This window comes from Kineococcus xinjiangensis (assembly GCF_002934625.1).
GTDB classification, from domain to species: Bacteria; Actinomycetota; Actinomycetes; order Actinomycetales; family Kineococcaceae; genus Kineococcus_A; species Kineococcus_A xinjiangensis.
On the sequence record NZ_PTJD01000004.1, the window covers coordinates 1 to 115343 of the forward strand.

The window sequence follows — 115343 nt, forward strand, 5'->3', positions numbered from 1 at the left end:
GTCGAGGCCGAGCAGGCTCACTACGCTCACCACCAGACCCCGACACCGGTCGGAGCCTCAGAGTAGGAAGTCTCCGGACTCGCCGGGGCGGTTCACCTGGTTGACCCAGGACGCCTACGACCGGCTGAAGGAGGAGCTGGAGCACCTCTCCGGCCCCGCCCGCACGGAGCTCGCGAAGCGCATCGAGTCCGCCCGCGAGGAGGGCGACCTGAAGGAGAACGCCGGCTACCACGCGGCGAAGGAGGAGCAGGGCAAGCAGGAGCTGCGCATCCGCCAGCTCCGGCACCTGCTGGAGAACGCCCGCGTGGGCGAGGCGCAGGTCGACGCCTCCGGCGCCATCGTGCCCGGCATGGTCGTGACCGTGGACCTGGCCGGGGACGACGTGACGTTCCTGCTGGGCAGCCGCGAGGGGGCCGGCGACTCCGACCTCGACGTCTACAGCGAGCGCTCCCCCCTGGGTGCGGCGATCGTCGGGCAGAAGCCCGGCGCCGAGGTGTCCTACACCGCACCCAACGGCCGGAAGATCCCCGTGAAGATCAAGGCCGCGAAGCCCTACACGGGCTGAGCACCGCGCGCGACGACGGCGCCGGACCCCGACGGGGACCGGCGCCGTCGTGCTGCCCGGCTCGCCGCTAGTGCCGGGCGGCCGGCTCCGGCTCGGCCATCGCGGTGATGCCGAAGCCCGCCGCCCGCAGCCGCTCGACGATGTGGTCGCGGTGCTCCGGCCCGCGCGTCTCCACCTCCAGGCGCACCTGCACCTGCCCGATCTCCAGGCCCGGGTCGGTGCGGGCGTGCCCGACGTCGACGACGTTGGCGTCCGCGGCGGCCACGTCCTGCAGCAGCCGCACCAGCCCGCCCGGCTTGTCGGGGATCGTGACCTGCAGGGTGACGTAGCGCCCGGCGGCGGCGAGGCCGTGCTGGAGGACGCGGTGCAGCAGGAGGGGGTCGATGTTGCCGCCGGAGAGGACCGCGACGGCCGGCGTCTCCACCTCCACCACCCCGTCGAGCAGCGCCGCCACGGCCGCCGCGCCCGCGGGCTCCACGACCAGCTTGGAGCGCTCCAGCAGCAGCACCAGGGCGCGGGAGAGCCCCTCCTCGGAGACGGTGACGACGTCGTCCACCAGGTCGCGGATCACGGCGAACGGCACGTCCCCCGGCCGGCCCACCGCGATGCCGTCGGCCATCGTGCTCATGCGGGGCAGCGCCACGGGGCGGCCCGCGCGCAGGGACTCCGGGTAGGCGGCGGCCTGCTCGGCCTGCACCCCGACCACCCGGATCGGCCGTCCCTCGGCGTTGCGCCTGCCCTCCAGCGCCGCCGCGACACCCGCGACGAGGCCCCCGCCGCCGGTGCAGACCAGCACCGTGCGCACGTCGGGGCACTGCTCCAGGACCTCCAGGCCCACGCTGCCCTGCCCGGCGACGATGTCGGGGTGGTCGAAGGGGTGGATGAGCACCGCCCCCGTCTCCTCGCCGAAGCGCCGCGCCTCGACGAGGGCGTCGTCGATGTTGCGGCCGTGGAAGCGCACCTCGGCGCCGTAGCCGCGGGTGGCCTGGACCTTCGGGATGGGCGCGCCCTCGGGCATGAAGACGGTGGCCCGGATGCCCAGCAGGCGGGCGGCCAGCGCCACGCCCTGGGCGTGGTTGCCCGCGCTGGCGGCGACCACGCCGAGGGCGCGCTCGGCCTCCGACAGCCGCGCGATGCGCACGTACGCGCCGCGGATCTTGAAGGAGCCGGCCCGCTGGAGGTTCTCGCACTTCAGGTGCACCGGGCCGCCGACGCGCTCGGACAGCGCCCGGCTGTGCAGCAGCTGGGTGCGGCGGACGACCGAGTCCACCAGCTCCCGCGCCGCGAGGACGTCCTCGCGGCGGACCCTCGGCACCTCGGGCGCAGCCCCCGCCGTCCCGCCCGGCTGTTCCGCCCCCCGCCCGGTCGAGACCTCGTCGTCCGCCGCTCCGCGGTCCTGCACCGCCTCGTCCACTACCGCTTCCCTTCCTCCGCCGCGGCGCCGTCGCCGCGGTCGCTGCCGTGCTGCGCGCCGCCGTCCCGCCCGCTCCCGTCCTCGCCGCTGACGGGCGTCGGCGCCGGCTTGTCCGGCGCGAGGGGCGCGTCGCTGCGCTCGATCTCGCGGACCTCCTCCGGCGCGTCGCCGTCGCTGGCGATGGTGCTCACGAGCGTGTTCGCCATCGCCACCAGCGGCACCGCGAACAGCGCCCCGACGACGCCCACCAGGGTGGCGCCGGCCGCGACCGCCAGGATGACGGCCAGCGGGTGCACGGCGACAGCGTGCCCCATCAGGAACGGCTGCAGGACGTGCCCCTCGATCTGCTGGACGAGGATCACGACGCCGAGCATGAGCAGGGCCGTCACCGGCCCGTGGGCCACGAACGCGACCAGCACCGCCACCGTCCCGGCCAGCAGGGCGCCGACGATGGGGACGAAGGCGCCGAGGAAGACCACCACTCCCAGCGGGAGCGCGAGCGGCACCTGGAGGATCGCGGCGCCGATCGCCACGCCGATGCCGTCCACCAGGGCCACGACGATCGTGGCGCGCATGTAGTGGATGAGCGTGAGCCAGGAGGCCCGGGCACCGGCGTCCACGGGCTCCTGTGCGGCCTGCGGCAGCAGGTGCAGGCACCACGACCAGATGCGCCGGCCGTCGAGGAGGAAGAAGAACGCGGTGAAGAGCGCGATGAAGAAGCCCGCCACGACGTGCCCGGCGGTGACGGCGAAGCCGAGGGCGCCGCTGACGATGGTGCTGCGGTTGGCGACGAGGGCGTCCTGGGCCTGCGCGACGTAGCCGGAGACCGCCTGGTTGGACAGCTCCAGGGGGCCGTCCGCGAGCCAGCGCTCCACCTCCGCCACGCCCTCGACGGCCTGGTCGCTGAGCTGGGCGAAGCCGTCGGCCACCTGCTGCCCGACGAGGGTGATGAGCGCCGCCACCGCGGCGATGGCACCCAGCAGGACGACGGTCGCCGCCACCGGGCGCGGCACCCCGCGCCCGTGGGCGAAGGTGACCATCGGCCCCAGCAGGGCCGCGACCAGCGCGGCGATGAGGACGGGGATGAGGACCTCGGAGACCTTGCTCAGCCCGTAGGCGAGCAGGGCGATCCCCGCCACGACGACGATGAAGCGCCAGGACCACTCCGAGGCGATGCGCAGGGCGGGTGTGACGTCGGAGTCCCGGTGCACGGGCCGCCACACGACGCGGGTGCTGCCGGAGGCTCGGGGCGGGGGGAGGGCCATGCGGGGATCCTGTCGCAGCGCCCCTCCGCTCGCAGCGCAGCTCCCCCTCGCTCGCAGCGCGGCGCCGCCCCCTCGCTCGCAGCGCGGCGCCGCCCCCTCGCTCGCAGCGCGGCGCCGCCCCCTCGCTCGCAGCGCGGCGCCGCGCGACGTACCGTCACATCCGTGACTCCCGGTGCCGCCGCCACCCTCGCCCCGCCGTCGCCGCCGGCGGCGCTGCCCACCACCGTGGGAGCGCTGCGCGGCTCCGGCCACCAGCACGTCAGCGTCAAGGAGGAGCTGCGGCGCAACCTGCTCGCGCGGATGCGCGCGGGCGAGGCGCGCTTCCCCGGCGTCGTCGGCTTCGACGAGACCGTGCTGCCGGAGCTGGAGCGCGCCCTGCTGGCCGGTCACGACGTCGTCCTCCTCGGCGAGCGCGGCCAGGGCAAGACGCGCCTGCTGCGCTCCCTGGTCGCGCTGCTGGACGAGTGGACGCCCGTCATCGAGGGCAGCGAGCTCAACGAGCACCCCTACGCCCCCCTCACCACGGCCTCGCGCCGGCGGGCGGCGGAGCTGGGCGACGACCTGCCCGTGTCGTGGCTGCACCGCAGCCTGCGCTACGGGGAGAAGCTCGCCACGCCCGACACCTCCGTCGGCGACCTCATCGGCGACGTCGACCCGGTGAAGGTGGCGGAGGGACGCACCCTCGGCGACCCCGAGACCATCCACTTCGGGCTGGTGCCGCGCACCAACCGCGGGATCTTCGCGGTCAACGAGCTGCCGGACCTCGCCGAGCGCATCCAGGTGGCGCTGCTCAACGTGCTGGAGGAGCGCGACGTGCAGGTGCGCGGCTACCAGCTGCGGCTGCCGTTGGACCTGCTGCTGGTCGCCAGCGCCAACCCGGAGGACTACACCAACCGCGGCCGCATCATCACGCCGCTGAAGGACCGCTTCGGGGCGGAGGTACGCACCCACTACCCGCTCGAGGTGGAGCTGGAGGTGGAGCTGGTCCGCCAGGAGGCGCGCCTCGTCGCGGAGGTGCCCGAGCACCTCCTGGAGATCCTGGCCCGCTTCACCCGCGGCGTGCGGGAGTCGCCGGCGGTGGACCCCGCCTCGGGCGTGTCGGCGCGGTTCTCCATCGCGGCGGCGGAGACCGTGGCCGCCGCGGCGCTGCGCCGCTCCGCGCTCGCCGGCGAGGACGACGCCCCCGTGGCCCGCGTCGGGGACCTGGCGGCGGTGGTCACCGTGCTCGGGGGCAAGGTCGAGTTCGAGCAGGGCGAGGAGGGGCGGGAGATCGAGGTCCTGGCCCACCTGCTGCGCTCGGCGATCGCGGAGACGTTCCGGGCGCGGCTGGCCGGCGCGGACCTGTCCGGGTTCCTGGAGGCGGTGCGCGACGGGCGGACGGTGGAGACGGGCGACCTGGTGCCCGCCCGGCGGCTGCTGGAGCAGCTGGGCACGGTGACGGGGCTGGGCAAGGTGCTGGAGCGCCTCGGCGTGGACGACGCCCCCACGCCCGGGCAGGCCGCGGCCGGGGTGGAGTTCGTGCTGGAGGCGCTGCACCTGACGCGGCGGCTGGCGAAGGACGACCTCGACGGCGGCCGCAGCGTCTACGCGGCGCGCACCCCGCAGATCTAGGGTTCGCCGCTCAGTCGCAGCCCGCCCGCGGGGGCGTTCCGCCCACGGGCGGGAAACGTCACGGAACTGAAAAGCCGCAGGCCCGATCTCCGAATGCACGCCCGGCCCGCGTCCCTATCGTCGATTCCACCGGGTGCGCGTCCGGGGGGACGCGCGTCCACCACCGGTCGGCCGCTGGAGCAGCCGACCCGACGGGATGGAGACCACCGTGTCCTCGATGAAGCGCACGCTCGCCCTCGTGCCTGCCGCCGGACTGCTCGCGCTCGCCGCGGCCGGCCCTGCGACGGCCGCCACCGGCGACACCTACCAGGCGCAGTTGTCCTCGATGAACAAGTCCGGCGCCTCGGGCACCGCCCAGGTGACCGTGCTCGACGGCAACCGCCTGCGCGTGCAGATCAACTCCCGGGGGTTCCTCCCCGGCCAGCCGCACGCCGCGCACATCCACTTCGCCCCCGAGGCGAGCCATTCGTGCCCGACGGCAGCGGCCGACACCGACGGCAACGGGTTCATCTCCACCCCGGAGGGCATCCCGGCCTACGGGGAGATCAACCTGTCGCTGACCACCGAGGGCGACGTGTCGCCGGCGGCGGCCCTCGCCGTGGAGAACTTCCCCACCGCCGACGACGGGACGATCTCCTACGACCGGACCTTCGACATCCCGTCGACGCTGGACCCCGCGAACCTCGGCGACGCCGTCATCGTGCAGCACGGCATCGACGTCAACGGCAACGGCATGTACGACATGGAGGCACCGATCGGGGCCAGCCCGCTGAACCCGCAGCTGCCCGCCGAGGCGACCCACCCGGCCGCCTGCGGCGCGCTGAACATGATGCCCGCCGGTGGTGCCGCCACCGGTGCCGGCAGCACGGCCGGCTCCCTCGACACGGGCCTCCTGGCCGGTGGCGCGCTGGCGATGGCCGCCGGTGGCGTCCTGCTGCTGCGTCGCCGCACCGCCGGCGAGCAGTGATGCGGCGCGGCGCCCGGCGATCGGGCTCCGCGCCCGCCGGGCGCCGCGGACGCGGGCGGCTCCTCCTCGCCGCCCTGCTGATCGGCGCCGGTGGCGCGGCGACCACGGCGGCCCTGCTCGGGAGCGGCGGTCCGCCGCAGCCCACGGCTGCGGCGGCCGGCTCGGCCCCGGTGGCCGCCGCGGCCCGGCCGGAACCACCGTCGGTTCCGTCCCCCACGCCGCCCGCTCCGCCGGCACCGGTGCCGGCGGCCGCTCCGGTGGCGGGGGCCGCCCCGGCCGCGACCGCAGCGGCGTTCCCCGCGGCCCCGCCACCGCGACACCTGCGCATCCCCGCGATCGGGGTGAGCGCCGACCTCATCACCGTCGGGCTGACGGCCGACGGCGCTCTCGAGGTGCCCAGCGGGCCGGACTACGACAGCCCCGCCTGGTACCGCGACAGCGCCACCCCCGGCAGCATCGGCGCGGCGCTCATCGAGGGGCACGTCGACAGCCACGACGACGGGCCCTCGGTCTTCTACCACCTCGGCCGTCTCGTCCCCGGCGACCTCATCGAGGTCACCGGGGAGGACGGTGTCGTGCGCGCGTTCAGCGTCGAGGGCGTGCGGACGTACCCGAAGGCGGACTTCCCGGCCCTGGACGTCTACGGGATCACGGACCACCCCGCCCTCCGGCTCATCACCTGCGGGGGCGAGTTCGACCGCGACAGCGGCCACTACCGCGACAACGTCGTGGTGTTCGCCCGGGCCGTGTGAGTTCCGGTGCGCTCGGGCGCCCCGCAGATCTAGGGTTCGCCGCCCCAGTCCCGGAACGTCATGTTCGGGCAGACGAGGTCGCAGGCGCTGACGCCGGCGGCCTCCGCCTGGGCGGCCGCGGCCTCGGCGCGCTCGGCGCACAGCGGGCACACCTCGGCGCCGTCGGGGAGGGCGAGGTGGATCTGCTGCTCGCGGCAGTCGACGCCGCAGAGGGCGTACATCGGCCCGTCCGTGGCGGCGGCGAGCAGGGCGTCGCAGCAGCCGATGTGCAGGACGTCGTCGGCCGCCGGGGAGGGGGCGGGCTCCGCCGGGGCGGGAGCTGGGGCGCCGGCTCCGGTGGCGGCGGCGATGAAGCGCACGGGAGCAGCGTACGGGCGGGGGCCCGCGCCCGTACGGGTCCGCCGGTCCGGGCCCGGGACCTGGCCACGCGATCATCGGAGGGTCACAATGGATCCGTTCGGTGATCCCGGCGCCCGCCCGGTCGGGACGGAGGGAGAACGCGACCGCAACGTGCGGGGGGAGAACGCGATGGGGCGGACGGCGGACGGGCTCGAGCGGGCGCGCCTGGAGGCGCTGCACCGCTACGCCATCCTGGACACCCCTCCCGAACCGGTCTTCGACGACCTCGCGGCGATCGCCGCGAGCATCACGGGCTGCCCGACCGCGCTCATCGGCTTCGTCGACGCCGACCGGCAGTGGTTCAAGTCGGTCCTGGGCTTCCCCTTCACGCAGTCCCACCGCTCGATCTCCTTCTGCGACCACACGATCCGCCAGCCCGACGTCCTCGTCGTGGAGGACGCCACCGCCGACGACCGCTTCGCCGCCAACCCCCTGGTCACCGCTGAACCGCGGGTCCGCTTCTACGCCGGCGCACCGCTCGTGACGCCCGACGGGCAGCGCCTCGGCACGATCTGCGGCATCGACTACGCCCCGAAGGTCCTCGACGCGGACAGCCGGAAGGCGCTGGCCCGGCTGGCGCAGCAGGTCGTGCGGGAACTGGAGATGCGCCGGCAACTGGCGGACCTCACCGCCACCGTCACGACGCACCGGCGTGCCGACGCGCCCGAGATGCTGCAGGCCATCCTCGACGGCTCCCCGGCGATCGTGTCCGTGAAGGACCCCGAGGGCCGCTTCCTCCTCATCAACCGCGCCTGGCAGGAGCGCTTCGGTTTCTCCCGCGAGGAGGCCCTCGACCACGACGACGAGGACCTCTTCGGGCCGGAGGCGGCCCGCAAGCACCGCGGGGACGACCTGGAGGTGCTGGGCAGCGACCGGATCCAGCACGTGCAGGAGCACCTGCCCCCGGGGCGGACCGACCGGACGTACCAGACCTCCCGTTTCGCGCTGCGGAACCGGTTCGGGGAGCCCTACGCGGTCTGCGCGATGGCCCACGACGTCACCGACCGCGTGCACGCCGAGGAGGCCGCCCGGCGCAACAGCGACCGGGCCGAGCAGGTGATGGCCGGTGCCCTCGACGGCGTGGTCACCTTCAGCGCCGACGGGGCCGTCACCGGGCTGAACCCCGCCGCCGAGCAGGTCTTCGCCACGACCGCGGAGGAGGCCAGGGGCCGCGAGGTCGCCGGGCAGCTGCTGGCACCGATCTTCCGGGAGGACTTCCGCCACGCGCTCGCGGCCCACCTGCAGGGGGCCGCCGCGGACCTGGTGGGCAAGCGGGTGGAACTGCTCGGCCGGCGTGGCGACGGGGAGCCGTTCCCCGTCGAGATGACGGTCGTCGACGTGCGCGACGACCCCGGGCGCTTCGTCGCCTTCGTCCGCGACGTGAGCGAGCGCCGGCACGCCGAGGAGCGGCTGCGCCACCTCGCCGAGCACGACCCGCACACCGGGCTGGCCAACCGGGCGACGTTCCTGCACCTGCTCGCCACGCAGGCGGACGCCGGATCCGTCGGGCACGAGCGCGGCAGCCTCCTGCTGCTGGACCTCGACTCCTTCAAGCACATCAACGACACCTTCGGCCACCGGGCCGGCGACGACTGCCTGCGCCACGTCGCCGAGGTGCTGTGCGACCGGGTGCGCGACGGCGACGTGCTCGCGCGGCTCGGCGGGGACGAGTTCGCGCTGCTCCTGCCCGGTGCCGGCACGGCCACCGCGCGCGCGGTGGCCGAGTCGCTGCTGCAACTGCTGCGGGCACGGCCCCTCGTCGTCGACGGGCGGCCCATCCGGGTCACCGCGAGCGTGGGCGTGGCACCCGTCACCGCGGGGGTGGAACCGGAGGAGCTGCTGCACGCCGCCGACGCGGCGATGTACGAGGCGAAGCAGCTGGGCCGCGACCGCGTCGCCGTCTTCAGCGACGTGGCCGTGGCCGCCCGCACCTCCGCCCTGCACGTCAGTTCCGCGCAGCACCTGCGCGACGCGTTGGCGGAGGAGCGCTTCACCCTGTACGCGCAGCCCATCCACGACATCACGACCGGCCGGGTCGCCTTCCAGGAATTGCTGATCCGCATGGAGGACGACGACGGGGCCCTGGTGCCGCCCGCGGCGTTCCTGCCCGCAGCCGAGCGCTTCGACCTCATCCAGAAGATCGACTGCTGGGTGGTCTCCCAGGCGGCCCGGTTGCTGCGCCGGCGGACGACCGACGGCTCCGTCCCGCAGCTGCACGTCAACCTCTCCGGCCGGTCGCTGTCGGACCTGGCGGTGCTGGAGTGCATCGAGCGGCAGCTGCAGGACGTCGACGCCTCCCGCATCGTCTTCGAGATCACGGAGACGTCCGCCGTGACGCACCTCGACATGGCCGTGGCGTTCACCCAGCGGCTGGCCGCGCTGGGGTGCGGGCTGTCCCTGGACGACTTCGGCGCCGGGTACGCGTCGTTCTACTACCTCAAGCACCTGCCCGTGCAGTCGGTGAAGATCGACGGGGAGTTCGTCCAGGGCATCCTCACGGACCGCCTCGACCGGGCGGTGGTCCGCGCCACCGTCTCCCTGGCCGCGGACATGGGCTACCGCACGATCGCGGAGTACGTGGAGAGCGCCGCGCTGCTGGAGGAGCTGCACGACTACGGCGTCGACTACGTGCAGGGCTACCACATCGGGCGGCCGGTGGCGGCGGTGGAGGGGCTGCACCTGGTGGTGTGAGCACCACCGGGTGCAGCCCCGGCCTCAGGCCGCGGTCGTGTGCTTGTCGGCGATGGACAGCGCCTCGTCGAGGGCGGCGAGCCCCTCCTCCACCTCCGCCGGGCTGATCGTGCACGGCGGCACCACGTGCAGGCGGTGGAAGTTGCTGAAGGACAGCACGCCGGCGTCGAGCAGGGCGGCGGTCAGCTCCTTCATCGCGGGGCTGGTGCCGCCGTAGGGGGCCAGCGGCTCCTTCGTGGCGCGGTCGGTGACGAGTTCCAGCGCCCAGAACACGCCGCGGCCGCGGACCTCGCCGATGACCGGATGCCGCTCCGCCAGCGCCCGCAGCCCGGGGCCGAGGACGTCCTCGCCGACGCGGGCGGCGTTCTCGACGATGCCCTCCTCCGCCATCGCGGTGATGGTGGCGACGGCCGTGGCGCACGCCAGGGGGTGCCCGGAGTAGGTCAGCCCGCCGGGGAAGGGGCGCTCCGCGAACGTCGCCGCGACGTGCGGGGAGATGGCGACACCGCCGAGGGGGACGTAGCCGGAGGTGACGCCCTTGGCGAAGGTCAGCAGGTCGGGGACGACGCCCTCGTGCTCGACGGCGAACCAGCGGCCGGTGCGGCCGAACCCGGCCATCGTCTCGTCGGCCACGAGGACGATGCCGTGGCGGTCGCAGATCTCCCGCACGCCCGCGAGGTAACCCGGCGGCGGCACCATGATGCCCGCGGTGCCCGGGATGGTCTCCAGCACGATCGCGGCGATGGTGCCAGGCCCCTCGAACGCGATGAGCTGCTCGAGGTGCTCCAGCGCCCGGTCGCGCTCCTCCTCCTCCGTGCTCGCGTGGAAGGCGGTGCGGTACAGGAAGGGACCGAAGAAGTGCACCGTGCCGGCGCTGCCGTAGTCGTTGGGCCAGCGGCGGGGATCGCCGGTCAGGTTGATCGCGGTCGACGTGCCGCCGTGGTAGGAGCGGTACTGCGACAGGACCTTGTAGCGGCCCGTGTGCAGCCGCGCCATCCGCACCGCGTACTCCACGGCCTCGGCCCCGCCGTTGGTGAAGAAGATCCTGTCCAGTTCGCCGGGGGTGCGCTCGGCGATGAGGCGGGCGGCCTCGCCGCGCTGGTCGTTGGCGTGCTGCGGCGCCACGGTGCACAGCACGTCGGCCTGCGCCTTGATGGCGGCGACGACCTTGGGGTGCTGGTGGCCGATGTTGGTGTTGACGAGCTGCGACGACAGGTCCAGCAGCCGACGGCCGTGGCCGTCCCAGACGTAGCAGCCCTCCGCGCGGGTGATGACGAGCGGGTCGAGGGCGGCCTGCGCCGACCAGGAGTGGAACACGTGGGCGCGGTCCAGCTCGTAGGTGCGGCGGGCGGCCGGGTCGGTGGGAACGGGCACGTCTCCTCCTTCAGCAGTCGGTGGGTCTCAGGCGTTCTGCGGGAAGCCGAGGTTGAGGCCGCCGTGCGAGGGGTCCAGCCAGCGCCCGGTGACGACCTTGCCCCGGGTGAAGAACTGCACGCCCTCGGTGCCGTGGGCGTGGTTGTCGCCGAACAGGGACGCCTTCCAGCCGCCGAAGGAGTAGTACGCCACGGGGACGGGGATGGGCACGTTGATGCCGACCATGCCGACCTCCACCTCGTTCTGGAAGCGCCGGGCGGCGCCGCCGTCGTTGGTGAAGATGGCGGTGCCGTTGCCGTAGGGGTTGGCGTTGATGAGGTCCAGGCCCTCCTGGTACGAGCCGACCCGCACGAGCGACAGCACGGGGCCGAAGATCTCGTCGGTGTAGATCGACATGTCCGGGCGGACCTTGTCGAACAGGGTCGGCCCGAGCCAGAACCCCGCCGCCTCGCCGTCCGGCTGGACGGTGCGGCCGTCGACGACGAGTTCGGCGCCGGCGGCCTCCCCGGCGTCGACGTAGGAGCGCACCTTGTCGCGGTGGGCGCCGGTCACGAGCGGCCCCATGTCGCAGCCGCGGCGGCCGTCGCCGGTGCGCAGGGTCGCGACGCGCTCCTTGATCTTGGCGATGAGCTCGTCCGCGACGGGTTCGACGGCGACGAGGGCGCTGATGGCCATGCACCGCTCCCCCGCCGAGCCGAACCCGGCGTTGACGGCAGCGTCGGCGGCGAGGTCGAGGTCGGCGTCGGGCAGCACCAGCATGTGGTTCTTCGCCCCGCCGAGGGCCTGCACGCGCTTGCCGGCGGCGGTGCCGCGCTCGTAGACGTACTTCGCGATGGGGGTGGAGCCCACGAACGAGATGGACTTCACGTCCGGGTGGTCGAGGAGGCCGTCGACGGCGACCTTGTCCCCGTGGACGACGTTGAAGACGCCGTCGGGCAGGCCCGCGCGCTTCCACAGCTCGGCGACGAACATCGTGGCCGAGGGGTCCTTCTCGCTCGGCTTGACGACGACGGTGTTCCCGCAGGCGATGGCGACGGGGAAGAACCACATCGGGACCATCGCGGGGAAGTTGAACGGGCTGATGATGCCGACGACGCCGAGGGGCTGGCGGATGGAGTAGACGTCGACCTTCGTGGAGGAGTTCTCCGAGAACCCGCCCTTGAGCAGGTGCGGGATGCCGCAGGCGAACTCCACGACCTCCTGGCCGCGCATGACCTCCCCGGCGGCGTCGGAGAGGACCTTGCCGTGCTCGGCGGTGATGATCGCCGCGAGTTCGTCGCGGGAGGCGTTGAGCAGCTCCCGGAAGGCGAAGAGGATCTGGGTGCGCCTGGCGAGGGAGGTCTCGCGCCAGGTGGCGAAGGCCCGCTTGGCGGCTGCCACGGCCTCGTCGACGTCGGAGGGCTCGGCGAACGCGACGCGCTTGGTGACCTCGCCCGTCGCGGGGTCGTAGACGTCACCGAAGCGGCGCCCGGAGCCCTCGGCCGGTGCGCCGGCGATCCAGTGGTGCACCACGGGCGCCTCCGCGGTGCCGGTGGTCACGTCGGGCTTCTCGGCGGTGCTGGTCACGGTGCCTCCTCGTCGCTGCGGCGGGTTCGCGACGCGCGAGGGCGGCGGACCCCGGTCCTGTCCCGAGCGTGGCGGGCGGTCACGGACACCGGTACCTGCACAGTGTCAGCAACGAACCCATGAGCTTTACACCCTGTCACCTACACTCCCCGGGTGCCGACGACGCTCGCCGACGTCCTCCGCCTCGACGTGCTGCGAGTGGGCGAACCGGAGGTCCTCTGCGGCGGCGCCGCCCTCGGCGTAGCGGTGCGCTGGGTCCACGTGGGCGAGGTCGCCGACCTCACCGGCCTGCTCCAGGGCGGCGAGCTGATCCTCACCACCGGCCTCGCCCTGGCGCCGGGAGGCCCCGCCGCGGCCGACCTCGACGGCTACCTCACCCGCCTGCACGCCGCCGGCGCCTGCGGGCTCGTCGTCGAGCTGGGCGCCAGCCTGCCCGCCGTGCCCGACGCCCTGGTGCGCACCGGGCGGCGGCTCGGCATGCCCGTCGTGGCGCTGCACCGCCGCGTCCGCTTCGTGGCCGTCACGGAGGCCGTGCACGCCCGCATCCTCGACGAGCAGACCGCCCTGCTGCGGCTGTCCCAGCAGGCCCACGACGCGTTCTCCCCGCTCAGCACCGAGGGCTCCACCCCCGAGGAGATCGTGACGCGCGCCGCCGGCCTCGCCGGTGCACCCGTCGTCCTGGAGGACCTCGCCCACCACGTCGTGGCCTTCTCCGCCCTCGACGAACCCGCCTCCGAGCTGCTGCGGGACTGGGAGCACCGCTCCCGGGCCGCCGCCGACCACGGCGGCACCGGGCGCTGGGGGCCGGAGCGGTGGCTGACCACCCCCGTCGGGCCGCGGCGGCAGCGCTGGGGCCGGCTCGTGCTGCCCGGCCCGGCGGCCCTGGACGTGCCCGCCGCGGCGATGGTGCTGGAGCGGGCGGCGGAGGCCCTGACCGTGAACCGCCTCGTGGAGCGGGACCTCGTGGTGCTGCAGCACCGCGCCCAGGGCGACCTGCTCGCCGACCTCGTGCGCGGGACCGCGGAGCAGGCGGAGCTGCTGGCGCGCGCCGGCGCCCTCGGCCTGCCGCCGGCACCGGCCTACCTCGCCGTGGCGCTGGCCGACGCGGCGGTGCGGGGTCCGCGGCGGCGCGGCGGGGCGCGCACCGCGGGCAGCGACGCCCTCGCCGTGCACCGCCGCGACGTGGTCCTCGCCGAGCAGGTGGCGCTCGCCCTGCGCGGCACCCGGACCCCGGCGCTGGTCTCCCCCGTCGACGCGGGCGTCGTCGCCGCCCTCGTGGCGCTGCCCGCGGCCCGCCCCGAGGCCGCGGAGCGACTCCTCGGCTCCCTCGTGGCGGCGCTGGAGCGGGACTCCGCGCCCGCCTCGCGGGTGCTGGGCGTGGGGCCGGTGGTGGGCGCGCTCGCCGACGCGGGCGGTGCGCTGTCCGAGGCCCGGCACGTGGCCGAGGTCGCCGCGGCCACCGCCCGCCCGGGGCAGCGCCCGTGGTTCCGCAGCACCGACCTGCGCCTGCGGGGCCTGCTGACGCTGCTGCGCGACGAGCCGCGGCTGCTGGCGTTCTCCGAGGCGGAGCTGGGGCCGCTGCTGGCCCGCGACGACGCCCGCGGCGCCGAGCTGCTGACGCTGCTGCGGGCGTTCCTGGACTGCGGCGGCAACAAGAGCGAGCTGGCCCGCCGCAGCCACCTGAGCCGCCCGGCGCTGTACGCGCGGCTGGCGGCCCTGGAGCGCCTCCTCGGGGTCGACCTGGACGACGGGGAGTCGCGCACCTCCCTGCACGTGGCGCTGCTGGTCCGCGACGTGCACGCGGGCCGACGGGGCTGAGCCACCCGCCCGACCCCGCCCAACCCGGCGCCCGATCCCGGAAAGGGTCCTTTCCGTGCGCCCAACCCGGCGCCCGGCCCCGGAAAGGGTCCTTTCCGGGGCCGGAGGGCGGGAGGGGCGGGGAGGAGGTGGAGCGGGCGGTGCGGGCGTAGCGTCGGGGCATGAGCACCCCCGGCCCCGCACGACGACGCGCCGGCCGCTACCGCTACTCGACGTGGCAGGGCGGCCCCGACCCGCTCGCCCCGCCCTACGACGTGCGGGCCGCCCTCGACCGCGTCGGGCGGGAGGTCCTCGACGGCGGCAGCCTGCGCGACGCCCTGCGCGAGCTGCTGCGCTCCGGCCCGGACGGCGGCCGGGGCCTGGACGAGCTGCGGGCCCGCGCCCAGCGGCTGCGGCGGCAGGCGCAGCGCCGCGGCGACCTCGACGGGGCCGTCACCCGCGCCCGCGCCCAGCTCGACCAGGCCCTCGCCGCGGAGCGCGCGGAGCTGGCCGCCCGCTCCGACGACGCCGCGCGCTTCGCCGAGGCCCGCCTCGACGCGCTGCCGCGCTCCACGTCCCAGGCGGTGCGGGAGCTCACCGAGTACGAGTGGGCGTCGGAGGAGGCCCGCACGACGTTCCAGCAGATCCTCGCCGGGCTGCGCCGCGACGTGATCGACCACCAGTTCCGCGGCCTGCGCGACGCCCTCGGGGCGGGCGGGGAGGGCGCGCAGGACCGCGTGAAGGACATGCTCGCCGACCTCAACCGGCTGCTGGAGCGGCACTCCCGCGGCGCCGACACCCCCGAGGAGTTCACGGAGTTCCTGCAGCGCCACGGGGACCTCTTCCCCGACGCGCCGAAGGACGTCGACGAGCTCATCGACTCCCTCGCCCGCCGCGCGGCCGCCGCCCAGCGCCTGCTGCAGTCGCTGTCGCCGAAGCAGCGGGAGGAGCTGGAGGCGCTGATGGCGGAGGCGTTCGGCGATCCGGACCTGCGCACGCAGATGGTCCAGCTCAACGACAACCTGCGCGCGCTGCGCCCGGACCTGGACTGGTCCAGGCGGCAGCGGCAGCAGGTGTCGCCGAACGCCGAGCCCCTCGGCTACGCCGACGCCGCAGGAGTGCTGGAGGAGCTCGCCGAGCTGGACGAGCTGGTGGACGCCCTGGGGCAGGAGCACGCCGGGGCCAGCCTGGACGACGTGGACGTGGAGTCGGTGGAGCGCCAGCTCGGGCGCGGGGCCGCGGACGACGTGCGGCGGCTGCGCGAGCTGGAGCGGGAGCTGCAGCGGCAGGGCTGGCTGACGCCGTCGGCGCAGGGGCTCACCCTGTCGCCGAAGGCGCTGCGGCGGCTGGGGCAGACGGCGCTGCAGCGGGTCTTCGCCCGCACGCTGACCGGTGGGCGCGGCGGCCACGAGGACCGGAGCGCGGGTGGCGGCGGGGAGCCGACGGGGTCGTCGCGGCCGTGGCGCTTCGGCGACGAGCAGCCGCTGGACGTGGTGCGCACCGTCTCCAACGCCCTGCGCCGCAGGGGGTTGGCAGAGTCGGGTGCGGTGCGGCTGTCCTGGGAGGACTTCGAGGTGGTGGAGACGGAGCGGCGCTCCTCCGCGGCCGTCGCCCTCTGCGTGGACCTGTCGTTCTCGATGGCGGCGGAGGGGCGCTGGGGGCCGATGAAGGAGACGGCCCTGGCGCTGTCGCACCTGGTGGGCACGAAGTTCCCGCAGGACGCGCTGCAGATCGTCGGGTTCGGGCTGCACGCGCTGCCGATGAACCTGCAGGAGCTGGCGGCGGTGGAACCGGACTACGTGCAGGGCACGAACCTGCAGCACGCCCTCGGTCTGGCACGGCGGCACCTGCGCCGGCACGCGGACTCCGAGCCGGTGGTGCTGGTCGTGACGGACGGCGAGCCGACGGCGCACCTGGAGGAGGACGGGGAGGCGGTCTTCGCGTGGCCGCCCACGGCGGCGACGGTCCGGGCGACGCTGGCGGAGGTGGACCAGCTCACCCGCTTCGGCGCGACGGTGAACCTGTTCATGCTCGGTGAGGACCCGGGACTGCGCCGCTTCGTCGACGCGGTGGCCCGGCGCAACGGCGGGCGGGTTCTGACGCCGAGCCCGGAGCGGCTGGGGCAGTACGTCGTCGACGACTACCTGCGCGCCCGCTCGGGCCGCCGGGGCCGCCGCGCCTCGTGACGCGGGCGGCCCCGGCGGTGCCCGGCGGCGGCCTCAGCCGAGGGCGCGCTCCAGGTCGGCGATGAGGTCGTCGGCGTCCTCAATGCCCACGGACAGCCGCACCAGGTCGTCCGGCACCTCCAGCGGGGAGCCTGCCGTGGACGCGTGCGTCATCCGCCCCGGGTGCTCGATGAGGGACTCGACCCCGCCGAGGGACTCCCCCAGCGTGAACAGCTCCGCACCCTTGCAGACCTGCAGGGCGTCCTCGGCGCTGCGCGTGCGGAAGCTGACCATGCCCCCGAAGCGGCGCATCTGCTTGGCGGCGACGGCGTGGTTGGGGTGGGACTCCAGACCGGGGTAGAGGATCGTCGTGACGCGCGGGTGCCGGGCGAGGAACTCCACGACCGCCTCGGCGTTGTCGCAGTGCCGCTCCATCCGGACCGCGAGGGTCTTCAGGCCGCGCTGCACGAGCCAGGAGTCGAACGGCCCCGGCACCGCGCCCATCGCGTTCTGGTGGAAGCCGATGCGCTCGGTGAGGGTGGAGCCACGCCCGTCCTCGCGGTCGCGGACGACGACCGCACCGCCGACGACGTCGGAGTGCCCGCCGGCGTACTTCGTCGTGGAGTGCACGACGACGTCCGCGCCCAGCACCAGCGGCGTCTGCAGGTAGGGCGTGGCGAAGGTGTTGTCCACCACGAGCAGCGCGCCGGCGTCGTGGGCGATCGCCGCCAGCGCGGCGACGTCGCCGATGGTCAGCAGCGGGTTGGTGGGCGTCTCCACCCACAGCAGGCGGGTGCGGCCGGGCTGGACCGCCGCGCGCACGGCGTCGAGGTCGGCGACGTTGGCGGGGGTGTGCTCGATCCCCCACGGCCCGGCGACCTTGTTGACGAGTCGGTAGGTGCCGCCGTAGGCGTCGTTGGGGACGACCAGGTGGTCGCCGGGGCGGCACAGCGCCCGCAGGATCGTGTCCTCCGCGGCGAGGCCGGAGGCGAAGGCGTAGCCGGCGTCGCCCTGCTCCAGGGAGGCGATCTGCTCCTCCAGCGCGCTGCGGGTGGGGTTGCCGGAGCGGGAGTACTCGTAGCCGGTGCCCAGCCCGGTGCGCAGGCCGCCGACGCCGTCCTGCTTGTAGGTGGAGACCTGGTAGATGGGGGTGACGACGGCGCCGGTGGCGGGGTCGGCCTCCTGCCCGGCGTGGATGGCGCGGGTGGAGAAGCCGGGCAGGCGGGCGGCGTCGGGGGTCTGCTCGTCGGGCGCGGGGGCGTCAGCGGTCACGGCCCCGAGCCTAACCGGGGAACGCGCAGGGCCCGCCGGTGGTTGCAGGGGGCAGACAGCGAGAGGAGCAGGACCCGTGATCTTCGGCAACCCCTTCAAGACCCGCATGGTGACTCCCGAGGAGGCCCTGCCGGGGCGGGCGAGCCGCCCGTACTCCGTGCCCCGCGACCACGCGGTGCTCGGCACGCCGCTGGAGGGCCCGTGGCCGGAGGGCACCGAGGTCCTCCACGTCGCGATGGGCTGCTTCTGGGGTGCTGAGCGCATCTTCTGGCAGCAGCCGGGCGTGGTCACCACCGCCGTCGGCTACATGGGCGGCTTCACCCCCCACCCGACGTACGAGGAGTCCTGCACCGGTCGCACGGGCCACGCCGAGGCCGTCCTCGTCGCCTACGACCCGGCGCGGACCAGCCCGGAGCGGCTGCTGAAGGTGTTCTGGGAGAACCACGACCCCACCCAGGGGTTCCGGCAGGGCAACGACCGCGGCACCGAGTACCGCTCGGCGGTCTACTGGACGAACGACGCCCAGCGCGCCGCCGTGGAGGCCACCCGCGACACCTTCCAGCGCACCCTGACGGAGCACGGCCACGGGAAGATCACCGCGGAGCTGCGCCCGGCCTCGGAGGCGGGGCCGTTCTACTACGCCGAGGACTACCACCAGCAGTACCTGGCGAAGGTGCCCAACGGCTACTGCAACCACGGCCCCAACGGCATGACGTGCCAGATCGGCCTGGCCACCGCCGACGGCTGAGCCGGCCGGTCCGCGCCGACCCGTGCCCGGCCCCTCAGCGGGGGGACCAGGCCTCCGCCGTGGTGAGGATCGCCTCGACCTGGGCGGCGGGCACGGGACGGCCGAACAGCCAGCCCTGCGACGTCTCGCAGCCCAGGTCCTGCAGGACGGTGTGCTGGCGCTCCTCCTCCACCCCCTCCGCGACGACGGAGAGGTTCAGGGCGTGCGCCATGGACACGATCGCCGCGACGAGCCGGGTGTCGCTGGGGTCCTCCCCCAGTCCGCTGACGAAGGAGCGGTCGACCTTCACGACGTCGACGGGCAGGGCCTTGAGGATGGCCAGGCTGGAGTAGCCGGTGCCGAAGTCGTCGATGGCGATGCGGACGCCGGCCCGCCGCAGCTTGGCCAGCGTGGCCCGCGCACCGGCGGGGTCCGCCATGACCGCCGTCTCCGTGATCTCCAGCCCGAGGGCGGCCCCGGGCAGCCCGGCCCCCGCCAGCGCCACCGCGACCGTCTCCACGAACCCCGGGTCGGCGAGCTGGTGGGGGGACACGTTGACCCACATCGTCAGGCCCCGGGCGACGGGGTGGCTCGCCCGCCACGCCGCGAGCTGCGTGCAGGCGTCGGTGAGGACGCGGCGGCCGAGCTCGACGATGAGCCCGCTCTCCTCGGCCAGGGGGATGAAGTCCGCCGGGGAGACGTGGCCGACGCCGGGTCGGACCCAGCGCAGCAGGGCCTCGAAGCCCACCAGCTCGCCGGTGGCCGTGTCGATCTCCGGCTGGTAGGCGAGGTGGAACTCGTCGGTGCCGACGGCGTCGCGCAGCGCGAGGTCCAGCTCCAGGTGCGCCGCGGCGTGCGTGCGCAGGGCGGCGTCGCAGACCTGGACCCGTGCGCGCCCCGCCCGCTTGGCGTGGTGCACGGCCATGTCGGCGTCGCGCAGCAGGACGTTGAGGTCGCTGGTGGCGCTGAGCGCGGTGGTGGTCAGCCCCACGCTGGCGGAGAAGTTGAGGGCGTGGCCGCGGATCTCCACCGGCCGTGCGAAGCAGCCCACCACCCGCTCGGCCACCGCCTGCGCCGTGTCCGGCGACACGTCGGGCAGGACGACGGCGAACGCGTTGCCCGCGAAGCGGCTGATGACGTCGCCGGAGCGCAGCACCGCGCGCAGCGCCTGGGCCGAGGACGCCAGGTACGCGTCGCCGGCGGCGTGGCCGAGGGAGTCGTTGACCAGCTTGAAGCGGTCGACGTCGCAGAGGAGGACGGCGTGCACGGACCCCGGCGCCGGGCGGCGGGCGAGGACGTCCTCGGAGGCGACGAGGAAGGCGGCGCGGTTGAGCAGCCCGGTCACCGTGTCCTGGGTGGCGAGGCGGGTCAGCAGCCGGGCGGACCGGTTCCGCTCGATGGCCACGCGGGTCAGGTCGCGGAAGCCCGCGATGGTGGTGTCGTCGGCCGCGACCGCCCGGCCGGGCTCGCGGCCGTAGAGTGCGAACGTGCCGAGCGCCTCGCCGTCGTCGCCGAGGACGGGCAGGGACGTGCAGGAGGCCAGCCCGTGGCGGGCGGCCAGGTCCCGGAAGCCGACCCACTTGGGATCGGTCGCGATGTCGGTCACGACGACCGTCTCGCGCCGGTGCACCGCCGTCCCGCAGGAGCCGACGCAGTCCCCCGCGCGGACCCCGTCGATGGCCTCGCGGTACTCCGCGGGAAGGCTGGGGGCCGCCCCGTCGCGCAGCGTCACGCCGTCCTCGTCGAGCAGGAGCACCGAGCACAGCACCTCGGGTCCCAGCAGCCGCTCGACGTGACGGGCCAGCCGGTCGAGGACGTCGGGCAGGGGGTGGCCTGCGGCGACCGCCTCGAGGACGTCGCGCTGCGCCTCCTGCTCGGTGCGGCGCCGGCGCTCCGCGAGGAGCAGCCCGCCCTGCCGGGCGAGGTCCTCCACCGCGGCCAGGACGCGCTCGCCGCAGACCGAGCCGGGGGCGTCGCCCAGGACGCAGACGCTGCCGAGCACCTCGCCCGAGGGGTCCAGCAGGGGCGCTCCGACGTAGGAGCGGACGTGGCCCATCCCGATGTCCGGGGCATCGGCGAAGCCGGGGTCCACGTCGTAGTCGGGGATGCAGACCCCCTGGCCCGCGAGGACGACGCGGGCGCAGGCGGTGAACTCCGCCGGGACCTCCAGCACCGCGGGCATCGCCGGGTCGGTGCTCGCCACGACGATCAGCCGCTGCGGCGTGACCAGGGTGACGCAGCCGATCCCGCCGCCGACCGCGGCCGCGAGGCGGGCCAGGCCCCGGAAGTCCTCCGCCAGCTCCGGCAGGGAACGTTCGAGGTCCTCGATCAGGCTCGCCCGCCCGGGGGCGGAGACGGCGCGGCGCATGTCGGTCGCCTCCTGCACCGCGACCACCGCCCTCCCGCATCCGCCGCCCTCGCAGGGCGGTCCTCCCTGGTGCATCGGCGCGTCCGGCCCCCGCTCGATCGGTCGATCGGGTGAACCGGGGTGCGCGGCCCGTGCCGACGGGCCCCACGGGCCCGTCGGCACGACCGGCTCAGACGCGGTGGCCGACCTTCGGTTCGGCGCCCTCTCCGGTCCAGACACCCCCGGGCAGGTCAGCGGGCAGGTCGGGGTTGCCGACGGCGCGGAAGACGGGGTCCTCGCCCCTGCGGGCCTGACGCTCGAAGTCGCGCAGCGCGCCGAGGGCCCACTTGCCCAGGAGGACGATCGCCACCAGGTTGACCAGGGCCATCAGGCCCATCGCCACGTCGGCGAGCGCCCACACGACCGTCAGCTCCAGGACCGCACCGGCGCCGACGAGGGCGACGACGAGGGTGCGGAACACCAGCAGGCTCACCGGCCGAGCCCGCAGGTAGGACATGTTCACCTCGGCGTAGGAGTAGTTGCCGAGGACGGAGGAGAACGCGAAGACGAACACCAGCAGCGTCATGACGGGGGTCAGGCCGGTGCCGAGCTCGTGCGCCACGGCCGCCTGCGTGAGCGTCGCACCCTCCACGTCGGAGCCGGGGGTGTACACCTCCGGTCCGGCGCTGAGGATGATGAAGGCCGTCGCGGAGCAGACGACGATGGTGTCGACGAAGACGCCGAGGGACTGCACCAGGCCCTGCTTGACGGGGTGGCTGGTGGTGGCGGTGGCGGCGGCGTTGGGGGCGCTGCCCATGCCGGCCTCGTTGGAGAACAGCCCGCGCTTGGCGCCGTTGAGCAGCGCCGCGGCGATCCCGCCGGTGATGCCCGCGGCGGCCTCCCCGAAACCGAAGGCGGCGGTGACGATCTGGACGAGCACGTCGCCCATCGCGGTGATGTTCGTCGCGACGACCACGAGGGCCAGCAGGAGGTAGACCAGCGCCATCAGCGGGGCCACCACCTCGGCGACGCGGGCGATGCGGCGGACGCCGCCGAAGACGACGGGCGCGGTGAGGGCGATGAGCAGCAGGGCCGTCCAGCCCTCGCCGACGCCGTGGCCCTCGGCGAGGACACCGCTGATGGTGTTGGCCTGGACCATGTTGAAGGCGAAGCCGAAGGTGAAGATGAGCAGGACGGCGAAGAGGACGCCCCCGCCGCGGGAGTTCAGGCCGCGCTCGATGTAGTAGGCGGGCCCGCCCCGGAAGGTGCCGTCGGCCGCGGGCACCTTGAAGACCTGCGCCAGCGTGGACTCGACGAGGGCGGTCGCCATGCCGACGAGGGCCACGACCCACATCCAGAAGATGGCGCCGGGCCCGCCGAGGGTCAGGGCGATCGCGACGCCGGCGATGTTGCCGGTGCCGACGCGGGAGGCCAGGCCGACGGCGAACGCCTGGAAGGAGGAGATCCCGCCCTCCGCGCCGGTGCGGGAGGAGGCGACCTGGCGCAGCATCCGGCCGAAGAGTCGCACCTGCACGAAGCGGGTGCGGATGCCGAAGTAGAGGCCGACGCCGAGCAGGACGTAGACGAGGACGTACGTCCAGAGGACGTCGGACACCGGGTCGATCAGGTTCTGTTGGATGAGGTCCATCCGTGCCTCCGCATCTGAGGGGGTGCCGCGCCCGTTCCCGTGGTCCTCGCCGGCCGGGCGGGTCGCTGCGCGGACGTCGACGTCCTCGTGGACGTCCGCGGGCCCCGCTGCCGAGGAGGAGATCATCGTCGCCCGGGCGAGCGAATTGTCCAGGCTGGACGGACCGTACCAGGCGATTCGCCCAGGAGTGCACCCTCGAACCGGGCAGATCGACCGGTCTACGGGGACGGCGGCGGCGGCAGCTGCACCGACTCCGGTGGCAGCGCGGGCTCCGCCGGGTCGGGCAGCTGCACCGACTCCGGTGGCAGCGCGGGCTCCGCCGGGTCGGGCAGCTGCACCGACTCCGGCGGCAGCGCGGGCTCCGGCAGCAGCGCCGGCTCGGGCGGGGGCGGCGCCGGGAACGGCTGGACGGGCAGCCCCAGCGCCGCGGAGGCGCCGCCGACGGCGTCGCGCCAGATGGGGGCCGGCAGCGTCCCGCCGTAGACCCGCTCCCGCACGACGCCGTTGATCGCCTCGCCGTTGAGGCTCCGGCTGCCCGCGGCGTGCCCCACCCACACCGCCGCGGAGAGCTGGGAGGTGTAGCCGACGAACCAGACGTCGGTGCTCGCGTTGGTGGTGCCCGTCTTGCCCGCGACGGGCCGGTCCAGCGCGGCGGCCCGGCCGGTGCCGGTCGCCACCACGTCCGTCAGCGCCGAGGTGACGGCCCGCGCGACGGCCGGGTCGAGCGCCTGCGTGCAGCCGGCGTCGGGGACGGGCAGCGGCCGCCCGTCGCGGTCGCGCACCGCACTCACGGCCACGGGCCGGCAGTGCGTCCCGTCGGCGGCGAAGGCTGCGTAGGCCCCGGCCATGCTCAGCGGGGACACCTCGTTGACGCCGAGGGTCAGGGCGGGGAAGACGTGCAGGTCGGTGTTCGCGGGCTGCCCCTCCACCTTCACGGTCGGGGCGGCCAGCGTCACCCCGAGGTCCTGCGCCGTTCCCGCGATGGCGCACAGGTCGAGCTGCTTCTCCATCTGCACGTACGCGGTGTTCACCGACAGCCGCGTCGCCTCCCGGACCGTCATGGCACCGGACTCGCCGCTCTCGGCGTTGCCGTAGGTGTAGCGCCCGCCGCGCATCGGCCTGCCGCAGGCGGTGAAGTCGGCGAACGCGTCGTCGCCGCGCTCCGTCGCGTGGATCACGTCCTCCAGCGACCGCCCCGAGCGCAGCCACTCCACGAGCGTGAAGACCTTGAACGCGGAGCCCGTCTGGAAGCCGCTGCCGCCGCCGTGGGCCTTGTCGACGTTGTAGTTGAGCACCGTCACGCCGGGCTGCGAGTCGTCCGGGGAGAACGTCGTGTTCTGCGCCATCGCGAGGATGCGCCCGGTGCCCGGCTCCACGACGGAGGCCGCCGCGCGGACCGGCTGCCCCGGCGCGACACCGCGGTGCACGGCGTCGGCGGTGGCCTGCTGCACGCGCGGGTCGAGCGTGGTGGTGACCTCGAGGCCGCCGGCGCGCAGGGTCCTGCGCCGCTCCTCCTCCGTGGCGCCGAAGGCGGGGTCTCGCAACAGGATGCGCGTCACGTAGTCGCAGAAGTAGGCGGCGGAACCGGCCCCGATGCACCCGCGCCGGCTGCGCTGGACGTCGAGCGCCACGGGGGCGGCCGTCGCGGCGTCGCGGGCCGCCTCGTCGATGAACCCGACCTCCGCCATCCGCCGCAGGACGACGTCCCGGCGTTCCCGCGCCGCCGCCGGATCGTCCAGGGGGTCGTACTGGGAGGGGCTCTGCACCATGCCGGCCAGCAGGGCGGCCTCCGGCAGCACCAGGTCGCGCGCGCTCTTGCCGAAGTAGAACTGCGACGCCGCCTCGACGCCGTAGACGTTGTTCGCGAAGAACACGATGTTGAGGTAGCCCGCGAGGATCTCGTCCTTGCTCATCCGCTTCTCGACGCCGACGGCCATCTTCATCTCGCGCAGCTTGCGGGCGTAGCCCTCCGCTCCCTCGCTGGCGACGGCCTCCTCGGCCGAGGCCCGGTCGCCGCGTGCGACGGCGTCCTGGACGAGGACGTTCTTCACGTACTGCTGGGTCAGGGTGGAGGCGCCCTGGGTCCCGCTGCCGGCGGCGTTGTTCACGAGGGCGCGGCCGATGCCGCGCACGTCGACGGGGCCGTGGTCGTAGAAGCGGGCGTCCTCGATGGCGAGGATCGCCTCCCGCATCACCGGGGCGATGTCCTCCAGCGGGACCACGATGCGGTCCTGGTCGTAGATGCGCGCCATGAGCGTGCCGTCGGCGTAGAGGATGCTCGTGGGCTCCGGGACGCGCTCGTCGCTCAGGGCGGCCGGCAGCGCCTCGAAGACGTCGACGCCCTCCCTGGTCAGCAGCCCGGCGGCGGCGACGGGCGGCACCAGCAGGCCCGCGACGAGGACCCCGGCGACGACGCTGATCCCGGCGAACGCCACCAGCAGCCGCAGGCCGGCGAGACGCACGGAACGCTCCTGCCGGCGCGGCACCGGATGCCCGGCCGGCAGGGCCGGTTCCGGGTGCGGGTCGTCGTCCACCTCCCCAGACAAGCACGGAACGCGCACCGCTGCAGGCGCAGCGCGGCCGGGGACCGGCGGCCGGCCCGGGACGTGCCGGCGCGGGTCAGGCGAGGTCGGCGAGGTCTGCCAGATCGGCCAGATCGGCCAGATCGGCGGAGAAGTCGCCGAGGTCCGGGTCGACCGCCATGGCGTGCGGCTCGAACCACACCACCTTGCCGGGCCCCTCCCCCGCGGGCAGCGCCTCCACGCCCCACGCGGTGGACACCGACTGCACCAGCCGCAGTCCCCGCCCCGTGGTGGCGGCCAGGCCGAAGGAGCGCTCCTGGAGGGCCACGGGGGAGGTGTCGGCCACCTCGACGCGCACCCCGCCCCCCGCCAGCGACCGGACGAGGACCCGCAGCGGGGTGCGGGCGTGCAGCACGGCGTTCGTCACGAGCTCGGAGACGCCGAGCTCGGCGGAGTCCTCCAGCTCCTCCGCACCCAGCTCGCGCAGCACCCGGCGCACGTGGCGGCGGGCCGCCCCGGCGGCGTCGGCCACCGGCTCCAGCAGGAGCGGGTCCCCCACCGCGGGCGCGCCGTCCACCGGCGCGGGACGTCCGTCCCCGACGGTCGGGGCCGGGACCGCGACGTCGGCCGCGGGCGGCCCCGTGTCGTCGCAGGCGGCGGAACCGCGGGCCGTGGACGGCGCCTGCGCCCACGGCGTCGGCTCGGCTCCGCCCAGCTGCCGGACGAACTCGCCGAAGATCCACGAGCGGTAGTCCACGAGGTCGTCCGGGAGCGGCAGCGTCAGGAGGTGCTCGTCGGCGCGGCAGAAGCCGTCCGCCTCCACCAGCGCCTCGTGCAGCCGCGCCACGAACGCCTCGGCGCCGCGGGGAGCGCTGAAGGGGACGTCCAGGAACTCCCGCCCCGCGGCGAGCGCCGCCTCCATGGCCGCGGCGGGCTGGGCGCGGAAGGGGGCGTAGGCGGTGTCGAGCTCCGCGGCGAGGTCGAGCAACCGCCGCGGGAGGGAGTCCTGGAGGTCCTGCCCGGCGCCGATCTGGACGAGCGCCAGCTCCCGCAGGAGGCCCTCCATGTGCCGCACGAAGCGGGCGCGCAGCCGCAGCGGCACGCCGAGGAGGCGGACCTCGACCAGCCCGGCAGCACCGCTCACCCGTTCACGCTCTCACACGTCCGGCGACCACGACGGGGGACGATTCGCCGGCCACCCCGTGCCCGGACGGCTCAGCGGCATCCGCACACCGCGGTCAGGGCCTCGCGGACGTCGGTGACGACCGCCGCCCGTCCGGCGTCGCCGTCGTCGTCGCGCAGCAGCGCCGACACACCGGCGCGCGGCTCCAGCAGCACCACCGGCAGCCCGGTCCGCTCCGTGGCCGAGGCCAGCTCCGCCGCGCCCTCCGGGCTGAGCGACTCCAGCAGCGCCAGGTCGCAGACCACGGAGTGCGGGCGGTCCTCCACCGCCCGCTCCAGGGCCTCGTGCGCGGTCTCCACCCCCTCCGCGGAGGTCATCCGCCCGTCGAGGCGCACGAGCTTCGCGCAGGCGAGGTCCACGGTGCTGGCGGCCAGCGGCGCCGGGGCCGGCCTGCTGCGCGCCACCCGGCGCAGCGTTCGCACCACCGCGGCGAAGAGGTCGACGCGGGCCTCCAGCCGGGACCGCGCCACGATGCTGCCCGCGCCGTGGCGCCGCACGATCTCCCGCAACCGGGGGCCCGGCTCGACGGTCTCCCCGCGCGGGCCGGTGGTGATGTCGGAGTACGTCAGGGCGTCGGCGACGGCACCGCCCGGCAGGGCGAACTGCGCCAGCTCCGCCGCCAGGCCCCGGTGGCGGGCCTCCACGGCGGCGCCGCTGTGGTGGGCGACGAGGGCCGCGAGCTCGGGATGGCCCTGCCGCAGCAGGTACCGGGCGCCGTCGAGGGGGTGGAAGCCCGAGTCCACGACCTCCGGCGCGTAGCCGATGTCGTGCAGGTAGGCGGCGGCGACGAGCAGCTGCTGCTCCGGGCGGGGCAGGCCCACGGACGCCCACCAGGCGTGCACCGCGGTCTCCTGGGTGTGCCGCCAGCGGTCGGGCAGGTCGGCCAGGAGCCGCCCGGCCTCGCTCGCCGCCCACAGGACGAGGTCGGGCTGCCGGCGACCGGAGCGCCCGGGCGCGGGCCCGCCGAGGTCCCGGGGAGTCGTGAGCGCGCGCGGGGGGATCCGCCGGGCCGCCGGGTGGATGCGAGGGGACTCGCTCATGGACGCATCATGGGTCCTGCGCCCGGCGCCCGCGAGGAACCGGGGCCCCGGGTTCAGTGCGCGGGGGCGGAGTGCGCGCCGCGCACGCGGGCGCGGGCGTCGCCGAAGCGCACGACCTCGTACGTCACGAGCGCCACCAGCACGACCGCGACGAGCACCAGCGACGCCAGCGCCGGCAGGAACCAGGCGGCGGGCAGCAGCAGGAGCAGGAGCGCCGCTGCCGCGCTGCGGTGCGGGTTCCACGTGCGGATGTTGCGGCGCCGGAAGGCCACGTGGGCCAGCAGGTGGAGGGCCACGCCGCCGTAGAGCGCGATCAGCGGGAGTCCGGTCAGCGCATCGGCGAGCGTGTGGTGCTCCGAGTCGGAGACGTACTGGAGCACCTTCTTCATCCCCAGCGCGATGAAGATGACCGAGACCACCATGGGGAAGTGCAGGTAGGTGTAGGAGTCGCGCGCCAGCCGGCTGCGGGCCTCCCCCTGCGCCGAGGCCAGGACGCCCTCCGCGACGTGGGCGACGACGTCGAAGTAGAGCCACCACAGGCACACCGCGACGGCCACCCCGGCGAGCGAGGCGGCCAGCACCGCGGGCGTCAGCGGCCTCCCGGTCACCCCGACGCCGATGGCCATCAGCGACTCCCCGAGGGCGACGATGAGGATGAGGCCGTGGCGCTCCGCGAAGTGGACCGGGCTCGGCAGGCGCCACCCGGACGTCCCGGCGACCCAGATCCCGCCGTAGTCGACGAGCAGCGCGAGCGCCCACAGCGGCAGCTGGAAGGGCGGGCCGGCCAGGGCCCCGGCCACGAGGAGGGCGACGGCCGCCGCGACGGGACCGGCCGTCACGAGCACCTGCCGGCGGAGGCCGCGGTCGCCCCCCGCGGCGACGAGGTAGCAGCCCAGGTGCAGGAAGCGCACGGCGCCGTAGCCGAGGGCGAACACCACGGGTGCCGGAACGCCGCCCGGCATGTCGGAGAAGGACTCCGGGATGCTCAGCGCCACGACGAACATGACGCCCATGGCCGCGATCATCGTCAGGCGCACGGCTCCCTCGTCGGCGTGCGCCTGGTTGCCCAGCCACGAGTACGAGCTCCACGCCCACCACAGCAGCGCCAGCAGGACCAGACCGCGCAGCGCCCCGACCGGCGACAGGTCCGCCGCCATCAGCGCCGTCACCTGGGTGAAGCCGAACACGAACACGAGGTCGAAGAAGAGCTCGAGGGTGGTCACCCGGTGGGACTCGTCGGCCCCCCGGACGCGGCGCCAGAGCGGGACGCCGGGCACGGCTGCGGTCCTCACAGGTGCTCCCCCATCCACTCCGCGACCCGGCGCACCGCCGGGTCGACGTACTGCGCCTGGTCGTAGAGGTCGATGTGGTTCGTGGTGTCGAGCCACACCAGTTCCCTCGGCCCCGTCAGGCGGGCGTGGATCGCCTCCGCCGCAGCCGGCGAGCAGTACTCGTCGCGGCGGCCGTGGACGACGAGCGCCGGGGTGGGACCGAGGAAGTCCGCGCCGACGGCCGCGTCGAAGGTCAGCAGCTCGCGGATCGAGAGGCGGGTCACCCGGTTCTCCCAGCCGGGGCTGGCCGAGCGGGCGGTGCCGTAGTAGGCGAACGGCTCGGCGCCGCCCATGGCGGCCTCACCGCCGGGCTCCCCGGAGACCGCGGGCAGGTAGTCGACGCGGCCCGTCGTGAACTGCTCCTGTTTGGCCGCGGCGAACGACGCCATCATGCCGCGGTACTGCTGCGCCCCCATCCCCTCCTGCATCGCGCGCGGGTCGTTGAACGCCGCGGCGACGACGGCGAGGGCGCGGATGCGCGGGTCGAAGGCGCTGTGGCGCAGGGCGTAGCCGCCACCGAGGCAGATGCCCACGCACCCGATCCGGTCGGGATCCACCAGCTCGTGCGCCGCGAGCCAGCTCGTCGCGGCGCGCAGGTCCGCGAGCTTGCCGGCGCTGTCCTCGTGCTGGCGCGGCTCGCCCTCGCTGGCACCGAAGTTGCGGTGGTCGAACGCCAGGGTGACGAAACCCGCGGCCGCGAGGCCCTGCGCGTAGTGGCCGGTGACCTGTTCCTTGACGCCGGTGAAGGGCCCGGTCAGCACGATCGCGGGCGCCGGGGCGGCGGTCTCGGCGGGAACCCGCAGCACCCCCGCCAGGCGCAGGCCGCCGGCGGGAACGGAGACGTCGCGGGCCTCGACGGCGAACCGCCCGCCCCGGGTCTCGACACTGCTCGTCACGGGGCGCCACCTCTTCCCGCCCCCGCACAGGCGGGAGCCCCGCCGGGCAGGGCGCCCGGGCCGGGAGGGACCCTACCGCCGCTCCAGGCCGTTCCGGGGCCGTTCCGGGAAACGTCCACAGCGATGTGATCATCGCCTGCACCACGCGATCCATCTCCGGCGATCCGCGGAACGGACCCTAGGAGAAGCCGGGGCCGCCTCCGATGGCGAACCACGCTGCGTGCGAGAGCAGCACTGCCCCGACCCCCCACCAGCGCCGGTGGGGAAGCAGCAGCGCCCAGAGTCCCACCTCGATCGCAACGGTCACGGGGATGGCCGCGAACCAGCCTCCCGGAGGCACCGGAGAGTGGTTGAGGTCAGCGAACAGCCCGGCGAGGAGGAGGTTCATGCTGATGAACCCGCTGACCGCCGCGATGGCGCTCGCCCCGATCCGGCGGAGAACCGGCATGAACTCGACCTCGCCCTCGGCGATCACCTGCGACCAGCCTCACACACGCCAGGGGCTGGGCAAGCCTGCCGTACGGGTGAGACGACTCGATCGGCCGAGCGTGCGCCGACTGCGCCGGACGGGTCGCCGGCCGCAGGGGACCGTGGCTGAAGGGCCCGGCTGCGGCACCCTGGTGCTCCCGCTCCCGCGGGCGGCGGTCCAGCGGAGAGCGGTTCGAAGGAGGCAAGGTCCGTGCGCTACTGGGAACGGCCGTACCTCGACGGCTACCGCCACCCGGCGCGGGCGTTGGTCCTGCTCGTCACCGTGCTGCACGCGACGGGGATCCTCGTCGGTGGAAGCGTGTGGTCCACCGTGGCGTTCATGCTGGCGCTGTTCGGGCTGCCGGTGCGGGGCTGGAAGCTGCGCATGGCGGGTGCGCTGCTCCTCGTCCTGCTGACGCAGAACTGGCCGTACAAGACGGACGTCTTCACCGACACGCCCGAGCGGGACGCGCTGAACCTCGTCTTCGACCGCACCGTCACGGCCGGCGCGCTGCTGGCGGAGGCGGTGCAGGTGGCCTTCCGCCTGCTGAGCGAGCGCCGGACCACCCGGTGACGCACGGCGCCCCGGTCCCTCGCGGGAACCGGGGCGCCGCGGGCCGGGGCTCAGCCCACCAGCACGTGCTCCACGTAGCGGCGCAGCACCGTGGCGACGACCTCGTCTGGGTCGGCCGCCCACACGTCGGCGTGGAAGATCTCCGTCTCGACGTCCCCGCGGTAACCGGCGGCGTGCACCGCCCGGGAGATGGCGGGGAAGTCGATGTGGCCGTCGCCCATCATCCCGCGCGCCAGCAGCGTGTCCGCCGGCAGCGGAGTGATCCAGTCGCACACCTGGTAGCTGGCGATGCGCTCGCCCGCGCGGGCGATCTGCCGCTCCAGCTCCGGGTCCCAGAACACGTGGAACGTGTCGACGACGACGCCCACCTGCTCGACGGGGAACTGCTCCGCCACGTCGAGAGCCTGCCCGAGGGTGGACAGCACCGCGCGGTCGGCGACGTACATGGGGTGCAGGGGCTCCAGGGCCAGGCGCACTCCCCGCTCCCCCGCGTAGGGGGCGAGCTCACCCACGGCGTCGACGACGCGCCGGCGGGCGGCGGGGAGGTCCCTGGAGCCGGCGGGCAGGCCGCCGACGACCATCACGAGGCAGTCGGCGCCCAGCGCGGCCGCCTCGTCGATGGCGAGGCGGTTGTCGTGCAGCGCGGCGGCGCGCCCGTCGGCGTCGTCGGCGGTGAGGAAGCCGCCGCGGCACAGCGACGACACGCGCAGGCCGGCGCCGCGCACCAGGCGCACGGCCGCGTCCAGGCCGACCTCGTGCAGCCGGTCCCGCCAGACGCCGATCGCGGGGACGCCGGCGCGGGCGCAGACCTCCACCGCCTCGGCGAGGCCGATGTGCTTCGTGGTGGCCTGGTTCAGCGAGAACCGCGCCAGGCGGGGGTCACCCGGGCGGGGCGTCTCCAGGGCCGCGAGGCGCCCGGACGGGACGTCGACGGCGGCGGCCCGGGTCTCCACGGCGGTCATGCGCCGAACCCGTGGACGTCGAGGTAGCAGCGCATCCGGGCGGCGGCCAGGTCCGGGTCGGCGAGCAGGCCCGCCTCGTCGGCCAGGCGGAACGTCTCCGCCTGGTGCACGGCGCTGCGGGCGCTGTGCAGGCCGCCGACCATCGCGTGGCCGGGCTGGAAGCCGTTGAGCCACGCCAGGAACGCGATGCCCGCCTTGTAGTGGTAGGTCGGCGCGGCGAACACGTGCCGGGCCAGTTCCAGCGTCGGCTTGAGGGCAGCCTCGTAGCCGGCGACGTCGTCGCGGTCGAGCGCCTGCAGGGCGGTGGAGGCGGCGGGGGCGATGGCGGCGAAGATGCCGAGCAGTGCGTCGGAGTCGTGCTCGCCGTCGCCGAGGATCAGCTCGGGGTAGTTGAAGTCGTCACCGGTGTAGACGCGCACGCCCTCGGGCAGGCGACGGCGCAGCCCGGCCTCGTGCTGGGCGTCGAGCAGCGACACCTTCACGCCGTCGACCTTGGCGGCGTGGTCCCGCACCAGCTGCAGGAACGAGGCGGTCGCGGAGTCCACGTCCTCGTAGCCCCAGTAGCCCGTCAGCGCCGGGTCGAACATGGGGCCGAGCCAGTGCAGGATCACCTTTCCCGAGGCCTGCTGCAGCAGGGCGGAGTAGACCTCGTGGTACTCCTCCGCGCTGCGGGCCGTGGCGGCGAGCTGGCGGCTGGCCATGAGGATGACCTGGGCGCCGCTGCCCTCCACGACGGCGAGCTGCTCCTCGTAGGCGGCGCGGACCCGGGGCAGCGTCGCCGCACCGGGAGGCATGTGGTCGGTCCCGGCCCCGGCGGCGATCCGCCCGCCGACGGCCCTGGCCTCGGCGGCGCTGCGCCGGATGAGCTCCTGGGCGGCCGCCCAGTCCAGGCCCATGCCGCGCTGCGCGGTGTCCATGGCCTCGGCGACCCCGAGCCCCCAGGACCACAGGTGGCGGCGGAAGGCGAGGGTGGAGTCCCAGTCGACGTCCGCCGGGGCCCCGGGCACGTTGTCGGCACCGGCGCGGGGCACGACGTGGGCGGCGGCGAAGGCGCGGCGGCTGCGGACCTCGCCGGTGGGCCGCTCCCACGCCCCGGGGGCGCGCAGCGCGTGCTCGCGCAGTTCGACGCTGCCGTCGGGCAGCGGGACGGGCAGGCGGACCACGGCGCTCACAGCGCGATCTCCGGGACCTCGAGGCGGCGGCCCTGCGCGGAGGAGGCCAGGCCGGTCTCGGCCAGGCGCACGCCGCGGGCGCCGGCGAGGAAGTCGTAGGGGTGGGGGGCGTCCTCCACGACGTGGCGGACGAACTGCTCCCACTGGACCTTGAAGCCGTTGTCGAAGACGGCGTTGTCCGGGACCTCGAGCCAGTCGCCGCGGTAGCGGTGCTGCTCGGGCAGGTCGGGGTTCCACACGGCCTTGGGCGTGGCGCTGCGCGGCTGGACGCGGCAGCCCCACAGCCCGGCGACGGCGCTGCCGTGGGTGCCGTCGACCTGGAACTCGACGAGCTCGTCGCGGTCCACGCGCACCGCCCAGGAGGAGTTCAGCTGGGCGACGATGCCGCCCTCGAGCTCGAAGATGGCGTAGGCGGCGTCGTCCGCGGTGGCCTTGTACGCCTCGCCGGCCTCGTCGTAGCGGACGGGGACGTGGGTGACCGCGCGGGCGGTGACGGCCTCGACGGGGGCGATGATCTGCTCCAGGACGTAGTTCCAGTGGCAGAACATGTCCGCGACGATGCCGCCGCCGTCCTCGGCGCGGTAGTTCCAGCTGGGGCGCTGGGCGGGCTGCCAGTCCCCCTCGAACACCCAGTAGCCGAACTCCCCGCGCACGGACAGGATCTGGCCGAAGAACCCGGAGTCGACGAGGCGCTTGAGCTTGACGAGGCCGGGCAGGAACAGCTTGTCGTGGACGACGCCGTTCTTGACGCCGGCGGCCGTGGCGAGACGCGCGAGCTCGACGGCCTCCTCCAGGGTCTCGGCCGTGGGCTTCTCGGTGTAGACGTGCTTGCCGGCGGCGATGGCGCGGGTGATGGACTCCCGGCGCACGGACGTCAGCTGCGCGTCGAAGTAGACCGGGTAGGCGTCGTCGCCGAGGACGGACTCGAGGTCGGTCGTGTAGTTGCTCAGCCCGTGCCGGGCGGCGATGTCGGCGAGCTTGGCCTCGTTGCGGCCGACGAGCACCGGCTCGAGCTGGACCCGGGTGCCGTCGGACAGCTCGACGCCGCCCTGCTCCCGGATGGCGAGCACCGAGCGGACGAGGTGCTGGCGGTAGCCCATCCTCCCGGTGACCCCGTTCATGACGATCCCGAGCTGGCGCGTCATCGCGACCTCCGTCTGCGGCTGGTGCGGCACGGCGTCGTGCGGCACGTTGGAAAGCGTTTGCCCACCACGGTAGTTCGCGGGCCGTCGTCTGCGCAAGGACTTGGACACCGCTTTCCAAGCGGAGTGGGCTCGCTCTCACCGATGGGCGGGAAAGCGTCGTCCACGAGGACCGTGGCAGCATGAGCCCGCACGTCCACCCGGACGCGCGCCCCGCTCCCGTGTGAGGACCCGATGACGACCTCGAGGCCGGTGACCCTCGCCGACGTGGCGCGCCAGGCGGGCGTGTCGCTGGCCACCGCCTCGCGGGCCCTCAACGGCAGCGCCCGCGTCGTTCGGCCGGACCTGGCCGAGCGGGTCTGCGCCGCCGCCGCCGAGCTCGGCTACGTGCCCGACCCGGTGGCGCAGTCCCTGGCGCGCAAGTCGTCCAACCTCGTCGGCCTGATCGTCCACGACATCGCCGACCCGTTCTTCAGCTCCATCGCCGCAGGCGCCATGCGCGTGGCCGACGAGATGGACATGGTCCTGACCCTCGGCGCCACCGGCCGCGACCCGCGCCGGGAGATCGCGCTGGTCACCACCATGAAGCTGCAGCGCGCCCGGGCCCTCGTCCTCGTCGGCAGCCGCCTCACGGACGACCCCGAGGCCGAGCAGCGCCTCGCCACCGAGCTGGAGGCGTTCGCCGCCAACGGCGGGCGGGTCTGCTCCGTGCGCCAGCCCGGCCTGCCCGGCGACGTCCTGCAGCCCGACAACCGCGGCGGCGCGCGCGAGCTGGCGGCGGCGCTGGCGGGGCTCGGCCACCGCCACGTCGCGGTGATCGCCGGCCCCGAGGGCGTCGCCACGTCCGAGGACCGCCTCGCGGGCTTCCGCGAGGGCCTGGCCGCCGCCGGGGTGGACCCCGGCTCCATCCGCGTGCACCGCGGCCGCTTCGACCGCGACGGCGGGTACGCGGCGGGCGCGGAACTGGCGGCCGACCTCAGCCCCACCACGTGCGTCTTCGCCCTCAGCGACGTCATGGCCATGGGGGCCGTGGCGGCCCTGCGCGAGCGCGGCGTCTCCGTGCCGGACGACGTCTCCGTCGCCGGCTTCGACGACATCCCCACCCTGCGCGACACCGTCCCCGCACTGTCCACGGTGCGGATCCCGCTGGAGTCGATCGGCGAGCGCGCCGCCCGGATGGCGCTGGAGAACCCCGCCCCCGAGGAACCGCGGCACGTCGTCATCCCCGCCGAGGTCGTGCTGCGGGCCAGCACCGCTCCCCCGCGCGCCGGCTGACCCGACCCACCCGCGCCCGGCCACGCGGTTGCGGACGGTGACCAGCCGGGCGGTGACGAGTTCGTGAAGGGCGCCCCGGCCCCGAGGAGCCCGCTGCTAGCTTGCAGGCTCCTCTCCACCGCCGGGGCCAGCGCACGGCGCCGCCCGGGCACGATCGAAGGTGAACCGTGGGCACCGTCCGCACCATCGTCTTCCCCGTCCTGCGACTGCTGCTCCTGTCGGTCATCGCCGTCTGCCTGGTCTACCTCGCCTTCTTCCGCGGCGCGGCGGACGCGGCCAGCGACCCGGCGGTCCCCTCGGTGAACCTCGCCGCCCCCGAGGCGACCGTCACGCGCGCCGACGTCGTCAACACCGTGACCCTCTCGGGCTCCATCACCGAGGACGCGGCCACCACCGTGAAGTCCACCGCGGCGGGCACCGTCGGGAAGCTGCGGGTGGCCGTCGGGGACCCCGTGGCCGAGGGCGACCCGCTCTTCACGGTGGTCGTGCCCGTGGAGGAGGACCCCGCCGCCGTGCCCGTCGCTCCGGACCCCGCCGCGCCGCCGGCCCCCGCGCCGAAGCCGAAGACGAAGACGGTGACCGTCAAGGCGACCGTGCCCGGCGTCGTCGAGACCCTGGACGTGCTGCCGCAGCAGAACGTGGAGGTCGGCGGTGAGGTCGCCACCATCAGCCCCGGAACCCTGCGGGCGAGCGCCGCGCTGACGCAGGCGGACCAGTTCCGCCTGCTGGAGCCGCCGACCTTCGCGGAGGTGACGGTCCCCGGCGGTCCGGGATCCTTCGCCTGCACCGACCTGCGCACCGGGCGCCCGGAGGGCACCGGCTCGCAGGACTCGATGACCGGCGGGTACTCCGACCCCTACGCCGACCCCTCGGCCAGCCCCACCGGCGCGAGCCTCACCTGCCTCGTCCCCGAGGGCGTCCAGGTCTTCGCCGGCGCCACGGCGACCATCGAGGTCACCGCCGGGGAGGCCCGCGGCGTGCTCGTCGCACCCGTCACCGCCGTGAAGGGGACGGTCGGCACCGGCAGCGTCTGGGTCCTCCACGACACGGCACCCGAGGGCGTGGAGACGCCGGTGACCCTCGGCCTCACCGACGGCGAGAACGTCGAGATCCGCTCCGGCCTGGAGGAGGGCGCCCGCATCCTGCAGTTCGTGCCGACCTCCGACGAGATCCTGCAGGACCCCTCGATGATGGACCCGGGGATGATGGGCTACGGCGGATGAGCCTGCTGCGCCTCGACGACGTCAGCCGCTCCGTCCCCCTCCCGGACGGCACGGTCCTGCACATCCTCACCGGCGTGAACCTCCACGTCGCCGCCGGCGAGCACATCGCGGTGGTGGGGCGATCCGGCTCGGGCAAGTCGACGCTGCTCAACCTCATGGGCCTGCTCGACTCCCCCACCACCGGCACCTACCTCCTCGACGGCCAGCCCGTCGAGGGCCTCGGGCAGCGGCGGCTGTCCCGCCTGCGCGGGGCCACGTTCGGGTTCGTGTTCCAGCAGTTCAACCTCCTCCCCGGGCGCACCGCCACCGAGAACGTCGCCTCGCCGCTGCTGTACGGCTCGGCGCGGGAGTTCTGGAACCGCAAGCGCATCGCGCAGGACATGCTGGAGCGGGTGGGTCTCGGCCACCGCCTGGACACGATGCCGGAGAAGCTCTCCGGCGGGGAGCAGCAGCGCGTCGCCCTGGCCCGCAGCCTCGTGCGCCGGCCGCGGGTGCTGCTCGCCGACGAACCCACCGGCGCCCTCGACGTCGACACCGGGACCGCCGTGATGGACGTGCTGGAGGAACTGGTGCGCGAGGACGGCACCACCCTCGTCACGATCACGCACGACCTGTCCGTGGCTGCCCGCGCCGACCGGCAGTTCCGGCTCGACCACGGCGTCCTCACCCAGGTCGGCGCCACGCAGGTTCCCGCCCTCACCGCGTCGAGGGGTGGCGCGTGACCAGCGTCGTCGCCGCCCTCACCGAGGCGTGGAGCGAGATCCGCGTCCACAAGGTCCGGGTCGTGCTGGCGCTCGTCGGGGTGTTCCTCGCCGTGTTCGCCATGACGACCATCACCGCGGTCGGCAACATGGGCCGGCAGATGCTCGGGGAGTCCTTCGAGCGCAGCGCGGGCCGCCCCGCGACGCTGCGCCTGGACCTGCACCCCAACGGGATGCCGTCGAAGGAGTCGACGGCCCGCGCCGAGCGGGCGGTCGCTGCGGCGATCGACCGCTACGACGTCAGGTGGCACACGACGAACGGGCAGGCGCAGTTCCCGTTCCGCTTCCCCGACGGGGCGGCGATGGTCGACACCACCATCGTCGACCCCTCCTACGGCACGATCCACCGCACGCTGCCCACCGCGGGGCGCTGGTTCACCCCCGCCGACGCGGAGGGTTTCGCACCGCGGCTCGTCGTGAACGCCGCCATGGCCGAGCGCCTGGGCGGGTTCGACCCGGCGCGCCCGATGACCGTGGTGCTGGGCGGGGACACCCCCGTGCGCGCCACCGTCATCGGCGTGGCGGAGACGCCGTGGGGCGGGCAGATGCCGGCGGCGTTCATGCTGGCCGACGCCGCCGAGCGCTGGAGCCCGCTCGACCCGCAGTTCAGCGGCACCCCCGCCACGGAGCTGTGGGTGCCGAGCCACGACGCGGAGGCCCTGAGCGCGAGCCTGCAGCAGGAGCTGAGCGCGGCCCTGCCGGGTTTCAGCGTCGGCGTCGGTCGCTCCGATGGCGGCGACGATCTGGGGATCCTGGACGCGGTGCTCGACTACGGCGTGCGGGGCGTGGGGATCTTCGCCCTGGTGCTGGGCGGCATCGGCGTGCTCAACGTGGGCCTCGTGACGGTGCGCCAGCGCATCCGGGAGATCGGTGTGCGACGCAGCTTCGGGGCGACGTCGACGCGCGTGTTCGTCGCGGTGCTGCTGGAGAGCGTCTGCGCCACCGCCGCGGCGGGGGCGCTCGCCGTGGCGCTGTCGGTGGCTCTCGTCGAGAACTTCCCGCTCGAGATGGTCCTGCCGCCGGGGCTGACGCTGACCGACGTCCCGCGCTTCCCGTTCAGCGCCGCGCTGGAGGGCTTCCTCGCCGCCACGGCGATCGGCGCGCTGGCCGGGGTGGTCCCCGCCGCCATGGCGGTGCGGGCCAAGGTCATCGACGCGATCCGGTACTGAGGCCGCCCGCGGGCCGGTTCCTGGGCGCACGGCGGGGGCCGGCCCCTGGCGGCGCTGCTGGCACCCGCCCTCACCGCCGTCACCGTCCTCACCTACGACCGCCGCGGCCGCGGCGACCACGCTCGACGTCGCCGCCCGCGTGCGGGTGCCCGCCCTGGTCCTCGACAGCGCGGGCAGCAGCGCCGAGCTGACCGGGTGGGCGGCGGCGGTGGTGCAGGCGCCGCCGGAGGCGACCTACCGCAGCTTCGACGCGGACTGGCACAGCGTGCCGGACGCCGAGCTGGCGCCGGTGCTGCGGGAGTTCGTCCTCACCGGGTGACCCGCCCCGCGCCCCGCCGTCAGGGTCAGGCGACGGCTCCGCCGTCAGGGGACGACGACGACCTTGCCGCGGGCGTGCCCCGCCTCGAGGTGCCCCATCGCCTTGGCCGCCTCCGCCAGCGGGAAGGTGCGGTCCACGACGGGGCGCAGCGCCCCGAGGCCCGCGAGGCCCGCGAGGGCCTGCAGGTCGGCGGTGCTCTCGCGCGAGACGAACATCGCGAGGCGGTGGCGGACGAACGGCGAGCGCGCCGACGCGAGGACCTGCCGCTGGATGCCCCCGGTCCAGGGCCCGCCGTGCTCCCCGCCGATGAAGACGACGGTGCCGGTCGGGGTGAGGACGCGTCGCAGCTGCGCGACAGGTCGGTTGCCGGCGATGTCGAGGACGAGGTCGTAGCGGCGGCGGTGCGCGTCGACGTCCTCGCGGGTGTGGTCGAGGACGTGGTCGGCTCCCGCGGCCCGCACGAGGTCGATCTTCGTGGTGCTGCAGACGGCCGTGACCTCGGCGCCGGACGCCTTGGCGAGCTGCACCGCGTACGCACCGACGCCCCCGGAAGCGCCGACGACGAGCACCGACTGCCCCGCCTGCACGCGCCCGACGTCGCGGAGGGCCTGCAGGGCGGTGGTGGCCGACACGGGCAGCGCCGCGGCCTCCACGGCGGACAGGCACGCGGGGCGGTGCGCGAGCCGGTCGGCACGGGCGCGGGCGACCTCGGCGAACGTGCCGGTGCCGACGCCGAAGACCCGGTCCCCCACGGCGAAGCCGGCGGCGCCCTGCCCCACCTCCGCGACGACCCCGGCGAGGGCCATCCCCGGGACGGGGTTGCGGGGTCGGCGCAGTCCGGTGCCGAGCCGGATGATGCGGGGCAGCCCGGTCATGAGGTGCCAGGTGCCGCGGTCGAGCCCCGCCGCCTCCACCCGGACGAGCACCTCCCCCCGCCGCGGCGCGGGCGGGGGCACCTCGCGGAGCTGCAGCACGTCCGCCGAGCCGTACCGGTCCTGGACGATCGCCTTCACGACGGTTCTCCTTACGCTGTAAGTCTGGAGGCCGCACGCTAGCCTTACGCCGTAAGGAGCACAAGGGGCGGGAGGCTCGGCAGTGGGGAACGGTGCGGGCCGGGCGAAGCGCCCGGCGCTCAGCGGGGAGCGGATCCTGCGCGCGGCGGTGGAGCTCGCCGACCGCGACGGCCTCGCGCCCCTCACGATGCGCTCCCTCGCCCGCCACCTCGGCGTCGAGGCGATGTCCCTGTACCACCACGTCGCCAGCAAGGACGCGCTGCTCGACGGCATGGTCGACCTCGTCTTCGCCGAGTTCCACCACCCCCGGCGCGGCGGGGACTGGGCCGCCGAGCTGCGGCTGCGCGCCCACTCCGCCCGCGCCGTCCTCCTGCGCCACCCGTGGGCGGTCGGGCTCATGAACTCCCGCAGCGCCCCCGGCCTGGAGACCCTGCGCCACCACGACGCCGTGCTCGGCTGCCTGCGCGCCGCGGGCTTCTCCGTGCCGCTCGCGGCCCACGCCTTCGCCGTCCTCGACGCCCACCTCTACGGCTTCGTCGTGCAGGAGCTCAGCCTGCCCTTCCGCGGCCCCGACGAGGCCTCGGGCGTCACCGCGAGGATCCTCGGCGGCCTGCCGCCCGGGGCGCTGCCGCACCTGGTGGAACTGGCCACGCAGCACGTGCTGCAGCCGGGCTACGACTTCGGCGACGAGTTCGGCTACGGCCTCGACCTCGTCCTCGAGGGCCTGGAGCGCAGGCGGGCAGCGGAGGCCGGGGGCTGAACCGCCGCCTCGGCCGCCCTCAGCGGCCCGCGGGAACTCCCGCCGGCACCGCTCCCGAGCGCAGGGACGTGCCGGGGCACGATGCAGTCGTGGCGCTCCTCGACCTCTCCCACCCGCTCACCACGGGGATGCCCGTCCACCCCGGCGATCCGGAGGTCCGGGCCGTGCCGGCGGCGACGCTGGAGCGGGACGGCTGCAACGTGCTCGCCGTGGGGCTCGGCTCCCACACCGGCACCCACCTCGACGCCCCCTTCCACGTCCACGCCGACGGCGCGCGCCTCGACGAGCTGCCCCTGGAGCTGCTCACCGGCCCCGCCGTCGTCGTCGACGTGCAGGGCTGCGCCCCCGGCTCGGCGATCGGCTGGGAGCACCTCGCCCCGCACGCCGGGCGGTTGCGGCCGGGCGTCGTCGTCCTCCTGCACACCGGCTGGTCGGCCCGCTGGGGCGAGCCCCGCTACTTCGCCGACCACCCCTGGCTCACCACCGACGCCGCCCGGCGGATCGTCGCAGCGGGCGTCCGCGTGCTCGGCGTCGACACGGCGAGCCCCGACCCGGCGGGCTCCCTGGACGTCCACCGCGTCGTCCTCGGCGCCGGCGGGGTGATCGTGGAGAACCTCACCGGCCTCGCCCGCCTCGCCACCCTGCCCGACCCGCACGTGGGGTTCTTCCCGCTGCCGCTGGCCGGGGCCGACGGCGCGCCCGTGCGGGCGCTGGCCTGGCCGGGCACCCCGGCGGCGGGGCAGGTGGACATGCCGTGAGACGCCGCAGGGCCGCCCCCCGGCACGGGGAACGGCCCTGCGGAGCGGCCCTGCGGACGGGGCCGCCGGAGCTCAGGAGGCGATGAAGCCCAGCAGGTCGTGCCGGGTCACCACGCCCACCGGCTTGCCCTCCTCGACGACGAGGACCGCATCGGCCTTCTCCAGCACGGCCCGCGTCTCCTCCAGGGACTGCCCCGCCCCGATCAGCGGCAGACCGGGACCCATGTGCTTCGCGACCGGGTCGGCCAGGTTGGCGCGACCGGAGAACACCGCGTCCAGCAGGTCCCGCTCGCTCACCGCCCCGGCGACCTCACCGGCCATGACCGGCGGCTCGGCACCCACGACCGGCATCTGCGACACCCCGTACTCGCGCAGGATCGAGATGGCGTCGTGGACGGTCTCGTTGGGGTGGGTGTGCACCAGGGCGGGGATGCCCCCGGCCTTGGAGCGCAGCACGTCACCAGCCGTGCTCGTGCCGTCCTCGGAGAGGAACCCGTAGGACGACATCCACGTGTCGCTGAAGATCTTGCCGAGGTAGCCGCGACCGCCGTCGGGCAGCAGCACCACGACGACGTCGTCTGGCCCGAGGCCCTCGGCCACCCGCAGCGCGGCCACCACCGCCATGCCGCAGGAGCCGCCGACGAGCAGCCCCTCCTCGCGGGCCAGGCGGCGCGTCATCGCGAAGGAGTCGGCGTCCGACACGGCGATGATCTCGTCCGCGACGGTGGGGTCGTAGGCGGAGGGCCAGAAGTCCTCCCCGACGCCCTCGACGAGGTAGGGGCGGCCGGTGCCGCCGGAGTACACCGAGCCCTCCGGGTCGGCGCCGATCACGCGCACCCGCCCGCCGGCCCGCTCCGCCGAGACGTCCTTGAGGTAGTTGCCCGTGCCGGAGATCGTGCCGCCGGTGCCGACACCCGTGACGAAGTGCGTGATGCGCCCGTCGGTGTCGTTCCAGATCTCCGGGCCGGTGGTCGCGTAGTGGCTGGCCGGGCCCTGCGGGTTGGCGTACTGGTTGGGCTTCCAGGCGCCCGGGATCTCCCGCGCCAGCCGGTCGGAGACCGAGTAGTAGGAGCTCGGGTCCTCCGGGGCCACGGCGGTCGGGCACACCACGACCTCCGCCCCGTACGCCTGCAGCACGTTGCGCTTGTCGACGCCGACCTTGTCCGGGCAGACGAACACGCAGCGGTAGCCGCGCTGCTGCGCCACGAGGGCCAGGCCGACGCCGGTGTTGCCGCTGGTGGGCTCCACGATCGTCCCGCCGGGCTTCAGCAAGCCCTCGGCCTCCGCGGCGTCGATCATCCGGACGGCGATGCGGTCCTTCACGGACCCGCCGGGGTTGAGGTACTCGACCTTGGCGAGGACCGTGCACGCCAGGCCCTCGGTGACCCGGTTGAGCTTGACGAGCGGGGTGCCGCCGACGAGGTCGACGACGGATTCGGCGTAGCGCATGGGGCCATCGTCCCAGAGGCACCGCCCCCCTCGCCCGCCACCACGGGGAGGACCCCGTCCGGACCCCCGCCCCGCCCCGCTCCCCCCGGAAAGGACCCTTTCCGGGGTCGCACCCTGCCCTCCGACCCCGGAAAGGGTCCTTTCCGGGGGAGGCCGGGGGGAGGGGAGGCCGGGCAGGCGTCAGAGGGCGCGGCGCAGGGCCGCCAGCTGCTCCTCGGCGGCGCCCAGGGCGTCGGGCCCGCACGCGGCGAGCACGTCCGCTCCCACCACCGCGAGCTGGTCCCCCACGCCGTGCACGGCCAGGCGCGGCAGGGGCCGGCGGGGGGCCCCCTCCGCATCGGCGGCGAGGTCGGCCAGGGCCTGCGCCGTGCGGCGCGCCACGTCGGCACGGCTGACGTCGGCGCCCTCCGCGGGCCGGTCCAGCCGGCTCAGCGGCAGCGAGCGCAACCGGTCCACGACGCGCCGCAGCTCGGCGCGAACCCCCTCCGCGGGGGTCCGGCCGAGCTGCGGGTCGTGCTGTGGGTGATCGATCACCGGGAACCGGTCAGTCGTTGCCCCGCAGGATGGCGAGGAGGCGCAGGATCTCCAGGTACAGCCACACCAGGGTGACGACGAGCCCGAAGGCCGCGCGCCACGCCTCGCGCTGCGGCACGCCGTTGCGGATGCCGCGCTCGATGTAGTCGAAGTCCAGCACCAGGAACAGCGACGCGAGCACGACGCCGACGAGGCTCAGACCGATGGCCAGGACGCCCCCACCCGCGTAGACGCTGTTGCCGGTGACCGCCCAGATGCCCAGGTTGACCAGGCTGAAGACCATGTAGCCGAGACCGGCGATGATCAGGACCTTGGTGAACTTCGGGGTGACGCGGATGGCGCCGACCTTGTACGCGGCGAGCATCGCGCCGAAGGCGCAGAGCGTGCCGAGGACCGCGGAGCCCACGATGCCGGGGAAGCGCAGCTCGTAGAAGTGGCTGATCGCCCCGACGAAGATGCCCTCGAAGCCCGCGTAGGCGAACATCACGCCCGGGCGGACCTTGCGGGACAGCTGCGCCCACATCGCCAGGCCGAAGCCGATGAGGCCGGCGCCGATCGCGGCGACGAAGCCCAGGCCGGTGAGCCAGGCGAAGCCCGCCGCGGCCACGACCACGGCGAAGAGGGAGGCGGTGCGGACGACGACGTCGTCCAGGGTCATGCGGCCCATCTGCGCCGGGGAGGCGGGGGGCGCGCCGTACATGCCTGCCAGCTGGTCGGCGCTGGGGGTGCCCACGTCGAAGTTGCCGTAGCCGTTGCGGCTGAACTGCGCGTTGCGCGCGAAGATCGGGTTCTTGCTCTGCATCAGTCCTCCAGACGACCTGTACCGGGATCAACGCTACGGGTCACCCCGGCGTTCCCGCGCGAGGACGCACCAGCAGGGAGACGTGCCTCACTCCGTCGGAGCAGTGCGGCACCGCCGCAGTACCCGGGACGGGAGTCGAACCCGCACGCCGCGAACGGCCCGGGGGTTTAAGCCCCGTGCGCCTGCCAGTTACGCCACCCGGGCGGGTGCGGCAGCGCCGGCCTCCCCACGGGGAGACCGGCGCCACCGGAGCGATCAGCTGCGCGAGGCGGTGATCTGCTTGACGCCCGCGGCGCGCTCGAACTCCGCGAACGGCGTGGACTGCGCGCTCAGGGAGACGATCTCGCGGCGGAAGATCGCCGCCTGCGTCCAGTCCAGCAGCACGCCGACCTTGCGGCTCGTGGTGGGGACGCGGGACAGGTGGTAGACGCGGTGCATCAGCCAGGCCGGGTAGCCCTTCAGCTTCACGCCGTAGACCTGCGCGACGCCCTTGTGCAGGCCGAGCGAGGCGACCGAGCCGACGTAGGCGTGCCGGTACGGGGTGGGCTGGCCTCCGCGCAGGACCGCGACGAGGTTGTCGCCGAGCTGCTTGGCCTCGCGCACCGCGTGCTGGGCGTTGGGGGCGCAGAACGCCCCCGGGTTCGTCAGGTCCGGCACCGCGCAGGCGTCGCCCGCGCCCCAGGCGCCGTCGACGACGGAGCCGTCCTCGGTGGTGACGCGCAGGTCCGCACCCACGCGCAGGCGCTTGCGCTCGTCCAGCGGCAGGTCCGTCTGCTCCAGGACCGGGTGGGACTTCACCCCGGCGGTCCAGACGATCGTGTCGCTCTCGAACTCCTGGCCGTCGCTGAGCTTGACGACGCCGCCCTCGCAGGACTGCAGGGTGGTCTTGAGGTTGACCTCGATGCCGCGCGTGCGCAGCTCCTCCACCGCGTAGCGGCCCATCTCCGGGCCGACCTCGGGGAGGATCCGGTCCAGCGCCTCGACGAGGACGAAGCGCACGTCGCTCTGGCGCACGGTGCGCAGCGACTTGGTGACGTAGCGGGCGAGGTCCTCGAGCTCGGCGAGGGCCTCGATGCCGGCGTAGCCGCCGCCGACGAAGGTGAAGGTCAGGACGCGGCGGCGGAAGTCCTCGTCCTTGCTGGCCTCGGCCTGGTCGAGGGCGCGGAGCAGCTTGTCGCGGAGGAAGACGGCCTCCTCCACGGTCTTGAAGCCGATGGCCCGCTCGGCCACACCGGGGATGGGCAGCGTGCGGGCCACGGAGCCGGGCGCCATCACGATGACGTCGTAGGCGAGGTCGTACTCCTCGCCGTGCTTGGGCTGCACCCGCGCGGTGCGCGCGGCGTGGTCGACGGAGACGACCTCGCCCACGACGACCTCCGCACCCTTGAGGGTGCGGCGCAGCGGGACGACGACGTTGCGCGGGTCGATCGACCCGGCGGCGGCTTCCGGCAGGAACGGCTGGTACGTCATGTAGGCGCGGGGCTCGACGACGGTGACGGTCGCCTCCCCCTTCTGCAGGCGCTTCAGCAGCTGCAGCGTGGTGTAGAGGCCGACGTAGCCGCCGCCGACGACGAGGATCCGCGGAGCGGAGGAGGTCCCGGGCATGTGCCCAGCGTACTGAGGGGATCCGGGTGGCGTTGACGCGGGTTGTGCCGTAGGCCACATCCGGCACCCGGAGCTCAGTCCCCCGCCTCCGCCAGCGCGGCCGCTGCGGACACCACGTCCTGCAGCATGGCGGCCGTCAGCCGGCCCGTGGAGGTGTTCTGCTGGCTCACGTGGTAGCTGCCCAGCAGCCGCGCCGCCCGCCCGTCCGGCAGCAGCAGCTCCGCCTGCGCGCCGTGGCCGAAGCGCGGCTGCGGCCGCGGCACCCGCCACCCCGCCCGCCGCGCCGCGCCCAGCACCGACGCCCACGCGAAGCCGCCCAGGGCCAGCACCACCCGCAGCTCCGCCACGGCCAGCCGCAGCTCCGCGTCCAGCCACCGCGCGCAGGTGTCGCGCTCGGCGGTGCTCGGGCGGTTGTCCGGCGGCGCGCAGCGCACGGGCGCCACGATCCGGCAGCCGGGCAGCCGCAACCCGTCCGCGGCGTGCACCGACGTCGGCTGGGAGGCCAGCCCCGCGGCGTGCAGCGCCGCGATGATCCAGTCCCCCGACCGGTCGCCGGTGAAGACCCGGCCGGTGCGGTTGCCGCCGTGGGCCGCGGGCGCGAGGCCGACGACGAGCACGCGCGGGCTCTCCCCCAGGCTCGGCACGGGCCGGCCCCAGTACGGCTCCCCCGCGTAGGCGCGCCGGCGGGTGCGGGCGACCTCCTCGCGCCAGGCCACCAGGCGGGGGCAGGCCCGGCACACCGACGCGTGCGCCTGCACCTGCTCCGGGGAGCCCGCCGCCGCGGCCAGCGCGGCCACCTCCGCCGGGGTGCGCGCCACCGGAGCGGAGGGCGGCGAGGGGTCGCCCGGCCAGCCGCTGCCCGGCGGCACCGGCGAGGGGAACGGGACGCCCGTGGCGGGGTGCGGCAGCAGCGGGCCGCCCCGGTCGTCGCTGGGTGGAGGCGTCACCGCACCAGGCTGCCCCGCGACGCGGCTCAGCGCCCGGCGACCTCGCGGGCCAGGCCGTCGAGGACCTGCCCGTAGATGCGGTCCAGGCCGCGCGGGGCGAAGGTGCGTTCGAAGAAGCCCCCGACACCGCCGGCGCCCTGCCAGGTCGTGGTCACCGTCACGTCGCTGGCGGCGGGCCCCGCCGGCCGCACCCGCCACGTGGTGACCAGGGAGGAGTTGCGGTCGTCCTCCACGAAGGTGCCCGGTTCGGGGGCGGTGACGTCGGCGAGGACGGAGCGGACCCGCTTCTTCGTCGCGTGCAGCTGCCAGCGCACGACGGTGCCCGCGCCGGTACCGCCCTCCAGGACCTCGTAGCCGGTGAACTGCGACGGCAGGGTCCTCGGGCGCGTGCCCCGGTAGTCGGCGACGGCCTCGGCCACGCGCTCGGCGGGGGCCTCGACGCGGCGGGTGGTGGTGGCGGTGACGGTGGCCATGCTGCTCCTCGTGCTCGGGTGCTCAGCGCTCCGCGACGGAGAACGCGATGCCGTCGAGGATGTCGTGCTCGCTCGTGACCACGTGCACCACCCCGCTCGCGGCGGCGAGGCGGTCCAGCACCGCCCCCCACACCAGCGCGCCGGCGGCGATCACGTCGACCCGGCCCGGGTGCAGGTACGGCAGGGCGGCGCGCTGCTCCCGGGGCATGGCGAGGATGCGCTCGCACGCGGCGCGCGCGACGTCCACGGGCAGCACCGCGCCGTGGATGCGGGCCGAGTCGTAGCCGGGCAGGTCCAGCGCCGCGGCGGTGAGGGTGGTCACCGTGCCGGCCACGCCCACGAGCGTGCGCGTGCGCTGCAGGGGGACGTCGGCGGCGACGGACCCCAGCGCGGCGTCCACGTCCGCGCGCGCGGCCGCCACCTCCGCGGGGCCGGGCGGGTCGGAGCGGAAGTGCCGCTCGGTCAGGCGCACCGAGCCGACGTCCACGGAGCGGGCGGAGTCCACGCGCGCCCCGCCGAGCACGAGCTCCGTCGAGCCGCCGCCGAGGTCGACGACGCAGAACGGCTCCGCGAACCGCCCGCGCAGCTCCCGGGTGGCGCCGCTGAAGGACAGCGCGGCCTCCTCCTCCCCCGAGACGACCTCCGGCTCCACGCCGAGGCGCTCGCGCACCCCCTCGACGAGCACCGCGCGGTTGGCGACGTCGCGGGTGGCGGAGGTGGCGACGAAGCGCACGTCGGCGGCACCCACCCCGTGCTCGCGGCAGAGCACGTCGACCTCGTCGACAGCGGCCAGCGTGCGGTGCAGCGCCCCGGGCGCGAACTCCCCCGTGGCGTCGACGCCCTCGCCGAGGCGGACGATGCGCATCCGCCGCTCCACGTCGCGCAGCACGGCCGTGCCGTCCGGGGCGGTGCCCACGTCGGCGACGAGCAGGCGCAGGGAGTTCGTGCCGCAGTCGACGGCGGCGACGCGGCGGGTGCCGGGGGACGGGCTCACGGGGCTCCTCGGGACGGGGACGGGCGACATCCTCGCGCCCCGACCCCCGGCGCCTGCGAGGCTGGGCCCATGACCGGGCGGCAGCGGCGCGATGCGGTGGTCGTCGGCTCCGGGCCCAACGGCCTCGCCGCGGCCGTCACGCTGGCGGCCGCGGGGCTCGACGTGGAGGTCGTGGAGGCCGCCACCACGGCCGGCGGGGGCAGCCGCACCCGCGAGCTCACCCTGCCGGGGCACCTGCACGACGTCTGCTCCGCCGTGCACCCGATGGCCGTGGCCTCGCCCTTCTTCACCGCTTTCGACCTGCGCGCCCGCGGGGTGGAGCTGCTGGAGCCGGAGGTGCAGTTCGCCCACCCCCTCGACGACGGCCCGGCGGGGCTGGTCCTGCGCGACCTCGACGCCACGGCCGAGGGTCTCGGCGCGGACGGCGGCCGCTACGCCCGGCTGATGCGGCCGCTGGTGGAGCACGCCGATGCGCTGCTGCCCCTCCTGCTGGCACCGGTGCGCCGCCCGCCCACGGACCCCCGGGCGCTGCGGGCCGCGACGGAGTTCGGCGCGCGCGCCGGTCTCACGCTGCCCGTCCTGGCGCGGCTGCTGCGCGAGCCGCGGGCCGCGGCGCTCCTGGCGGGGGTGGCAGCCCACACCCTGGGCCGGCAGACCGGCATCCCGAACGCGGCGGCCGGACTGATGCTCACCACCCTCGCGCACAGCCACGGCTGGCTCGTCCCCCGCGGCGGCTCGCAGGCCCTCACCGACGCCCTGCTGGCGGACCTGCGCCGCCGCGGCGCGACCGTGACGACGGGCAGGCGGGTGCGGAGCCTGGCCGAGCTGCCGCCCGCGCGGGCGGTGCTGCTCGACGTCTCCCCGGCGGAGGTGCTGCGGATCGCCGGGGACCGGCTGCCCGCGCGCTACGCCGCCGCCCTGCGCCGCTACCGCTACGGCCCGGGCGCGTTCAAGGTGGACTACGTGCTCTCCGGCCCGGTGCCCTGGCGCGATCCGGGCGCGCGGCGGGCGGGCACCCTGCACCTCGGGGGGACGTGGCAGGAGATCGCCGCGGCGGAGGCGGAGGTCGCCGCGGGCCGGCACGCCGAGCGGCCCTACGTCCTGCTCGCCCAGCCCAGCGCGCTCGACCCCTCCCGCGCCCCCGACGGGCACCACGTGCTGTGGGCGTACTGCCACGTGCCGAACGGCTCGACCCTCGACCGCAGCGAACAGGTGGACGCGCAGATCGAGCGGTTCGCCCCCGGGTTCCGCGACCTCGTCGTGGCCCGGCACGTGCAGACGGCGGCGGGGCTGGAGCGGGAGAACCCCGCCGACGTCGGCGGGGACTTCGCCCAGGGCGCGACCACGCTGCGGCAGGTGCTGGCGAGGCCGGTGCCGCGCTGGGACGTGCACGCGGCTCCGCTGCCGGGGCTGTACCTGTGCTCCTCCTCGACCGCGCCGGGGCCGGGGGTGCACGGGATGTGCGGGTGGTGGGCGGCGCGCTCGGCGCTGCGGCGGACCTTCGGGATCACGGCGCTCCCCGCGCTCGCCCCGGCGTGACGGTGCGGCTCAGCCGTGGGGGCAGACCGACGGCCAGCCGGAGCCCTTGGCGCGCAGCGCCTCCAGCGCCTCGTCCCCGAAGGGGTTGACGCCGGGGCCGGCGGCGAGGGCGTGGCCGACGAGGGCGTGCAGGCACTTCACACGGGTGGGCATCCCTCCGGCGGAGGTCCCCTCGATCTCGGGGACGGACCCGTGGACGGCGCGCCGGCGCAGGTAGTCCTCGTGGGCGGCGGCGTAGGCCGCGGCCAGCTCGGGGTCGGTGGCGAGGCGGTCCTGCATCTCACGCATCATCCCGGAGGTCTCCAGCGTGCTGATGACCGAGGCGGCGTGGGGGTCCACGAGGTAGAACGTCGTCGGGAAGGGCGTGCCGTCGGGGAGCCGCGGGGAGGTCTCGACGACGTCGGGGCGCCCGCAGGTGCACCGGTGCGCGATGGCGACCACCCCGCGCGGTTCCCGCCCGAGCAGCTCCCGGACGGCGGCGAGGTCCTCCGTCCGCACGGCGCGGGGGCCGGACTCGGGCGCACCGCTGTCCTGGGCCGTCACGGGGCGCCCGTCGTCGCCGGGGCGGGCCTCGCGCTGGGGGCGGGCACCGAGCCGGTCAGCTCGTCCTGCGGTGCGAGCCCGGCCACGCGCAGCGACTCCCACACGTTGGCGTACCAGGCCTCCTCCGGCCTCGGCACGGTCGCGGCGGTCTCGGCGGGGTCGACCTCGTCGGCGCTGCTGGGACCGTCGATGACGTAGTGGTCCTCCCCCGGCACGACGTACTGCAGGCGGGCGCGGGCCTGCGCCTGCACGTAGGCCGGGTCGTCCCAGCGCAGCTCCTCGGCCCGCGAGAGGGCGAGCTGCTGCTCCTGGGCGACGATCCCCGCCCGCAGCTCGGCGATCTGCGAGCGCTGCTGCAGCCACTTCTGCAGCGACGGCACGAGGAACACGGCGAGCACCACGAGCAGGGACAGCAGCACCAGGGTGCGGGGGCCGCGCCCGCGCCGGCGGGACGCGGGCGACGGCGGGGTCCGCCGGCCGCGGGAGGCGGCCGGCGGCCGGGTCGCCCCGGCCGCCGGCGCCCCACCGGAACGAGCCTGCCTGGCGTCCGCCGGCCGCGCGCCGGGGCGCGCACCAGCACTCCCCGCGCTCGCGCGGGGAGAGGTGGGCCGACGGGTCGCCATCAGCCGTCCTCCTGCCGTCAGGACCGCGTCAGGCGCGGGAAGGCCGACGGGCCGGCGTAGCGGGCGGCCTCGTCCAGCTCCTCCTCGATGCGGAGCAGCTGGTTGTACTTGGCCACGCGCTCCGAGCGCGCGGGGGCACCCGTCTTGATCTGACCGGAACCGACGGCGACCGCGAGGTCGGCGATCGTGGTGTCCTCGGTCTCGCCGGAGCGGTGGCTCATCATCGACCGGAACCCGTTGCGGTGCGCCAGCTCCACGGCGTCCAGGGTCTCGGTGAGGGTGCCGATCTGGTTCACCTTCACCAGCAGCGCGTTGGCGGCGCGGGAGTCGATGCCGCGCTGCAGCCGCTCGGGGTTGGTCACGAACAGGTCGTCGCCGACGATCTGCACGCGGGAGCCCAGGGCGCTGTTCAGGTTCGTCCAGCCCTCCCAGTCGTCCTCGGACAGGGGGTCCTCGATGGAGACCAGCGGGTAGTCGCCGACGAGGCCCTCGTAGAAGCTCGTCAGCCACTCCGCGGTGCGGGTCTCGCCCTCGAAGCGGTACCCCTCCTCGGAGTGGAACTCGGTGGCGGCCACGTCGAGGGCGAGGGCGATGTCGCTGCCGAGGCTGAAACCGGCCTTCTCCACGGCCTCGGCGATCAGGTCGAGGGCGTCCTTGGTGCTCGGCAGGTCGGGGGCGAAACCGCCCTCGTCACCGAGGCCGGTGGCCAGACCGCGCGACTTCAGCACGGACTTCAGCGCGTGGTACGTCTCCGCGCCCCAGCGCAGGGCCTCGCGGAACGACGCCGCACCGATCGGAGCGATCATGAACTCCTGGACGTCGACGCCCGAGTCCGCGTGCGCGCCACCGTTGATGATGTTCATCATCGGCACCGGCAGCAGGTGCGCGTTGGGGCCGCCGAGGTAGCGGAACAGCGGCAGGTCGGCCGCGGCGGCCGCACCCTTGGCGACGGCCAGGGAGACGCCGAGGATCGCGTTGGCGCCGAGGCGGCTCTTGTTCGGGGTGCCGTCCAGGTCGATGAGGGCCTGGTCGACGAGGCGCTGCTCGTGCGCGTCGAAGCCGACCAGGGCCGGGCCGATCTCCTCGATGACCGCTTCCACGGCCTGCTCCACGCCCTTGCCGAGGTAGCGGCCGGCGTCACCGTCGCGCCGCTCCGACGCCTCGAAGGCACCGGTGGAGGCGCCCGAGGGCACAGCTGCGCGGGCGAAGGTGCCTTCGTCGAGGAGAACCTCGACCTCGACAGTGGGGTTGCCGCGCGAGTCCAGGATCTCGCGAGCGCCGACGGCCTCGATGGTGGCCACTCGTGCTCCTCCTCAGTGTGCGGTTGCGGCGGCCGGGGCCCCGACCGCCGGACGCGCCCGAGCCTAACGGTGGGTGCGTCCCCCTCGGCAGCGACATGCCTCCCGGGCGCCGACACGCCCGCGAGGTGGGCGCGCCGCGGGACCGTCGCCACCGGGCGCACGTCAGGGCAGCGGCCGGTCCGGCGGGTCGGGCGGCAGGTCGAGGAGCGCGGACAGGTGCCGCGGCGGGGGCGCGCCCGTGCGCAGCAGCGCGTCGTGGCGCTGCGCCGGGGTCCACGCGGGCCGCGCCGCGGCCAGGTCGCGCAGCACCTTCGCGACCTGGCCGTGCCCCACGTAGGTCACGGGCAGCACCGCGCTGTCGAGCAGACCCGCGCGCCAGCGGGCCGTGGCCTCCTCCTCGTCGAGGTGCGCGCGGGCCACGAGGAGGTCGTGCACGTCCTCCGGCCCGGCGCCCTGGCAGTGCACCCGCACGTCCACCACGGCCTCGGCGGCGGCCCGCACCCGCTCGGCGCAGCGCAGCAGCCGCAGCGCCGCCTCCCCCGGGCCGGTGCCGGCGCGGCCCGCCGTCCCCGCAGCGGCCTCCCCGAGGCCCGCGACGAAGTCCGCCGCGCACTCCGCCCACCCCGTCGTCGCGCAGGCGCTGGTCAGGGCGGTGCGCGTCGCCGAGCGCGAGGCGCCCCCGGCGGGACGCAGCAGCAGGGCACCCGGCACACCGCGGCGCGCCAGCTCCAGCCGCAGCCGCGCGCGGTCGGGGGGGACCACCGGCAGCAGGGACGCGGGCGCGACGTGCTCGGCACCCGGGGGCAGCAGGACCCAGCCGGCGGCGCGCACCTCGGCCACCAGCGCCTCCCACTCCTCCGCGACCGCGCGGGCGGCCCCGCCCGCGGGGACGGCGCGCTCGGCGGCCGCGGCCGCCAGCGCCTGCGGGACCCGCTCGGGCGAGACCCTGCCGAGGTAGCGGGCGGCCTCCTCCGCGAGCTCCTCCTCCCGCTCCATCAGGTCGCACTCGGCGCGCGTGAGCAGGGTGTCGGGGTCGATCTCGGCGTCGAGGCAGTACCAGAGCTGGGCGGCGTAGCGCTGCGCGCCGAGGCGCGGGTCGCCGGGCCCGGTGCGCCGCACGAGCGCCAGCAGCCCGCCGAGCCAGCCCGCGTGGGCGTCCAGGGCGGCGTCCGCGGCGGCGACGACCTCCCCCGCACGCAGCGCGGCGACCTCCAGCAGCTCGCGCACCGCCGGGGCGGCCAGCTCCGCCCGCAGGGCCGTGATGCGGTCCAGCGCGGCGAGGCCGTGCACGGTGGTCGGCTGCTCCAGCGCGTCGCGGGAGGCCACGAGCGCCGCGGGCAGCTCCTCCAGGCGGTCCAGGAGGGCCTCGGCGCGCTCGGCCGCCGGGGCCGGCGCGGCCAGGACCGCGCGCAGCGCCGCGTCCGGCACGTGCGCCCGCGCGTCCCACGCCGCGGGCCGCAGCTCCGAGACCTGCCAGAGCTGGCGGGCCACGTCGGAGCGCAGCACCTCCAGGTCGACGGCCTCGTCCACGTCGAGCCCGGCGTCGTCGATGCCGTCGAGCACCTCCAGCGCGTCGACGAGGACGCGCTCGCGCTCCAGCAGGCCGGCGGGAGAGGTGTCGGGCAACGGCAGGGCCAGGGAGTGCGCCACCTCGGCCGGTCCCGTCGGCGTCGCGGAGGCGGCGAGGGCCGCCCGGCGGGTGGGGTCGCCGTCGAGCAGGGCCCGCAGCACCGACGCGGTGGTCTCCTGGAAGCGCCGGCGCGCCAGGGGGTCCCTCGGGTAGTCGGGTGCTCCACCGCCGGACATCAGCCCACTCCCGTCGCCACCGCATCCGCCATCGCACGCGGCGAGCGCTCCCGGCCCGCCCGACCGTGCCGGCGCGGGCCGTCGCGCCGCTCAGCCGCGACCTTAACCGCGCGGCGCCCCGGCCGCAGTTCCCCGCCCGGCCTCGGCGGCCCGCGCCTGCGCCTCCAGCCCCCGCAGCACCTGCCGCAGGGCGGCCTCCGGGTCGATCCCGGCGGCGCTCGCCCGCCGCGCCACGGCCAGCAGCTCCCGGCCCACGCGGTCCTCGTCGAGCTCCCCCGCAGCCTCGGACCCCGCGTCCGGTCCCGGCTGCGGCTCCAGACCGGCGCGGCGCAGCCGGCCCAGCACCTTGTCGGCGCGCGCGAGCGCCGGCAGCGCGGCCGGGATGCCGTCGAGGACGCTGGCGCGCGGCTTCTCGGTGGCCTTGATCGCGTCCCAGCGCTCCTGCAGGTCGCTCGCGGCCTCCTCGCCGGCGAAGACGTGCGGGTGCCGGCGGACGAGCTTGGCGACGAGGGCCTCGGCGACGTCGTCGATGCCGAACGGGGCCCCCGGGTCGTCCTCGGCGATCCGGGCGTGGAACACCACCTGCAGGAGCAGGTCGCCCAGCTCCTCCCGCAGGGCGTCCCGGTCGCCGCTCTCGACGGTGTCGACGACCTCGTAGGTCTCCTCCAGCAGGTAGCGCAGGAGGGACGCGTGGGTCTGCTCCGCGTCCCAGGGGCAGCCGCCCGGCGAGCGCAGCCGGTCCATGACGGCGACGAGCTCGGGCAGGCGGGAACCGGTCTGGCGGTCGGCGCTCACCCCGTCACGCTAACCGGGGGCCGCGACGTCCCGGCCCCCGGCTCAGCGGCCCCCGGCTCAGCGGGCCCCGGCCGCCACGGCCGCGGGCTGGTCCAGCAGGATCGCCGCGACGAACTCGTGCACCCACTGCAGGATCTGCGCGTCCCGCAGCGGCTGCCCGCCGACCCGCGCCGTCATCGGCGCCGGCACCAGCGCCGTCTTCGTCTGCGGCTTGAGCACCGTGCCGGGGTAGAGCCGCTTCAGGCGCAGCTCCCGCGACTCCGGTAGGTCGATCGGCGCGAAGCGCACCTGCTTGCCCATCAGGCCGACCTCGCGCAGGCCGCCCCTGCGCGCCGCCGTGCGGAAGCGGGCCACCTCCAGCAGGTTGAGCACCGGCTGCGGCGGCTCGCCGTAGCGGTCGGTGAGCTCCGCGCGCAGCTCCGCCAGGCCCTCGTCGCCGTCGACGGAGGCGAGGCGCCGGTACGCCTCCAGCCGCAGCCGCTCCGAGGGGATGTAGTCGTGCGGCAGGTGCGCGTCGATCGGCAGTTCGATCTTGACGTCCGTCGGCTCCGGCTCCGCGTCCTCCTCCAGCGCCGCGCCGGGGACGTGGTTGCGCACGTCCGCGACGGCGTCGGCGACCATCCGCATGTACAGGTCGAACCCGACGCCCTGGATGTGCCCGGACTGCTCCCCGCCCAGCAGGTTGCCGGCGCCGCGGATCTCCAGGTCCTTCATGGCCACCTGCATGCCCGCGCCGAGGTCGGTGAACTGCGCGATGGTCCCCAGCCGGTCGTGGGCGGTCTCCGTCATGGGCTTCTCGGCGGGGAACAGGAAGTAGGCGTAGGCCCGCTCCCGGCCGCGGCCGACGCGCCCGCGCAGCTGGTGCAGCTGGGACAGGCCCATCATGTCGGCGCGCTCGACGACGAGGGTGTTGGCGTTGGAGATGTCCAGGCCCGTCTCGACGATCGTGGTGCAGACGAGGACGTCGAACTTCTTCTCCCAGAAGTCGACGACGACCTGCTCCAGCCGGTGCTCCCCCATCCGCCCGTGCGCGGTGGCGATGCGGGCCTCGGGCACCAGCTCGCGCAGCTTCGCCGCGGCCCGGTCGATGGTGGAGACGCGGTTGTGGATGTAGAAGACCTGTCCCTCGCGCAGCAGCTCCCGGCGGATCGCGGCGGCGATCTGCTTCTCCTCGTAGCCGCCGACGTAGGTGAGGATCGGGTGCCGCTCCTCCGGCGGGGTCGCCAGCGTCGACATCTCCCGGATGCCGGTGACCGCCATCTCCAGGGTGCGCGGGATGGGTGTGGCGCTCATGGCGAGCACGTCCACGTTGGTGCGCAGCTTCTTCAGCGCCTCCTTGTGCTCCACGCCGAAGCGCTGCTCCTCGTCGACGACGACGAGGCCGAGGTCCTTGAACCGCACCTCCCCGGACAGCAGCCGGTGGGTGCCGATGACGACGTCGACGCTGCCGTCGGCGAGCCCGGCCAGGGTCGCCCTGGCGTCGGCGGGCGGCGTGAACCGCGACAGCGCGCGCACCGCCACGGGGAAGCTGGCGTAGCGCTCCGCGAAGGTCTTGTGGTGCTGCTGCACGAGCAGGGTCGTCGGCACGAGCACGGCGACCTGCTTGCCGTCCTGCACGGCCTTGAACGCCGCCCGCAGGGCGATCTCCGTCTTGCCGTAGCCGACGTCACCGCAGATGAGGCGGTCCATGGGGGTGGGCTTCTCCATGTCCGCCTTCACCTCGTCGATGCTGGCGAGCTGGTCGGGCGTCTCCACGTAGGGGAAGGCGTCCTCCAGCTCCCGCTGCCACGGGGTGTCGGGGCCGAACTGGTGGCCCTTGGTGGCCATCCGCGCCGAGTACAGCCGGATCAGCTCGCCGGCGATCTCCTTGACGGCCTTGCGGGCGCGGCTCTTCGTCTTCGACCAGTCGGAGCCGCCCATCTTGTTCAGCACCGGGGCCTCGCCGCCGGTGTAGCGGGAGACCTGGTCGAGGGTGTCGGTCGGGACGAAGAGCCGGTCCCCGGGCTGGCCGCGCTTGCTCGCCGCGTACTCCAGCACCAGGTACTCGCGGGTGGCGTTCTGCACGGTGCGCTGGACCATCTCCACGAACCGGCCGATGCCGTGCTGCTCGTGGACGACGAAGTCGCCGGGGCGCAGCGTGAGCGGGTCGACGGCGTTGCGCCGGCGGGCGGGCATGCGGCGCATGTCCTTCGTGGACTGCCCGGCCTGCCCGGTGAGGTCGGTCTCGGTGAGCAGGGCGGTGCGCAGCTCCTCGGCGACGAAGCCGTGCTGGACCGAGGCGGTCGTGACGGTCACGACGGCCTCGTCCGGCGCGGAGGGCAGGTCGGGCGCCAGGCGGGCGGGGACGTCCTCGCCGGAGAGGAGCTCCACGAGGCGCTGCGCCGGGCCGTGGCCCTCGGTGGTCAGCACCAGGCGCCAGCCGGCGGTGGTGAGGGCGCGCAGGTCGGCCAGCGCCCGCTCCGTCTCGCCGCGGTAGCTGGCGACGTCGCGGGCCCCGACGCGCAGGATGCGGACGTCCTCCAGGTCGCGCAGCTCCGCGTCCGCGGTGAGCGTGGTGACCGACCACCAGGGCACGCCCCGGGACTCCGCGTGGCCGCGGACCTCGGCCATCGTCCAGAAGGACGCGGCGCCGAGGTCGAGCGGCACCTCGTTGCCGGCGGCGGCGTTGGCCCAGGCGGCCTCGAGGAACTCCTTGCCGGTGGCGACGAGGTCGTGGGCGCGGCTGCGGACCTTCTCCGGCTCGGCGAGGACGACGTGGGTGCCGGCGGGCAGGACGTCCAGCAGCGGCTCCATGCCGTCGGCGAGGACGGGGGCGAGGGACTCCATGCCCTCGACCGCGATGCCCTCGGACAGCTTGGTGAGCATCTCGGCGGCGCCGGGCAGCTGGGGCACCAGGTCGGCGGCGCGGGCCCGGACCTCGTCGGTGAGCAGCAGTTCGCGGCAGGGCAGCGCCCACACGCCGTCGGGCAGCACCTCCAGGGAGCGCTGGTCGGCGACGGCGAAGGTGCGCACCTCGTCGACCTCGTCGCCGAAGAACTCCACGCGCACGGGGTGGGCGGAGGTGGGCGGGAAGACGTCGAGGATGCCGCCGCGCACGGCGAACTCCCCGCGCCGCTCGACCATGTCGACGCGCGTGTAGGCGGCGCCGAGCAGGGCGCGGGCGGCCTCGTCGAGGCCCACCTCGTCGCCGGGGCGCAGGCGGACGGGCTCGAGGTCGGCCAGGCCGCGCACGAGCGGCTGCAGGACGGCGCGCACCGGGGCGACGACCACGCGCAGCGGCCCGGCGGCGGTGTCGTCGTCGCGGGGGTGGACCAGCCGGCGGAGGACGGCCAGGCGCTGGGCGACGGTGTCGCTGCGGGGGGAGAGCCGCTCGTGCGGCAGCGTCTCCCAGGCGGGGAACTCCGCCACGTCGCGGGCGCCGAGGTAGCAGCGCAGCTCCGTGGCGAGGTCCTCGCTCTCGCGGCCGGTGGCGGTGACGACGAGCAGCGGGCGCTCGGCCGCCAGCGCGGCGAGCACGGCGGGGCGGGCCCCGAGGGGGGCGACGACGTCGAGGGCGGCGGTGGCGCCCTCGCGGGCGGCCTCGACGGCCGCGGCGAGGCCGGGGTCGCGGCGCAGGAGGGCCAGCAGTCCGGTGAGGCTCATCGCCGCTCCTCTGCGAGGGGGGCGCTCAGACGGTGGCCGGGGCGCCGGCCGGGACGTGCCGAGGGGTGCACTGGCTCTCCGGGGAAGGGGACGCGACGTCGTCTGCTGCGGGTGGACGGCGGTCCCGCCAGCCTACGTCCCGCGGGAGGTCCCGGGCTCCGCGGCCTCGCGAGGACCCCTCCGGCGGAACGGGCTGCGCCTAGACTCGTGCCGATGGCCAGGCATCCGGACCCCTCCCCCGTGCAGCGCGACGACGACCGGCCCGCTGCGCGCGACGCGGCGGACGGGGACGCGCCGGACCCGTCGCCCGGGCCCGCCCGGCCCCGCGCGGGCCTGCGCCGCGGCCTCGGCCTCGGCCTCGGGGTCGTCGGCCTGCTGCTGCTCGCGGAGACGGCGGCGGTGGCCGTCAGCGGCGTCCAGGCGGGGCTCGCCCTGCAGCGGGTGGCCGACTCCGCCCCCGAACTGGTGGCGGACCTGCGCGAGCGCCGCTTCGACGAGGCCGGCCCCCTCGCGGAGTCGATGCGCGACGACGCGCGCGCCGCCGCCCGCGCCACGTCGCAGTGGCCCTACCGCCTCGCCGAGCAGGTGCCCTGGGTCGGGGACCAGTTGCGCGCCGTGGGCGCCGCGGCGACCGCCTCGGCCCTGCTGGCGGAGCCGCTGCCCGACCTGGTGCCCGCCGCGGAGGAGGTGCTCTCCGGCGACATCGTCTCCGCGGACCAGCGCGTGGACGTGGACTCGGTGCGCCGCCTGGTCCCGCTCGTGCAGGACCTCTCCCGCCGGACCGACGCGGCGACCGCGGAGCTGCAGGCGGCCCGCAGCGACTCCCTCGTGGAGCCGCTCTCCTCCCGGCTCGACCCGGCCGCGGAGCTGCTGGCGGAGGCCGCGCCGGCCCTGCGCACCGCGGCGCAGGTGCTGCCGCAGGTCCCCGCGATGCTCGGCGACCCGCAGCCGCGGACGTACCTCGTGGCCTTCACCAACCCCACGGAGATCCGGACGACGCAGGGGATGGTCGGCGCCTACGCCGTGGTGCGCCTGACGGGTGGGCAGGTGTCGCTGGAGCGCACGGGCACCGACGAGGACCTGACCGGCGTGCGCGCCGACCCGTCCGTGCTGGGCCCGGAGTTCACCGCGCTCTACGGCGACAAGCCGGCGCGGGTGCAGAACCTGACGATGGGCGCCGAGGCCGCCGACGCGGGCCGCCTCACGGCGGACCTGTGGGTCGCCGCCGGGGGCGAGCGGCCCGATGCGGTCGTCCTCCTGAGCCCGGTGGGCCTGGTGGAGCTGCTGAGCGGGCACGAGCCGCTCGACCTGGCCCCCTTCGGCCGGGTGGCGGTGGAGGACCTGCCCGCGGTGCTCATGTACGACGCGTACGTGCGCTACGAGGGGGACCAGGCCGCCCGCAAGCGCTTCCTCACGGTGGCCTCGGGCGCGGCGTTCGGCGCGGTGCTGGCGGACGGGCTGTCGGAGTCGAGCCTGCGGGGGGCCGCGGAGGCCGTCGAGCGCGGCCACCTGGCGGTGTGGAGCAGCCACCCGGAGGAGCAGGAGGCCCTCGTCGCGGCGGGCGTGGCCGGGGACCTGGGGCCGCAGCGGCCGTGGGCGCGCATCGGCCTGACCAACGCCGACGCCTCGAAGCTGAACTACTGGATGCAGCCGACCGTGGAGCTGTCGACCCCGTGCGCACCGGCGGGCGCCCGCGGCACGTCCACGCTCTCCATGACGCTGGAGAACCCGGTGCCGGCGGAGATCCCCAAGTACATGCGGAACTGGAACAGCGGCCCGGGGATCGGCCAGCGCACGGCGGTGACCATCGTCTCGCTCTACGTCCCGGCCGGGGTGGGGCTGTCGCAGGCGCGGGTGGACGGCGCCCCGGTGCCGGTGGCCTTCGACACCGAGCGCGGGTGGCAGCTGGTCCGCCTGACGGTCGCCGTGCCGCCCGACCGGCCACTGACGGTGACGTGGGACCTGGTGGGGCCGGCGGGGCTGATGCCGCGGGAGGTGCAGGCGCCGCCCACGGTGGCGGAGCCGGTGGTGCGCGTCGAGGCGTGCGACGAGGTCGAGGGCGGGCGGGAATGAGCTGGTTGGTCGCTTGAGGTAGCAACGTCTCGACGCAGAGTCACGCACCTGCCGCCATCGGTGCGGCTGGCTGGACGATCGCCGTGACTGTGCGTCATCCTTACCCCGACCTGGAAGATCCAGGATGAATCCGGGGGGATGCACCGTGCGCGTTGCCGCTACCACTGCCCGACTGCTCGCAGTCGGCGCCCTGTCCACCGCTGCCGTCGCGGGCCCGGTCCTCGTCGCCTCCGCGGCCGACCAGTACCCGCCGTCGACGCCGACGCCGTCCGTCACGCAGACCACGCCGCCGTCCAACCCGACGCCCTCGGCCACCACGCCGCCGGTCGTCGAGACCACGCCGCCGTCCAACCCGACGCCCTCGGCCACCACGCCGCCGGTCGTCGAGACCACGCCGCCGGTCGTCGAGACCACGCCGCCGTCCAACCCGACGCCCTCGGCGGTCGCGCCGCCGGTCGTCGAGACCACGCCGCCGGCGACCACCACGTCGCCGTCGAACCCCACGCCCTCCGCCGTGGCCCCGACCGCGACGGGCACCGCCACCGCCACGGTGCGCGCCGAGACCCCGGCCGCCGCGGGCAGCTCCGAGCAGCTCGCCTACACCGGCGCCGACGTCCTGCCGTGGGCGACCGCCGGTGCGGTCCTCGTCGTCGGTGGCGCGGTGCTGGTCGTGGCCGGGCGCCGTCGTCCCGGCCGCGAGCACTGATCCACCACCCCTGAGGCGCCCTGCGGCGCCACCCCGGAGCGGTTCGACAGCGGGAGCCGGACGGCATGCGCCGTCCGGCTCCCGCTGCATGCCGCCCGGGAGACCGCCCTCACGCCCAGCCCTATCCTGAGGCGACCCACCGATGTCGCCGGGCCGCTGCGGTGCCGGCGTGGACCGCCGGCTGTCCGGGCTTCGACGACCTGCGAGGAGCAACCCGCCGATGGCCAGTCCCCGACGCTTCACCATCCTCTGCGCGACGTACAACCAGGCGGACTACCTCGAGGAGATGCTGTCCAGCGCCCTGGCGCAGGACTTCGAGGACTTCGAGGTCGTGGTCGTCGACGACGGCTCGACCGACGCCACCCCCGAGGTCCTGCAGCGCGTGCTCGCGCAGGCACCCGCCGACGTGCGCGAGCGGGTCGTCGTCGAGCGCACCGCCAACGGCGGCCAGACGGCCGCGTACGAGCGCGGCTTCGCGCTCTCCAGCGGCGAGTACGTCTGCCTCCTGGACTCCGACGACCGCTTCCACCCCGGCAAGCTGCGCGAGCTCGACCGCGTCACGCGGGAGGACCCGGGCGCGGGCATGGTGATGCACCCGCTGTGCGTGATCGGCCCGACCGGCGCCCCGACCGGCATCGTGCGCCCGCAGGGCGCCGCCATGACGAACGGCGACGCGCGAGCGCAGATGCGCCGCAACGCCCGCCACGTCGCACCGGGCGCCTCGGGCCTGGTGTTCCGCCGCGACGTCATGGCGCAGATGTTCCCCGCGCCGACGAAGGGCTTCCCCTTCGCCGCGGACGCCTACCTCTCCTTCGGCGCGGCGTGCCTGGCGCCGGTGAGGGCCCTGTCCACTCCCCTGGCCGACTACCGCATGCAGCCGGGCGGGCAGTACCTGCGGCGGATGCTCTCCCCGGAGGGCCTGCGCCGGCAGCTGGAGTTCCAGGAGGTCGTCGCGGGGCACTTCGGCCTCGGCGAGGCGGCGCGGCGCAACTCCCTCTTCGCGCGCAACCGCTACGCCAGCGCGATGTACGAGGGCACCGGCCGCCGGCGCCTGCGGGAGTTCCGCGACCTCGAGGTCGCGGTGCTGACGGACCCCTTCTTCAGCCCCCGGCAGAAGGCCCTCCTGGGCGGTTTCTGGCTGACCACCCTGGTCGCCGGTCCCCGCCGGTTCCCGGCGCTGTGGGAGTGGTTCCAGCGCCGGCAGACGGGCTGGCACCGCATCGCCGCGCAGGCGGAGCGCAGCGGCGCCACGCAGTAGGGACCCGCGTTCCTGCACCGGAGGCTCACATCTGCGACCCGTTCGGACGAGTGACCCGGCCGCTGCCGCCGGTTACCCTTTCGCTGACGCTGGCGTCGGGCCGAGACGAGCCTGCCGGCGGGGACCGCCCACGGCGGTCCGTAACGAAAGCCAGCCCCCGCCGATGAGGTTGAGGTTGCGACCTCGCGCCCGGTGGACGGCGCGGGCTCGGCACGCGCGCGGCGGAATCAGTCGGATGACGGGATGTGACCAGTGATCGGCAGCTACACCTCCGTGCTGCGGCGTCGGGCGAGGGTGATCGCCCTCCTGACCGTGCTGCTGGCGTTGGCGGCCTTCCTCCTGCTGACGGCAGGAGGGCGCAACTACCACTCCACCGCGGTGATCCAGACCGGCAGCAACCTCGCCGCCCGCGTGGTGGGCCTGGACACGCCGTACGAGCCGACCGAGAGCCGCCTCGCCACGGAGGTGGAGTTCTTCTCCAGCGACATGGTGGCCGAGCGGGCGCAGCGGGCCCTCGCCGCGCAGGGCTGGACCGAGACGGCGCAGGAGCTGAGCGAGCGCGTGAGCGTCTCGCCGCGCGGCGTCTCCCCCCTGCTGGACGTGGTCGGCACCGCCAGCACCCCCGAGCGCGCCGAGCAGCTCACCAACGCCTTCGTCGAGGCCTACGTGACCCAGCGCCGCGAGTCGCAGCGCGAGTCCCTGCAGGCGGTCGTCAGTGACCTGCTGGCCGAGCAGGAGGACGCCGAGGCGGAGCTGAACGCCCTCGACGAGCCCTTCGGCCAGGCCCCCGCCGTGCAGCGCGACCGCGCCGCCGCGCAGTCCTGGTACGACACCGTCACCGACCGGATCGAGCAGGCACGCCTGCGGCTGTCCGTGGACACCAGCGGCGTGTCGGTCCTGGCCGCCGCGGCCCCGGCCGAGGTGGAGGAGGGACTCACCACCCGGACGGCCGTGCCCGTCGCGCTGGTGGCCGGCCTCCTCGGCGCCTGCGGGCTCGTGCTCCTCCTCGACCTGCTCCGCGACCCGGTCCGGACGCGGGACGAGGCGCAGAAGCTCCTCTCCGCCCCGATGCTCGGCGAGGTCCCCACGGGCCGTCGGGACCAGCCCGGCACCGTCGCCGCCGTGACCGACCCCTCCTCGCCCGTCGCGACGGGCGCCCGGGGCGTGCGGCTGCGCCTGGAGCGCCTGCTCCAGGGCGCGACCCCGCGGACCCTCGTGATGGTCGCCACGCCCACGGACGTCTCCGAGGCCACGCTCGTCGCCGCGGCCCTGGCGTCCACCTGGAGCCGCACCGGCTCCCGGGTCGCGGTCGTGTTCGACGCCGGCACCTCGGCGCGCACGACGGTCGAGGCGCTGGAGACCCTCGAGGACGAGGTCGTCCCGGTGGGCGCGAACCTCCGCGCCCACGCCACGCGCACCCCCGGCGTCTGGGTCGTCCCCGCCACGCGCGGGGCGGACGGCGAGGCCGGCTTCCTCGAGCAGACGTCGCCGGCGGCCGCGCTGGCCCAGCTGCACGAGGCCTTCGACGTGGTCCTCCTGGTGGACTCTCGCTCCGCGGCCCTGGACGCGGCCGCGATCGGCCACCTCGCCGACGCCACGGTCGCCGTCTGCGCACTGGGCCGGACGCCGGCCGGGCGCCTGCAGCGCCTGGGGCAGACGCTCGGTGACTACGGCGCCCAGATCGACGGCGTGGTCCTCACCAGCCCCGCGTCCCAGCACCGGCCCGGCGCCCCGCTGGAGAAGGTCGGCGAGACGGACAGCCGGCCGCAGACCCAGCAGCCCGTCGCCGGCTGACCCCGCCCGTCGCCGGCTGACCCGGCCCGTCGTCACCTGACCCGCCCGGTCGCCGCCACCTGGTCGCGACCACCCAGAACCCTCACAGCCGACCTGATCAGCACCCGGCGCCGGGAAACCGGCGCCGGGTGCTGATCAACTCCCGACCGCGCACCGGAGGGCAGAACCATCGACTCCCCGACCGAGACGTCGCCGACCGGCGCGGCCCGACCGGCGACACCGCCCGGGCGGCGCCGGTGGCCGGCCGTCGTCGCGGGTGCCGTCGCGCTCGTCCTCGTGGCGACGTGGCTGGCCGTCGGGGAGCGGATCACGGCGTGGCGCAACGCCCCCACGGTCCTGTGGTCGACGTCCTTCAGCCCCGAGCCCGACTCCACCTGGCAGGAGGAGGCCGGCGTCGTGGTGGCCAGCCGGACCAACGCCGAGGTGGTGGCGGACGGACCCGAGGGCCGCGACGACGTCCTGGAGGTCACGTTCGGCGAGGACGGGTCCCGCTGGGGGATGGACTACCGCCACTCCTTCGAGGCCATGGGCCTCGAACCGCGGGAGGAGGTCTGGTTCAGCTACGACGTGTACCTGGACGAGGACTTCGAGTTCATCGGCGACGGCAAGCTCGGCGGGCTCGCCGGGATGGGAGAGAGCGTCGAGCCGCTCGAGGTGTCCTCGGGGGGTGAGTACGACGAGCGCTCCTTCTCGGTCCGGGCGATGTGGCGCGAGAACCGCGGCGTCGTGATGTACCTGTACGCCCGGCACGGCGACGGCAAGGACTTCGACGACGAGGACAACTACGGCTACGGCATCTTCGAGGAGTTCACCAAGGCCGACGGCAGCACCGACGACGTGCTGCGACCCGGCACGTGGCAGCGCATCGAGCATCGGGTGAAGCTGAACACCCCGGGGCGCAACGACGGCGTCTACGAGATGTGGATCGACGGGCACAAGGGCGTGTCGGTCACCGACGTGCAGTACCGCACCGCCGAGCACCCCGACCTGGAGGTGAACGCGGTGCTCTCCTCCTGGTTCTTCGGTGGCGGCAAGGACCAGTTCCCGACCCGGGTGAACACCGCGTGGACCGACGACTGGGCCCTGACCGACGGGTACCTGGGCATCCGCGACTGAGCAGCCGCCCCGGAGGACCGCCCCAGGGGCCGTCGCAGGGGCCGCACCCGCTCGCGGAACGTGATCGAGGGCAGCCGCGGGACCGCTCCACCCGACCGGACGGTCGGTCGACGCCGCCGCGCGCCGTGACACCCGGACGGGCCTGCGGCGCAACGGGATGCGCCGCGGCGAGCAGCGCGCACCACTGACCCGGCGACGGCATCCCCGAGGACCTCCACGCGCTGGCGCGGGCACGGCCGGCGGGTGCTGTGAGGGCCTCGCGGAGACACCGTGACGCGGGGGTGTGCACGGACCACCCCCGCGCCTCCGCTAGGTTGCCGCGGTCTGGTCCAGGGCGCGGGGGGTGCCTTTCCAGGATGCACCCCGTTGTCGATCGTCGGCGCCTGCCGCCGGCGCGCCCGAGGAGGGCGCCCCTGTGCTGCCTACCCGAGTCCACGCTGCCCGCTGCCCCCGGTCCACCCGAGTGGCCCCCACCCACCACACGGCCCCGAGTGCGTCGTTACGCACAGTGACAGGGTCGTCCAGACGGGTGGCATCACATCGGGGGGGTCAAGACCCCGGGGGCCGTGCCGAAGCCTTCATTGGCGACAAGCGGTGCCTCTGCACCGCGCACATCGACAAGGGCAAACCCGTCGCGAGGCGGGGGCGCAAAGCCACGGAGCTCACCGAGCCAGCCGGGTTGCCGAAAGTGGGGCCGTGTCGCCGGGCTCCTCAGTCGGAAATCGGCATGGAGGACCCCATGAAGATCATTTCCCGCACCCCTTCCCGCATGGCAGTCAAGATCACGATGGCCATGGCCATCGCCCTGGGCGTGACCACCGGCGCCGTCCCCGGCGCCTCCCTCGGCGGGGCCGAGGTCGCACACGCCGCCGAGATCGGCACCCTCGGTGAGACCCTGCAGGACTACCTGGCCCGCGGCGCCGTCCAGGACGCCCCCAGCAACCTGACCTCCCCGGCCCGCGGCGTCTCCCGCATCCACCTGGACCAGGGCCAGATGAACGGCAACAAGGTGCGCGGCTTCATCTCCAGCGCCTCCGAGGCCACGCTCAGCTACCGCGTCTTCGTCCCCAAGGTCGTGCACGACACCGGCCTCGCCGTCGTCGACCTGAAGATGCCCGGCATGGCCGGCATCCCCTCGGGCAAGTCCCCCTGGTACGCCTCCGCCGGCGGCACCCTGCAGCCGGACTCGTTCTCCGTGCGGCTCCACGCCCGCAAGTCCAGCGCCTACAGCGTCGGACACCCGTGGTGGGACGCCTACATCTACGCCCCCTACGCCGGTGGCAAGACGTTCCGCGACTGGGGCATCCAGATCCCCATCACCAAGGGCCTCAACGGTGCCGGTGAGCGGATGCGGATCGTCAACGACCGCTGGTTCGACGTCAAGATCCGCATGAAGCTGAACACCCCGGGCGTCAACAACGGCGAGCTGGACATCTGGCTGGACGGTCAGCAGGGCATCAAGCTGCGCGACGTGCGCTGGCGCCCCTCGGGCCAGAACATCCCGATCAACCTGCTGATGGCCGACACCTTCTACAACCAGCCCGGCGCTCCGCGCGACGGCCACATCGACTTCGCGGACTTCCGCGTGACGCAGGGCCCCGAGGTCGCTCCGACCCCGACCCCGACGCCCACGCCCACCCCGACGCCGACCCCGACGCCCACGCCCACCCCGACCCCGACCCCGACCACGAGCACCTCCACCGTGTTCGTCTCGGACACCGCGTACCGCACGGTGCGCAACGGCTGGGGCCCGGTGGAGAAGGACCGCAGCAACGGTGAGTCGGCAGCCGGCGACGGCCGCACCCTGAAGATCGGCACCAGCTCCTACGCCAAGGGCCTGGGCGTGCACGCCGGCTCCGAGGTCGTCGTGCCCGTCAACGGCGCCAAGACCTTCAGCGCGCAGGTCGGCGTGGACGCCGAGGTCGGCACCTCCGGCTCCGTCGCCTTCCAGGTCTGGGCCGGCTCCACCAAGCTGGCCGACAGCGGCCTGCTGCGCGGCGGGCAGGCCCCCAAGGCCCTGACCGCCGACGTCACCGGCCGCTCGGAGATCCGCCTCGTCGTCACCGACGGCGGCAACGGCAACTCCAAGGACCACGGCGACTGGGCCGACGCCAAGCTCATCGGCCAGTCCACCACCGTCGCCCCCACGGCCCCGGCGCCCGCCCCGACGACGACCACCACCCGGTTCGTCTCGGACACCGCGTACCGCACGGTGCGCAACGGCTGGGGCCCGGTGGAGAAGGACCGCAGCAACGGTGAGCAGGCAGCCGGCGACGGCCGCACCCTGAAGATCGGCAGCGCCACCTGGGCCAAGGGCCTGGGCGTCCACGCCGGCTCCGAGGTCGTCGTGCCCGTCAACGGCGCCAAGACCTTCAGCGCGAAGGTCGGCGTGGACGGCGAGGTCGGCACCTCCGGTTCCGTCGTCTTCCAGGTCTGGGCCGGCTCCACCAAGCTGGTCGACAGCGGTCTGATGCGCGGCGGGCAGTCCGCCAAGACCCTCACCGCCGACGTCACCGGCCGCTCCGAGGTCCGCCTCGTCGTCACCGACGGCGGCGACGGCAACGCCAAGGACCACGGCGACTGGGCCGACGCCAAGCTCTCCTGACCCCTCCGCACGCACGAAGGCGCTGCGCCGGCACTCCGGCGCAGCGCCTTCGTGCGTGTGACACGATCCGTCCTGTGATGCACGAGGCAGCGACCGACGCGGTGGACCCCCGGGACGGACACGCCCCCGGTGCGGGGGGACGGCAGGTGTCGGTGTGCGTGCACAACGTCGACGGGGTGAACCCCTACGGGGCCGAGATCGCCTCGCTGCTGGACCGCGACGGCCTGCGGACCACGCTCGTCGACGCCGCCAACAGCGAGCACCCGCCCGCCTCCGGGGTGCGCTGGCGGCGCCTGCTGCCCGAGAGCTTCGGCACCACCTCCCACGGCAGGCAGCTCCTCTCGCTCATGCGCGGGCTGGGCGCCACGGCGTGGTCGAGCCTCGTGCGCCGCGACGTGGTCCTGGTGGCGTTCACGCGCTTCCCGCTGGAGGACCTCGTCCTCGCCGGGCTGGGCGCGCTGGGCCGGCCGGTGGTCGTCGTGGTGCACAACCCCGTGCCCCGGGAGGCCGAGTCGCGCCTGGCGCGCCTGGCCCGCAGGGCGCTGCTGCGCCGGGCCCGCGCGGCCGTGGTGCACGCGGAGCGGCTGCGCGAGCGCGTGGACCCGCTGGCCCGGGACCGGGTGCACGTCTGCCCGCACCCGCCGTACGTGCAGACCGTGCCGGCGGGCACGCCGGAACTCACCCTCGACCCCGGGCGGCAGTGGCTCGCCTTCGTCGGCGCCCTGCGCTGGGACAAGGGCGTCGAGTTCGTGCCCCGGGTCCTCGAGCGCATCCCCGAGGAGCAGCGCAGGAACCTCGGCCTCGTCGTCTGCGGACGCGGGCAGCTGCCCGAGGGCGAGTGGGAGCGCCTGCGCGGGCTGGGCGTCGCCGTCCTCGACATGACCTCCACCGCCCCGGTGCCGCAGAGCGCGTTCCTCGACGTGCTGCGCAACCGGCCCCTCGTGCTGGCCCCCTACGTGGCGGCGACCCAGAGCGGGACGGTCATCCTCGCCGTCTCCATGGGGTGCCGGGTTCTCGCGTTCGACGAGGGCGGCATCCCGGACGTCCTGACCGACGAGGGCCTGGTCCCCACGGGAGACGTCGAGGCCATGGCCCGCGCAGTGGTCGAGAACCGGGGCGGCGACGCGCGCGAACCCGTCGAGTCGTGGGCCCGCACCGCGTCCGCCGCCTGGGCGGACGTCGTGAAGGCAGTGGGCCGAACGGCTCATCACGCCTGAGCCCGAGGGGTGCGCGCGTTACAGTGTGAGCACAGGACGTGCTGCCTCGGATCCGTCGCACGCACCACGGCTCGCCCGTCCGGGACCGCTCCGCCCCACCCCTCGTGAGGGGTCCGCGGACGTGCCCGGCGGTGGTGTGGCCGTGGTCGTGCCAGCCCGGGGCCGCGGGCCATCGTGGGCGGCGGGGAACGACCCGGGTCCTCTCGACTGTGGAGAAAGGCAGGATCGCAGCGTGCTGCCCTCGGCGCGGTTGGGAACACCGCCGCACACCCTCCCCCCCGCGACGCCCGCCCCCAGCCGCAGGCAGGCCTCCCCGATGACGACCGCGGGTTCCGGGGGGACCGGGCGCCGCGAGGGACGCTGGGTCACCTGGTACGCGGTCGCCGTCCTGGTCCTGGGCGCCGGTGTGCTCGCGATCGTGGGGGGCTCGACGCAGAGCCTGGTGTTCGCCCTCTGGATGTGCGCCTACGCGGTGGCCGCCCTGGGCCTGCTCGACGACCTCTTCCGCTCGCGGCGCCCCTTCGCCGTCCCGCTCCCGCTCGCGGGCTTCGTGGCGCTCGCCGCGGCCTCGGTCCTGTGGACCGTCTCCCCCGAGCTGACGAACCGTCGCGCCCTGGGCATCGCGGGCACCGTCACCGTCGGGGTGTTCCTCGCGCACCGGCTGCGCCCGATCGACCTCCTCGACGCGCTGCGGCGCGCGGTCCTCATCATCGCCGTCGCCTCCCTCCTCCTCTACCTCAGCGGCTCGCCCCTGGCGCTGGACGAGGTGCACGGCACGCTGCGCGGGATCCTCATCACCAAGAACACGCTGGGGCGGATGCTCGCCTTCGGCATCCTGGCCGCCGTGGCGGTCGCCCTCCTCGACCGCGCCCGCAGGCGGCGGAGCGCGGTCAGCCTGCTGGTGATGCTGGGCGCGCTGGCCCTGACGGGATCGACGGGCGGGATGCTCACCGCGGCGGCCGCGCTGGGGGTGCTGGTGCCCGTCGCCCTCGCGACGCAGCGCCGCGCGCGGGCCGCGGTGCTGGGCGCCGGGCTGTTCGCGACCGCGACCGCCCTGGTCGTGGCACCGCGCCTCAGCCTCACCGGTGTCACCGGTGTCGTCGGGGAGGACGCGACGCTCACCGGGCGCACGGAGATCTGGGAGGCCTCGCTGCGGGCGCTGGCGGACCGGCCGCTGCTCGGCTACGGCTACGGCGCGTTCTGGCACGAGGACCTCGGTGCGGCCGCGTCCGACCACATCCGGGCGCGCCTGCAGTGGAACGTGCCCAACGCGCACAACGGGTTGCTGGACATCGCCCTCGACCTCGGGGTGGTGGGCGCCGCCCTCGCGGTCGCCCTGCTCGTGGGCGTGCTCGTGCGCGGCGTCCGCGACGTGTGGCAGGGACGCATCTCCGCCGGCTCCCTGCGGCTGGCGGTGCTGGCCGCCACGGTCGCCTCCAACCTGGCGGAGACGGGTCTGATGCAGCACAACGCGCTGCCGACCATCGTCCTCGTCGCGGCGCTCGCACTGCCGGATCCGCGTGCCCGCGGACTGCAGCCCCGCCCGGCCCCCGGACCCGCATGAGGCCGCTCCGCCTCCTCGCCGGGCGCATGTCGGGCCTGGCGCGGGGCCGCAGCGGCCGTGCCACGTCGTGGGCGATGCTCGGCCAGATCACCGCGATCGTCGCCTCCACCGCGAACTTCCTGCTGCTGGCCAGGCTCGTGGGGCCGGCGGAGTACGGCCTCGTCGCGGGCACGTGGGCGCTGGTGCTGGCGCTCTCGCCCATCGCCACGCTGGGCTCGGACCGCCTCCTCATCCGCGACGTCGGCGCTTCCCGCACCACCCCGGGGCAGGCGCTCGGGGCGGCACTGCTGACCGCCGCCGTCGGCTGGCTGGTCGTCGTGGGCGGGCTCGCGGCGCTGCACTCCCTCCTGCTGCCCCAGACGCCGCTGCTGCTGCTGCTGGCCCTGGCGCTCGCCGACGTCGTCGCCCTGGGCGTGTCCGTGCTGGTCACGGCGCTGTGCTTCGCCTCCGGCAACGCGCGGGCGGCGGGCATCTCCTCCATCGTGGTCAACGCCACGAAGCTCCTCGCGGTGGTCACCTTCGCCCTCACCGGCAGCGGCGACCCCGTCACGTGGGCGATGATCTACGCCGGCTACGCGCTCGTGTCCGCGGCGGGTCAGCTGACGTTCGCGCTGTGGCGCTTCGGCCGCCCGACGGTGCGCGGGTACCGCTTCACGCAGCGGGTCCGCGAGGGCCTGCCGTACAGCGGCAACGTCGTGGCGATGGTCGTGCAGAACGACGCGGACAAGACGCTGCTGGTGCGCAACGGCCTCACCGTGGAGGCCGGCCACTACAGCGTCGCCTACCGCCTGGCGTCGATGGCGTACCTGCCGGTGCTGGCGGTGCTGCAGGTGATGCTCCCCCGCTTCTTCGCAGCAGGGGAGGACGGTGGCATCAGAGCGACCGCGGCGTTCGCGCGGCGGCTGGTGAAGCCGCTGCTGGCCTACGCCGTCTTCGCGACGCTCGCGCTGCTGGTGTGCGCCCCGCTCGTCCCCCTCGTCGTCGGGGAGCAGTACCGCGGGTCCGTCCCGCTGCTCATGCTGCTCGCCCCGCTCGTCATCGTGAAGGTCGTGCAGTCGGTGACCGGCGACGTGCTGACCGGCGCCGGCAAGCAGCACGTCCGCACGATGTGCGTCGGGGCGACCGCGGCGACGAACGTGGCGGCCAACCTGGTGCTCATCCCCGTCATGGGCGTCTCCGGGGCCCTCGTGGCGACGTTCCTCGCCGAGGTGCTCCAGGCGGTCCTCCTGCTCCTCGCGGTGCGCCGGAACCTGCGCGCGGCTCCCCCCGCGAAGGACGCCGGAGCAGCACCGGAAGGCTCCCCCGTGGGAGCGCCCACCGGAACCGGTCAGGCCGGCCCCGTCCCGCAGCCGCACCCCGCGGGCGGTGCGCAGGGTCCGGGCCAGTAGGAACAGTCGTCGATTTGGAGGCCCGCGTGCATCCCGTCACGTTCGAGATCACGGTTTCGCCCACGGACTGGCGCCACGCCGTCCACGTGCTGCCCCACCAGCTGCGGCAGTGGGCGGGGCAGGTGGACGACGTCCAGTTCACGCTCAACCTGCAGCAGCGCCAGGGCAGGTACGGCGCCGCCGCCCAGCAGGGCCTCACCGTCCTGCAGGACCTGCTCGCCGACCTGTGCAGCCGGTACCCGAACGCGCACGTCCGGGAGGTGGACTACTCCCCCGCCATGCAGGCGGAGGTCAGCGAGCGCTTCTTCGACGGGCGGCCTGTGCCGCTGAAGAACCACGACGGCGGCCCGTTCTACTCGTACTTCTTCGGCTGGCACGCCGCGAAGCACGACATGGTGCTGCACACCGACTCCGACATGCTCTTCGGCGGGGGCAGTCAGACCTGGGTGGGCGAGGCGCTCGACGTGCTGCGCACGAACCCCGACATCCTGTGCACCGCTCCCCTGCCGGGGCCCCCCACTCCCGACGGCGAGTTCCCCGAGCGCATCCGCGCCCAGCACACGGCGATGGGCGGGCCGCCCCGGCGGGCGGAGATCGGCTCGCTGGGGTACCGCCTGCACGGGTGCAGCACCCGCCTGTGGCTGTTCGACCGCACCACGCTCGGCCGGCGGCTGGGCGGGATGCCCCTGGAGGGACCCCGGCTGCGCAGCAACCTGCGGGCGCGGGTGGAGGGCAACCCCCCCTTCGAGCTGCCCGAGAAGAGCATGAGCCGGCGGATGAACCAGCTCGGGCTCTCGCGCATCGACTTCCTCGGCAGCGACCCCGGCATGTGGAGCCTGCACCCGCCGATGCGCTCGGAGCTCTTCTACGCCGAGCTGCCCGCCCTGGTGGCTCGCGTGGAGGCGGGCGACCTGCCCCCGGAGCAGCTGGGCGACTACGACGTCAACGACAGCCTCGTCGACTGGACCAGCGCGCGGGAGGCCCTGCGCCAGCAGACGTGGTCCAAGCGGCTTGCCCGGCGTGCGAAGGCGTCGGCGAGCGGTCGCCTGAGGGCGCGCGCGCGCTCCTGAGCACGGCACCGCACCGGGTCCCCGTCGACCCGGTGCGGGCCCACGCTCAGTGCGGCGCCGGGCCCGTCGGCGCGGCGGGCTCGACCGCACCCGGGGTCGGGCGTCCCCGCTGCTGCTGCGGGAGGCGAGGTCCGCTCGAACGCCGCGGCCGTTGCCCCAGGACCGCCAGGCTGACCAGAGCGAAGCGCCCGAACACCAGCTCGAAGACCACCGGGGCCGCCAGCCCCGCGGCCAGGCTCAGCACGAACAGCACCGCGGTGTCCTCCAGCCCGAGCAGTCGCTGAGCGGTGATCCGCGCGCCGGCGGTGCCGAAGACGTGCAGCAGGTAGATGCCGTAGGAGAAGCCGCCCAGCCACATGAGCGCCCTGGAGCGCAGCCGGTGGCGGACGGCGAGCAGCAGCACGATGCCGAGCACGCCGACGGCGAGGCTGAGGGCCCGCAGCGCGGACTCCGACTCCGGCTCGCCGCTGACGATGGTGGTGAGGCGCAGGGCGTACAGCGGCAGGAACAGGACGACGGCGCCGAGGACGAGACGCGGGGTGAGCAGCCGGTCGCCGTGGCGGTGCAGGCCGTAACCCAGGAGGAAGAAGGGCAGGAGCCGCAGCGCGCCGCCGACGCTGAAGACGTTGACGGCGGCAGGCACGTCGACGAGGACGTGCACGACGACGGCGACAGCGAGGGCCGCCGCCCAGCCCCGCACCGACCTCAGGACGCCGTACGCGTCCAGGATCCCGACGGCCACGAAGATGAGGAACACCGCCTGCACGAACCAGAGGTGCTGGTAGCCGTAGACGTAGGCCTGCCAGATGTCACCCAGGTCCGTCCGGGTGTTGGTCCCGGGGACGACGTGCTGCACGAGGAAGAACGCCGTGGCGACGACGACGAACGGGACGAGCAGCCGTCGCGCCTTGCCGCGCACCAGCGGCCGGATCCCGGCCGGCGCGAACAGGGGCCGGTGCGCGTACACGTAGCCGGAGATCGCGGAGAACAGGGGCATCCGCAGGTCCTCCAGCGCGCGGTAGGAGAACCGCCAGAGGGAGTCCTCCGGGACCCGCAGCCCGTAGGCGGAGTCCGAGCCGATGACGTGGCCGGCCACCATCAGCACGATGGCGATCCCTCTGAGCGATTCGATCCCGACGTCCTTGCGCGCCATGTACCGTCTCCTGTGGTCGTCCGCTCAACTACGACCGGCAGGGTAGCCGGGTCCGGAGGCGCTCCAGACCACGGCCCGACGAGCAGGGAAGCGTCCCTCAGTCCCGGGGACCGGGCGGAACCAGGTCCTCGCTGCTGAGTTCACCGGCCTCCCGGCACACGACGCCGTCCAGGCGCCGCAACGCCTCCAGCGTCTCGAGCTGGTGGTCGTCGACGTGCTCACCGCGCGAGGCGCGCCGGGGGACGACGACGGGGCGGGCCCCGAGTTCGAGCAGCCGGATGACCGAACCGACGCCGGCGTGGGTGACCACCGTCGTCGCCTCCCGCGCCAGCCGGTCGAACTCCTCGCTGGAGACGTGCTCCAGCACGGTGCCGGGCAGGTCCGTGCGCCGCGTCGAGCCGAGCTGCCAGGTCACCTCCGCATCCGCGGGGAGCACGGCCTTCACCCGGTCGACCAGGGCGTCGAAGCGGTAGGGCCGGATCGTTCCGACGGTGACGAAGATCCGCGGCGGGCCCGGCGGGAGTTCCCGGCGCTCCCCCGCCCTGAAGGAGTCGGCGATCGAGACGTCGAAGCGCCACCGCCGGCCGACCCACTGCTCGTGCTGGGTGTAGAGCCGCACGGAGGGCACGCGTTGCAGGATCCTGCCGGTCAGCGAGGGGCCCGAGAAGCGGGAGACGCTCTCGACGTAGTGCGCCTCGCAGCGGAAGAGGCGTGCGACGAGGAGGGCCGGAACCGCCACCGCGGCGCCGGTGCTCACGACCGCGTCGAAGCGCTCGCGGCGCAGCAGGCGCACGAACGTCGGCAGCGCCCGCAGCACACCCCCCAGGCTCCGCGGGGCGACGTAGGGGACGTGGGTGACCGTTCGGTCGCCGAGCAGCGAGCGGCTCTGGTCGTGGTCGAACGTCACCCAGTGCGAGTCGGGACGAGCCTCGATCAGCTTGCTGATCAGCATCAGTTCCGCGAGGTGCCCACCGGTGGACGCGACGAGGAGCAGCCGGCTGCGCCGGGGCAGGACCTGAGGATCCATGGAGAGCGGGCCGCCCGGCTCAGAGGTCGAGGCGCCGGTAGCGCAGCGAGCCGGTCACGTGACCCGCCGCCTGCCCCGCGGCGCTGAGGAACTCGTAGACGTCGTAGCCGTCGCGCACCCGCACCAGTCGCGCCAGCAGGCGGCCGTAGGTGCCGACCCCCATGGCGCGCAGCCTGGTCCGCCGGGGCATGCCGTACTGCTCCGCCCGCTGCGCCGCAGCGACCTCGGAGACGCCCCAGCGGTAGCGCTGCCGCATGGCCTGGCGCGCCGACGGCCGCAGGCGGTAGTGCACGATCGCGTCGGGCGCGGCGGCGATCTCGAACCCGGCGGCGTAGGCGCGGAAGCACCACTCGTTGTTCGCCCCGAACAGCAGCTCCGGGTCGAAACCCCCGATGGTCTCGGGAACCTCGCGGCGGAAGCCCAGCGTGCCCGCCGGGGCGAACGTCCACCCCTGGTGCCGAAACGGCCACCGGGAGGCGTCGTCGGCCGGCTTCCCGCGCAGTTGCGGGAAGCGGTCGGCGTTGATGCTGCGGCTGTCCCAGATGGCGGTGACCATCGCCGAGGAGTCGAGGGCCGCGGACATCGCGGCGACGTAGCCGGGGTTCACCGTGTCGTCGGCGTCGAGGAAGACGGTCTTCGCCGCGGCGGACTCGACCATGCACACGTTGCGGGCGTTGGAGTCGTACCCGGCGCTCTCGCACTCGACGATCCTCGTCGGCAACCCGCGGGAGGCCTCCCGGGCGATCTCGACGGAGTCGTCGTGCGTGGCGTTGGAGACCAGGAGCAGCTCGAAGCGCGGCGCCCCGCGCTGGTGCTGCAGCGAGGTGACGGTCTCCCCGAGCGTGTCGCGGTTGCTCGCGAAGCACACGGTCACGGTGATGTCGAAGTCACCGGCCGCCGCTTCGTGCTCCGGCGACCGGTACAACTCGCGGACAGTGCCCACGACAGGAACGTGCACGGTCCCCTCCACGGGCCGAGCATACAAGGCGGGACTCGCGCGCCCGGCCGGGATCCTCCACCCGGCCCAGCGCGGGTTCGCCGGGTGAGCGTCAGCCCTCGCTCGCCCGGACCTGCGAGCGCGCCTCGCGGAGGTCGACGCGGGTCAGACGCCGCCCCCACTGGGTCTTCGGCGGGCGCACCTCGGCCACGGGCGCCAGGGCACGGAAACCCGCAGGCACGTCCTCGATGACGAGTGCGCCCGGGCCGACGAGGGCGTCGTCACCCACACTCACCCCGCCGAGCACCATGGCTCCCGGCCCGAACTGGACGCGGTCGCCGATGTTCGGGCGCCCCTCGCCGTTGCCGGCGGCCACACCGAGGGTGACGTTGTGCCGCAGCATGCAGTCGTTCCCGATCACCGATCCCGGCACCGCGACGACCCCCTGCGCGTGCGGCAGGTGGACGCGGCGCCCGACCTGCACGTCGGGGGGCAGTTCGATGCCGTAGAGGTTGACGACGAGGACCCGGGCCACGCGGAACAGGTTCCACCGCAGGCGGCCGCGCAGGGACCGGTCCCCCGCGGCGGCCCGCCCGAGCCGGTGCACGGCCAGCGCGTGGAAGCCCGGGCTCAGCGGCCGGCGGTTGTGCGTGACGAAGTCCTCGCGGATCAGCTGGCGCAGCGACGGTGCAGGCGATAGTTCCATGGCGTTCGTCCCCCCTCGTTCCGGTCAACCCTACCGTTGCGTGAGAGTTGACCGAAAGTTCAAGGCGCCAAACGCTTTGTGACAACTTCATGGAGTTCTGCGCGCCCCGGCCGGCGGGCGCGGGCCACCGGCCCGTGACGCTACGCACGGTGCGCAGCCGCTCACGTCGGGGCGTGGAACCTCTGCTGCGCCGCGAGCAGCCCCTCGGCGAGCACCGCCTCCGCCGCGTCGGCGGCGTCGACGAGCAGCAGCGCCAGCTCCTTGCGCTCGGTGGAGGAGAAGTCCTTGAGCACGAAGTCGGCGGGGTCCTGCCGGCCCGGCGGGCGCCCGACGCCGACCCGGACGCGGACGTAGTCCTTGGTGCCCAACGACGCGCTGATGGAGCGCAGGCCGTTGTGACCACCCTCCCCGCCGCCGCGCTTCAGCCGGACCGCGGCGAAGGGGATGTCCAGCTCGTCGTGCACGACGACGAGGTTGCCCGGCTCCACCCCGTAGTAGCGGGCGAGACCGCCGACCTGGCCCCCGGAGACGTTCATGTAGGTGGTCGGGGCCGCCAGCACCGCGCGCGGCCCCGGACGCCCACCGGGCAGGGTGCCCAGGCGGCACTCGGCCACCCGGGCACCCGTGCGGTGCTTCTTGAACGACACCCCGGCACGGCCGGCGAGCTCGTCGAGCACCATCTGCCCGACGTTGTGCCGGTTGCCGGCGTACTGCGGCCCCGGGTTGCCCAGGCCGACGACCAGCCACGTGGCGTCGGGGTCCGGGCCGGAGTTCGCCACGGTGTCGCTCACAGGATCTCCGGTGCGGCTCAGGCCTGGTCGTCGGCCGGGGCGGCCTCGGCGTCCGCGGTGGCCTCCTCGGCGGCGGTCTCCTCGGTGGCGGGGGCGTCGTGCACGATGCCGACCTCCTCCTCGGCGGCGGCGAGCTCCGCCTCGACCTGCTCGGCCGTGGGCGCACCGCTGACGAGGACGACGATCTGGGTCGGGTCCCCGGCGAGGGTCGTGCCCTCGGGGAGCGTCACGTCGGCGGCGGTGATGTGCGTGCCGGCGCGCGCGCCCTCGACGGACACCTCCAGGGCGGCCGGCAGGTGCGTGGCCTCGGCCTCGACGGACACGGTGGTGAGCTCCTGCTGGACGATGACGCCCGGGGCCGGCTCGCCCGTGATGTGCAGCGGGACGTCGACGACGACCTGCTCGCCGCTGGTGACCGTCAGCAGGTCGATGTGCTCGATGAAGCGCCGCACGACGTCGCGCTGGACCTCCTTGGCCAGGGCGAGGTGGCGCTGGCCGTCCACGTCGAGGTCGAGGAGGGCGTTGGACGCCTTCAGCGCCAGCATGGTGGCGTGCCCCGGCAGGGTCAGGTGGACGGGCTCGCCGCCGTGGCCGTAGAGGACCGCGGGGATCTTGCCGTCGCGGCGGAGGCGGCGGGCGGCGCCCTTGCCGAACTCGGAACGGGCTTCGGCGCTGATGCGGATGGCGGCCACGGGGGCTCTCCTCGCTGTGGTGGGTCGGCACGGCGAGGGAACCAGCCGGCGCGCACGCGCACCGGAGGACCGCGTCGATCACGGAGGCCGTGGGCCTCCCTCGCCGAGGTGTCCCGACCAGTCTAGGCCCTGTTCGAGGGGCGGCCGGGCGCGGAGCGCACCCGGCCGCCCCTCCTCAGCTCTGGCCGTCGAAGAGGCTGGTGACGGAACCGTCGTCGAAGACCTCGCGGATGGCCCGCGCCAGCAGCGGCGCGATGGACAGCACGGTGAGCTGCGGGAACGTCTGCGCCTCGTTGATGGGCAGCGTGTTGGTCACGACGAGCTCGGAGATCGGCGAGTTCTTCAGCCGGTCGACCGCCGGGCCGGACAGCACCGCGTGCGTCGCGGTCGCGATCACGTCGGCGGCACCGTTCGCCTTCAGCGCCTCGGCCGCCTGCACGATCGTGCCGGCGGTGTCGATGAGGTCGTCGACGAGGACGCAGGTCCGGCCGCGGACGTCGCCGACCACCTCGTGCACCCGCACCTGGTTGGGCACGTTCGGGTCCCGGCGCTTGTGGATGATCGCGAGCGGCGCGCCGAGCCGGTCCGACCAGAGGTCGGCGACCCGCACCCGGCCCGCATCCGGGGACACGATCGTGATGTTCGAGCGGTCCACGCGCTTGCCGACGTAGTCGGCGAGCAGCGGCAGCGCCCACAGGTGGTCGACCGGCCCGTCGAAGAAGCCCTGGATCTGCGCGGTGTGCAGGTCCACGGACATCAGCCGGTGCGCACCGGCGGTCTTGAAGAGGTCCGCCACCAGCCGCGCCGAGATCGGCTCACGGCCGCGGCCCTTCTTGTCCTGGCGGGCGTAGCCGTAGAACGGCGCCACCACGGTGATGCGCTTGGCCGAGGCCCGCTTCAGGGCGTCGACCATGATGAGCTGCTCCATGATCCACTCGTTCACCGGAGCCGTGTGGCTCTGGATCACGAAGGCGTCGCAGCCGCGGACGCTCTCCTCGAAGCGGACGTAGAGCTCCGAGTTGGCGAACTGGTAGGAGCTCGTCGGCACCAGCTCGGCACCGAGCTCCCGGGAGACGTCCTTCGCCAGCTCCGGGTGCGCACGCCCCGTGATGAGGACCATGCGCTTCTCGCCCGTCGTCGTGATGCCGGTCATGCGGGGGCTCCCTCGCCGCTCGTGGTGGCTGTCGTGCTCTCGTCGTGCTGCGCCGGGTCCTCGGCCCCGGGGAGGCCGAGCGCCCTGGCGGCCGCCTCGGCGGACGGGCTGCCCGGCCTCTTGGCCGGCGTCCAGCCCTCCAGGTTGCGCTGCGGGGCCACGCTGAGCGCCAGTGCGCCCGGGGGGACGTCCTTGCGCACGACCGTCCCCGCGGCGGTGTACGCGCCGTCGCCCACGGTCACGGGTGCCACGAACCTGCCCCCCGCGCCGGTCCGGCAGTGGCTGCCGATCGTGGTGTGCGCCTTGGTCAGCCCGTCGTAGTTGGCGAAGATCGAGCCGGCGCCGATGTTGCTGCCCTCCCCGACCGTGGCGTCCCCCACGTACGTCAGGTGCGGCACCTTCGCGCCGGCCCCGAGCTCTGCGTTCTTCGCCTCGACGAAGGCGCCGATCTTCGCGCCCGCGCCCAGGCGGGTGCCCGGGCGGAGGTAGGCGAACGGGCCGACGGCGGCGCCCGCGCCGATCGTGCTGCCGCTGCCGTGCGTGCGCACCACCGTCGCGCCCGCCCCGACCTCCACGTCGGTCAGCGTGGTGTCCGGGCCCACCACCGCACCGGTGGCCACCCGCGTGGAGCCGTGCAGCTGCACGCCCGGCAGGAGGGTGACGTCCTGCTCCAGCACCACGTCAGCGTCCACCCACGTGCTCGCGGGGTCGACGACCGTCACCCCGGCGAGCATCCACCGCCGCAGCGTGCGGCGGTTGGCCTCCGCGGCGAGCTGCGCGAGCTGGGCGCGGTCGTTGACCCCCTGGATCTGCACGACGTCGTCGACCGGCAGCGCCGCCACCCGGCCACCCGCCTCGCGGACCAGGGCGAGGACGTCCGTCAGGTACACCTCGCCCGCGGCGTTCTCGCGGCCCACGCGGGGCAGGGCCTCGCGCAGCACGGCCGCGTCGAAGGCGTAGACGCCGGAGTTGACCTCGCGGACCTCGCGCTGCTCGGCGGTGGCGTCCTTCTGCTCCACGATGGCCGTGACCGAGCCGTCGCCCGCGCGCAGCACCCGCCCGTAGCCCGTCGGGTCGTCCAGCAGCGCCGTGAGCACGGTCATCGCGTTGCCGCCGTCCTCGTGGGCGGCCAGCAGCTCCCGCAGCGTCTCCGCCGGCAGCAGCGGGACGTCGCCGTAGGTGACCAGCACCGTGCCGGTCAGCTCGGCCGGGAGCTCTCCCAGTGCGCAGTGCACCGCCCGTCCGGTGCCGGGGACGTCGTCCTGGTGCGCGATGCGCACGTGCGGGCGGCCCGCGAGCGCGTGCGCCGCGACGCGCTGCGCCTCGTGGCGGACGACGAGCACGAGGTGCTCCGGGGTGGTGCCCTCGGCCGCGCCCAGGGCGTGGTCCACGAGGGCACGGCCGCCGAGGGGGTGCAGGACCTTCGGCAGAGCGGAGCGCATCCGCGTGCCCTCCCCCGCTGCCAGCACGATCACGGCGGCGGGTCGGGAGTCGGCTGTCGGGGGGGAGTGGGTGTCCGGGCTGCTCACGCGAGCGGCGCTCCTCGCAGTGGTCGGGCGTCGCTGCGAGGATAACCGCCCCCGAGCGCCCTGTTGTCCGCGGCGCCCGGTCGGCGCCGCCGCTCCCGGGAGAGGATTCGAACCCCTACTGGACGGGACCAAAACCCGCCGTGCTGCCGTTACACCACCCGGGACCGCGCGCACGGACCGCACGCACGGGCGGCCGGCCGTCCGCGGCGGGTCGTGCGCCATCCTGCCAGGCCCGCCGCCCGCCCGGCTCCCCGCCGGCGCGGGCGGGCGCCCACCCGGCGGGGACCGCCCGGCCCGGCGGGGGATGATGGGCCCGTGAGCACCCCGGGCAGGATGGCGCCGTGAGCGGTGCGCGCCCCAGGGCCCGGATGACCGGCAGCCAGCGCCGGGAACAGCTCGTCGGCGTCGGCCGCAGCCTCTTCGCCCTGCGCGGCGTCGAGGGCACCAGCGTGGAGGAGATCGCGGCGAGCGCCGGCGTCTCCAAGCCCGTGGTCTACGAGCACTTCGGCGGCAAGGAGGGGCTCTACGCCGTCGTCGTGGACCGCGAGATGCAGACCCTGCTCGCCGCCATCACCGGCGCGCTCAACGGCCGCGGGAGCCCCCGGGTGCTGCTGGAGCGGGCGACGCTGGCGCTGCTGGACTACGTCGAGGGCTCCAGCGACGGCTTCCGCATCCTCGTGCGCGACTCCCCCGTCGCCCAGTCCACCGGCAGCTTCGCCAGCCTCATCAGCGACATCGCCAGCCAGGTGGAGCACCTGCTGGTCGACACCTTCGCCGCCCGCGGGTTCCCTCCGCAGATGGCTCCCATCCACGCGCAGATGCTCGTGGGCATGGTGGCCATGACCGGGCAGTGGTGGCTGGACGACCAGCTCGACGACCAGCCGGACGGCTCCCGCCCCTCCAAGGAGGAGGTCGCCGCGCACATCGTCAACCTGGCGTGGAACGGGCTGTCCGGGCTGGAGCGCTCCCCCTCGCTGTCGGGCTCCGCCGTCCGGGAACGCCGGGGCGCACCCCGCGACTAGGCTCGCGGCCATGGACCCCACCGGCGGCAGCCCCGAGGCCGGCGCCGTCCGGCCGGGCGGGCCCGAGGCGGGCACGGACGAGGTCGACCGCATCGTGGCCGCCTGGCGCCGCGTGGCGCCCGAGCTGGACGTGGAGCCCCTGGAGGTGCTGTCGCGGGTCGCCCGGCTGGCGCACCACCTCGACCGGCTGCGGCGCTCCGCCTTCGCCGCGCACGAGCTCGAGACGTGGGAGTTCGACGTGCTGGCCGCCCTGCGCCGCGCCGGGGAGCCGCACGAGCTGTCCCCCGGCCAGCTGGTCGTGCAGACGCTGGTGACGAGCGGGACGATGACCAACCGCGTGGACCGGCTGGCGCGCCGGGGGCTGGTCCAGCGGCGCCCCGCCCCCGACGACGGGCGCAGCGTGCTGGTGCGGCTCACGGACGCCGGCGCCGCCGTGGTGGACGCGGCCCTGGCCGACCTGGTGCGCGCCGAGCACCGGATGCTCGCCGTCCTGCCCGCCGCGGAGCGCCGGGCCCTGGCCGCCCTGCTGCGGCGGGTCGCCGCCCCCTTCGAGGCACCGCCCGGCACCTGACGGGGGCACGACGCGGCGGAGCCCCCGCACCCGGTGGGTGCGGGGGCTCCGCCGCGTTCGGCGAGGGCGACTCAGTAGGCGCCGCGACCGCGGAGGACCGCACCGGCGGTCTTCCACAGGATCATGAAGTCGAACATGAAGGACCAGTTCTCCACGTAGCGCACGTCGAGGCGGACCGACTCGTCCCAGTCGAGGTCGGAGCGGCCGTTGATCTGCCACAGACCGGTCAGGCCCGGCTTCACCAGCAGCCGGCGGCGCATGTCGAAGCCGTACGCGTCGACCTCGTGCTGCAGCGGCGGCCGCGGCCCGACGAGCGACATCGTCCCGTTGAGGACGTTGAGCAGCTGGGGCAGCTCGTCGAGGGAGTAGCGGCGCAGGACGCGACCGACCCGGGTGATGCGCGGGTCGACCTTCATCTTGAAGAGCACGCCGTTGCCCTCGTCCGTCTCCCGCAGGTCGATGAGGCGCTTCTCGGCGTCGACGACCATGGAGCGGAACTTGTACATCGTGAAGGGCTTGCCGTCCTTGCCGACGCGCTCCTGGCGGAAGAGCACCGGGCCCTTGGAGTCGAGGCGGACGAGCGCGGCGATGCCGAGCAGGACGGGGCTGAACACCAGCAGCGCGCTCAGCGCCGCGAGGCGGTCCACGGTGGACTTGGCGAGGCGGCGGATGCCCTGCAGCTCGGGGCGCTCCACGTGCAGCAGCGGCAGCCCGCAGACAGGGCGGATCGCGACGCGCGGGCCGATGACCTCGGTGAGCGCCGGGGCGACGACGAGGTCGGCGCGGGTGCTCTCCAGGTCCCAGCCGAGGCGGCGCAGGGCGGGCCCGTCCAGCTCGGGGCAGCCGGTGACGGCGACGACGTCGGCGTCGACCTCCTTGGTGGCCTTGCTGACGTCCTCGATCGCGCCCAGCACCGGGATGCCCAGCGCGGTCAGCTCCGCGTCCTCCTCCGGGGTGCCGGGTCCGCCGGGCACGCAGGCGCCGACGATGCGCATGCCGTGGTACGACGCCCGGTGCAGCTGCCGGATCATGCCGACGACGGCGGGGCGGTGCCCGACGGCCACGACCGTCTGGACCGCCTCCCCGCGGACCCGGGACTCGTGGAGCTTCTTGCGGGTGGCGTAGCGGCCGATGAGCGTCAGCAGCGCGGCCAGGGGCAGCGCCACCACCACGTAGCCGCGGGCGATGTCGAGCTTGAAGGCCCACGACGTGGAGGCCACGAAGGCGACGACGGCGAGGGAGGCGCGCAGGACGCGCTGGAACTCCTCGGACCCCACGCCGAGGAACCGGTGCTCGTACGTGCGGAACACGTACATCGCGAAGACCCACAGCACCGGGAGCAGCACGGCGCACACGACGACGGCCTGTCCGGGGACGCTGCCCGTGTCGGCGGGCACGTCGCTGAAGCGGGCGAAGAAACCCGCGAAGGCCGCGAAGGCGGCTGCTGCCGCATCGATGGCGACGAGGCGCTGGACGTAGTCCCGCTGCCAGGCCGACTGCCTCTCCGCGCCGTTGAGGGACGTCCGCGGCTGCGACACGCGGCGGATCTCGGGTCCCTGGACCCGAGTCGCCGGTGCGAGCCGTACGGACGCCGCTTCTCGCGCGGACGTCTCACTGATCGTCAAAGTCCCCCCCTGGGACGCAGTTCACAACCCACCGGTGGCCGCCTCGTGAGCGGCCGGCGGGAGAAGCGGTGTGCCGACCCCCCGAAGGCCACCGCTGCGCACCACAGGGTAGGGGGTGCTCACCCGAACGTGGCAACCCGGATCGCTCCGTCGCGCAGGGCAATGGGAGGTCACCACCCGTTCGCCCGCCTCGAATGGCGCAACGCGTCCGAACAGTGACTGTGCGTGGTCCTCACTCGGCGATCTCGGCCGCCTCCAGCCACGCCTGCTCCAGCTCCTCGCGCTCCCCGGCGAGCTCCCGCAGCCGCGCGTCCAGCCGCGTGACCGCGGCGTGGTCGGTGGCCAGCGCCACCATCTCCGCGTGCAGGCGCTCCTCCTCCCCGGCGATCCGCTGCAGCTGCCGCTCCACCCTGGCCATCTCCTTGCGGGCCGCGCGCGCCTGCGCGGGGCTGGCGCCCTCACCGCCGGCGGACGCGGCGGCGGCCGCGGGAGCCGCCGCCGGTCCCGCGGCGGGGCCGGTCTCGGCGCGCAGCTGCAGGTACTGGTCCACCCCGCCCGGCAGGTCCCGCAGCGCGCCGTCACCGAGGAGCGCGATCTGCCGGTCCGTCACCCGCTCCAGCAGGTACCGGTCGTGGCTCACCACCACCAGGGTGCCCGGCCACCCGTCCAGCACGTCCTCCACCGCCGCCAGGGTGTCCGTGTCGAGGTCGTTGGTCGGCTCGTCCAGCAGCAGCAGGTTCGGCTCCGTCATGAGCAGGCGCAGCAGCTGCAGGCGGCGGCGCTCCCCGCCGGAGAGGTCGCCCACCAGCGTCCACTGCCGCTGCGCCGTGAAGCCGAGGCGCTCCAGCATCTGCCCGGCCGGGACGTCGCGGTCGCCCATGCGGACGTGCCGGCTGACCTTCTGCACCGCCTCCAGGGCCCGCAGGTCCGCCAGCTCGTCGAGCTCGCGCACCTCCTGCGACAGCTTCGCCACCACCACCGTGCTGCCGCGGCGCACCACGCCGGTGTCCGGCTCCACGGCCCCGGTGAGCAGCCCCAGCAGGGTCGTCTTGCCGGCGCCGTTGACGCCGACGATCCCGGTGCGGTCCCCCGGGCCCAGCCGCCAGGTGACCCGGTCGAAGAGGACCTTGGGCGCGCCGCCGACCTCGACGGCGACGCTGACGTCCTCGAGGTCCACGACCTGCTTGCCGAGGCGGGTGGTGGCCATCTTCGCCAGCTCCACGCTGTCGCGCGGCGGCGGCTCGTCGGCGATGAGGGCGTTGGCCGCGTCGATCCGGAAGCGCGGCTTGCTGGTGCGCGCGGGCGCTCCCCGCCGCAGCCAGGCCAGCTCCTTGCGCAGCAGGTTCTGCCGCCGCTCCTCGGTGAAGGCGGCGACGCGGGAGCGCTCGGCCCGCGTCAGGACGTAGGCCGCGTACCCGCCGTCGTAGGCGTCGACCACGCCGTCGTGGACCTCCCAGACCCGGGTGCACACGGCGTCGAGGAACCAGCGGTCGTGGGTGACGACCACGAGGGCGCCCTGCCCGGCGGGCCAGCGCCCGCGGACGTGCTCCGCCAGCCACGCCACCCCCTCGACGTCGAGGTGGTTCGTCGGCTCGTCGAGGACCACGAGGTCGTCGTCCCCGGCCAGCAGGCCCGCCAGGGCCACCCGACGCCGCTGCCCGCCGGACAGGGTCGTCAGCGGGGCGTCGAGGCCCCCGACGGCCGGCGCGTCCAGCCCCCCGAGGAGACCGGTGAGGACGTCGCGGACCGCCGCCTTGGAGGCCCACACGTGGTCCGGGGCGTCGCCGACGACGGCCTGCCGCACGGTCGCACCGGGCGGCGAGGCGTCGGACTGGTCCAGCATCCCCAGGCGCAGCCCGCCCGTGTGGGTCACCCGGCCGCCGTCCGGCTCCTGCCGACGGGCCAGGATGCGCAGCAACGTGGACTTGCCGTCGCCGTTGCGGCCCACGACACCGGTGCGGTCCCCCTCGGCGACCCCGAGGGAGACGCTGTCGAGGAGGAGGCGGGACCCGTGCACCACACGGATCGCCTCGGCGTTGACCAGGTTGCCCACTGACGTCCTCTGCTCGTGCGTTCGACTGCTGCGTCTGAGGACCGCGGCCACTGCGGCCACGGTCGTCGCCGGACCCGGCCTACTCCCCCGTCGGCCGCCCCACGGAGGCCAGCACCGGCTCCAGCACGTGCGCGCCCGGTGCGGGGGCCACGGCCGTCAGCGCGCGCCGTCCCTGCGCGCGCAACCGCTCCGCGACCGTCCGGGCGTGCCGCGTGGACTCCGTCAGCAGCGCCACGGTGGGCCCCGACCCGGACACGATCGCACCCACCGCCCCCGCGGCGCGGCCCGCGGCCAGGGTCTCCGTGAGCGCGGGGGCCAGCGAACAGGCCGCGGCCTCGAGGTCGTTGCCCAGAGCGGCGCCCAGGGCCCGCGGGTCACCGGCGCGCAGCGCGGCCTCCACGGCGCGCAGCCGCTCACCCGGCTCGGCACCGGCCTGCACGCGCCCGGCCGCCACGAGGGCGTCGAACTCCGCGTAGACCTTCGGCGTGGACAGCTCGTGCCCCGCCGGCACCAGCACCCACGCCCAGGTGGCGCTGGTGAGGACGGGCACGAGCCGCTCCCCGCGGCCGGTCCCCACGGCGGTGCGCCCGTGCACGGCGAACGGCACGTCCGAGCCCAGCTCGGCACCCAGCTCGGCGAGGTCGTCGAGGGCGAGACCCGTGCCCCACAGGGCGTCGCAGGCCACGAGCGCGGCGGCGGCGTCCGCGGAGCCGCCCGCCATCCCGCCCGCTACGGGGACGCCCTTGCGGATGGTCAGGTGCACCGGCGAGCCGGCCCCCGTCTCCCGCGCCAGCAGCAGGGCCGCCTGCAGCGCGAGGTTCGTCTCGTCCAGCGGAACCCCCGAGAGGTCCACCAGGGCCGGGCCGGTGGAGTGCTCCCCCGGCGCGGCCGCACGCGGGGCGGCCTCGACGCTGACCCCCCACTCGGGTGCGGGCGCGGCGGTCACGTCGTCGGCCAGGGACAGCGCTTGGAAGACCGTGAGCAGCTCGTGGTAGCCGTCGGCGCGCCTCGGCCCGCTCTGCAGCAGCAGGTTGACCTTGGCGGGGGCGCGGGCGGTCACGGGCCGGGACCGACCCCGGGCGTGGACGTCGGCGCGGGACACGAACGTCGAGCCTAGCCGCCACCGGGGCGGCGCCCGACCCTCGGGGACGCCCTCAGACGCCTGCGCGCAGGACCCGGCGGCCGAGGTGGTCGGCGGCGCGCACCGGTTCGGGCAGGCGGTAGCGGGTCGCGGTGGCGAGGACGAGGGCGGTGGCGCTGTCCAGGTCGGCGCGGTGCCCGACGGACATCCACACCTCCTTCGTGCCGTCCCGGGTGCGCAGGGCGCGGCCGACGACCTCCCCGCCGTCGACGACGGGCGCCCAGTCCCCGCGGGCGGGCCCGGGGGGCTCGTGGCCGCCGACGGAGGGGGTCTTCGAGACACCGACGGAGGGCAGGCCGAGGAGCAGGCCGAGGTGGCAGGCGAGGCCGGCGCGGCGGGGGTGGGCCCGGCCGGCACCGTCGCAGACCAGCACGTCCGGCGGCTCGGCCACCTCGAGGCGCTCCCAGGCGCGCAGCAGGACCGGCACCTCCCGGAACGCCAGCAGGCCCGGCACGTAGGGGAAGGTCGCCGTGCCGGTCGCGGTGGCCTGCGCGAGGACCTGCTGCGTGGTGGCGTCGAGGACGACCACGGCGGCGGTCACCGTGTCGGAGGTGCGGGAGTACGCCACGTCGAGACCGGCGACCGTGCGCAGTCCGCCCAGCGGCAGGGGCGCGACCTCGACGCTCGCGGCGATGCGGCGCTGCAGGGCCTCCGCCTCCGGCGGGGTGAGCGAGCCGAGGTCGACGGCGGCCAGCTCGGCGGCGGTCAGGGTGGGATCGCTCATGAGTGGCTCCACGGGTGGGACGGCGGGGTGGACCATACCCGGCGCCACCTCGACGCGGGCCGTCACCGATCACACCGCCGTGATCTCCTCCGTCCCGTTCCGGCAGCTCCCCCGCAGCTGGACCAACCGCTGCCGGTCGTCGAACCCGGCCACGACCCCGGTGCCGTCCGCGCGGGTCCCGAAGAGGTCACCGTCCACAGTCGTCCGTTCCAGTGGTGGCTCTCCTGCCGGCCGTCCGGAATGCCCTGCCGGTAGGTCCGGGCCGCCGCTACCGCCGCCAGAACCACCGGAGCCGGGGCTGCCGAGTGCGCGCCGCCGGACCGGACCGCACCTCGCCACACGGCAGCGACGGTGACACCGAGTGCTGGCCAGGAACCTCGGAGCGTGACGGACCTCGCCCTGTTGAGCTCGAACGCACCGCGCGAGGGCCGTCGTTCAGGCCGTGCGCGCCCCCGCGATCCGCGCGAAGTCCGCGACGCCCAGCGTCTCCCCGCGCGCCGTGGGGTCCACCCCAGCCCGGCGCAGCACCTCCTCCGCAGCCACCGGGGAACCCGCCCAGCCGGCCAGCGCCGCCCGCAACGTCTTGCGGCGCTGCGCGAACGCGGCGTCGACCACCGCGAACACCTCCTCGCGGCTCGCCGTCGTCACCGGGGGCTCCCGCCGCGTCAGCGCCACCAGGCCGGAGTCCACCCGCGGCACCGGCCAGAACACCGGCGGGGGGACCGCCCCCGCCCGGCGGGCCTCGGCGTACCAGGCGGCCTTCACCGACGGGACCCCGTACGTCCGGCTGCCCGGCGGCGCGACGAGGCGGTCGGCGACCTCCGCCTGCACCATCACCAGGGTCCGGCGCAGCGTCGGGAACCGCTCCAGCATCGTCAGCAGCACCGGCACAGCGACGTTGTAGGGCAGGTTCGCCACCAGCGCCGTCGGCGCCGGGCCGGGCAGCTCCGTCACCTTCAGCGCGTCGGAGAGCACCACCTCGAACTCCGCGCCCGGCCGGGCGCGCGCCGCCAGCGTCACGGGCAGCTCCTCGGCCAGCACCGGGTCGATCTCCACGGCCACGACCCGGTCCACGACGTCCAGCAGCGCCAGGGTGAGCGACCCCAGCCCCGGGCCGACCTCCACCACCACGTCGCCGGGTTCCAGACCGGCGGCGCGCACGATGCGCCGCACCGTGTTGGCGTCGACGACGAAGTTCTGTCCCAGCGTCTTCGTCGGGCGCACCCCCAGCCGCGTGGCCAGGGCCCGCACGTCCGCGGGACCGAGCAGCGACCCCGCGGGGGGCGTGCCGTCGCCGTCGTCGCCGCTGTCGCCGGGGATCAGAGCCTCTTGCCGCACACGGGCCATTGTCCGGCACCGGCGCGGGCGTAGAGCAGCTTGGCCCGGTACGTCTGCTCCGCCGGCGACGCCTGGCTGGGCAGGCCGCTGCCGCCGACGGCGCGCCACGTGGACACGCTGAACTGGTAGAGGCCGTGGTACAGGCCGTTGGAGCTCACGATCCGCGGGTTCCCGCCGGACTCGCAGGCCGCCAGCGCCGCCCAGTTGCGCCCGTCGGCGCCGCCCACGGACGGGACCGGCTTCGGCTTCGTGCCGGTCTGCACGACCTCCTCCACGGGGGCGGCGTCGACGACCTCGCCGGTCAGGTCGTGCCGCACCCGCACCCCGTCGTGGAACTCGTCCGCGAACGTCAGCGTCTTCGAACCGTCGCGGCCCTCCTGCACGACACGGCGCTCCCCCACGTGCAGCTCCCCCGTGGGCTCCGTGCGGCTGCCGTGCGGGACCGGGTGGACCTCCGTGGCCGTGGTGCGCTCCACCCGCACGACCTGGACCCGCAGCCCCGGGATGACGCGGTCGGTGACGGGCACCGTGACGACGTCCTGCGGGCGGGGCGCGGCACCGGCCTCGGCGAGCAGCGCGGCGACGTCGGCCGCGGTCGTCGTGAGGGGGCGCTCGGCGCCGTCGGCCACCACCACGACGTCCTTGGGCGTCTCCACCTGCACGGCCAGGCCCTCGCGGCCGAGCGGCTGCGAGCGGGACGCGGACACCCTGGCCCCCTCGGCGCGCACGCCCAGGTCCTCCAGCGCGGCCTCCACGGTGCGGGCGGTGGTCCAGTAGGTGCGGGGCTGCCCGTCGAGCGTCAGCTCCAGCTTCCGGCCGTAGCGGACGACGACGTCCTGCCCGTCCTCCAGCTCCGCGTCCAGGGCGGGGGCCACCACGTCGTGCTCACCGACGCGCACGCCCTCCGCCGCCAGGACCTCCCCCACGGTGCCGGCGAAGGTGCTGACCTGGCGGGGGGAGCCGTCGACGTCGAGGCGGACGTCCTTGTCGAGGGCCGTGAAGGCGGCCGTGCCGCCGAGGACGAGGGCGAGGGCGGCGCCGCCGACGGCGGCGCGCAGGGCGCGACGGGAGCTGGGCTTCTGCACGGTGTTCCAGACGTCGTTCCGTCCGGGCACGGGCCCGGGCGTGCGCCAGCCCCGGCCGGCCGCACGTCGGTGCACGAGCCGGCGCTGCGGTGGGCGGCGCATCGCCCGGGGCGGTCCCGACCCCGGCCATCTCCGCGGACCGTAGCCCGTGGCCGCGGCGCCGGTCGAACGGGGTCGCCCCGCAGCGGGGCGCGCCACGTCGCGGCGGGGGACGCCGGGGCGCCCGTCACCAGGTGCCGTAGACCTCCTCCGTCGCCCGCCCCAGCGCCGCGCACAGCTCCTCCAGGTCGGCGCCCGTGACCTCCGCCATCGCCCGCACCGTGACCGGCACGAGGTAGCTGGCGTTGGGGCGCCCTCGGTGCGGTGCCGGGGTCAGGAACGGGGCGTCGGTCTCCACCAGCAGCCGGTCCTGCGGCGCCGCGCGCAGCGCCTCCCGCAGCGGCTCGGCGTTCTTGAAGGTGATGTTCCCCGCGAAGGAGAGGTAGTAGCCGGCGTCGCCGCACACCCGGGCCATCTCCGCGTCGCCGGAGAAGCAGTGGAAGACGGTCCGCTCCGGGGCGCCCTCCTCGGCGAGGATGCGCAGGACGTCGTCGTGGGCGTCGCGGTCGTGGATCTGCAGCGCCAGCCCGAGCTCCTTCGCCAGCCGGATGTGGCGGCGGAACGACTCCTGCTGCGCGGCGACGCCCTCCGGCCCGGTCCGGTAGTAGTCCAGCCCGGTCTCCCCGACGACCCGGACGCGGGGGTGGCGGGCCAGTTCCGCGATCTCCTCCAGCGCCGCGTCGAGCTCACCCGCCGCAGCCAGCACCGGCGCCTCGTTGGGGTGCAGGGCGACCCCGCCCAGCAGCGCCGGATAGCGCTCGACGGCCTGCACCGTCCAGCGCGCGGCGGGCAGGTCGCAGCCGATCTGGACGGCGTGCGGCACGCCCGTCTCCGCCGCCCGGGCCAGCAGCTCCTCGACGTCGACGAGGTCGTCGCCGTCGACGATGTCGAGGTGGGTGTGGTTGTCCACCACGGGCAGGGGCAGCGGCTCCGGGGCCGGCGGGCGGCGCAGGTCGCGCCGCCGGCCGTCCTCCGCCTCCGTGGAGCGTGCGCGGGGAGCCGCGCTCACCCCTCGCCCCGCAGCCGGCCCAGCTCCTCCTCGACGACCTTCTCCGCGTCGAGCTTGGTGAACACCGGCGTCGGCGCCGCCACCGGCGTGCCCGGCACGACGGGGCGAGGGCCCCACTCCGGCAGCGTCGCGCCCTCCCCGGAACCGCGGTGGTACTCCCCCATCAGCACCGGGTAGCCGGGGCCGCCGTCGAGGTCGTCGACCTCGCGGACCTCCGGCATCGGGGAGACCGTGCCGCTGCCGCCGAACACCTCGTGCACCGCCTGCGCCGAGTGCGGCAGGTACGGCGACAGCAGGGTGCGGCAGTCGCTGATGGCCTGCGACGCGACGTGCAGCACCGTGCGCATCCGGTCCGGGTCGGAGTTCTTCAGCTTCCACGGCGCCTGGTCGGACAGGTACCGGTTCGCCTCCCCCACGACCCGCATCGCCTCGGCGAGGCCCTGCTTCTGCCGGTGCGAGCCGATGAGCGCGCCCACCGAGCCGAAACCGGCCGAGGTGGTGGCGAGCAGGTCGCGGTCGGCGTCGGTCAGCTCCCCCGCGGCCGGGATGGACCCGACGTTCTTCGCGATGAGGGAGGCGGTGCGGTTGACGAGGTTCCCCCACCCGGCGACGAGCTCGTCGTTGGTGCGGCGCGCGAACTCCGACCACGTGAAGTCGGCGTCGGAGGTCTCCGGGCCGGCCGCGGAGATGAAGTACCGCAGCGCATCCGGCTGGTAGCGGGCCAGCACGTCGCGGACGTAGATGACCACGCCGCGGCTGGAGGAGAACTGCTTCCCCTCCATCGTGAGGAACTCGCTGGAGACCACCTCGGTCGGCAGCTGCAGCTGCCCGTAGGCCCCCGCCTCCCCACCCGCGGCACCGAGGCCGCGGTAGCCGAGCAGCTCCGCCGGCCAGATCTGGGAGTGGAAGGTGATGTTGTCCTTCCCCATGAAGTAGTAGGACAGCGCCTCGGGGTCCGTCCACCACTTCCGCCACGCGTCGTCGTCACCGGTGCGCCGCGCCCACTCCACCGACGCCGACAGGTAGCCGATGACGGCGTCGAACCACACGTAGAGCCGCTTGGCCGGGTTGTCCTCCCAGCCGGGCAGCGGCACCGGGATGCCCCAGTCGATGTCGCGGGTCATCGCGCGCGGCTTGAGGTCGTCCAGCAGGTTCATCGAGAACTTCAGCACGTTCGGGCGCCACGTCCCCGACTCGGACCGGCCCTGCAGCCACGAGCCCAGCGCCTCGGCCAGCGCCGGCAGGTCGAGGTAGAAGTGCTCGGTCTCGACGAACTTCGGCACCTCGCCGTTGATGCGGCTGCGGGGGTTCTTCAGCTCGATCGCGTCGAGCTGGTTGCCGCAGTTGTCGCACTGGTCGCCGCGGGCGCCGTCGAAGGCGCAGATCGGGCAGGTGCCCTCCACGTACCGGTCGGGCAGCGTGCGCCCCGTCGAGGGCGAGATCGCCCCCATGCCCTTCTGCGCGATCATGTAGCCGTTGCGGTGGACGGTGCGGAACATCTCCTGCACGACCGCGTAGTGGTTGCGCGTCGTCGTGCGGGTGAAGAGGTCGTAGGACAGGCCGAGGCCGTGCAGGTCCTCGACGATGATCCGGTTGTAGCGGTCCACCAGCTGCTGCGGCGTCAGGCCCTCCTGGTCGGCCTGCACGAGGATGGGCGTGCCGTGCTCGTCGGTGCCGGAGACCATGAGGACGTCGTGACCCGCCATCCGCATGTACCGGCTGAACACGTCGGAGGGGACGCCGAAGCCGGCGACGTGGCCGATGTGCCGGGGACCGTTGGCGTAGGGCCAGGCCACCGCGGAGAGGACGTGGGTCATGCCCCGATCCTAGGGGCGGGTCCCGTCCGGGCCCCGCGGCGGCGGCGCCCCCGCCACGGCCAGCGCCGCGGCGTGGCCCTCGACCGCCACCGCGTCGGTGCGCAGCCCCAGCGCCGCGAGCCCGGCGCCCCCGACCGGCGCGGACGGCACCGCCGCGTCCACGACGAAGCTGCGCAGGTCCCGCTGCAGACCCTCACCGGTGCACTTGAGGACCGCCTCCTTGCGCACCCACGTGTCGAGGAACCTCTCCGGCGCCCGCGCACCACCGGCGGCGATCCAGGCGTGCTCCGCCGGCGCCAGCAGCTCGGCGCTCACGACCAGCGCGTCCGGCGGCCCCGGACGCCGCTCCACGTCCACCCCCACCGGGCCCGCGGCCACGGCCAGCAGGCCGACGTCGCCGCTGGAGGAGGAGGACACCCACCAGGTCCCACCGGCCGGGCCCCGCGCGCGGCGCGGACCCGCACCGGCGGGCAGCTCGACCCCGGCGGGGGCGCAGTCCGCCACCGAGGCCACCGCGGCGCGCAGCAGCACCCGCCGCGCCAGCAGCCGCCCCGCCTCGACGGGACGCATCCCGGCCACCCGCGCCAGCTCCGCAGCGTCCAGGCGCGCCCCCTCGGCGTCCCCCGCGCACGGCCGCAGCCGCGCCACCCACAACCGCACCCCCGGCACGGGGGCGGGCAGCGGCTCCAGCCGCCCGTCCCCCGCGGCCGGGCTCACCGCGACAGCGCCTCGGCGAGGAGGCGTGCGGTCTGCGCCACCTGAGGGCGGCGCAGCAGGCTGTAGTGGTCCCCCGGGACCGGCACCACGCGCACCGTGCTCGCCACGCGCCCCCAGCCGATGTCGTCGCGGCCGAGCCCCTCCCGCGCGTCCTCCGACGTCAGCACGGTGACGGGGAAGTCCACCGGCGCCATCCGCGTCCTCACGACCGCGAGCCCGTCCTGGTGGGTGCGCACCGCGTGGACCGCCCGCGCCGCGGGGTCGACGCCCCGCCGGGTGCGGGCGCCGAGCACCGCACGGGCGAGGCGGCGGGTGCGGGAGAGGGTCCGGGCGCCGTTCACCAGCCGCAGCCACGGCGTCTGCGACGTCGACGGCGGCGCCACCGTGTCGAGCAGCACCGTCGCCCCCCGCCGCTCCCCGAGGGCGCGCGCCACCTCCACGGCGACCACCCCGGAGGCCGAGTAGCCGAACACGTCCACCGGCCCGCTCGGGAAGCGCTCCAGCAGCACCCGCGCCACGGCCTCGCCCTCCGCGGCGAAGTCGGACGTGACCATGCCCAGGGGCGGCATCGGCCGCATGAGCGTCCACACCGGCCGCTCGCCGTCCAGCTCCTTCAGGTGGTGCTGCAGCACCAGGCTCGTCGCCCCGTCGCGGGCGATGAGCACCGCCGGCGGCAGCGCCCCGCCGGCGTGGACCTGCACCAGCCGGATGCCCTCGCGCTCGACGGGGCTGTCCTGGCCGCCCTGCGCCTCCACGAGCGCGGTGATGCCGCGGATGGTGGAGGTGCCGACGAGCTCCGGCAGCGGGACGAGCACCCCCAGGTGGGTGCTGAGCCGCCCGACGAGCCGGGCCGCGAGCAGGGAGTTGCCCCCGACGGCGAAGAAGTCGTCGTCGGGCCCGAGGTCGTCGTCGCCCAGCAGCTCCTGCACCACCGCCAGCACGGTCTCCTCCAGCGCGGAGCACCGCCCGGCGGCCGGCCTGCGTGCTGCGGGCTGCTGCGCGGCGGCGGAAGCGCGCAGCACCGCCCGGTCCAGCTTGCCGCTGGCCGCGCGCGGCAGCTCCGGCCACGCCACCACCGCGTCGGGCAGCCACGCGACCGGCAGCACCGCCGCCACGGCCTCGCGCACGCCCGCCACCTCCGGGGCCAGGAAGGCGACGAGGCGCCGCTCGGCCCCCTCGCCCAGCACCTCGACGGCGGCCTCCCGCACCCCCGGGACCCCGTGCAGCGCCGCCTCCACCTCGCCCAGCTCGACCCGCTGGCCGCGGAGCTTGACCTGCCGGTCGCGCCTGCCGAGGTACGCGAGCTGGCCGTCCTCCCGCCACCGGACCACGTCCCCCGTCGCGTACCAGCGCAGCGGGCGCCCGGCGTCGTCCTCGCGCACGGAGAACCGCGGGTCCCGCGCCCCGTCGGGGGAGTCGTAGCCGTCGGCGACCGAGGGGCCGCCCAGGTGCAGCTCGCCGGCGACGCCGACGGGCACCCGCCGGCCGTACCGGTCCAGCACGGCCGCCACCGTCCCCGGGTGCGGCCGCCCGATCGGCAGCGGCGAGCCGTCCCGGGCCTCCTCCGGCCCGATGTGCGCCGCGGTGCAGGTCACCACCACCTCGGTGGGGCCGTAGACGTTGAGGAGGGCCGCGTCCGGCAGCACGGCGTGGTGCAGGGCCGCGACCGCGGGCGGCATCACGTCGCCGCCCACGCAGACCCGCCGCAACGACCGCAGCGCCGCGGGCGCGGCGGCCTGCAGCACCGCCTCGTACAGGGCCGGCACGAAGAACGCGTCGGTGGCGCCGTGGCGCTCGACCAGCCGCGCCAGCGCCCCCGGGTCCCCCGCCTCCCGGTCCGCGGGCAGCACGAGCACGCCGCCGGTGGCGAGCACCCAGAACAGGTACACCGACGCGTCGAACGTCAGCGACGACTGCAGCAGGTAGCGCACCCCGGAACCGGCCAGGACCTCCAGGTAGGACTCGATCCGCGCCACCACGGCGCCGTCCGGCACGCGCACCGCCTTCGGCACGCCCGTCGAGCCGGACGTGAACATCACGTAGGCCAGGTCGGCCGGCGTCCGCGACGGCCACGCCGGCCCGGCCGCCGCCGGACCCTCGGCGCGGCCGCCGTCGTCGACGGGGACGACCGCGGCCCCGAGGGCGCCCGCGAGCGCCGCCGCCCACCCGGGCTCGCCGACGACCGCCCCGACGCCCGCCGCCCGTGCCAGCGCCTCCTGCCGGGCCGGCGGGTGGGCGGCGTCCACGGGCAGGAAGGTCGCCCCGGCCCGCAGCACCGCCAGCAGGGACACGACCATGGCGGGCACCCGGCGGCTCGGGACGGCCACCCGGTCACCGGGGCCGACACCGGCGGCCACGAGGCGGGCGGCCAGGGCGTCCGCGCGGTCCAGGAGCTCCCGGCCGGTCAGCGCCTCCGCGGCCCCGACGAGGACCGGGCCCTCCGATGCGGCCAGGCCCTGCCGCACGCGGGTCAGCAGGTCCACGGCGGGCACCGGCGCGGCCTCGCCCTCGAAGCGCCCCACCCGCTCCCGCTCGGCGGCCGGCAGCAGGTCCAGGCAGCCCAGCGGAGCCAACGGCCGTTCGGTGGCGGCGTCCAGCAGCCGGATCGCGGCGGTGACGAGCCGCTCCGCCGCCTCGGCGTCCACCCGGGCGCTGTCGTGCTCCAGGCGCAGCACGAGGTCGCGGCCGCGGCTGACGACCGTCCACGCCAGGTCGGTCTTCGCCCGCCCCAGGGGGACGTCGACGTGGGTGACGGCGGGCCCGCTCCCGCCCAGGGTGAGGTCCTCCTCCCCGTCGAGCCACGTCAGGTAGGTGTGCAGGGGGTCCCCGGCGGCCGGCAGGTGGCCCTCCTGCCGCAGCCGCGCCACGACGTGCTCGAACGGCGGCGGCTGCCGCAGCGCGCCCGTCACCGCGTCGCGGACACCGGCGGCGGCCTCGACGAGGGAGCGGTCGAGCAGTTCCGGCAGGGGCAAGGCCACCGTCTCCACCAGGAAGGAGACGGTGTCCTCGCTGCGCGGCAGGTGCCAGCGCAGGTCCACGGGCACGCCGAGGACGGGCGTGGCGCACCCCGTGGCCTGGGCCAGCGCGGCGCCCACGGCGACGCTGAGGAGGGCGAAGGACGTGACCCCGTGCTCCTCCGCGACCCGGGCCGCCCGGCGGGCGACCGCGGCCGGCACGGTGCGCACGCACCGGGCCGCCGGGCCGGGCGCGCTCGCCGCGGCACCCGTGGCCGGCTGCAGGCGGGCACCCAGGTCCGCACCGGCCAGCGCGGCGGCGTGCGCGGCGACCGCGGCCTCCGACGCCTGCGAGGACTGCAGGGCCCGCACCGCCCGGGCCAGGTCGCGCGGCGAGGCGGGCCGGGCCGGCTCGACGGTCTCGCCGCTGACCGCGGCGTCGTAGCGCTCCCCGAGCTCGTCGACGAGGACGGACAGCGACGTGGCGTCGCAGGCGATGTGGTGGACGACGAGGACGAGGAGGTGGTCCTCCTCGTCCAGGCGCGCCAGACCGGCCCGCCACAACGGCCCCTCCCGCAGCGGGAGCGGGGCGTCGGCCAGCGAGCGGACCCAGGCGCGGGCCTCCTCCCCCAGCTCGTCGCGCCCGCAGCCGTCGGCGGGCGGCAGCTCGGTGGACACCACGGGCGCCGCGAGGCCGTCGTCGAGCACCTGCACGGGGCCCTCCGCGCCCACCTCGACGCGGCTGCGAAGCCACTCGTGCCGGGTCGGCAGGGCGCGCAGCGCGGAGAGCAGCGCCTCGCGCTCCAGCGGCCCGCGCAGCCGCAGCACCACCGCCTCCAGGTACGCGGTGGAGGCGGGCTCCAGCTCCTGGAGGACGAAGAGGCGCTCCTGGTTCGGCGCCAGCACCGCCGGCGCCGCACGCCGCGCCCGGAGGACGGCCGCGAGGCGGGCGCGGCGCTCGGCCTCGCTCACACCGGCAGTGTCCGCCACGGGGGCGCTCACAGCTCGCCCAGCCGGGCCAGCAGGGCCTCCACGTCGTCCGCGCTCAGCTCGTCCAGGCGCGCCAGCGCCTCCTCGACCTGGGCCGCGTCCATCGCGTCCACCTGCAGCGGTGCCGCCGCCCCCGGGGTGGCACCGCTCGCCGCCGCGGCGTCGACCAGCGCCGCCACGTCCCGGATGCGGGGTGCCGCGAGCACGTCCTGCAGCTCCAGGCCGGGATGGAGCTCGGCACGCACCCGGGCCACCATCCGGGCCGCGAGCAGCGAGTGCCCGCCCAGCGCGAAGAACGAGCGGTCGACGGGCGCGGGGCGCCCCAGCAGCTCCGCCCAGAGCTCGGCCAGGCGCTCCTCGGTCGGCGTGGCGGGCGGGCTGCCGCCCTCCAGCGCGCCGTCCAGCGCGAAGGTGCGCGGCAGCCGGTCGCGGGCGATCTTCCCCGCAGTGGTCTCGGGCATCTCCGCCACGACGAGCAGGACGCTCGGCACCATCCACTCCGGCAGCACCGCGAGCAGGCGCTCGCGCAACCGCGCCGGGGTGTGCCCGCCGGCAGCGGCCGCCTCGGGCGTCAGCTCCACCCAGCCGGCGAGGACGGGGTCCCCCGCCCCGAGGTCGACGGCGTCCACCGCGGCGCGGGCCACGCCGTCCAGCCACTCCAGCGCCACCTCCACCTCACCGGGCTCGATCCGGTAGCCGCGCACCTTCAGCTGGGAGTCGCTGCGCCCGACGAGGTCCACCTCGCCCTGCGGGCTCCAGCGGGCCCGGTCGCCCGTGCGGTACCAGCGCCGGCCCTCGACCTCCACGAAGCGCTGCGCGGTGAGGGCCGCGTCGCCGAGGTAGCCGTCGGCCAGCAGGTGGCCGGCCAGCAGCAGCTCGCCCTCCGCCCCGGGCGGCAGGCGGTGCCCGGCCTCGTCGGCCACCCGCGCGCGGACGCCGGCGATGGGCGTGCCGACGGAGACGCGGGGAACCGCCTCGTCGGCGGCCGTGCAGGTGTGGGCGAGGGCCCACACGGTGCTCTCCGTGGGGCCGTACTCGTTGACGAGGGCGGTGCCGGGCAGCAGCGCCCGGTGCGCCCGGACCAGCGACGGGTGGCACGCCTCCCCGCCGAGGGTCACGAGCTCCAGCCCGGCGAGCTGCCCGGGAGCCGCCAGGTCGAGGAGCAGCCGGTAGTGCGACGGCACGATGTCGAGCTGCCCCACCCGGTGGCGCTCGACGAGGTCGGCGAGGCGCTGCGCGTCGAGGCGCTCGTCGTGGCGGCACATCACCACCGTGCCGCCCGTCCACAGGTACCAGGCCAGGATGCCGATCCCCGCGTCGAAGGCGAGGTCGTGCGCGAGCAGGGCCACCCCGGGCCGTTGCGGGTAGGCGCGCAGGCGGGCCGTCGTCGAGGCGGCCAGGGCCGGGTGGCCGACGACGACGCCCTTCGGCTCCCCCGTGCTGCCGGAGGTGTAGAGGACGTAGGCGGCGGCCTCCGGGGTGCCGGCGGGCGCGTCCGGCCACTCCGCGGCGCCCGCGGCGTCCGCGAGGACGTCCGCGTCCACGACCAGCACGGCACCGGCGGAGGCCGCGACGGCCTCCACGCGCCGCTCCGGCTGGTTCAGGCCGATCGGCACGGGCACCGCGCCCAGGCGCCAGCAGGCGACCAGTGCGGCGACGGCGTCCGCGGTCTCGTCCAGCTCCAGCACGACGGTGCTGCCGGCGGTGACGCCGCGCCCGGCCAGCAGCGCGGCGACGGCCCCGGCGCGCGCCCACAGCTGCGCACGGGTCCAGGGCCCGGACCCGTCGACGATGCCCACCGCCCGCGGGTCCTCCGCCGTGCGGGCCCGCAGCTGCGCCAGCACGCTGCCTGGCGCCGGCTCCCCGGGTGCGCCCTCCACCCGGTCCAGCCAGCCGGCCTCGGCCGGGGTGAGCAGGGGCAGGTCCGCGACGGGCTGCGCGGGCGCGTCGAGCGCGGCGGCGAGCAGGTGGAACCAGCGCTGCAGGAGCAGGTCGACGGTGGCGCCGTCGAGCCGCCCGGAGTGCACGGCCTCCACGGCCAGGCCGCCGTCGCGGTGCTCCAGGTACAGGTCGAGCTCCGAGTACGCCATCGCGCTCGGGCGGCTGCGCCGCCGCACGTCGCCGCCGGGGACGCGCAGGTCCGCGGGAGAGGGGTCGAGGAGGTTGAGCAGCACCGGCCCGACGGTGGCGCGCACGCCCTCCGGCAGCGGGCGCAGTGCCAGCTCCAGCGGCAGCCACGCGTGCGCCTCGCCCTCGGCGGCGGCGGCTGCGACCCGGCCCACCAGGTCGGCGAAGGTCGGCGTCCCGGAGACGTCCACCGGCAGCACGCGGGTGTTGATGCAACACCCGACGACGCGGTCCAGCGCCGGCTCCCCGCGCCCGGACGACGGCCCGGTCAGCACCACCTCGGAGCACCCGGACGAGCGCGCCAGCAGCGCCCCCAGGGAGGCGGCCAGCACCGCGTAGGCGGTGGTGCCCAGCGACCTCGCGAGCGCCGTCACCCGGTCCATCGCGGCGGCGGGCAGCGCCGTGGCGACCACCTGGGCGGAGGCGTCGGCCCGCACGGCCGGCGGCCGGTCGAAGGGCAGCATCCGCCCACCGGTCTCGGCGCCGCGCAGGAGCAGGGGCGTCAGGTGCGCGACGGCGGCCTCGGCCCGTGCGGAGGGGCGCTGGGCGGTCCACTCGGCCAGGTCGGCGTACTCCACCGCCGGCTCGGGCAGGTCCTGAGCGTCGCCGCCTGCGCGCACGAGGGCGGTCAGCTCCTCCAGCATCAGCCCCAGGCTCCAGCCGTCGGCGACGGCGTGGTGGACGACGAGGACGAGGGCGGGTCCCGCGCCGCCGGTGCCGGCGACCAGGCCCGCCCGCAGCAGCGGCGCCGCGGACAGGTCGAACGGCTCGGCACCGAAGGCGTCGGCGAGGGCGTCCAGGCCCGCGGCGTCCGCGGCGGCCGGCAGGTCCGCGAACCGGGGCTCGGCGTGCGGGTGCACGACCTGGACCAGGTCCTCCTCCAGGTCGAACGCGGTCCGCAGCGCGGCGTGCCGCTGGACCAGCGCCCGGACGACCCGCCGCAGCAGCGCGGGGTCCGTGCCGGCCGGGAAGGTGAGGATCTCGACGAGGTTGGAGCGGCCCCGGCCTCCGGGGACGTGCTCGAGGTGCCAGAAGGACTCCTGGCGCGGGGTGGCGGGCACCCGCCACACCTGCCCGGCCGGGCGGGGGCGGCGGGCCAGGGGCGGCTCGGGCGCGGCCTGCGGGCGCTCGCGCAGCGCGGCGGCGAGCGTCGCGGGAGTGCGCTGCGCGGCCAGGTCGGCCACGGTGACGTCGAGCCCGAGGGCGCTGCGCAGCCGGGCCACGACGCGCGCGGCGCCGAGGCTCTGCCCGCCCGCGGCGAAGAAGTCGGTGTCGCGGTCGACGGCGCCGCTGCCGGCGCCCAGGACGACGGAGAACGCCGCCGCCACCGCGCGCTCGAGGTCGTCGCGCGGGGCCTCCCCGGTGCCTCCGCCGCGCGGGGCGGCGGGCAGGGCGCGGCGGTCGACCTTGCCGCCGGCGGTGAGGGGCAGCTCGGGCAGGACGACCACGGCACCCGGGCGCAGGTGCGGGGCCAGCCGCGCGGCGAGCGCCTCGGCGACGGCGGCGGGGGTGAGGACGGCCGTGGGCAGGGGGGCGACGTAGGCCACGAGCCGGGCCTCGGCGCCGGAGCGGTCGACCTCGACCGCGGCGGTCGCGACGCCGGGCAGGCCGCCGAGGACGGCCTCGACCTCCTCCGGCTCCACGCGCTGGCCGCGGATCTTGACCTGGCGGTCGCGCCGCCCGCAGAAGTGCAGCAGCCCGTCGCCGTCCCAGCGCACCAGGTCTCCGGTGCGGTACCAGCGCTCACCGGTGTCGGGGTCGCGCTGGAAGGAGGGGTGCTCGGGCAGCCCCGCGTAGCCCTGGGCGACGCAGGGCCCGCCCACCCACAGCTCCCCCGCCTCGCCGGCGGGCACGGGACGCAGCTCGTCGTCGAGGACGGCGAGCGAGGTGTTGGCGTGCGGGCGGCCGATGGGGACGTCGCCGCCCGTCCAGGTGCCGTCGACCTCGAACACGGTCGCGGCGACCGTGACCTCGGTGGGGCCGTAGTCGTTGAAGAGCCGGGCCCGCGGCACGGCGCGGCGGGAGGCGGTCACCAGCTCCGGCGGGAGGACCTCGCCGCCGAGGATGACGGCGCGCACCGACTCCAGGTCGGCGGGGCCGGCGAGCTCGAGCAGGGCCGCGTACCAGGACGGGACGGGCTCGAGGTGGGTGATGCGCTCCTCGCGCACCACCGGGGCCACCAGCCCGGGGTCCCCCGCCACGGCGTCCGGGACGAGGACGAGGGTGCCGCCGCGGGCGAGGGTGGAGAACATGCCCCCGACGGAGCCGTCGAAGCAGAGGGAGCTGTGCAGCAGGTAGCGGCACGGGCCCTCGGTGAGGGCGAGGTAGGAGGCGATGCGGTGCACGACGTTGCCGTGGCTGACCACGACGCCCTTGGGGGTGCCGGTGCTGCCGGAGGTGAACAGCACGTACGCCGTCGCGGACCCGTCGGCGACGGGGCCGGGCTCGGGGTCGGCGTCCTGGTGGCCGGCGGCGGGCGGGGCGTCCACGTCGAGGAGGGCGGTGCCGGCCGGCAGCGCCCCGGCGGCCTTGGGCAGCGCCGCGGCGGGGCCGAGCAGGGCGCGGGCGCCCACCCCCGCGGCGACCGTGCGCCAGTGGGCGCCGGGCGCGGCGGGGTCGACGGGCACGTACGCCGCTCCCACCCGCAGCACGGCCAGCAGTGCCGGGACGAGCGCGGGGACGCGGGAGGCCACCAGCAGCACGGCGTCACCGGCGCCGATCCCGGCGGCGCGCAGCGCCCCGGCGCGCCGGGCGACCTCCGCCTCCAGCTCCCGGTACGTCCAGCGCAGCGCGGAGCCGTCGTCACGGCGGGCGACGAGGGCCTCGTCGTCCGGGTGCGCCGCCGCCGCTGCTGCGGTCAGGTGACTGAGCGCGGGAAACGGCGGCACGAGCACCCGACCGCTGCTCCACTGCGCGTGGACATCCGCGGGTCGGGACCTCAACATCATGGGGAACTCCATCGGCGCACGGCAGGCATCTCTTGACGACGGTAAGCGGCCGTCCATGACCTGTCGGTGACTTCGCGGCGGACTCACCCGAACGAAGGAGCAAGCGTTGACGCAGACGGTGCGCCGGTTGCGGCGGCTGTTCGGCCGGCACCGGGCCCGCTGGTACCTGCTCTCCCTGCTGGTGGTGCTGACCAGCGCCATGGAGGCGCTGGCGGCGGCGCTCGTGTTCGCCCTCGTCAGCCTGCTGGCCTCGGGAACCGTCACGCTGCCGCTGCTGGGGACCTTCACCACCACCGGGGACGACCTCGGGGTGTTCGCGGCGTGCGTGGTCGGCGTCTTCGTGGTGCGGGCCGCCACGGTGGTGCTGCACGACTCGGTGCTGTACCGCCTCTGCTACGGCGCGGGCGCCGAGCTGGAGCAGGAGCTGCTGGGCGGCTACCTGTCCCTGCCCCCGCGGGAGCTGCGCCGCCGGGGCCGCGCCCAGCTGGTGCGCAACGTGCACGACACGGTGATGACGGTCGTGGAGGAGTGCCTGCTGCCGTCGGTGCTGGCCCTCGGCAGCGTCCTGCGGATCGTGGGCATCGTCGCCGTGATGGCGGCGACCTCGCCGGTGGCGACCCTGGTCGCGGGCCTCGTCTTCGCGCCGCTGCTCTGGTTCGTCTCCCACCTCGTCCGCCGCCCGGTGCGACGCCTCGGCGAGGTGGTCGAGGCGTCGCTGGCGGAGAGCCTGCGCACGGCCACGGAGACCCTCGACCTGGCCGGGGAGATCCGGATGGCCGGACGCTCGGAGGACTTCAGCCGCCGCTTCGGCGACGTGCGGCGCCGCATCGCGCGGGCCGGTGGCGCCGAGGAGGTGATCCGGGGCGTGCCGCGCCTGGCGGCCGAGACGGTGCTGGTCCTCTTCGTCGTCGGCTACGCCGGGCTGGCCACGGTCCGCGGCGACGCGGCGGCCGTCCTGCCGACGCTGGGGCTGTTCGCCTACGCGGCGCTGCGGGTGCTGCCCTCCCTCATCGGGCTGGTCGGCCTGGTGCACTCCGTCGCCCTCTCCGCCCCGGCGGTGGAGACCGTCCTCGCGGACGAGGGCCTGCTGCGCGCGGGCGGGCGGGGCCGCGGGGCGGGCCCCGCGCCGGAGCGGATCTCCCTGCGGGGGGTGGGCGTCACGGTGCCGGAGACGGGCCGCACGGTGCTGCGCGACGTCGACCTGGACCTGCACCGCGGTGACGTGGTCGCCGTGGTGGGGCCCAACGGCGCGGGCAAGTCGACCCTCGTGGACGTCCTCGCGGGGGCCCTGGCACCGGCCGCCGGCTCGGTGAGCGCGGACGGGCGCCCGCTGGAGGAGCTCGGCGCGGAGTGGGCCGCGCAGGTGGCGATGGTGCCGCAGCACGTCCACCTGCTCGACTCCGACGTGCTGACCAACATCACGCTGGACCTGTCGGGGCGCTCGGCGCAGGATCCGCGGGTGGCGGAGGTCGTGCGCGCCGTCGGCCTGCAGCCGGTCATCGACCGGCTCGAGGGCCGGACCGTCGGCGAGGACGGGCGGATGCTGTCGGGGGGCGAGCGCCAGCGGGTGGCCGTCGCCAGGGCGCTGCACCGCCGCGCCGGGGTGCTGCTCGTCGACGAGGGGACCTCCGCGCTGGACACCACCGCGCGCGCCGCCATCGCTGAGCTGGTCGCGGTCGGGCGCGAGGACCGGATCACCGTGCTCGTCACCCACGACCCGGAGCTGGCCCGCACCTGCAGCCGGGTGGTGCGGGTGGAGGGCGGGCGCGCGTGGGCCGTGGAGCCGGTCGCCGGGCCGTCCTGAGGCTGCCGGGCCGGGCGCGACGCTGAGCACCAGGCTCGCGGCGGTGAAGCCCGGCAGGGTGGCGACGTCGGGCCTCCCCCGACGCCGGCCGGCCCGCCCCCGCACGTCACCGCGGTCGTGCGGCCGCCTCAGCCGCGCAGCAGCGGCAGCCCCGCCCGGATCTGCCGGATGCCCTGGGCGATGCGCTGCTCGTTCTCGATGAGCGCGAAGCGCACGAAGGAGTCGCCCTCCGGCCCGAAACCCACGCCCGGCGAGACGGCGACGTCGGCGTCGGTGACGAGCAGCTTCGCGAAGTCGATGGAGCCGAGGTCGCGGTACTGCTCGGGGATCGGCGCCCACGCGAACATCGTCCCCCGCGGCTTCTCGACCTCCCAGCCGATGCGCGCGAGGCCGTCGATGAGGGCGTTGCGCCGCGACTCGTAGACGGCGTTGACCTCCGCCGGGTAGTCCGCCGCCTCGTTCATGGTGACCGTCGCGGCGATCTGCACCGGCTGGAACGTGCCGTAGTCCAGGTAGCTCTTGAGCTTGGCCAGGGCCGCGACGACCTCGCGGTTGCCGGCGAGGAACGCCACCCGCCAGCCGGCCATGGAGAACGACTTCGTCATCGAGTACAGCTCCACGGCGCAGTCCTTCGCGCCCTCGCACTGCAGGATCGAGGGCGGGCGCCAGCCGTCGAAGGCGACGTCGGCGTAGGCGAAGTCGTGGACGAGCACGACGTCACGCTCCCGCGCCCAGTCCACCAGCCGCTGCAGGTCGGCGAGCTCGACCGTGGCGGTGGTGGGGTTGTGCGGGAAGGAGCAGACGACGACGCGGGGGCGGGGCCAGCCGCGCTCCCACGTCTCGATGACCCCGTCGATGTAGGCGGCCCCGCCGCCCTCGCCGGAGCCGATCGGCACCTGCCGCGCGTCCGCCCCGGCGAAGTAGGGGCCCCAGATGTGGATGGGGTACGACGGGGAGGGGACGAGGGCGGCGTCGCCGGGCTGCAGCAGCACCCACATGAGGTGGCTGAACCCCTCCTTGGCCCCGATGGTGTAGATGACCTCGCTCTCCGGGTCCAGCTCCACGCCCCACTGCCGGCGGTAGAGGGCCGCCGCGGCCTCGCGCAGCTTGGGGATGCCGCGGCTGGCGGAGTAGCGGTGGTTGCGGGAGTTGCGCGCCGCCTCGGCCAGCTTCTCCACCGCGATGTCCGGGGAGGGGATGTCGGGATTGCCGAAGCCGAGGTCCACCACGTCGCGGCCGGCTCGCCGGGCCTCCCGCTTGAGCCCGTCGATGATGGTGAAGACGTAGGGCGGCAGGCCTGCGATGCGGCGGAACTCCATCGCCCGAGCCTATCCGCGCGGGATCACCGGCGGCCCGTCTCCCCGCAGGTGCGCCCGCCAGCCCCCGGCTGCGGTGATGTCGACGGCGTCCTCGAAGGCGAGGGGCTCGGCGAGGAACCCCGTCACCCGCCGGCCGTCGGCCAGCAGCACCGGCCCGAGCGCCATCGGCGGCGGCAGTGCGGCCAGGAACGCCCCGAGCCGCGCGGCGGGCACCTCCCACAGCTCCCCCGGCACCTGCGCGCCGCCGGAGCGGACCCGCCGCAGGCCCGGCTTCGGCGGGACGGTCTCCAGCGCGTGCAGCTCGTACCGCGCCGCGGTGGCCACCGGGCCCAGCCAGCGAGCCCCGGCGCCCGCGAGCTCGTGCTCGAGCGGCTGCCCGCGCAGGTGGGCGCCGACGACGAACAGCGGCAGCCCGTCCCCCGTGGCCGCCTGCGGCGCGGCGGGGTCCGCGGGGCGCAGCGCGGCGACCCCGCCGAGGGCGATGCGCTCGGCGACGTCGGCCGCGACGTGGTCGCCGAACGCGGGGGCCATGACGGTGACGCCGACGTGCCCGCCGTCGGCGCGGCCCGCCGGCACCGCGACGGCGGCGAGGTCGAGGAGGTTCGTGAACGTCGTGAACGTCCCGAGGGCGGCGTTGACCCCCACCGGGTCGGCGGCGACGTCGGCGACGAGCGGATGCCCGGTGGTGGTGGGCAGCAGCAGCACGTCGATCCCGGCGAACACCGCCGCCGTCTCCGCGCGCAGGGCGTCCAGCCGCTCCCGGTCCCGCACGTACCGGGCGGCCGTCACGTCCCGGGCGGCGCCGACGATCCCCGCCACGACGGGGTCGAGGCCCGCCACCTGCGACTCCAGGGCCTCGCCGACGGCGGCGTAGCGCTCCGCGACGAAGGCGCCGCCGTAGAGCAGGCGGCCCGCCGCGAGGAACGGCTCGGGGTCCACCGGCACCGCCACCGCGCCGGCCGCGAGGGCGCGGGTGACCGCCGCGGCGTAGGCGGCGCGGGCGGCCGGGGACAGCTGGGGCAGCGCCGTCGCCGCCACCACCCCCACCCGCACGGCGGCGGGTGCGGCCAGCGGGGCCGAGGCGGGCCGGGGACGGCTCGTGGGGTCCGCCGGGTCGGGCCCCGCCATCACCGCCAGCACCCTGCGGGCGAGCGCCACATCGGGGGTGAAGGCCGTGACGCAGTCGAAGGAGCGGCACGCGGGCACCACGCCCGTGACCGGCACCAGTCCCACGGTCGGCTTGAGCCCCACCACGCCCTGCAGCGCCGCCGGCACCCGGCCGGAGCCGGCGGTGTCGGTGCCCAGGGCGAAGTCCACGACGCCCAGCGCCACGGCGACGGCCGAGCCCGAGCTGGACCCGCCGGAGATCCGGTCCGGCCGCTCGGCGTCGCGCACCGCGCCGTAGGGGCTGCGGGTGCCGACGAGACCGGTGGCGAACTGGTCCAGGTTCGTCTTCCCGACGACGACGGCGCCGGCGTCGACGAGGCGCTGCACGGCGGTGGCCGAGCGGAGGACGGTGCGCTCGTAGCCGGGGCAGGCCGCCGTCGTGGGCATCCCGGCGACGTCGACGTTGTCCTTGACGGCGAAGACGGTCCCGGCCAGCGGCAGGTCCTCCCCCGCCGCGACGCGCTCGTCGACCCGTGCCGCCTCGGCGAGGGCCCCCGCCCGGTCCCGGACGGTGATCCACACCTCGGGGCGGCCGGAGGCGGCCAGCGCCTCGTACGCGGCGAGGACCCGGGCGGAGCTGGTGCCCGTCAGGACGTCGGCGGCGGCGCTCACGCGGCCACCTCGCGCAGCACCATCAGCGGGGTCCCGGGAGCGACCTGGCGGCCGGGCGCCACGAGCACGTCGGTCACCTCGACGTCGGCGTGGGCGCTGAGCACCGTCTCCATCTTCATGGCCTCCAGGGCGAGCAGGGGCGAGCCGGCGCCGATGCGGTCGCCGGGGCGGACGTCGACGCGCCAGACGCTGGACGTGAACGGCGCTTCCAGCAGCACGGCGCCGTCGGGCAGGTCGTAGGAGCCGCCCTCGGCGACGGCCTCGGGTTCGGGCCGGGGGTCGAACTCCCCCGCCGCCTCCCACGCGGCGCGCTCCACCCCGAACGCGGCGTCCTGGTGCGCCTGGAACGCCGAGATCGAGGAGGCGTTGGCCCGCAGGAACTCCTGGTGCTCCCGCATCCGGAACACCCCGTCCGTCGCGTCGTGGCGCGCCCTGCCCGCCGCGACGTCGGCGCGCAGGTCGAGCAGTTCCTCCGCACCGACGGGGTACCAGGAGATGCGGTCGAAGAAGCGCAGGTGCCACGGCTCGCGCGGCTGGTGGCCCTTGGGGTAGCGGGTCCAGACCTGTGTGGTGCGGCCCACGAACTGGTACCCGCCGGGACCCTCCATGCCGTAGATGCAGAGGTAGGCACCGCCGAGGCCGACGGCGTTCTCGGGGGTCCAGGTGCGGGCCGGGTTGTACTTCGTGGTGCGCAGGCGGTGGCGCGGGTCGAGCGGGGTGGCGACGGGCGCCCCGAGGTAGACGTCCCCGAGGCCGAGGACGAGGTACTCGGCGTCGAAGACGACCCGGTGCACGTCGTCGACGGAGTCGAGGCCGTTGGCGCGGCGGATGAACTCGATGTTCCACGGGCACCAGGGGGCGTCGTCGCGCACACCGGCCATGTAGCGGGCGATGGCCTCACGGGTGGCGGGGTCGTCCCACGACAGGGGCAGGCGGACGTGCCGGCTGGGCACCTCCAGGTCGGCCACGGCGGGCAGGTCGTCCTCGACGGCCTGCAGGGCGCCGAGGAGGCGGCGGGGGTCGAGGACCTCGGGGTCGACGTGGACCTGGAGGGAGCGGATGCCGGGCGTGACGTCCACGACGCCCGCCAGCCCCTCCGAGGCCAGGCGCTCCGACAGGGCGTGCACGCGGGCACGCAGCCCAAGGTCGAGGACCATGGGGCCGTACTCGACGAGCACGTTGTCGTCCCCGGAGCGCCGGTACGTCACCTCGGGCGCGTCACCGGTCCCGGGGCGGCGGGCCAGCACCCCGTCGTCGCCGTCACCGCGGCCGGTGAGCCGCGGCGCGCCGCGCAGGGAGCGCAGGGCCGGTGCCTCCGCGGCGCGCACCGGCACGAACCGCACCGCGTCGCCGGGGCGCAGCTGACCGAGCTTCCAGCGCTCCCCGGTGACGACCGTGACGGGGCACACGAAACCCCCGAGGCTCGGCCCGTCGGGGCCCAGCAGGATCGGGGTGTCGCCGGTGAAGTCCAGCGCCCCGACCGAGTACGGGGTGTCGTGGATGTTGCTGGGGTGCAGACCGGCCTCGCCGCCGTCGGGGCGGGCCCACGCGGGCTTCGGGCCGACCAGGCGGACGCCGGTGCGGGAGGAGTTGAAGTGGACCAGGTACTCGGAGGCGTACAGCGTCTCCACGTCGGCGCGGGTGAAGAACTCCGGTGCGGCGTGCGGGCCCTCGGTGACGCGCAGCTCCCACTCCGCCCCCAGCAGCGGCCGGTCCCCGGCGGGGACGACGCCAGTGGGGCCGGTGGTGCCGCCGGCCGGGCGCAGCACGTCACCGGTGACGAGCGTCCGCCCGGCGTGCCCGCCGAACCCGCCGAGGGTGAACGTCGCCGCGCTGTCCAGGTAGGCGGGCACGTCGAGGCCGCCGGCGACGAGGACGTAGGTCCGCAGCCCCGGGCCGGGGGCCGCGCCGACGTCGAGGACCTGCCCCGGCAGGACGGCGACGGGCTCCCACATCGGGACGGGCCGCCCGTCGACGGTGGCGGGCGCGGCGGCCCCGGTGATGCACACGGTCGCGGCGGCGGAGAACCGCAGGGCAGGCCCGGCGAGGGTGCACTCCAGACCGGGCGCACCCTCGGGGTTGCCGAGCGCGAGGTTGCCCAGCCGGAAGGAGCGGTCGTCCATCGGCCCCGACGGCGGGACCCCGACCTGCCACAGGCCGAGCCGTCCCGGCCAGTCCTGCACGGTCGTCAGCGTCCCCGGCCGCAGGACCTCGATGCGCGGGGAGGGGTCGACGACCCGCTCCAGCGTCTTCGTCGTGTGCTCGGCCGCGGCGATCTCGGGGGCGCTTCCGAGGGCGCGGAGCTGCCCGAGGTTCGTGTCGAGCCCGTCGACGCGGGTGGCGTCGAGCGCCTCCGTGAGGCGGGCGAAGGCGGTGGCGCGGTCGCCGGCGTGGGCGACCACCTTGGCGAGCATGGGGTCGTAGTTCCCGGTGACCTCGGTGCCGGTCTCCACCCACGTGTCCACGCGGATCCCCTCACCCGCGGGCCACTGCACGCGGCTGGCGGTTCCGGTGCCGGGGCGGTAGCCGCGTGCCGGGTCCTCGGCGTAGACCCGCGCCTCGACGGCGTGACCGCGGGGTGCGGGGGCGGGCCGGTCGAACATGCCCGCGTCGCCCTGCGCCAGCCGCAGCATCCACTCCACGAGGTCGATGCCGAGGACGGCCTCGGTGACGGGGTGCTCGACCTGCAGGCGCGCGTTGACCTCCAGGAACGACGTCTCGCCCCGGTCGGCGTCGTAGACGAGTTCCACCGTCCCCGCGGAGCGGTAGGACACCGACTCCCCGAGCCTGCGCGCGGCGGCGTGCACCTGCTCGCGCAGCGCGTCGGGCAGGTTGGGGGCCGGGGCCTCCTCGACCACCTTCTGGTTGCGCCGCTGCAGCGTGCAGTCCCGGTCCCCGAGGACGAGGACGCGCCCGGCGCCGTCGCCGAAGACCTGCACCTCCAGGTGGCGGGCGTGCTCGACGAACCGCTCGAGGAACACCCCGGTCGAGGCGAAGCTCGCCGACGCGGTGCGCTGCACCGACTCGAAGGCGGCGCGCAGCTCGTCGGCGTTCCAGCAGGCCCGCATCCCGATCCCGCCGCCACCACCGGTGGCCTTGAGGATGACGGGGTATCCGATGGTCTCCGCGGCGGCCACGGCCTCGTCGAGGTCCGCCAGCAGTTCCGTGCCCGCCGACATCGGCAGCCCCGCGGCGCGGGCAAGGCGGCGCGCGGTGTGCTTGGCGCCGAAGGCCTCCAGGTGCTCCGGCGCCGGGCCGACGAAGCGGGCGCCGGCGGCCTCGACGGCCCGCGCGAAGGCGGCGTCCTCCGAGAGGAAGCCGTACCCGGGGTGGACGGCCCACGCGCCCGTCGCCTCGACCGCCGCGAGGAGGCGGTCCACGGCGAGGTAGCTCTCCCGCACCGGCGACGGCCCCAGGTGGAACGCCGTGTCGGCCTCCCGCACGTGGGGGGCGCCGCGGTCGGCGTCGGAGAAGACGGCCGCGGTGCGCAGGCCCATGGCCCGTGCGGTCCGCAGGATGCGGCGGGCGATCTCGCCCCGGTTGGCGACGAGCAGGGTTTCGGGCACGTTCCGGTCCTTCCAGCGGTGGGGTTCGGGCGGGTCAGGGCCGGGTGACGACCATGCGGACCGGGGTGGGGTCGAAGCCGTTGCAGGGGTTGTTGACCTGCGGGCAGTTGGAGACGAGCACCAGGGTGTCCACCTCGGCGCGCAGGGCGAGGCGCAGGCCGGGCGCGGAGATCCCGTCGACGATGCCGAGGCTGCCGTCGGGGTCGACGGGCACGTTCATGTACCAGTTGACGTTGCTCACCAGGTCCCGCTTGCCCAGCCCCCACCGCGCGCCCTCGGCGAGGAAGTTCTCCACGCAGGCGTGCTGGTGCTGGGTGTGGAAGCCGTAGCGCAGGGAGTTCGACTCGCGGCTGCAGGCGCCGCCGAGGGTGTCGTGCCGGCCGACCTCGTCGGCGACGACGGTCATCAGCGCCCTGCCCCGGTTGGAGCGCAGCACGCTGCCGGTGGTGAGGAACACGTTGCGCTGCGCGGCGATGGTGTCGGGGGCGCTGTAGCGCTCCGCGGTGTCGGAGGCGGCGTACAGCAGGCAGTCCACGGCCTGGTTGCCCTCGGTGTCGACGATGGTGAGGACGTCACCGGCGGCCACGACCGCGGACCAGCCGGCGCGGGCGGGCACGACCTCGTCGAGGACGACCTCGCCCGCGACGAGCGCCACCTCGGCGGGGCGCCGGGTCGGGGCGGTGGTGGCGGGGCTGGTCGTGCTCATGCGGTCCCCCTGGCGAGGCAGTCGGTGCGGGTGTTCTCGTAGGCGCGGCGCGCCTCCGGGCTGGACGTCCACTGCGGGTCCCCCGGCCGGGTGGCCCCACCGGGCCACGCCAGGACGTGCAGAGTTCCCGTGGTGGCGGTGGCGGGGTCCGCCAGCGGGTGCGGGGAGTTCGCGAGCAGGACGATCGCGGGCAGTTCCAGGCGCAGGGCGACGCTGCGGCCCGGGCCGGCGTTCACCGGTGCGGAGAGGCTGCCGTCGTCGGCGACCCGCACGCCCTGGAAGAACGTCGCGCTCGGCGGGACGTCGCGCTCGCCGAGGCCGTGCTTGGCGGCGGCGGTGGTGAACAGCCGGCCGGCGGACGCGCCGCAGAGGACGTCGTGGTGCCCGGAGGTGTCCTCCACGACGGTCGCCAGGGCGCGCCCCTGGTCGCTCAGCAGGACGTGGCCGGCGCCGAGGTAGGCCTGCCACAGCACCTTGACGGTGTCGGCGACGTTGAGCCGCTCCCAGGGGGCGTCGGCGCGCAGCAGCACCACGTGGGCGCAGGCGCCGCCGTCGACGTCGGTGAGCTGGACCCTCGTGCCGCGGGCGAGGACTGCGCTGGTGGCGGCTCCGGCGCCCAGCGCCTCGGCCCACACGAGCCGGTCCGGTGGGACGTCGGCCGCCGAGCCGGTCCGCGGGTGCGGCCAGGTGCCGGGCGGGACGAAGGGGCGGGAGGCGGCCGTGGCGCCCTCCTGGGCGCGGGCGTGCGCACGGGCGGCGGCGGTGGTGGCGGTGGAACTGCTCATCGGGCAGCGCCCTCCTGGGAGGTGGCGGGGGTGGGGACGGACACGCCGGGGGCGGCGGTCGCGGGGACGGAGCGGCGGACGGCGGCGCGGGCCACGACGCCGGCGGCCACGACGGCGAGGACGACGAGGACGGCGGACCAGCGCAGCAGCGGGCTGTCGCCGGCGGGGTCGTAGACGGCCTCGCGGGGCCAGGCGAGGTTGACGACCATCGCGGCGCCGTAGGCGACGGCCACCGCGTTGACGGGCAGGCCCCAGCGGCCGAGGGAGAAGAACCCGTCGTGACCGGCGGCGAACTCACCCGGCCGCCGCAGGCGCTGCAGGAGCATCGGGGCGGTGACCATCAGGTAGGCCAGGTAGATCATCACGATGCAGACGCTGGTGAGGGCCGTGAACAGGCCGGGCTGGCCGATGTTGACGACGAGCACGAGGATCCCGCCGAGGCCGATGAGGATCGAGGGGACCACGGGGGTGCCGGTGCGCGGCGAGACCGCCCCGAGGACCCGGGCGGCGGGCAGCTGGCCGTCGCGGGCCATCGAGAACACCATCCGGGCCGCGGCGGTCTGGATGGCCAGCGCGCAGACGAGGACCGCGATCGCGACGTCGGCCAGCAGGATGCGCCCGCCGACGGGGCCGAGCTGGCTGGTGAGGACGTACGGCAGCCCCTCGGTGGCCAGCCGCCCGTCGTCGAGGCTGGGAGCGGCCATCAGGCCGGCCAGCAGCAGCAGTCCACCGCCGAGGCCGGAGGCCAGCACCGCCCGCAGGATGGTGCGCGGCGCGGTGCGGCGGGGGTCGGTGGTCTCCTCCGCCAGTTCCGCGGCGCTGTTGAAGCCCACCAGGACGTAGGCGGCCATCAGCCCGGAGGCCAGGAACGCGCCGAACGTGGGGTCGAAGCCGGCGCCGTCGACGTCGAGGACGACTCCGGGGCCGCGCTCGACGTTGAGGAGCAGCAGGACGATGACGGCCGCCACCCCGATGATCTCCAGGGTCACGCCGACGCTGGTGACGACGGCGGTCAGCCGCACCCCGATGACGCTGATGGCGGTGGTGAGGAGGACGAGGGCGGTGGCGAGGACCACGGCGTTGGTGGCGCCGCTGGGGGTGCCGAGCGCCGGGTCGCCCCCGACGACCTGGAACCCGCTCCAGATGGCGGGCAGCACGCCCTGCAGCGCGATGGCTGCCGCCGCGAACGTGATGACCTGGGCGATGATCATCGTCCAGCCGGTGTACCAGCCGAGGCGCGGGCCGGCCAGGCGCGTGGACCACTGGTAGATGGCGCCGGAGAGCGGGTAGCGCGCCACGAGCTCGGCGAAGGTCAGGGCGACGGTGAGCTGGCCGCCGAGGACGATCAGCCAGGTCCAGGACACGATCGGGCCGGCGAAGCCGTAGCCGAAGGCGAAGAGCTGGAAGACGGTCGTGAGGATGGAGACGAAGGAGAACCCGGCGGCGAAGGACGCGTAGCTGCCGACGTCGCGGCGCAGCTGGGGGCGGTAGCCGAAGCGCACGAGGTGCTGGTCGTCGGCGTGGCCCGGGCGCCGGGGAGCCGACGGGGGCGCTGCGGGGGGTGGAGCTGCGGTGGTCATGGCGGACTCCTCGGGCGTGGGCCTGCCGGCGGTCGCGTCCGCTCCGGAGGCACTTCCTGTCATCTGACAGGAAGTGCGTTCACGGTCCTCCCCGGCCGTGTCACGGGGATTCCGCGGTCGTGAACTCCTCGTGTCGGCGGGCACCCGACGCGAAACAGCGCCGAAACAGGCGGGCGCCCGCGCCGCCCGCCGGTGCGAGGATGCGCCCGTGGGCGGAGACCGGGGCGACGGCGCGGACCCCGCCGGCACGCCGTCGCGCACCCCCCGCACCGGCAGGCCGCGGGCCGCCTCGGGCGCCCGCCGCGGCAGCACCGGCTCCACGCGCGAGGACATCCTCGACGCCGCGGCCGAGCTCTTCACGACCCTGGGGTTCACGCGGACGTCCACCCGTGCGCTCGGGGAGGCGGCCGGGGTGCGGCAGGCCACCCTCTACTACCACTTCGCCGGCAAGGACGAGCTCCTCGCCGAGCTGCTCGACGCCACCGTGCGCCCCTCGCTGGACCTGGCCGAGCGCCTGGTCGCCGCCGCGGAGGCGCTCGCCTCCCCCGCGGTGCGCCTGCACGCCCTGGCCCGCTTCGACGCGGACCTGCTGGGGCGCAGCCGGTGGAACGTCGGCGCGCTCTA

General features: G+C 75.5%; 87 protein-coding genes, 2 tRNA genes and 1 riboswitch (1 of these 90 running past the window's edge). Of the genes, 31 read left to right on the forward strand and 58 right to left on the reverse strand.

Annotated features, from left to right (window positions below; translation table 11 throughout):
- Positions 1-100 precede the first annotated feature (100 nt).
- Positions 101-565, forward strand: a complete 465-nt coding sequence (greA, locus tag CLV92_RS06600) for a transcription elongation factor GreA (protein WP_104432037.1) — start codon at positions 101-103, stop codon at positions 563-565.
- Between the two features lie 67 nt (positions 566-632).
- On the opposite strand, the gene ilvA is transcribed toward greA, so the two are convergent.
- A complete protein-coding gene (gene ilvA, locus CLV92_RS06605; RefSeq protein ID WP_104432263.1) occupies positions 633-1880 on the reverse strand; it encodes a threonine ammonia-lyase in 1248 nt (415 codons plus the stop codon).
- A 98-nt stretch (positions 1881-1978) separates the two neighbouring features.
- On the reverse strand, positions 1979-3244 hold the full coding sequence (locus CLV92_RS06610; protein ID WP_104432038.1) for an AI-2E family transporter: 1266 nt from the start codon (positions 3242-3244) through the stop codon (positions 1979-1981).
- Between the two features lie 162 nt (positions 3245-3406).
- On the opposite strand from CLV92_RS06610, the gene CLV92_RS06615 reads away from it, so the two are divergent.
- The 3 genes from CLV92_RS06615 to CLV92_RS22820 all read left to right on the forward strand — a co-directional run bounded on the left by CLV92_RS06615 (position 3407) and on the right by CLV92_RS22820 (position 6574).
- Complete coding sequence (locus tag CLV92_RS06615; RefSeq protein ID WP_104432039.1) at positions 3407-4855, forward strand: sigma 54-interacting transcriptional regulator; 1449 nt, start codon at positions 3407-3409, stop codon at positions 4853-4855.
- A 217-nt stretch (positions 4856-5072) separates the two neighbouring features.
- Positions 5073-5822, forward strand: a complete 750-nt coding sequence (locus tag CLV92_RS06620) for a hypothetical protein (protein WP_211290934.1) — start codon at positions 5073-5075, stop codon at positions 5820-5822.
- Positions 5822-6574: a class F sortase gene (locus CLV92_RS22820; protein ID WP_104432041.1), complete on the forward strand. Its 753-nt coding sequence runs from the start codon at positions 5822-5824 to the stop codon at positions 6572-6574. Before CLV92_RS06620 ends, CLV92_RS22820 begins: the two co-directional genes overlap by 1 nt.
- Before the next feature lie 29 nt (positions 6575-6603).
- On the opposite strand, the gene CLV92_RS21335 is transcribed toward CLV92_RS22820, so the two are convergent.
- Complete coding sequence (locus tag CLV92_RS21335; protein WP_104432042.1) at positions 6604-6933, reverse strand: hypothetical protein; 330 nt, start codon at positions 6931-6933, stop codon at positions 6604-6606.
- 169 nt (positions 6934-7102) lie between these two features.
- Here CLV92_RS21335 and CLV92_RS06635 point away from each other — a divergent pair, with 169 nt between their 5' ends.
- On the forward strand, positions 7103-9664 hold the full coding sequence (locus CLV92_RS06635; protein ID WP_158257153.1) for a sensor domain-containing phosphodiesterase: 2562 nt from the start codon (positions 7103-7105) through the stop codon (positions 9662-9664).
- A gap of 24 nt (positions 9665-9688) precedes the next feature.
- On the opposite strand, the gene CLV92_RS06640 is transcribed toward CLV92_RS06635, so the two are convergent.
- Both CLV92_RS06640 and CLV92_RS06645 read right to left on the reverse strand, forming a co-directional pair.
- Positions 9689-11038, reverse strand: coding sequence for an aspartate aminotransferase family protein (locus CLV92_RS06640; RefSeq protein WP_104432044.1), 1350 nt, complete (start codon positions 11036-11038; stop codon positions 9689-9691).
- A 27-nt stretch (positions 11039-11065) separates the two neighbouring features.
- Positions 11066-12604 carry a CoA-acylating methylmalonate-semialdehyde dehydrogenase gene (locus tag CLV92_RS06645; protein ID WP_245886510.1) on the reverse strand — a complete coding sequence of 513 codons (1539 nt, stop codon included), beginning with the start codon at positions 12602-12604 and terminating at the stop codon, positions 11066-11068.
- Positions 12605-12757: 153 nt separating this feature from the next.
- Between CLV92_RS06645 and CLV92_RS06650 the strand changes: the two genes are divergently transcribed.
- The gene (locus CLV92_RS06650) at positions 12758-14422 is read left to right on the forward strand and encodes a PucR family transcriptional regulator (RefSeq protein WP_104432045.1); all 1665 of its coding nucleotides are present in this window, start codon (positions 12758-12760) and stop codon (positions 14420-14422) included.
- A 161-nt stretch (positions 14423-14583) separates the two neighbouring features.
- Positions 14584-16587: a vWA domain-containing protein gene (locus CLV92_RS06655; RefSeq protein ID WP_104432046.1), complete on the forward strand. Its 2004-nt coding sequence runs from the start codon at positions 14584-14586 to the stop codon at positions 16585-16587.
- 33 nt (positions 16588-16620) lie between these two features.
- On the opposite strand, the gene CLV92_RS06660 is transcribed toward CLV92_RS06655, so the two are convergent.
- Positions 16621-17838: a cystathionine gamma-synthase gene (locus CLV92_RS06660; protein ID WP_245886511.1), complete on the reverse strand. Its 1218-nt coding sequence runs from the start codon at positions 17836-17838 to the stop codon at positions 16621-16623.
- Positions 17839-17944: 106 nt separating this feature from the next.
- Between CLV92_RS06660 and msrA the strand changes: the two genes are divergently transcribed.
- A complete protein-coding gene (msrA, locus tag CLV92_RS06665; protein WP_104432048.1) occupies positions 17945-18586 on the forward strand; it encodes a peptide-methionine (S)-S-oxide reductase MsrA in 642 nt (213 codons plus the stop codon).
- Between the two features lie 34 nt (positions 18587-18620).
- On the opposite strand, the gene CLV92_RS06670 is transcribed toward msrA, so the two are convergent.
- The 8 genes from CLV92_RS06670 to CLV92_RS06705 all read right to left on the reverse strand — a co-directional run bounded on the left by CLV92_RS06670 (position 18621) and on the right by CLV92_RS06705 (position 30007).
- Positions 18621-20951, reverse strand: a complete 2331-nt coding sequence (locus tag CLV92_RS06670) for a sensor domain-containing phosphodiesterase (RefSeq protein ID WP_158257154.1) — start codon at positions 20949-20951, stop codon at positions 18621-18623.
- Between the two features lie 151 nt (positions 20952-21102).
- Complete coding sequence (locus tag CLV92_RS06675; RefSeq protein WP_104432265.1) at positions 21103-22560, reverse strand: alanine/glycine:cation symporter family protein; 1458 nt, start codon at positions 22558-22560, stop codon at positions 21103-21105.
- A 218-nt stretch (positions 22561-22778) separates the two neighbouring features.
- Positions 22779-25022, reverse strand: coding sequence for a transglycosylase domain-containing protein (locus CLV92_RS06680; RefSeq protein ID WP_146099438.1), 2244 nt, complete (start codon positions 25020-25022; stop codon positions 22779-22781).
- Positions 25023-25179: 157 nt separating this feature from the next.
- On the reverse strand, positions 25180-26226 hold the full coding sequence (locus CLV92_RS06685) for an ATP-binding protein (protein ID WP_104432051.1): 1047 nt from the start codon (positions 26224-26226) through the stop codon (positions 25180-25182).
- A gap of 71 nt (positions 26227-26297) precedes the next feature.
- Complete coding sequence (locus CLV92_RS20925) at positions 26298-27305, reverse strand: HD domain-containing protein (RefSeq protein ID WP_146099439.1); 1008 nt, start codon at positions 27303-27305, stop codon at positions 26298-26300.
- A gap of 53 nt (positions 27306-27358) precedes the next feature.
- A complete protein-coding gene (locus CLV92_RS06695) occupies positions 27359-28582 on the reverse strand; it encodes a low temperature requirement protein A (RefSeq protein ID WP_104432266.1) in 1224 nt (407 codons plus the stop codon).
- An 11-nt stretch (positions 28583-28593) separates the two neighbouring features.
- Positions 28594-29532: an alpha/beta hydrolase gene (locus CLV92_RS06700; protein WP_104432052.1), complete on the reverse strand. Its 939-nt coding sequence runs from the start codon at positions 29530-29532 to the stop codon at positions 28594-28596.
- Positions 29533-29710: 178 nt separating this feature from the next.
- Complete coding sequence (locus CLV92_RS06705) at positions 29711-30007, reverse strand: hypothetical protein (RefSeq protein ID WP_104432053.1); 297 nt, start codon at positions 30005-30007, stop codon at positions 29711-29713.
- Between the two features lie 204 nt (positions 30008-30211).
- Between CLV92_RS06705 and CLV92_RS06710 the strand changes: the two genes are divergently transcribed.
- A complete protein-coding gene (locus CLV92_RS06710; RefSeq protein WP_104432054.1) occupies positions 30212-30574 on the forward strand; it encodes a hypothetical protein in 363 nt (120 codons plus the stop codon).
- A gap of 50 nt (positions 30575-30624) precedes the next feature.
- Here the strand turns inward: CLV92_RS06710 and CLV92_RS06715 are convergent, their stop codons facing one another.
- Genes CLV92_RS06715 through CLV92_RS06725 form a run of 3 tightly spaced genes read right to left on the reverse strand, consistent with a single transcriptional unit; the run spans position 30625 to position 33853 of the window.
- Entirely contained in the window at positions 30625-31536 is a 912-nt protein-coding gene (locus tag CLV92_RS06715) for a sugar phosphate isomerase/epimerase family protein (protein ID WP_104432055.1), read from the reverse strand.
- Positions 31533-32708, reverse strand: coding sequence for a dihydrodipicolinate synthase family protein (locus tag CLV92_RS06720; protein ID WP_104432056.1), 1176 nt, complete (start codon positions 32706-32708; stop codon positions 31533-31535). The genes CLV92_RS06715 and CLV92_RS06720 overlap by 4 nt, the downstream gene beginning before the upstream one ends.
- Positions 32705-33853 carry a Gfo/Idh/MocA family protein gene (locus CLV92_RS06725; protein ID WP_104432267.1) on the reverse strand — a complete coding sequence of 383 codons (1149 nt, stop codon included), beginning with the start codon at positions 33851-33853 and terminating at the stop codon, positions 32705-32707. The genes CLV92_RS06720 and CLV92_RS06725 overlap by 4 nt, the downstream gene beginning before the upstream one ends.
- A 231-nt stretch (positions 33854-34084) precedes the next feature.
- On the opposite strand from CLV92_RS06725, the gene CLV92_RS06730 reads away from it, so the two are divergent.
- From CLV92_RS06730 to CLV92_RS06750, 5 genes are all read left to right on the forward strand, one after another.
- On the forward strand, positions 34085-35125 hold the full coding sequence (locus tag CLV92_RS06730) for a LacI family DNA-binding transcriptional regulator (protein ID WP_104432057.1): 1041 nt from the start codon (positions 34085-34087) through the stop codon (positions 35123-35125).
- A 167-nt stretch (positions 35126-35292) separates the two neighbouring features.
- On the forward strand, positions 35293-36348 hold the full coding sequence (locus CLV92_RS06735) for an efflux RND transporter periplasmic adaptor subunit (RefSeq protein ID WP_104432058.1): 1056 nt from the start codon (positions 35293-35295) through the stop codon (positions 36346-36348).
- Positions 36345-37070 (forward strand): ABC transporter ATP-binding protein, encoded by a 726-nt coding sequence (locus CLV92_RS06740; RefSeq protein WP_104432059.1) that lies wholly within the window; start codon positions 36345-36347, stop codon positions 37068-37070. The genes CLV92_RS06735 and CLV92_RS06740 overlap by 4 nt, the downstream gene beginning before the upstream one ends.
- Complete coding sequence (locus tag CLV92_RS06745; RefSeq protein WP_104432060.1) at positions 37067-38278, forward strand: ABC transporter permease; 1212 nt, start codon at positions 37067-37069, stop codon at positions 38276-38278. Before CLV92_RS06740 ends, CLV92_RS06745 begins: the two co-directional genes overlap by 4 nt.
- A gap of 139 nt (positions 38279-38417) precedes the next feature.
- The gene (locus CLV92_RS06750) at positions 38418-38597 is read left to right on the forward strand and encodes a hypothetical protein (protein ID WP_104432061.1); all 180 of its coding nucleotides are present in this window, start codon (positions 38418-38420) and stop codon (positions 38595-38597) included.
- 44 nt (positions 38598-38641) lie between these two features.
- Here the strand turns inward: CLV92_RS06750 and CLV92_RS06755 are convergent, their stop codons facing one another.
- On the reverse strand, positions 38642-39610 hold the full coding sequence (locus CLV92_RS06755; RefSeq protein ID WP_104432062.1) for an NAD(P)-dependent alcohol dehydrogenase: 969 nt from the start codon (positions 39608-39610) through the stop codon (positions 38642-38644).
- Positions 39611-39692: 82 nt separating this feature from the next.
- Here CLV92_RS06755 and CLV92_RS06760 point away from each other — a divergent pair, with 82 nt between their 5' ends.
- Positions 39693-40370 carry a TetR/AcrR family transcriptional regulator gene (locus CLV92_RS06760; protein WP_104432063.1) on the forward strand — a complete coding sequence of 226 codons (678 nt, stop codon included), beginning with the start codon at positions 39693-39695 and terminating at the stop codon, positions 40368-40370.
- An 89-nt stretch (positions 40371-40459) separates the two neighbouring features.
- Positions 40460-41128 carry a cyclase family protein gene (locus CLV92_RS06765; protein ID WP_104432064.1) on the forward strand — a complete coding sequence of 223 codons (669 nt, stop codon included), beginning with the start codon at positions 40460-40462 and terminating at the stop codon, positions 41126-41128.
- Positions 41129-41200: 72 nt separating this feature from the next.
- On the opposite strand, the gene CLV92_RS06770 is transcribed toward CLV92_RS06765, so the two are convergent.
- From CLV92_RS06770 to CLV92_RS06805, 8 genes are all read right to left on the reverse strand, one after another.
- Positions 41201-42577, reverse strand: coding sequence for a cystathionine beta-synthase (locus tag CLV92_RS06770; RefSeq protein WP_104432065.1), 1377 nt, complete (start codon positions 42575-42577; stop codon positions 41201-41203).
- A 180-nt stretch (positions 42578-42757) separates the two neighbouring features.
- On the reverse strand, positions 42758-43111 hold the full coding sequence (locus CLV92_RS06775; RefSeq protein ID WP_104432066.1) for a hypothetical protein: 354 nt from the start codon (positions 43109-43111) through the stop codon (positions 42758-42760).
- Positions 43112-43121: 10 nt separating this feature from the next.
- Complete coding sequence (locus tag CLV92_RS06780) at positions 43122-43913, reverse strand: Bax inhibitor-1/YccA family protein (protein WP_104432067.1); 792 nt, start codon at positions 43911-43913, stop codon at positions 43122-43124.
- 120 nt (positions 43914-44033) lie between these two features.
- Positions 44034-44117, reverse strand: a tRNA-Leu gene (locus CLV92_RS06785).
- Positions 44118-44168: 51 nt separating this feature from the next.
- Positions 44169-45518, reverse strand: a complete 1350-nt coding sequence (locus tag CLV92_RS06790) for an NAD(P)/FAD-dependent oxidoreductase (protein ID WP_104432068.1) — start codon at positions 45516-45518, stop codon at positions 44169-44171.
- Positions 45519-45592: 74 nt separating this feature from the next.
- On the reverse strand, positions 45593-46465 hold the full coding sequence (locus CLV92_RS06795; protein WP_245886514.1) for a uracil-DNA glycosylase: 873 nt from the start codon (positions 46463-46465) through the stop codon (positions 45593-45595).
- Positions 46466-46491: 26 nt separating this feature from the next.
- Positions 46492-46938, reverse strand: a complete 447-nt coding sequence (locus CLV92_RS06800) for an SRPBCC family protein (RefSeq protein ID WP_104432069.1) — start codon at positions 46936-46938, stop codon at positions 46492-46494.
- A gap of 22 nt (positions 46939-46960) precedes the next feature.
- Complete coding sequence (locus tag CLV92_RS06805) at positions 46961-47932, reverse strand: Ppx/GppA phosphatase family protein (protein ID WP_245886515.1); 972 nt, start codon at positions 47930-47932, stop codon at positions 46961-46963.
- 69 nt (positions 47933-48001) lie between these two features.
- On the opposite strand from CLV92_RS06805, the gene CLV92_RS06810 reads away from it, so the two are divergent.
- Positions 48002-49471: a phytoene desaturase family protein gene (locus CLV92_RS06810; protein WP_104432071.1), complete on the forward strand. Its 1470-nt coding sequence runs from the start codon at positions 48002-48004 to the stop codon at positions 49469-49471.
- Between the two features lie 9 nt (positions 49472-49480).
- Here CLV92_RS06810 and CLV92_RS06815 read toward each other — a convergent pair whose 3' ends face one another.
- From CLV92_RS06815 to mfd, 6 genes are all read right to left on the reverse strand, one after another.
- On the reverse strand, positions 49481-50014 hold the full coding sequence (locus CLV92_RS06815) for a DUF501 domain-containing protein (RefSeq protein WP_104432072.1): 534 nt from the start codon (positions 50012-50014) through the stop codon (positions 49481-49483).
- Positions 50011-50433, reverse strand: a complete 423-nt coding sequence (locus CLV92_RS06820) for an FtsB family cell division protein (protein WP_158257155.1) — start codon at positions 50431-50433, stop codon at positions 50011-50013. The genes CLV92_RS06815 and CLV92_RS06820 overlap by 4 nt, the downstream gene beginning before the upstream one ends.
- Positions 50434-50654: 221 nt before the next feature.
- A complete protein-coding gene (eno, locus tag CLV92_RS06825) occupies positions 50655-51938 on the reverse strand; it encodes a phosphopyruvate hydratase (RefSeq protein ID WP_104432074.1) in 1284 nt (427 codons plus the stop codon).
- A gap of 162 nt (positions 51939-52100) precedes the next feature.
- Positions 52101-53744, reverse strand: a complete 1644-nt coding sequence (locus CLV92_RS06830) for a DUF885 family protein (protein WP_104432075.1) — start codon at positions 53742-53744, stop codon at positions 52101-52103.
- Between the two features lie 102 nt (positions 53745-53846).
- On the reverse strand, positions 53847-54539 hold the full coding sequence (locus CLV92_RS06835) for a nucleoside triphosphate pyrophosphohydrolase (RefSeq protein WP_245886516.1): 693 nt from the start codon (positions 54537-54539) through the stop codon (positions 53847-53849).
- Between the two features lie 57 nt (positions 54540-54596).
- Positions 54597-58181, reverse strand: a complete 3585-nt coding sequence (gene mfd / locus CLV92_RS06840; RefSeq protein ID WP_104432076.1) for a transcription-repair coupling factor — start codon at positions 58179-58181, stop codon at positions 54597-54599.
- Positions 58182-58394: 213 nt separating this feature from the next.
- Between mfd and CLV92_RS06845 the strand changes: the two genes are divergently transcribed.
- The 10 genes from CLV92_RS06845 (at position 58395) to CLV92_RS06890 (ending at position 72972) form a co-directional block, all read left to right on the forward strand.
- A complete protein-coding gene (locus CLV92_RS06845) occupies positions 58395-60254 on the forward strand; it encodes a DUF4012 domain-containing protein (RefSeq protein ID WP_146099440.1) in 1860 nt (619 codons plus the stop codon).
- A 145-nt stretch (positions 60255-60399) separates the two neighbouring features.
- A complete protein-coding gene (locus tag CLV92_RS06850) occupies positions 60400-60960 on the forward strand; it encodes a hypothetical protein (RefSeq protein WP_104432078.1) in 561 nt (186 codons plus the stop codon).
- A 220-nt stretch (positions 60961-61180) separates the two neighbouring features.
- Positions 61181-62218 (forward strand): glycosyltransferase family 2 protein, encoded by a 1038-nt coding sequence (locus tag CLV92_RS06855; protein ID WP_158257156.1) that lies wholly within the window; start codon positions 61181-61183, stop codon positions 62216-62218.
- A gap of 252 nt (positions 62219-62470) precedes the next feature.
- The gene (locus CLV92_RS06860; protein WP_104432080.1) at positions 62471-64012 is read left to right on the forward strand and encodes a hypothetical protein; all 1542 of its coding nucleotides are present in this window, start codon (positions 62471-62473) and stop codon (positions 64010-64012) included.
- Positions 64013-64288: 276 nt separating this feature from the next.
- A complete protein-coding gene (locus tag CLV92_RS06865; protein WP_104432081.1) occupies positions 64289-65128 on the forward strand; it encodes a polysaccharide lyase in 840 nt (279 codons plus the stop codon).
- A gap of 612 nt (positions 65129-65740) precedes the next feature.
- Positions 65741-65815, forward strand: a riboswitch (cyclic di-GMP riboswitch).
- Between the two features lie 52 nt (positions 65816-65867).
- The gene (locus CLV92_RS06870) at positions 65868-67733 is read left to right on the forward strand and encodes an NPCBM/NEW2 domain-containing protein (RefSeq protein ID WP_146099441.1); all 1866 of its coding nucleotides are present in this window, start codon (positions 65868-65870) and stop codon (positions 67731-67733) included.
- Between the two features lie 77 nt (positions 67734-67810).
- Complete coding sequence (locus CLV92_RS06875; RefSeq protein ID WP_146099442.1) at positions 67811-68950, forward strand: glycosyltransferase; 1140 nt, start codon at positions 67811-67813, stop codon at positions 68948-68950.
- Between the two features lie 316 nt (positions 68951-69266).
- Positions 69267-70514: an O-antigen ligase family protein gene (locus CLV92_RS06880; RefSeq protein WP_104432084.1), complete on the forward strand. Its 1248-nt coding sequence runs from the start codon at positions 69267-69269 to the stop codon at positions 70512-70514.
- On the forward strand, positions 70511-71902 hold the full coding sequence (locus CLV92_RS06885; RefSeq protein ID WP_104432085.1) for a lipopolysaccharide biosynthesis protein: 1392 nt from the start codon (positions 70511-70513) through the stop codon (positions 71900-71902). The genes CLV92_RS06880 and CLV92_RS06885 overlap by 4 nt, the downstream gene beginning before the upstream one ends.
- Before the next feature lie 26 nt (positions 71903-71928).
- Complete coding sequence (locus CLV92_RS06890) at positions 71929-72972, forward strand: hypothetical protein (RefSeq protein ID WP_211290938.1); 1044 nt, start codon at positions 71929-71931, stop codon at positions 72970-72972.
- Between the two features lie 46 nt (positions 72973-73018).
- On the opposite strand, the gene CLV92_RS06895 is transcribed toward CLV92_RS06890, so the two are convergent.
- From CLV92_RS06895 to CLV92_RS06935, 9 genes are all read right to left on the reverse strand, one after another.
- Positions 73019-74125: an acyltransferase family protein gene (locus tag CLV92_RS06895; RefSeq protein WP_104432086.1), complete on the reverse strand. Its 1107-nt coding sequence runs from the start codon at positions 74123-74125 to the stop codon at positions 73019-73021.
- A gap of 97 nt (positions 74126-74222) precedes the next feature.
- Positions 74223-75152 carry a glycosyltransferase gene (locus tag CLV92_RS06900; RefSeq protein ID WP_104432087.1) on the reverse strand — a complete coding sequence of 310 codons (930 nt, stop codon included), beginning with the start codon at positions 75150-75152 and terminating at the stop codon, positions 74223-74225.
- A 19-nt stretch (positions 75153-75171) separates the two neighbouring features.
- A complete protein-coding gene (locus tag CLV92_RS06905; RefSeq protein WP_158257157.1) occupies positions 75172-76095 on the reverse strand; it encodes a glycosyltransferase family 2 protein in 924 nt (307 codons plus the stop codon).
- 106 nt (positions 76096-76201) lie between these two features.
- The gene (locus CLV92_RS06910; protein ID WP_104432089.1) at positions 76202-76795 is read right to left on the reverse strand and encodes a serine O-acetyltransferase; all 594 of its coding nucleotides are present in this window, start codon (positions 76793-76795) and stop codon (positions 76202-76204) included.
- A 161-nt stretch (positions 76796-76956) separates the two neighbouring features.
- A complete protein-coding gene (gene pth, locus CLV92_RS06915; protein ID WP_245886518.1) occupies positions 76957-77586 on the reverse strand; it encodes an aminoacyl-tRNA hydrolase in 630 nt (209 codons plus the stop codon).
- A gap of 17 nt (positions 77587-77603) precedes the next feature.
- Positions 77604-78278: a 50S ribosomal protein L25/general stress protein Ctc gene (locus CLV92_RS06920; protein WP_104432090.1), complete on the reverse strand. Its 675-nt coding sequence runs from the start codon at positions 78276-78278 to the stop codon at positions 77604-77606.
- A 175-nt stretch (positions 78279-78453) separates the two neighbouring features.
- The gene (locus tag CLV92_RS06925; protein ID WP_104432091.1) at positions 78454-79431 is read right to left on the reverse strand and encodes a ribose-phosphate diphosphokinase; all 978 of its coding nucleotides are present in this window, start codon (positions 79429-79431) and stop codon (positions 78454-78456) included.
- Entirely contained in the window at positions 79428-80960 is a 1533-nt protein-coding gene (gene glmU / locus CLV92_RS06930; RefSeq protein WP_211290939.1) for a bifunctional UDP-N-acetylglucosamine diphosphorylase/glucosamine-1-phosphate N-acetyltransferase GlmU, read from the reverse strand. Before glmU ends, CLV92_RS06925 begins: the two co-directional genes overlap by 4 nt.
- Before the next feature lie 92 nt (positions 80961-81052).
- Positions 81053-81124: transfer RNA gene (locus CLV92_RS06935), tRNA-Gln, on the reverse strand.
- A 204-nt stretch (positions 81125-81328) separates the two neighbouring features.
- On the opposite strand from CLV92_RS06935, the gene CLV92_RS06940 reads away from it, so the two are divergent.
- Together CLV92_RS06940 and CLV92_RS06945 are read left to right on the forward strand one after the other, a co-directional pair.
- Positions 81329-81982, forward strand: coding sequence for a TetR family transcriptional regulator (locus tag CLV92_RS06940; RefSeq protein WP_104432092.1), 654 nt, complete (start codon positions 81329-81331; stop codon positions 81980-81982).
- 10 nt (positions 81983-81992) lie between these two features.
- Positions 81993-82553, forward strand: coding sequence for a MarR family winged helix-turn-helix transcriptional regulator (locus CLV92_RS06945; RefSeq protein WP_104432093.1), 561 nt, complete (start codon positions 81993-81995; stop codon positions 82551-82553).
- A 71-nt stretch (positions 82554-82624) separates the two neighbouring features.
- On the opposite strand, the gene CLV92_RS06950 is transcribed toward CLV92_RS06945, so the two are convergent.
- The 11 genes from CLV92_RS06950 to CLV92_RS07000 all read right to left on the reverse strand — a co-directional run bounded on the left by CLV92_RS06950 (position 82625) and on the right by CLV92_RS07000 (position 103126).
- Entirely contained in the window at positions 82625-84091 is a 1467-nt protein-coding gene (locus tag CLV92_RS06950; RefSeq protein ID WP_245886521.1) for a sugar transferase, read from the reverse strand.
- Positions 84092-84410: 319 nt separating this feature from the next.
- Positions 84411-86231: an ABC-F family ATP-binding cassette domain-containing protein gene (locus CLV92_RS06955; RefSeq protein ID WP_104432094.1), complete on the reverse strand. Its 1821-nt coding sequence runs from the start codon at positions 86229-86231 to the stop codon at positions 84411-84413.
- A gap of 79 nt (positions 86232-86310) precedes the next feature.
- A complete protein-coding gene (locus CLV92_RS06960; protein ID WP_104432095.1) occupies positions 86311-87333 on the reverse strand; it encodes a 4-(cytidine 5'-diphospho)-2-C-methyl-D-erythritol kinase in 1023 nt (340 codons plus the stop codon).
- A gap of 52 nt (positions 87334-87385) precedes the next feature.
- A complete protein-coding gene (locus tag CLV92_RS06965; RefSeq protein ID WP_104432096.1) occupies positions 87386-88096 on the reverse strand; it encodes an endonuclease V in 711 nt (236 codons plus the stop codon).
- A gap of 435 nt (positions 88097-88531) precedes the next feature.
- Positions 88532-89443 carry a 16S rRNA (adenine(1518)-N(6)/adenine(1519)-N(6))-dimethyltransferase RsmA gene (gene rsmA / locus CLV92_RS06970; protein ID WP_104432097.1) on the reverse strand — a complete coding sequence of 304 codons (912 nt, stop codon included), beginning with the start codon at positions 89441-89443 and terminating at the stop codon, positions 88532-88534.
- Complete coding sequence (locus CLV92_RS06975; protein ID WP_158257158.1) at positions 89416-90549, reverse strand: resuscitation-promoting factor; 1134 nt, start codon at positions 90547-90549, stop codon at positions 89416-89418. The genes rsmA and CLV92_RS06975 overlap by 28 nt, the downstream gene beginning before the upstream one ends.
- 196 nt (positions 90550-90745) lie before the next feature.
- Positions 90746-91627: a TatD family hydrolase gene (locus tag CLV92_RS06980; protein ID WP_104432099.1), complete on the reverse strand. Its 882-nt coding sequence runs from the start codon at positions 91625-91627 to the stop codon at positions 90746-90748.
- Positions 91624-93444, reverse strand: a complete 1821-nt coding sequence (gene metG / locus CLV92_RS06985) for a methionine--tRNA ligase (RefSeq protein WP_104432100.1) — start codon at positions 93442-93444, stop codon at positions 91624-91626. Before metG ends, CLV92_RS06980 begins: the two co-directional genes overlap by 4 nt.
- A gap of 9 nt (positions 93445-93453) precedes the next feature.
- Entirely contained in the window at positions 93454-94161 is a 708-nt protein-coding gene (locus tag CLV92_RS06990; protein ID WP_104432101.1) for a 4'-phosphopantetheinyl transferase family protein, read from the reverse strand.
- Positions 94158-98087 (reverse strand): non-ribosomal peptide synthetase, encoded by a 3930-nt coding sequence (locus tag CLV92_RS06995; protein WP_158257159.1) that lies wholly within the window; start codon positions 98085-98087, stop codon positions 94158-94160. Before CLV92_RS06995 ends, CLV92_RS06990 begins: the two co-directional genes overlap by 4 nt.
- Positions 98088-98113: 26 nt before the next feature.
- Positions 98114-103126, reverse strand: a complete 5013-nt coding sequence (locus CLV92_RS07000) for a non-ribosomal peptide synthetase (RefSeq protein ID WP_158257160.1) — start codon at positions 103124-103126, stop codon at positions 98114-98116.
- A gap of 160 nt (positions 103127-103286) precedes the next feature.
- On the opposite strand from CLV92_RS07000, the gene CLV92_RS07005 reads away from it, so the two are divergent.
- Entirely contained in the window at positions 103287-104984 is a 1698-nt protein-coding gene (locus CLV92_RS07005; protein ID WP_146099444.1) for an ATP-binding cassette domain-containing protein, read from the forward strand.
- 128 nt (positions 104985-105112) lie between these two features.
- Here CLV92_RS07005 and CLV92_RS07010 read toward each other — a convergent pair whose 3' ends face one another.
- The 6 genes from CLV92_RS07010 to CLV92_RS07035 are packed head-to-tail and all read right to left on the reverse strand — an operon-like array spanning position 105113 to position 114719.
- Entirely contained in the window at positions 105113-106303 is a 1191-nt protein-coding gene (locus CLV92_RS07010; RefSeq protein WP_104432105.1) for an aminotransferase class I/II-fold pyridoxal phosphate-dependent enzyme, read from the reverse strand.
- Positions 106304-106312: 9 nt separating this feature from the next.
- A complete protein-coding gene (gene atzF / locus CLV92_RS07015) occupies positions 106313-108082 on the reverse strand; it encodes an allophanate hydrolase (RefSeq protein ID WP_245886524.1) in 1770 nt (589 codons plus the stop codon).
- Entirely contained in the window at positions 108079-111648 is a 3570-nt protein-coding gene (gene uca / locus CLV92_RS07020; protein ID WP_104432106.1) for an urea carboxylase, read from the reverse strand. Before uca ends, atzF begins: the two co-directional genes overlap by 4 nt.
- Before the next feature lie 34 nt (positions 111649-111682).
- Positions 111683-112354, reverse strand: coding sequence for an urea amidolyase associated protein UAAP2 (locus CLV92_RS07025; protein ID WP_104432107.1), 672 nt, complete (start codon positions 112352-112354; stop codon positions 111683-111685).
- The gene (locus tag CLV92_RS07030) at positions 112351-113139 is read right to left on the reverse strand and encodes a DUF1989 domain-containing protein (protein ID WP_104432108.1); all 789 of its coding nucleotides are present in this window, start codon (positions 113137-113139) and stop codon (positions 112351-112353) included. The genes CLV92_RS07025 and CLV92_RS07030 overlap by 4 nt, the downstream gene beginning before the upstream one ends.
- Complete coding sequence (locus tag CLV92_RS07035) at positions 113136-114719, reverse strand: amino acid permease (RefSeq protein WP_104432109.1); 1584 nt, start codon at positions 114717-114719, stop codon at positions 113136-113138. The genes CLV92_RS07030 and CLV92_RS07035 overlap by 4 nt, the downstream gene beginning before the upstream one ends.
- 208 nt (positions 114720-114927) lie before the next feature.
- Between CLV92_RS07035 and CLV92_RS07040 the strand changes: the two genes are divergently transcribed.
- A protein-coding gene (locus tag CLV92_RS07040; RefSeq protein ID WP_104432110.1) for a TetR/AcrR family transcriptional regulator crosses the window boundary here: on the forward strand, positions 114928-115343 show its 5' portion. It continues 316 nt past the right edge of the window; 416 of the gene's 732 nt are visible here — the first part of the coding sequence; the start codon lies at positions 114928-114930; its stop codon lies beyond the right edge, outside the window.

What these genes read in the sequence shown, in the direction of transcription:
- CLV92_RS22820 (WP_104432041.1), top strand. Translation starts at nt 5,822, where the DNA reads ATGCGGCGCGGCGCCCGGCGATCGGGCTCCGCGCCCGCCGGGCGCCGC.
- CLV92_RS06635 (WP_158257153.1), top strand. Translation starts at nt 7,103, where the DNA reads ATGGGGCGGACGGCGGACGGGCTCGAGCGGGCGCGCCTGGAGGCGCTG.
- CLV92_RS06790 (WP_104432068.1), bottom strand. Translation starts at nt 45,518, where the DNA reads ATGCCCGGGACCTCCTCCGCTCCGCGGATCCTCGTCGTCGGCGGCGGC.
- CLV92_RS06900 (WP_104432087.1), bottom strand. Translation starts at nt 75,152, where the DNA reads ATGGATCCTCAGGTCCTGCCCCGGCGCAGCCGGCTGCTCCTCGTCGCG.
- mfd (WP_104432076.1), bottom strand. Translation starts at nt 58,181, where the DNA reads ATGAGCCTCACCGGACTGCTGGCCCTCCTGCGCCGCGACCCCGGCCTC.
- rsmA (WP_104432097.1), bottom strand. Translation starts at nt 89,443, where the DNA reads ATGGCCCGTGTGCGGCAAGAGGCTCTGATCCCCGGCGACAGCGGCGAC.
- CLV92_RS06910 (WP_104432089.1), bottom strand. Translation starts at nt 76,795, where the DNA reads ATGGAACTATCGCCTGCACCGTCGCTGCGCCAGCTGATCCGCGAGGAC.
- msrA (WP_104432048.1), top strand. Translation starts at nt 17,945, where the DNA reads ATGGTGACTCCCGAGGAGGCCCTGCCGGGGCGGGCGAGCCGCCCGTAC.
- CLV92_RS06880 (WP_104432084.1), top strand. Translation starts at nt 69,267, where the DNA reads ATGACGACCGCGGGTTCCGGGGGGACCGGGCGCCGCGAGGGACGCTGG.
- CLV92_RS06675 (WP_104432265.1), bottom strand. Translation starts at nt 22,560, where the DNA reads ATGGACCTCATCCAACAGAACCTGATCGACCCGGTGTCCGACGTCCTC.
- CLV92_RS07010 (WP_104432105.1), bottom strand. Translation starts at nt 106,303, where the DNA reads ATGGAGTTCCGCCGCATCGCAGGCCTGCCGCCCTACGTCTTCACCATC.
- CLV92_RS06895 (WP_104432086.1), bottom strand. Translation starts at nt 74,125, where the DNA reads ATGGCGCGCAAGGACGTCGGGATCGAATCGCTCAGAGGGATCGCCATC.
- CLV92_RS06800 (WP_104432069.1), bottom strand. Translation starts at nt 46,938, where the DNA reads ATGGCCACCGTCACCGCCACCACCACCCGCCGCGTCGAGGCCCCCGCC.
- CLV92_RS06885 (WP_104432085.1), top strand. Translation starts at nt 70,511, where the DNA reads ATGAGGCCGCTCCGCCTCCTCGCCGGGCGCATGTCGGGCCTGGCGCGG.
- CLV92_RS06620 (WP_211290934.1), top strand. Translation starts at nt 5,073, where the DNA reads ATGAAGCGCACGCTCGCCCTCGTGCCTGCCGCCGGACTGCTCGCGCTC.
- CLV92_RS06780 (WP_104432067.1), bottom strand. Translation starts at nt 43,913, where the DNA reads ATGCAGAGCAAGAACCCGATCTTCGCGCGCAACGCGCAGTTCAGCCGC.
- CLV92_RS07035 (WP_104432109.1), bottom strand. Translation starts at nt 114,719, where the DNA reads ATGACCACCGCAGCTCCACCCCCCGCAGCGCCCCCGTCGGCTCCCCGG.
- CLV92_RS06740 (WP_104432059.1), top strand. Translation starts at nt 36,345, where the DNA reads ATGAGCCTGCTGCGCCTCGACGACGTCAGCCGCTCCGTCCCCCTCCCG.
- CLV92_RS06770 (WP_104432065.1), bottom strand. Translation starts at nt 42,577, where the DNA reads ATGCGCTACGCCGAATCCGTCGTCGACCTCGTCGGCGGCACCCCGCTC.
- CLV92_RS06855 (WP_158257156.1), top strand. Translation starts at nt 61,181, where the DNA reads ATGGCCAGTCCCCGACGCTTCACCATCCTCTGCGCGACGTACAACCAG.
- CLV92_RS06940 (WP_104432092.1), top strand. Translation starts at nt 81,329, where the DNA reads ATGACCGGCAGCCAGCGCCGGGAACAGCTCGTCGGCGTCGGCCGCAGC.
- CLV92_RS06610 (WP_104432038.1), bottom strand. Translation starts at nt 3,244, where the DNA reads ATGGCCCTCCCCCCGCCCCGAGCCTCCGGCAGCACCCGCGTCGTGTGG.
- CLV92_RS20925 (WP_146099439.1), bottom strand. Translation starts at nt 27,305, where the DNA reads ATGAGCGAGTCCCCTCGCATCCACCCGGCGGCCCGGCGGATCCCCCCG.
- metG (WP_104432100.1), bottom strand. Translation starts at nt 93,444, where the DNA reads ATGACCCACGTCCTCTCCGCGGTGGCCTGGCCCTACGCCAACGGTCCC.
- CLV92_RS06925 (WP_104432091.1), bottom strand. Translation starts at nt 79,431, where the DNA reads ATGACCGGCATCACGACGACGGGCGAGAAGCGCATGGTCCTCATCACG.
- CLV92_RS06870 (WP_146099441.1), top strand. Translation starts at nt 65,868, where the DNA reads ATGAAGATCATTTCCCGCACCCCTTCCCGCATGGCAGTCAAGATCACG.
- CLV92_RS06810 (WP_104432071.1), top strand. Translation starts at nt 48,002, where the DNA reads ATGACCGGGCGGCAGCGGCGCGATGCGGTGGTCGTCGGCTCCGGGCCC.
- CLV92_RS06845 (WP_146099440.1), top strand. Translation starts at nt 58,395, where the DNA reads ATGGCCAGGCATCCGGACCCCTCCCCCGTGCAGCGCGACGACGACCGG.
- CLV92_RS06715 (WP_104432055.1), bottom strand. Translation starts at nt 31,536, where the DNA reads ATGACCGCCGTGGAGACCCGGGCCGCCGCCGTCGACGTCCCGTCCGGG.
- CLV92_RS06725 (WP_104432267.1), bottom strand. Translation starts at nt 33,853, where the DNA reads ATGACGCGCCAGCTCGGGATCGTCATGAACGGGGTCACCGGGAGGATG.
- CLV92_RS06655 (WP_104432046.1), top strand. Translation starts at nt 14,584, where the DNA reads ATGAGCACCCCCGGCCCCGCACGACGACGCGCCGGCCGCTACCGCTAC.
- CLV92_RS06945 (WP_104432093.1), top strand. Translation starts at nt 81,993, where the DNA reads ATGGACCCCACCGGCGGCAGCCCCGAGGCCGGCGCCGTCCGGCCGGGC.
- CLV92_RS07030 (WP_104432108.1), bottom strand. Translation starts at nt 113,139, where the DNA reads ATGAGCAGTTCCACCGCCACCACCGCCGCCGCCCGTGCGCACGCCCGC.
- CLV92_RS06730 (WP_104432057.1), top strand. Translation starts at nt 34,085, where the DNA reads ATGACGACCTCGAGGCCGGTGACCCTCGCCGACGTGGCGCGCCAGGCG.
- CLV92_RS06965 (WP_104432096.1), bottom strand. Translation starts at nt 88,096, where the DNA reads ATGAGCGATCCCACCCTGACCGCCGCCGAGCTGGCCGCCGTCGACCTC.
- CLV92_RS07025 (WP_104432107.1), bottom strand. Translation starts at nt 112,354, where the DNA reads ATGAGCACGACCAGCCCCGCCACCACCGCCCCGACCCGGCGCCCCGCC.
- CLV92_RS06830 (WP_104432075.1), bottom strand. Translation starts at nt 53,744, where the DNA reads ATGTCCGGCGGTGGAGCACCCGACTACCCGAGGGACCCCCTGGCGCGC.
- CLV92_RS06875 (WP_146099442.1), top strand. Translation starts at nt 67,811, where the DNA reads ATGCACGAGGCAGCGACCGACGCGGTGGACCCCCGGGACGGACACGCC.